95 protein-coding genes, 1 tRNA gene and 2 pseudogenes (1 of these 98 running past the window's edge) are annotated in these 115,343 nt (G+C 41.8%); 46 read left to right on the forward strand and 52 right to left on the reverse strand.

From position 1 onward, the window contains the following. Positions 1-123 precede the first annotated feature (123 nt). Positions 124-825 (reverse strand): annotated as a pseudogene (locus H6G92_RS19405) (class I SAM-dependent methyltransferase). Between the two features lie 388 nt (positions 826-1,213). Between H6G92_RS19405 and H6G92_RS19410 the strand changes: the two are divergent. The 4 genes and pseudogenes from H6G92_RS19410 (at position 1,214) to H6G92_RS19425 (ending at position 8,941) form a co-directional block, all read left to right on the forward strand. Further along, entirely contained in the window at positions 1,214-2,401 is a 1,188-nt protein-coding gene (locus H6G92_RS19410; protein WP_190895250.1) for a hypothetical protein, read from the forward strand. Beyond that, a complete protein-coding gene (locus H6G92_RS19415; protein ID WP_190895251.1) occupies positions 2,398-6,702 on the forward strand; it encodes an ATP-binding protein in 4,305 nt (1,434 codons plus the stop codon). The genes H6G92_RS19410 and H6G92_RS19415 overlap by 4 nt, the downstream gene beginning before the upstream one ends. 313 nt (positions 6,703-7,015) lie before the next feature. Then, positions 7,016-7,297, forward strand: a pseudogene (locus tag H6G92_RS19420) (CBS domain-containing protein); the annotation flags it as partial. Positions 7,298-7,720: 423 nt separating this feature from the next. Next, a complete protein-coding gene (locus tag H6G92_RS19425) occupies positions 7,721-8,941 on the forward strand; it encodes a sensor histidine kinase (protein WP_190895343.1) in 1,221 nt (406 codons plus the stop codon). A gap of 121 nt (positions 8,942-9,062) precedes the next feature. On the opposite strand, the gene H6G92_RS19430 is transcribed toward H6G92_RS19425, so the two are convergent. Beyond that, the gene (locus H6G92_RS19430) at positions 9,063-11,333 is read right to left on the reverse strand and encodes a RelA/SpoT family protein (RefSeq protein WP_190895252.1); all 2,271 of its coding nucleotides are present in this window, start codon (positions 11,331-11,333) and stop codon (positions 9,063-9,065) included. Between the two features lie 295 nt (positions 11,334-11,628). On the opposite strand from H6G92_RS19430, the gene patD reads away from it, so the two are divergent. Continuing rightward, entirely contained in the window at positions 11,629-11,982 is a 354-nt protein-coding gene (patD, locus tag H6G92_RS19435) for a heterocyst frequency control protein PatD (RefSeq protein WP_190895253.1), read from the forward strand. Positions 11,983-12,234: 252 nt separating this feature from the next. Here patD and H6G92_RS39595 read toward each other — a convergent pair whose 3' ends face one another. Then, positions 12,235-12,348 (reverse strand): TetR family transcriptional regulator, encoded by a 114-nt coding sequence (locus tag H6G92_RS39595; protein WP_242059225.1) that lies wholly within the window; start codon positions 12,346-12,348, stop codon positions 12,235-12,237. A 675-nt stretch (positions 12,349-13,023) separates the two neighbouring features. On the opposite strand from H6G92_RS39595, the gene cysH reads away from it, so the two are divergent. The 5 genes from cysH to trxA all read left to right on the forward strand — a co-directional run bounded on the left by cysH (position 13,024) and on the right by trxA (position 18,123). Continuing rightward, positions 13,024-13,749, forward strand: a complete 726-nt coding sequence (cysH, locus tag H6G92_RS19445; protein WP_190895254.1) for a phosphoadenosine phosphosulfate reductase — start codon at positions 13,024-13,026, stop codon at positions 13,747-13,749. Between the two features lie 63 nt (positions 13,750-13,812). Further along, on the forward strand, positions 13,813-15,066 hold the full coding sequence (gene sbcD / locus H6G92_RS19450; RefSeq protein ID WP_190895255.1) for an exonuclease subunit SbcD: 1,254 nt from the start codon (positions 13,813-13,815) through the stop codon (positions 15,064-15,066). 302 nt (positions 15,067-15,368) lie between these two features. Continuing rightward, positions 15,369-15,899 (forward strand): YdcF family protein, encoded by a 531-nt coding sequence (locus H6G92_RS19455; protein WP_190895344.1) that lies wholly within the window; start codon positions 15,369-15,371, stop codon positions 15,897-15,899. A 335-nt stretch (positions 15,900-16,234) separates the two neighbouring features. Then, positions 16,235-17,398, forward strand: coding sequence for a GuaB3 family IMP dehydrogenase-related protein (locus H6G92_RS19460; protein WP_190895256.1), 1,164 nt, complete (start codon positions 16,235-16,237; stop codon positions 17,396-17,398). A 401-nt stretch (positions 17,399-17,799) separates the two neighbouring features. Next, positions 17,800-18,123, forward strand: coding sequence for a thioredoxin (trxA, locus tag H6G92_RS19465; protein WP_190895257.1), 324 nt, complete (start codon positions 17,800-17,802; stop codon positions 18,121-18,123). Positions 18,124-18,271: 148 nt separating this feature from the next. Here the strand turns inward: trxA and H6G92_RS19470 are convergent, their stop codons facing one another. Next, positions 18,272-18,865, reverse strand: a complete 594-nt coding sequence (locus H6G92_RS19470; RefSeq protein ID WP_190895258.1) for a MarC family protein — start codon at positions 18,863-18,865, stop codon at positions 18,272-18,274. Positions 18,866-19,075: 210 nt separating this feature from the next. Between H6G92_RS19470 and H6G92_RS19475 the strand changes: the two genes are divergently transcribed. Continuing rightward, a complete protein-coding gene (locus tag H6G92_RS19475; RefSeq protein ID WP_190895259.1) occupies positions 19,076-19,888 on the forward strand; it encodes a carbon-nitrogen hydrolase family protein in 813 nt (270 codons plus the stop codon). A gap of 201 nt (positions 19,889-20,089) precedes the next feature. On the opposite strand, the gene fba is transcribed toward H6G92_RS19475, so the two are convergent. The 6 genes from fba to H6G92_RS19505 form a co-directional block, all read right to left on the reverse strand. Then, the gene (gene fba, locus H6G92_RS19480; RefSeq protein ID WP_069070843.1) at positions 20,090-21,169 is read right to left on the reverse strand and encodes a class II fructose-bisphosphate aldolase; all 1,080 of its coding nucleotides are present in this window, start codon (positions 21,167-21,169) and stop codon (positions 20,090-20,092) included. A gap of 316 nt (positions 21,170-21,485) precedes the next feature. Next, positions 21,486-21,926, reverse strand: a complete 441-nt coding sequence (locus H6G92_RS19485) for a Uma2 family endonuclease (RefSeq protein WP_190895260.1) — start codon at positions 21,924-21,926, stop codon at positions 21,486-21,488. 133 nt (positions 21,927-22,059) lie between these two features. Further along, complete coding sequence (locus tag H6G92_RS19490; protein ID WP_190895261.1) at positions 22,060-23,391, reverse strand: caspase family protein; 1,332 nt, start codon at positions 23,389-23,391, stop codon at positions 22,060-22,062. A gap of 393 nt (positions 23,392-23,784) precedes the next feature. Further along, on the reverse strand, positions 23,785-25,206 hold the full coding sequence (locus tag H6G92_RS19495) for a hypothetical protein (protein WP_190895262.1): 1,422 nt from the start codon (positions 25,204-25,206) through the stop codon (positions 23,785-23,787). A 170-nt stretch (positions 25,207-25,376) separates the two neighbouring features. Further along, entirely contained in the window at positions 25,377-26,975 is a 1,599-nt protein-coding gene (locus H6G92_RS19500; RefSeq protein ID WP_242059227.1) for a tetratricopeptide repeat protein, read from the reverse strand. After that, on the reverse strand, positions 26,915-27,823 hold the full coding sequence (locus H6G92_RS19505) for an RNA polymerase sigma factor (protein WP_190895263.1): 909 nt from the start codon (positions 27,821-27,823) through the stop codon (positions 26,915-26,917). Before H6G92_RS19505 ends, H6G92_RS19500 begins: the two co-directional genes overlap by 61 nt. 1,120 nt (positions 27,824-28,943) lie before the next feature. On the opposite strand from H6G92_RS19505, the gene H6G92_RS19510 reads away from it, so the two are divergent. The 5 genes from H6G92_RS19510 (at position 28,944) to H6G92_RS19530 (ending at position 41,157) form a co-directional block, all read left to right on the forward strand. Then, positions 28,944-30,326, forward strand: coding sequence for an AAA-like domain-containing protein (locus H6G92_RS19510; RefSeq protein ID WP_190895264.1), 1,383 nt, complete (start codon positions 28,944-28,946; stop codon positions 30,324-30,326). Positions 30,327-30,550: 224 nt separating this feature from the next. Next, the gene (locus H6G92_RS19515) at positions 30,551-32,857 is read left to right on the forward strand and encodes a TOMM precursor leader peptide-binding protein (RefSeq protein ID WP_190895265.1); all 2,307 of its coding nucleotides are present in this window, start codon (positions 30,551-30,553) and stop codon (positions 32,855-32,857) included. 190 nt (positions 32,858-33,047) lie between these two features. Next, positions 33,048-34,133 carry an amidohydrolase family protein gene (locus H6G92_RS19520; RefSeq protein ID WP_190895266.1) on the forward strand — a complete coding sequence of 362 codons (1,086 nt, stop codon included), beginning with the start codon at positions 33,048-33,050 and terminating at the stop codon, positions 34,131-34,133. A 44-nt stretch (positions 34,134-34,177) separates the two neighbouring features. Next, complete coding sequence (locus H6G92_RS19525; protein ID WP_242059229.1) at positions 34,178-35,227, forward strand: hypothetical protein; 1,050 nt, start codon at positions 34,178-34,180, stop codon at positions 35,225-35,227. A gap of 80 nt (positions 35,228-35,307) precedes the next feature. After that, entirely contained in the window at positions 35,308-41,157 is a 5,850-nt protein-coding gene (locus H6G92_RS19530; RefSeq protein WP_190895267.1) for an AAA family ATPase, read from the forward strand. A gap of 32 nt (positions 41,158-41,189) precedes the next feature. Here the strand turns inward: H6G92_RS19530 and H6G92_RS19535 are convergent. The 3 genes from H6G92_RS19535 to pdhA form a co-directional block, all read right to left on the reverse strand. Further along, positions 41,190-41,261 (reverse strand) — tRNA-Lys (locus H6G92_RS19535). Between the two features lie 58 nt (positions 41,262-41,319). Further along, positions 41,320-42,189 (reverse strand): aldose epimerase family protein, encoded by an 870-nt coding sequence (locus H6G92_RS19540; RefSeq protein ID WP_190895268.1) that lies wholly within the window; start codon positions 42,187-42,189, stop codon positions 41,320-41,322. A 102-nt stretch (positions 42,190-42,291) separates the two neighbouring features. Next, on the reverse strand, positions 42,292-43,326 hold the full coding sequence (pdhA, locus tag H6G92_RS19545) for a pyruvate dehydrogenase (acetyl-transferring) E1 component subunit alpha (protein ID WP_069072716.1): 1,035 nt from the start codon (positions 43,324-43,326) through the stop codon (positions 42,292-42,294). A 767-nt stretch (positions 43,327-44,093) separates the two neighbouring features. Here pdhA and H6G92_RS19550 point away from each other — a divergent pair. The 3 genes from H6G92_RS19550 (at position 44,094) to H6G92_RS19560 (ending at position 50,011) form a co-directional block, all read left to right on the forward strand. After that, on the forward strand, positions 44,094-46,400 hold the full coding sequence (locus tag H6G92_RS19550) for an IMS domain-containing protein (protein WP_190895269.1): 2,307 nt from the start codon (positions 44,094-44,096) through the stop codon (positions 46,398-46,400). A gap of 568 nt (positions 46,401-46,968) precedes the next feature. Further along, a complete protein-coding gene (locus tag H6G92_RS19555) occupies positions 46,969-48,261 on the forward strand; it encodes an ATP-binding protein (protein WP_190895270.1) in 1,293 nt (430 codons plus the stop codon). Then, on the forward strand, positions 48,251-50,011 hold the full coding sequence (locus H6G92_RS19560) for a tetratricopeptide repeat protein (RefSeq protein WP_242059230.1): 1,761 nt from the start codon (positions 48,251-48,253) through the stop codon (positions 50,009-50,011). The genes H6G92_RS19555 and H6G92_RS19560 overlap by 11 nt, the downstream gene beginning before the upstream one ends. Before the next feature lie 12 nt (positions 50,012-50,023). Here the strand turns inward: H6G92_RS19560 and H6G92_RS39600 are convergent, their stop codons facing one another. From H6G92_RS39600 to H6G92_RS19590, 6 genes are all read right to left on the reverse strand, one after another. Then, positions 50,024-50,203, reverse strand: coding sequence for a hypothetical protein (locus H6G92_RS39600; RefSeq protein WP_242059231.1), 180 nt, complete (start codon positions 50,201-50,203; stop codon positions 50,024-50,026). Between the two features lie 326 nt (positions 50,204-50,529). Then, positions 50,530-51,603: a PstS family phosphate ABC transporter substrate-binding protein gene (locus H6G92_RS19570; RefSeq protein ID WP_190895272.1), complete on the reverse strand. Its 1,074-nt coding sequence runs from the start codon at positions 51,601-51,603 to the stop codon at positions 50,530-50,532. Between the two features lie 123 nt (positions 51,604-51,726). Continuing rightward, positions 51,727-53,001, reverse strand: a complete 1,275-nt coding sequence (locus H6G92_RS19575; protein WP_242059233.1) for a serine/threonine-protein kinase — start codon at positions 52,999-53,001, stop codon at positions 51,727-51,729. Between the two features lie 1,078 nt (positions 53,002-54,079). Further along, positions 54,080-54,706 carry a cytochrome c oxidase subunit 3 gene (locus tag H6G92_RS19580; protein ID WP_190895274.1) on the reverse strand — a complete coding sequence of 209 codons (627 nt, stop codon included), beginning with the start codon at positions 54,704-54,706 and terminating at the stop codon, positions 54,080-54,082. Positions 54,707-54,820: 114 nt separating this feature from the next. Continuing rightward, positions 54,821-56,557 (reverse strand): cytochrome c oxidase subunit I, encoded by a 1,737-nt coding sequence (gene ctaD, locus H6G92_RS19585; RefSeq protein ID WP_190895347.1) that lies wholly within the window; start codon positions 56,555-56,557, stop codon positions 54,821-54,823. A gap of 68 nt (positions 56,558-56,625) precedes the next feature. After that, entirely contained in the window at positions 56,626-57,708 is a 1,083-nt protein-coding gene (locus H6G92_RS19590; RefSeq protein ID WP_190895275.1) for a cytochrome c oxidase subunit II, read from the reverse strand. Between the two features lie 596 nt (positions 57,709-58,304). Between H6G92_RS19590 and H6G92_RS19595 the strand changes: the two genes are divergently transcribed. The 4 genes from H6G92_RS19595 (at position 58,305) to H6G92_RS19610 (ending at position 60,835) form a co-directional block, all read left to right on the forward strand. Next, the gene (locus tag H6G92_RS19595; RefSeq protein ID WP_190895276.1) at positions 58,305-59,246 is read left to right on the forward strand and encodes a COX15/CtaA family protein; all 942 of its coding nucleotides are present in this window, start codon (positions 58,305-58,307) and stop codon (positions 59,244-59,246) included. Between the two features lie 24 nt (positions 59,247-59,270). Continuing rightward, positions 59,271-59,447, forward strand: coding sequence for a hypothetical protein (locus H6G92_RS19600; protein WP_190895277.1), 177 nt, complete (start codon positions 59,271-59,273; stop codon positions 59,445-59,447). 47 nt (positions 59,448-59,494) lie between these two features. Next, positions 59,495-60,448, forward strand: coding sequence for a heme o synthase (locus tag H6G92_RS19605; protein ID WP_190895278.1), 954 nt, complete (start codon positions 59,495-59,497; stop codon positions 60,446-60,448). Between the two features lie 165 nt (positions 60,449-60,613). Next, the gene (locus H6G92_RS19610; protein WP_190895279.1) at positions 60,614-60,835 is read left to right on the forward strand and encodes a type II toxin-antitoxin system HicB family antitoxin; all 222 of its coding nucleotides are present in this window, start codon (positions 60,614-60,616) and stop codon (positions 60,833-60,835) included. A gap of 66 nt (positions 60,836-60,901) precedes the next feature. Here the strand turns inward: H6G92_RS19610 and H6G92_RS19615 are convergent, their stop codons facing one another. Next, the gene (locus tag H6G92_RS19615) at positions 60,902-62,203 is read right to left on the reverse strand and encodes a pentapeptide repeat-containing protein (RefSeq protein WP_277926763.1); all 1,302 of its coding nucleotides are present in this window, start codon (positions 62,201-62,203) and stop codon (positions 60,902-60,904) included. Between the two features lie 230 nt (positions 62,204-62,433). Between H6G92_RS19615 and H6G92_RS19620 the strand changes: the two genes are divergently transcribed. The 4 genes from H6G92_RS19620 (at position 62,434) to dhaL (ending at position 66,225) form a co-directional block, all read left to right on the forward strand. Then, positions 62,434-63,195: a 3'-5' exonuclease gene (locus tag H6G92_RS19620; protein WP_190895281.1), complete on the forward strand. Its 762-nt coding sequence runs from the start codon at positions 62,434-62,436 to the stop codon at positions 63,193-63,195. 226 nt (positions 63,196-63,421) lie between these two features. Then, positions 63,422-64,297, forward strand: a complete 876-nt coding sequence (locus H6G92_RS19625; protein ID WP_190895282.1) for an MBL fold metallo-hydrolase — start codon at positions 63,422-63,424, stop codon at positions 64,295-64,297. A gap of 203 nt (positions 64,298-64,500) precedes the next feature. Beyond that, complete coding sequence (dhaK, locus tag H6G92_RS19630; protein WP_190895283.1) at positions 64,501-65,577, forward strand: dihydroxyacetone kinase subunit DhaK; 1,077 nt, start codon at positions 64,501-64,503, stop codon at positions 65,575-65,577. Positions 65,578-65,586: 9 nt separating this feature from the next. After that, positions 65,587-66,225: a dihydroxyacetone kinase subunit DhaL gene (gene dhaL / locus H6G92_RS19635; RefSeq protein WP_190895284.1), complete on the forward strand. Its 639-nt coding sequence runs from the start codon at positions 65,587-65,589 to the stop codon at positions 66,223-66,225. Between the two features lie 454 nt (positions 66,226-66,679). Here dhaL and H6G92_RS19640 read toward each other — a convergent pair whose 3' ends face one another. From H6G92_RS19640 to ndhC, 3 genes are read right to left on the reverse strand one after another with little or no spacing between them, the layout of a single operon-like run. After that, entirely contained in the window at positions 66,680-67,210 is a 531-nt protein-coding gene (locus tag H6G92_RS19640) for an NAD(P)H-quinone oxidoreductase subunit J (RefSeq protein WP_190895285.1), read from the reverse strand. Continuing rightward, the gene (gene ndhK / locus H6G92_RS19645; protein WP_190895286.1) at positions 67,203-67,940 is read right to left on the reverse strand and encodes a photosynthetic/respiratory NAD(P)H-quinone oxidoreductase subunit K; all 738 of its coding nucleotides are present in this window, start codon (positions 67,938-67,940) and stop codon (positions 67,203-67,205) included. Before ndhK ends, H6G92_RS19640 begins: the two co-directional genes overlap by 8 nt. Continuing rightward, a complete protein-coding gene (gene ndhC, locus H6G92_RS19650) occupies positions 67,931-68,293 on the reverse strand; it encodes a photosynthetic/respiratory NAD(P)H-quinone oxidoreductase subunit C (RefSeq protein ID WP_104908259.1) in 363 nt (120 codons plus the stop codon). The genes ndhK and ndhC overlap by 10 nt, the downstream gene beginning before the upstream one ends. Before the next feature lie 383 nt (positions 68,294-68,676). Between ndhC and H6G92_RS19655 the strand changes: the two genes are divergently transcribed. The 6 genes from H6G92_RS19655 to H6G92_RS19680 all read left to right on the forward strand — a co-directional run bounded on the left by H6G92_RS19655 (position 68,677) and on the right by H6G92_RS19680 (position 71,160). Beyond that, positions 68,677-69,012, forward strand: a complete 336-nt coding sequence (locus tag H6G92_RS19655; RefSeq protein WP_104908258.1) for a rubredoxin — start codon at positions 68,677-68,679, stop codon at positions 69,010-69,012. A gap of 250 nt (positions 69,013-69,262) precedes the next feature. Beyond that, on the forward strand, positions 69,263-70,285 hold the full coding sequence (locus tag H6G92_RS19660) for a photosynthesis system II assembly factor Ycf48 (RefSeq protein ID WP_190895287.1): 1,023 nt from the start codon (positions 69,263-69,265) through the stop codon (positions 70,283-70,285). Between the two features lie 157 nt (positions 70,286-70,442). Then, a complete protein-coding gene (gene psbE, locus H6G92_RS19665) occupies positions 70,443-70,691 on the forward strand; it encodes a cytochrome b559 subunit alpha (RefSeq protein WP_162399775.1) in 249 nt (82 codons plus the stop codon). Between the two features lie 9 nt (positions 70,692-70,700). Continuing rightward, positions 70,701-70,838: a cytochrome b559 subunit beta gene (psbF, locus tag H6G92_RS19670; protein WP_015115279.1), complete on the forward strand. Its 138-nt coding sequence runs from the start codon at positions 70,701-70,703 to the stop codon at positions 70,836-70,838. Positions 70,839-70,846: 8 nt separating this feature from the next. Then, positions 70,847-70,969: a photosystem II reaction center protein L gene (locus H6G92_RS19675; RefSeq protein ID WP_012411802.1), complete on the forward strand. Its 123-nt coding sequence runs from the start codon at positions 70,847-70,849 to the stop codon at positions 70,967-70,969. Positions 70,970-71,040: 71 nt separating this feature from the next. Further along, positions 71,041-71,160, forward strand: a complete 120-nt coding sequence (locus H6G92_RS19680; RefSeq protein WP_012411803.1) for a photosystem II reaction center protein J — start codon at positions 71,041-71,043, stop codon at positions 71,158-71,160. Between the two features lie 195 nt (positions 71,161-71,355). Here the strand turns inward: H6G92_RS19680 and H6G92_RS19685 are convergent, their stop codons facing one another. Further along, positions 71,356-71,466, reverse strand: a complete 111-nt coding sequence (locus H6G92_RS19685) for a photosystem I reaction center subunit VIII (protein WP_084227157.1) — start codon at positions 71,464-71,466, stop codon at positions 71,356-71,358. Positions 71,467-71,652: 186 nt separating this feature from the next. After that, positions 71,653-74,664, reverse strand: coding sequence for a hypothetical protein (locus H6G92_RS39605; RefSeq protein ID WP_242059235.1), 3,012 nt, complete (start codon positions 74,662-74,664; stop codon positions 71,653-71,655). A 596-nt stretch (positions 74,665-75,260) separates the two neighbouring features. On the opposite strand from H6G92_RS39605, the gene H6G92_RS19695 reads away from it, so the two are divergent. After that, positions 75,261-75,458: a hypothetical protein gene (locus H6G92_RS19695; RefSeq protein ID WP_190895288.1), complete on the forward strand. Its 198-nt coding sequence runs from the start codon at positions 75,261-75,263 to the stop codon at positions 75,456-75,458. 81 nt (positions 75,459-75,539) lie between these two features. Next, entirely contained in the window at positions 75,540-76,016 is a 477-nt protein-coding gene (locus H6G92_RS19700; RefSeq protein WP_190895289.1) for a Tic20 family protein, read from the forward strand. Positions 76,017-76,069: 53 nt separating this feature from the next. Here H6G92_RS19700 and H6G92_RS19705 read toward each other — a convergent pair whose 3' ends face one another. Next, positions 76,070-76,843, reverse strand: coding sequence for a fumarylacetoacetate hydrolase family protein (locus tag H6G92_RS19705; RefSeq protein ID WP_190895290.1), 774 nt, complete (start codon positions 76,841-76,843; stop codon positions 76,070-76,072). 410 nt (positions 76,844-77,253) lie between these two features. Here H6G92_RS19705 and rpsF point away from each other — a divergent pair, with 410 nt between their 5' ends. Both rpsF and H6G92_RS19715 read left to right on the forward strand, forming a co-directional pair. Continuing rightward, a complete protein-coding gene (rpsF, locus tag H6G92_RS19710; protein ID WP_190895291.1) occupies positions 77,254-77,604 on the forward strand; it encodes a 30S ribosomal protein S6 in 351 nt (116 codons plus the stop codon). 205 nt (positions 77,605-77,809) lie between these two features. Beyond that, complete coding sequence (locus H6G92_RS19715; RefSeq protein WP_190895292.1) at positions 77,810-78,370, forward strand: Npun_F5560 family protein; 561 nt, start codon at positions 77,810-77,812, stop codon at positions 78,368-78,370. Positions 78,371-78,851: 481 nt separating this feature from the next. On the opposite strand, the gene H6G92_RS19720 is transcribed toward H6G92_RS19715, so the two are convergent. Further along, positions 78,852-79,205 carry an STAS domain-containing protein gene (locus H6G92_RS19720; RefSeq protein ID WP_190895293.1) on the reverse strand — a complete coding sequence of 118 codons (354 nt, stop codon included), beginning with the start codon at positions 79,203-79,205 and terminating at the stop codon, positions 78,852-78,854. 478 nt (positions 79,206-79,683) lie between these two features. On the opposite strand from H6G92_RS19720, the gene H6G92_RS19725 reads away from it, so the two are divergent. Next, a complete protein-coding gene (locus tag H6G92_RS19725) occupies positions 79,684-80,316 on the forward strand; it encodes a DedA family protein (RefSeq protein WP_190895294.1) in 633 nt (210 codons plus the stop codon). 94 nt (positions 80,317-80,410) lie between these two features. On the opposite strand, the gene H6G92_RS19730 is transcribed toward H6G92_RS19725, so the two are convergent. Together H6G92_RS19730 and H6G92_RS19735 are read right to left on the reverse strand one after the other, a co-directional pair. Continuing rightward, the gene (locus H6G92_RS19730) at positions 80,411-81,613 is read right to left on the reverse strand and encodes an argininosuccinate synthase (RefSeq protein WP_190895295.1); all 1,203 of its coding nucleotides are present in this window, start codon (positions 81,611-81,613) and stop codon (positions 80,411-80,413) included. A 492-nt stretch (positions 81,614-82,105) separates the two neighbouring features. After that, positions 82,106-82,387 carry a hypothetical protein gene (locus tag H6G92_RS19735; RefSeq protein ID WP_190895351.1) on the reverse strand — a complete coding sequence of 94 codons (282 nt, stop codon included), beginning with the start codon at positions 82,385-82,387 and terminating at the stop codon, positions 82,106-82,108. 261 nt (positions 82,388-82,648) lie between these two features. Here H6G92_RS19735 and H6G92_RS19740 point away from each other — a divergent pair, with 261 nt between their 5' ends. Beyond that, on the forward strand, positions 82,649-83,197 hold the full coding sequence (locus tag H6G92_RS19740; RefSeq protein ID WP_190895296.1) for a PEP-CTERM sorting domain-containing protein: 549 nt from the start codon (positions 82,649-82,651) through the stop codon (positions 83,195-83,197). 200 nt (positions 83,198-83,397) lie between these two features. On the opposite strand, the gene H6G92_RS19745 is transcribed toward H6G92_RS19740, so the two are convergent. Further along, positions 83,398-85,560: a PhoX family protein gene (locus H6G92_RS19745; protein WP_190895297.1), complete on the reverse strand. Its 2,163-nt coding sequence runs from the start codon at positions 85,558-85,560 to the stop codon at positions 83,398-83,400. A gap of 577 nt (positions 85,561-86,137) precedes the next feature. Here H6G92_RS19745 and H6G92_RS19750 point away from each other — a divergent pair. After that, positions 86,138-87,109: a glycosyltransferase family 2 protein gene (locus H6G92_RS19750; RefSeq protein WP_190895348.1), complete on the forward strand. Its 972-nt coding sequence runs from the start codon at positions 86,138-86,140 to the stop codon at positions 87,107-87,109. Positions 87,110-87,144: 35 nt separating this feature from the next. On the opposite strand, the gene recG is transcribed toward H6G92_RS19750, so the two are convergent. The 7 genes from recG to H6G92_RS19785 form a co-directional block, all read right to left on the reverse strand. Next, positions 87,145-89,658: an ATP-dependent DNA helicase RecG gene (gene recG / locus H6G92_RS19755; RefSeq protein WP_190895298.1), complete on the reverse strand. Its 2,514-nt coding sequence runs from the start codon at positions 89,656-89,658 to the stop codon at positions 87,145-87,147. Between the two features lie 77 nt (positions 89,659-89,735). Next, positions 89,736-90,599 carry a hypothetical protein gene (locus H6G92_RS19760; protein ID WP_190895299.1) on the reverse strand — a complete coding sequence of 288 codons (864 nt, stop codon included), beginning with the start codon at positions 90,597-90,599 and terminating at the stop codon, positions 89,736-89,738. A 219-nt stretch (positions 90,600-90,818) separates the two neighbouring features. Continuing rightward, positions 90,819-91,763 (reverse strand): translation elongation factor Ts, encoded by a 945-nt coding sequence (gene tsf, locus H6G92_RS19765; protein ID WP_190895300.1) that lies wholly within the window; start codon positions 91,761-91,763, stop codon positions 90,819-90,821. Positions 91,764-91,980: 217 nt separating this feature from the next. Beyond that, a complete protein-coding gene (rpsB, locus tag H6G92_RS19770) occupies positions 91,981-92,775 on the reverse strand; it encodes a 30S ribosomal protein S2 (RefSeq protein ID WP_190895301.1) in 795 nt (264 codons plus the stop codon). A 226-nt stretch (positions 92,776-93,001) separates the two neighbouring features. Beyond that, on the reverse strand, positions 93,002-93,169 hold the full coding sequence (locus tag H6G92_RS19775; RefSeq protein WP_190895302.1) for a hypothetical protein: 168 nt from the start codon (positions 93,167-93,169) through the stop codon (positions 93,002-93,004). A gap of 810 nt (positions 93,170-93,979) precedes the next feature. Then, entirely contained in the window at positions 93,980-94,720 is a 741-nt protein-coding gene (locus H6G92_RS19780; RefSeq protein ID WP_190895303.1) for a Uma2 family endonuclease, read from the reverse strand. A gap of 50 nt (positions 94,721-94,770) precedes the next feature. Then, a complete protein-coding gene (locus tag H6G92_RS19785; RefSeq protein ID WP_190895304.1) occupies positions 94,771-95,568 on the reverse strand; it encodes an HAD-IIB family hydrolase in 798 nt (265 codons plus the stop codon). 104 nt (positions 95,569-95,672) lie between these two features. Here H6G92_RS19785 and H6G92_RS19790 point away from each other — a divergent pair, with 104 nt between their 5' ends. Beyond that, positions 95,673-96,494 (forward strand): hypothetical protein, encoded by an 822-nt coding sequence (locus H6G92_RS19790; RefSeq protein ID WP_190895349.1) that lies wholly within the window; start codon positions 95,673-95,675, stop codon positions 96,492-96,494. 43 nt (positions 96,495-96,537) lie between these two features. Here H6G92_RS19790 and H6G92_RS19795 read toward each other — a convergent pair whose 3' ends face one another. From H6G92_RS19795 to H6G92_RS19810, 4 genes are all read right to left on the reverse strand, one after another. Further along, the gene (locus H6G92_RS19795; RefSeq protein WP_190895305.1) at positions 96,538-97,248 is read right to left on the reverse strand and encodes a DevA family ABC transporter ATP-binding protein; all 711 of its coding nucleotides are present in this window, start codon (positions 97,246-97,248) and stop codon (positions 96,538-96,540) included. A gap of 127 nt (positions 97,249-97,375) precedes the next feature. Continuing rightward, on the reverse strand, positions 97,376-98,530 hold the full coding sequence (gene devC / locus H6G92_RS19800) for an ABC transporter permease DevC (protein WP_190895306.1): 1,155 nt from the start codon (positions 98,528-98,530) through the stop codon (positions 97,376-97,378). Between the two features lie 230 nt (positions 98,531-98,760). Beyond that, positions 98,761-100,185, reverse strand: coding sequence for an HlyD family efflux transporter periplasmic adaptor subunit (locus H6G92_RS19805; RefSeq protein WP_190895307.1), 1,425 nt, complete (start codon positions 100,183-100,185; stop codon positions 98,761-98,763). Positions 100,186-101,170: 985 nt separating this feature from the next. Further along, entirely contained in the window at positions 101,171-101,920 is a 750-nt protein-coding gene (locus H6G92_RS19810; protein ID WP_190895308.1) for a phycocyanobilin:ferredoxin oxidoreductase, read from the reverse strand. 201 nt (positions 101,921-102,121) lie between these two features. On the opposite strand from H6G92_RS19810, the gene H6G92_RS19815 reads away from it, so the two are divergent. After that, positions 102,122-102,388 carry a hypothetical protein gene (locus tag H6G92_RS19815; protein ID WP_190895309.1) on the forward strand — a complete coding sequence of 89 codons (267 nt, stop codon included), beginning with the start codon at positions 102,122-102,124 and terminating at the stop codon, positions 102,386-102,388. On the opposite strand, the gene H6G92_RS19820 is transcribed toward H6G92_RS19815, so the two are convergent. The 3 genes from H6G92_RS19820 to H6G92_RS19830 all read right to left on the reverse strand — a co-directional run bounded on the left by H6G92_RS19820 (position 102,369) and on the right by H6G92_RS19830 (position 103,808). Continuing rightward, a complete protein-coding gene (locus H6G92_RS19820) occupies positions 102,369-102,962 on the reverse strand; it encodes a Maf family protein (RefSeq protein WP_190895310.1) in 594 nt (197 codons plus the stop codon). The genes H6G92_RS19815 and H6G92_RS19820 overlap by 20 nt on opposite strands. Positions 102,963-103,037: 75 nt before the next feature. Beyond that, the gene (gene psbP / locus H6G92_RS19825; RefSeq protein WP_190895311.1) at positions 103,038-103,583 is read right to left on the reverse strand and encodes a photosystem II reaction center PsbP; all 546 of its coding nucleotides are present in this window, start codon (positions 103,581-103,583) and stop codon (positions 103,038-103,040) included. Positions 103,584-103,625: 42 nt separating this feature from the next. After that, positions 103,626-103,808, reverse strand: a complete 183-nt coding sequence (locus H6G92_RS19830) for a hypothetical protein (RefSeq protein WP_190895312.1) — start codon at positions 103,806-103,808, stop codon at positions 103,626-103,628. A gap of 539 nt (positions 103,809-104,347) precedes the next feature. On the opposite strand from H6G92_RS19830, the gene dapB reads away from it, so the two are divergent. Together dapB and H6G92_RS19840 are read left to right on the forward strand one after the other, a co-directional pair. Further along, positions 104,348-105,184, forward strand: coding sequence for a 4-hydroxy-tetrahydrodipicolinate reductase (gene dapB, locus H6G92_RS19835; RefSeq protein WP_190895313.1), 837 nt, complete (start codon positions 104,348-104,350; stop codon positions 105,182-105,184). A 39-nt stretch (positions 105,185-105,223) separates the two neighbouring features. Next, positions 105,224-105,910 carry a phosphate ABC transporter permease gene (locus H6G92_RS19840; protein ID WP_190895314.1) on the forward strand — a complete coding sequence of 229 codons (687 nt, stop codon included), beginning with the start codon at positions 105,224-105,226 and terminating at the stop codon, positions 105,908-105,910. Positions 105,911-106,146: 236 nt separating this feature from the next. On the opposite strand, the gene H6G92_RS19845 is transcribed toward H6G92_RS19840, so the two are convergent. The 6 genes from H6G92_RS19845 to H6G92_RS19870 form a co-directional block, all read right to left on the reverse strand. Further along, positions 106,147-107,565: a DUF1565 domain-containing protein gene (locus H6G92_RS19845; protein WP_190895315.1), complete on the reverse strand. Its 1,419-nt coding sequence runs from the start codon at positions 107,563-107,565 to the stop codon at positions 106,147-106,149. A gap of 100 nt (positions 107,566-107,665) precedes the next feature. Continuing rightward, positions 107,666-108,295 (reverse strand): precorrin-8X methylmutase, encoded by a 630-nt coding sequence (locus H6G92_RS19850; RefSeq protein WP_190895316.1) that lies wholly within the window; start codon positions 108,293-108,295, stop codon positions 107,666-107,668. A 104-nt stretch (positions 108,296-108,399) separates the two neighbouring features. Continuing rightward, positions 108,400-109,209 (reverse strand): TPM domain-containing protein, encoded by an 810-nt coding sequence (locus tag H6G92_RS19855; protein WP_190895317.1) that lies wholly within the window; start codon positions 109,207-109,209, stop codon positions 108,400-108,402. A gap of 410 nt (positions 109,210-109,619) precedes the next feature. Beyond that, positions 109,620-110,159, reverse strand: coding sequence for a DUF948 domain-containing protein (locus H6G92_RS19860; protein WP_190895318.1), 540 nt, complete (start codon positions 110,157-110,159; stop codon positions 109,620-109,622). 11 nt (positions 110,160-110,170) lie between these two features. Next, a complete protein-coding gene (locus tag H6G92_RS19865; RefSeq protein ID WP_190895319.1) occupies positions 110,171-110,521 on the reverse strand; it encodes a YtxH domain-containing protein in 351 nt (116 codons plus the stop codon). 94 nt (positions 110,522-110,615) lie between these two features. After that, positions 110,616-110,942 (reverse strand): hypothetical protein, encoded by a 327-nt coding sequence (locus tag H6G92_RS19870; RefSeq protein ID WP_190895320.1) that lies wholly within the window; start codon positions 110,940-110,942, stop codon positions 110,616-110,618. 772 nt (positions 110,943-111,714) lie between these two features. Here H6G92_RS19870 and H6G92_RS19875 point away from each other — a divergent pair. Beyond that, positions 111,715-112,707 carry a metal ABC transporter solute-binding protein, Zn/Mn family gene (locus H6G92_RS19875; protein ID WP_190895321.1) on the forward strand — a complete coding sequence of 331 codons (993 nt, stop codon included), beginning with the start codon at positions 111,715-111,717 and terminating at the stop codon, positions 112,705-112,707. Positions 112,708-112,803: 96 nt separating this feature from the next. Here the strand turns inward: H6G92_RS19875 and H6G92_RS19880 are convergent, their stop codons facing one another. Beyond that, positions 112,804-113,337 (reverse strand): DUF4330 domain-containing protein, encoded by a 534-nt coding sequence (locus tag H6G92_RS19880; protein ID WP_190895322.1) that lies wholly within the window; start codon positions 113,335-113,337, stop codon positions 112,804-112,806. Between the two features lie 375 nt (positions 113,338-113,712). Here H6G92_RS19880 and H6G92_RS19885 point away from each other — a divergent pair, with 375 nt between their 5' ends. Further along, entirely contained in the window at positions 113,713-114,576 is an 864-nt protein-coding gene (locus H6G92_RS19885; protein ID WP_190895323.1) for a M48 family metallopeptidase, read from the forward strand. A gap of 154 nt (positions 114,577-114,730) precedes the next feature. Here the strand turns inward: H6G92_RS19885 and H6G92_RS19890 are convergent, their stop codons facing one another. Next, positions 114,731-115,343: the 3' portion of a metallophosphoesterase family protein gene (locus H6G92_RS19890; RefSeq protein WP_190895324.1), read on the reverse strand. Its footprint extends 143 nt past the window's final position; the window shows 613 of its 756 coding nt (coding positions 144-756); the start codon falls outside the window, past its right edge — the gene reads right to left on this strand; its stop codon occupies positions 114,731-114,733.

Below are 115,343 nucleotides of genomic sequence, written 5' to 3' on the forward strand. Positions count from 1 at the left end.
TACGGTGGGGCACACCGGAAGCTACGCTTGGGGAGATTTGCCCTCTTGGGCCGTTGGCGCAAGCCTGCTGCCTAACGGCGAGTCAGAGAACCAAGAATCCCCGTCTCTTTAGAGCGGGGAGTGTCAAAGCCAGCCACCAAACACCGCCAGACCATAATATTTCCAAGGTACTGCAACTGTCTTAAATCCAGCTTTGCTCAACATTTGTAAATGAGCATCCAAGGTAGCTAGCTGGTCTTGACTGGAGTAACCTTGGGTGCTGGTTGCACCAAGCTTCGCGCGAATATCTGTTAAATTAGTTCCCTGTTGAACTGACCATTCTTCTCGTGCCGCCTTATAAACTTCTGCTAAGACTGGCGATTTCGGTAAAATGGGGTCTGCATTCCAAAAACAGCCGTCTTGAGTGAGGCTAGCAGCAATGCGCTCAAATAACTTCAATTTCATCTCATCCTCAAGATGGTGGATTCCCAAGGATGAGACACAGGTATCAAATTCGCTACCAATATCTAACTTTTCTGGATTATCTGCCCAGTTACCAAAGTCTGCTTGTGTACCAACCCACCGTTTTTGATATCCAGCTGCTGTAATTTTTTCTTGGGCAAATTTCAACATTCAAGGTGAGTAATCTAAGGCAATTACTTGGGCATCTGGAAAGCGGTTAAGTATTTTGAGACTAAGTTCGCTTGTACCACAACCTAATTCTAAAACACGCCGACTTGTGGAAGGAAGACAACGGGTAATTACCTCTAACATCTCATCGTATCTGGGTAACAGTTGGCGAATACCAGTATCAAAATAGGGTGTTGACTTTGAGAGGTTGAGGATGGTAGTTTCTCATACACGAACTGTGTAGCGTGATAGAAGTCAATGCAAGAGTTTAAAAGCCCAAGCAGTCGGTTGGCAAGGCTATTTCACAAGGGTCGAGACAATTGGAAGCAGAGATCCTTGGAAAAACAGAAAAAACTCAGAGCATTAGAAATAAAAGTGAGAGATTTATCCACGTCAAGAGATTATTGGAAAAATCGAGCCAAAATTGCTGAATAAAAACTACACAAAGAGAACATAGAAACAGACTTGGAAAAAAAAAGAGATTGACTCAAAAGGAGAATTAGTTGCTAAAGGGCATCATTATTCAGTCGAAATCATACAAATTTCAGTAGAACAGGTCATAAAGTGCGGCAGTAGTTACAGAGGAATTGAGAAGACTTTTGAGTTGTACAAAGAAATACTTTCACAGGATACTCCAAGCTTTAGTAGCATTAGAAAATGGCTCGGAAGAATTGGGTTGTATGAACTCAATAGAGAAAAAGAATATCGAGATGATTGGATTTTTATTGTTGATTTAAGGGTAGAACTAGGAAAAGAAAAAGGTCTAGTAATCTTGGGGATTGCAGAACAACGGCTTGAAGAAGAAGTTTTTCCCTCAAGACGAGGATTACAACATCAAGATGTCCAAATTCTGGCACTGGAAATAATGGGTTCAACGAAAGGGGAACTCATAGAGCAGAAACTGACGGAAATTGCTCTAAAATTTGGTCATCCTAAACAAATCATTGCTGACCGTGGAAGTGATATTCAAAGAGGAATTAAACTGTATAAACAGAATCATCTTGATGTAATTTATACTTATGATGTAACTCATGCAATGGCTTTGTTACTCAAGCATGAATTAACTGGTTCCGAAAAATATCAGTCTTTTATACAGCAGTGTGGTCAATGTCGGAGACAACTACAACAAACCGAACTATCTTTCCTAGCTCCTCCCTCACAACGCTCGCAGTGTCGTTACTTTAACGTAGAAAAACTTTTAGATTGGGCTGAAAAGTTGCTGAATTCACCGCTAGATATTTTAACCAATTTAGTACCAAATATTGAGCCAGAAGTTCTTAAGACTAAATTGAAACAGAAGTTGGGGTGGTTAGCATCTTATCAAGGCTCACTGAACGATTGGAAACAAATGGTTTACATGGCCCGCAGAGTAAAAACTCAAATTAAGCTAGATGGATTGAATCAAGAAACCTTCAATATTATGCAACAATATTTAACAATAGGAATGGATTCTTCAAAAGGGTTTAGACAAAAAATTATCGGCTATTTAACACAGGAAATCTCTCAAATTAAATCAGGTCAAACATTATTAGCTACTTCTGATGTCTTAGAATCACTATTTGGTAAATACAAACAGTTTTCTTCTCGTTGCCCTCTTAAACAAATCGGTCAAATATTTTTGAGTATTTGTTTATCAACCATGAATTTGACAACTAATCTTGTGAAAGAAGCATTAGAGACAGTCCGTTTTTTAGATGTTGAAGACTGGGCGGCTCTTGTTTTTGGCAAATCTATGCTCTCAAAAAGGAGAATTTTGTTTTCTCCCTCAACTGGCGACACAGAAACTGCATGAAGAAACTCTTAAGTTTCTCCAACAAAATCAACACCCTAGAACAGATGCTGAATTTTCAAACCTTATTTGAATCAATACCGGGATTGTATATCGTCTACTCACTGGACTTTGTGATTGTTGGGGGAAGTGATGCTTACTTTCGGGCGACCAAAACCAAACGAGAAGAGGTCGTTGGTCGCCATTTGTTCGAGGTTTTTCCAGACAATCCTGACGATCCAAATGCTAATGGAGTTCGGAATTTGCGTGCCTCGCTAGAAAGCGTACTCAAGCATCGCCAGCCTCACACAATGGTAGTGCAAAAGTATGACATTCGCCGCCCGGAATCAGAAGGCGGTGGTTTTGAGGAGCGGTATTGGACACCAACCAACTCGCCAGTCTTTGATGAAAACGGTGAGATGACACACATTATTCATCGAGCCGAAGATGTCACTGAGTTTGTGCGGGTGCAGCAGCAGCGAAATGAACAGCGTCAGTTGAATCAATCACTCCAGACTCGCACCGACCAAATGGAGATGGAAATTTATGCTAGATCGCAGGAGTTACGAGAGGTCAACGAAAAACTGCAAGCGGCGAATGAGGCATTGTCAGAGCTTGATCGCGCCAAAACTGTTTTTTTCACCAATATTTCCCATGAGTTTCGCACGCCTTTAACACTGATGTTGAGTCCGCTCGAAGACTTGTTACTCGACACTCAAGCCCCATTAGCGCCCCAACAGCGCGATAGCCTTGAACTCGTGCAGCGCAACGGACTCCGGTTGCTGAAATTAGTCAACACGCTGCTTGATTTTTCGCGGCTGGAAGCAGGGCGAATGCAAGCATCCTATGAACTGATTGACTTAGCCGCATTGACAACAGAGCTAGCTAGTATGTTTTGCTCGCTGACCGAACGGGCTGGTCTGGAGTTCGCGATCGACTGTCCGACCTTGCCAGAGGCAATCTATATTGATCGCCAAATGTGGGAGAAAATTGTATTTAATTTATTATCGAATGCCTTTAAGTTTACGTTGACGGGAACCATCACTGTTCGGTTGCAGCGCGATCGCAATACTGTTAATTTAATCGTTGAAGATACTGGAAGTGGCATTCCAGAAGCTGAAATTTCGCACCTGTTTGAAAGGTTTTATCAAGTCAAAGGGTTACAGGGACGAAGTTTTGAAGGCTCTGGAATTGGCTTATCGCTCGTGCAAGAGCTGGTAAAGTTGCATGGCGGTACCATCAGCGTTACCAGCGTTTTAGGAGAGGGTAGCCGATTTACAGTTTCTATTCCAACTGGGTGCGCGCATTTACCACAAGAACGGTTAAATGCCCCTGGGACTGTGGCATCAAACACACTCAGCGCCACGCCATACATTGAAGAAGTTTCGCGCTGGCTTTTGGAAGAAGTAGGGGGGCAGAGGAGCAGGGGGGCAGGGGGGCAGGGGGGCAGAGGAGATACAGAGAAAGAAGGTAGTTTTGATAGAGTGTTTGTCCCCTCTGTTGCTTCTGCCCGTATCCTTCTGGCAGATGACAACGCCGACATGCGCGATTATGTGCGGCGATTGTTGAGTCAACGGTATGAGGTTGAGACAGTCGCTGATGGAATGGCGGCTCTGGCTGCAATCCAGGTACAGCAACCGGATTTGATTCTCAGTGATGTAATGATGCCGGGGCTGGATGGGTATGAGTTGCTGCATCAACTGCGGGCTGACCCCCAAACCAGAGAATTGCCCGTAATTTTGCTATCAGCGCGGGCGGGCGAAGAGGCTCGTGTAGAAGGACTGGCAGCGGGAGCCGATGATTATTTAATCAAACCGTTTTCGGCTCGCGAACTACTGGCTCGTGTTGAGTCAACTTTAAAACTGATAGATATCCGCAAACAAGCCGAAGCTGACTTACGGGAAACCCACGTGCAATTGGAGTCCGCTTTAGCAGCAGGAGCCATTTACACATGGCGGTGGAAGATTCCTGAGAATCTAGTAATCGTGAATGCAGCATTTGCTCACTTGTTTGGCGTTGACCCTGTGGAAGCAACAACAGGGTTGCCGATTGAACTGTTTGTACAAGCAATGCACGAAGAAGACCGCCCACGAACGGTCGCTGCAATTAATCAGGCGATTGCAACTGGGGAAGAATATGTTAGTGAGTACCGCGTTTATACGGCAAGAGGCGAGGAGCGCTGGCTTGCCGCACGCGGCCGAGTTGAATATGCTGCTGATGGCAGACCGATTGCTTTTCCTGGAGCATTAGCAGACATCACCGAACACAAACAAACCGAAGACGCTTTGCGCCAATCTGAGGAACGCTATCGAACTTTGTTTGAGTCCATTGACGAAGGCTTTTGTGTAATTGAAGTGCTATTTGATGCAAACAGTAAGCCCATCGATTATCGCTTTTTGGAAATAAATCCGGCGTTCGAGAAACAAACGGGACTCAACGACGCACAAGGCAAAAGGATGCGCGAGTTAGCTCCAAATCATGAAGAGTATTGGTTTGAAATTTACGGTAAAATTGTCCTAACAGGACAACCCCATCGCTTTGAGAATCGCGCCGAAGCGCTGTACCGTTGGTTTGACGTGTATGCGTTTCCCATTGGGCAGCCACAGAGCCGAAAAGTAGCGATATTGTTTAACGATATCACCGATCGCAAGCAAATTGAAGCGACTTTGAAAGCAAGCAATGAACGGCTGAAGCTGCTTTCAGAAGTTGCCAACGATCTGTTGCTCAACGAAGATCCCAAGGTATTTTTAGCCAGTTTGTTTGAAAAAATTTCGACTTATTTGGGACTGGAAGTTTTCTTTAATTACTTGTTTCAAGAAGACCAGCAGCACCTTAAACTTAATACCTATGGCGGTATCTCGGAAGACATTGCTTTATCCGCTAAATTTTTGGAGTTAGGGCAGGGTGTATGTGGTTATGCGGTACAACATCGCCAGCCAGCTATCGTTGAAAATGCCCTCTCAACCACCGATCCACTCGCCCTTCCAGTTCAATCAATCGGTATCAGAGCTTATGCTAGTCATCCGTTAATCGTAGGCAATCGCATCTTGGGTACACTAGGGCTGGGAACTCGTCAACGTGATCGCTTTACGCCCGACGAACTCGAACTCATGCAAACAGTAGCCAATCAAGTAGCTGCTGCCTTAGAGCGATCGTGCTTAATTGCAGAGTTACAGGCACGAGCCGAAGCTTTAGATCGAAGTAATCGCATTAAAGATGAGTTCTTGGCGGTTCTTTCCCATGAACTGAGAACGCCCATGAATCCAATTCTGGGATGGTCAAAACTGTTGCAGCAAGGAAAGCTGGATGCCCAAAAAACGAATGCTGCGATCGCTACAATTGAGCGCAACGCCCAGCTTCAGGTGCAACTCATTGATGACTTGCTGGACATTTCCCGGATTCTGAGCGGCAAAATGAGCTTATCAGCCTCATCCATTGACCTCAATGTAGTGATTTGGGCCGCGCTGGAAACAGTTCGGCTAGCCGCAGAAGCCAAGTCAATCCAAATTCAGACGATCGTCTCGCCCATTCTAGGCCTGGTAATCGGGGATGCAGGGCGATTGCAGCAAGTGGTGTGGAATCTGCTGTCGAATGCCGTTAAGTTTACACATAATGGTGGGCAAGTCACAATTGCCCTCGCTCAAACTGAAAGTCATGCCCAAATTCAAATCACCGATACTGGAAAAGGAATTAGTGGCGACTTTCTGCCCTACGTGTTTGAGCATTTCCGCCAAGAAGATAGCGCAACCACCCGCAAATTTGGCGGACTTGGCTTGGGATTAGCGATCGTGCGCCAAATTGTGGAAATGCATGGCGGAACAGTCACAGTAGACAGTCCTGGTGTTGGACGAGGAGCGACATTCACAGTTAAAATTCCACTTGCACCTGGGTTAACTCAAGCACCAACCTTGGAGCGATCGCCCGTTCAGGATAGTGATTTGAACGGCATTCACATTTTAGTCGTCGATGATGAAATGGACTCGCGGGACTTCATCGCTTTTGTTTTAGAACAAGATGAGGCGATCGTCACGGCTGTTGCATCTGGAACTGAGGCGCTGCAAGCGATCGCTCAATCCATTCCCAACATCATCATCAGTGACATTGGGATGCCCCAGATGGATGGCTATATGCTAATGCGCCAAATTCGTACTCTTGGGCTTGAACAAGGCGGACAAATTCCTGCTATTGCCTTAACAGCTTATGCCGGAGAACTCGATCGAAACCTGGCGATCGCCGCCGGATTTCAACATCACCTCGCCAAACCCATCGATCCAGAAGTTTTGGTGGCGATCGTCGTTGAATTAACCAGAAAACTTACTCATTAGCAGTTCAACTCGTATCAAAATCAGCAGTGTTAGCAAATACCTCTCCGGGAAATAGCTGTTGCATAGTGATTGGAACAAATAGACACACTAACTAATATTAATCATTGATCGCTGAAAAACTAGTGCTATGGGAACAAAGCCTTCCTGCACGATGGGCTTAAAATAGGAAAGCAGTAAACTCAGAAGATAATCAAGATAGCAACTCCTTTGGCTATCAGCTAACCTCAACTTTTCCTTCCCATATTTGGGAAACTATATGCTACAGCTTTTAATCATTGTGTTTGTTGTTCTTTTAGGTTCAACGCTTTGTTAAGGAAGTAATGATCAAAAAATCGCTATTCTGACTCGAAAAGTCAACTTTGTCCCTGAGATAATTCGGGCAGATAAACTGTTGAAAAACTTCATAGAAGCTCGTGAACAACTTGCAGTAGTAGTAGACGAATATAGAAGCATTGCTGGTGTTATCACTTTGGAAGATGTGCTTGAGGTGATAACTGGTGAAATTGTAGATGAAACTGATAGAACTGTTGACTTGCAAGAAATTGCCCGCAAGAAGCGAGAAAAAATGTTGCAGTCTATCAATCTTGGGAATTAAGCTTAATTCTGAGCAGCCTGAATTTGACGAATAATCTGCATTGTCTCCACGCTGACGGTGCAGACTCGTTGTAATAAATCTATTTCCATTTAGCCACCTCAGAATATATAACGAGTAAATATTAAAGTTATTTTGGGATGTCTGTAAAAACTAAGAGACGTGATTAATCGCGTCTCTGCAAAAGATATCTATAAAAATATACTGACAACTTTAATAGTGTTGAGTTGTCCTACTATGTCTTTAACCACAATCTACTTGGTTAAACATCGCTCTTGCATTTATGGTGAAATAAGCTAAAGTATTTAGTTCAGCAAGAAGTTGTCTTTTCACTAACCTCTATCTTCTGTTAGGTGCGAACCTGACATTAAACGTACTAATCTACCTCTAGTGGAACAGGCTTCGCTGTATTTGGCTAGGCAAAAGATGGATTTTAGTCAGACTCTAATTGCAAAAAGTGATGCCATTCTTGATCAATGGGTAGAAGCGGTTTACCAAGATCAACAAATTGAAGCTACTAATGAACTTACTTTCAAAGCTGTACGGGATAGCTTACCCCGTGTTTTGAAAGCATTAGCAACAGTACTTTCTGAATCTGAAACGAGCGATTTGCAGACAGTAGTAGATGCAAGTTTAGAACACGGTACACTTCGGGCTGAACAGGGATTTGAACCAGCAGAAATTGCGCGAGAGTATCGTTTACTCCGGTTTGTGATTTTTTCCTTTTTAGAAGAAGATTTATTACAAGGATCTGCACAAGATGTGCTAAGGGCTGTTCGCCTGATTGATACAGTAATTGATGAAGCGATCGCTCGTTGCTTTAACAGTTATACTCAAGGACGATTACAAGAGCTTAAACAACTCCAAAGTCAGTTGCGGCTGACTAACCAAGAGCTAACTCGTTTGGTTCGCGCTAATAAGGATAATCTGTCTCATTTGGCTCATGAACTGAAAACGCCCCTCACTTCAATCATCGGTTACGCAGACTTATTTCTGCGCCAGCAGCGTCAACAACCAGAACTCAAAGACACCTATGCAAATCTTGAAAGTATCGAGCGAGTTCTCAAGAGCGGTAGACTTCTTGTCCGGTTAATTAACGATACTCTGGAAATTTCGCGCTATGATGCCGGACAGATGAAATTGCAGCCTACTTTAACCGATGTGCGTAGTTTAATCAACTTTGTTTTAGAGATGATTGAACCATTAGCGCGTGCTAAAGAATTATCCTTGGTTTTTGAATGCGATGGCTTCGCCAACGCCAAACGCGAACGCGCCCCAAGTCAAGTTAGCACAGATCCTCTTCGGCTTCAGCAAATTCTGACAAATCTACTGAGTAACGCAATTCGCTACACAGAATCTGGTTCAATTCATTTGGAGTGCTGGACGGTATCTCAACAGCAGTGGGCTATCTCTGTTACTGATAGTGGTATTGGTATTTCTCCAGATGCTCAAGCACAAATCTTCAATCCCTATTTTCGGGAAGTAACTGCTCCCCAAGTGCAAAGTTCTGATGGTACAGGATTAGGTTTAGCAATAGTCTCACGATTGGTTCAGTTAATGGATGGTGAAATTAAAGTAGATTCACAGCTAGGAAAAGGGTCTACATTTACAGTAATTTTGCCATTAGAAGCGATTGCTTACGTATGAATGTCGCTTTGTTACAACTCAAAATTTAAAACTTGAGAGTAAAATCGCAACTTAAACTGGTGCGTTAGATTGGGTTAACGCACCCTAGCTGTTATCGGGGCACAGTATTTTTGTACTCCTACTATTCGTCAATTTGACCAACACGGCGGATATTCAAAATATCGCTCATTTTCTTAATTTGAACGAAGACTTGCTCTAGTTGAGAGCGATCGCGTATATCTATTCCTAGGTCGATCAATGCAGGTTGACCAACAGAGGTTTTCACCTGGGCATGGCGGACATTGATCCCTTGGTCACTCAAGCGTGACAAAATATCCTTTAGCACCCCTACGCGGTCAAGAGATTCAATTTGAACATCTACAGGGTAAGTATGCGGACGACCACTATTTTCGGCGGCTGGGTTCCACCTAACTGGTACTAAGCGCTCATACTCCACAGTCTCTAGATTATGGCAGCCTTGGCGATGAATCGAAATCCCCCTACCTCGCGTCACCACACCAATAATCGGTTCGCCAGGAATCGGGGTACAACACCCAGCTAAATAATACACCAACCCCTCTACCCCAACAATTGGCGAATCACTAGAGCGGGAAGTAGTTGGAGGTGCATCTCGCAAAGCTTTTGATGTAGTTGGTTCTTTGGGGATAAATGGCGGCACTGTGGAAACTGGTTGTTGTCCCTTCGCCACTTCTCGCCAACGATTTAGCACTAGGTTCAACGTAATTTCTCCGTAACCCAAACCGGCAAGTAAATCTTCCACACTGTGGTAGTTACACTTTTCGGCGACAATCTGCATCGCATCTGACTTCAGCAAACTATCAAAACCAGTTTTACCAAGTTCCTTTTCTAACAATTCCCGTCCACGGGCAACATTTTCTTCTCGGCGCGATCGCTTGTACCATTGTTTTATTCGATATTTCGCCGCCGAACTTCTCACAAAGTTCAACCAATCCAAACTCGGATGGCAGTTCTTTTGGGTGAGAACCTCTACTATATCGCCATTGTGTAGCCGCGTTGACAGAGATACCATTCGCCCATTCACTCGCGCCCCTGAACAATGGTTTCCCACTTCCGTATGAATCCGATAAGCAAAATCTACAGTGGTAGAACCGGGGCTTAAAGGAACAACATCCCCCTTAGGGGTGAAGACATAGACATCATCTTCAAATAGATTATCTTTGACGCTATCAAGATATTCTTGTGCGTCCTTGAGATCAGTTTGCCATTCTAGCAGCTGCCGCAGCCAAGTAAACTTGTCATCTGTCGCTGTCAAATGGCTAATACTAGAACCTCCAGTTTCTTTGTACTTCCAATGGGCGGCAATCCCATACTCGGCAATATGATGCATTTCGATTGTCCGAATTTGCACCTCTAAAGGACGGCCTGTTAGTCCAATTACCCCAGTATGCAAGGACTGGTAACGGTTAGGCTTTGGCAGTCCAATGTAGTCCTTAAATCTCCCAGGAATTGGGCGAAAAGCATCATGAACCACCGCCAACGCCCGATAGCATTCCTCATTGGTTTGAACAATAATCCGCAGCGCCGCCAAATCGTAAATTTCATGAAATTCCTTTTGCTGGCGGTGCATTTTTTGGTAAATGCTATAAAGGTGCTTGGGACGACCGCTGATTTCCTGAAAGTGGATTCCGGCTTGCTGCAAACGCTCTTGCAACATGTTCGTAGCTCTAGCCAATTTCTCTTCTCGCGCCGTCCTTTTTTCGGAAACATGCTCCTGCATTTGGCGGTAAGCTTCCGGTTCCAAATACTTAAAAGCCAAATCTTCCAGTTCCCATTTAATTCGCCAAATCCCCAAGCGATTAGCTAAAGGCGCGAATATATCTCGCGTTTCCTGGGCACTGCGGCGGCGGCTGGCCTCTGACATGTATTGTAAAGTTCGCATATTATGCAAACGATCTGCCAATTTCACCACAATTACCCGAATATCTTGCGCCATTGCCAAAAACATCCGCCGGAAATTTTCGGCTTGGCTTTCGGTTTTGCTAGTGAAATTGATTTTAGAAAGCTTGGTGACTCCTTCAACCAATTGGCGTACTTCTGCGCCAAAGCGTTCTTCTATTTCTTGACTTGTAACTTCTGTATCTTCAACGACATCATGAAGAAATCCAGCTGCTATCATGGCAGCACTGCCTCCCAAGTCATGCAGCAAGTCGGCTACAGCGATGGGATGAGCGATATATGGTTCTCCCGATTTGCGGTATTGACCTTGATGGAGTTGGTAAGCAAATTCAAATGCGCGACCAATTAAGACTGCATCATTATGCCTTCGGTGATCTTCCGCTTCACCGTTACTTGTCGATGATTCCTTCAAACATTTCTTTAACCATTCCGGAATGGTCAGATCAACTGATGAATTTATAGCTAGACTGCTCATACAATTGGGTTTGGATAGGATCGGTAGATAAGTGAATGATAAATAAAACTGGCAGCATCAACCTAAGAAGATGCTGTTGCCCAGAGACGGGTAGAAAAAACAGTGTAAGGATGATTCTCCAATTGCCGGCGGTAGTCATCCAGTGTGAGTTTCAAGGATCATAAGCTTGAAAATCCATTGATGGCAAACAAAGCCTCAAATCAGGATTTGAGGCTTTTAGTGCTGATAAGCGCTTAAGAAAGTTTATTGTAGAAGAAAAATTACTTGACATTAATACTATCTTAACTAGCACTGGATGTCTTTAAACCGTGAGAAATATTTGGCACTCGTAACCTTACTAGAGCAATTACGCTCCGATGCCACAACTATCCCAATCGTTGCGCCCGAACTGCGACAGCGTGTAGCCTCGTTGCAGCAATTTTTCGGGCAGCAGATTGTGCCTTTGGCTGATGAAAACTGGCGAGTGCAGTCTTATCAAACGGAAATGAGCAAGCAATTGCGCTTGTTGGCAATAGATGTGATGTTTTTGCAAGGAGCGCGGCAAGCATCTACTGCACAAACGAGACTTCAGACGATTAGCGATCGCTTGACCACTCTCATTCAATACTGTAATGCCATCCTGCAACCAGAAGCGGAAGGAGAAAAATAACAATTGTTCACCTTTTTCTCTAATTAATCCATCATCTCATTTACAACCGTTCGTGAAAAGTTATTTTGGTAACAAGTTGCTGTTACGCATTTAATTTGTAGATTTACCTGATGACTGATGACTGATGACGGTTAACGACCATCAAGAGTATTTACATACTTTAGACACGCATCAGTTTATTATTTTTGGCGGCATTTATTGATCAAAATATCTATGTCTCCCCAAAAACTGCCAGTATCGGGGATCGCTAAATCATCTCTCAGACTTTCTCATAGTGTCTGCAACTAGTTCTTCTTTGGAAGTGTAAGGCCGATAGATGATCGTTTTGCCAATTCCAGCACGGGAAGCGATCGCTTCTATAATCATGCTTTCATATCCTATATCCTACCTCTGCAAGCAATTCTAAGGTTGCTTGGAGAATAGCTTGGTCGGCGTGGATGATGCGATCGCATCTTAATTTTAAATTCTCTAATTGCAAAACTACGTAAAAATACGGTTCCCAAATGATTTTCTGCCGAAAGTCATAGAAGAAACTGAATATACACGGTTTTATCTGGATAATAAAAGTAAAAGTCCCACTCAGTTTTGAGCAGGACTATGTGAAGTCTTGTTGCTAAAATTAGAAATCTTTATCTTAGAAAAAGTTCATTATTGTAATTATGCTAACGCTGGTCAACATCATTAAAGCGCCCATAATTATAGATTCATTTAAGCGATTAGGGGATTTTGAAGTGTTCATTTAAGTAAAATCCTTTTTATTAATTGTTTCTTAACCATATCAAAATCAGTATAAATATCTATAAAAGCATTGTAAAACTTAAATTACCGTAAAATTTCTTAGTAAACAGTTAATTTTTTATTAAAGTATTAATTTTTACTTTGAATGGGTTATTCTCCTGATCTCCCAATTCCCTACTCGCCACTCCCCAAAATTTAGTAATTCCCGAACAGAATAAATACCTGAACTCCGAGCGGAATACGCGCCTTGATGGAGTAAAATAAATCTTAATCAAGGTAAAAATATTTGAACAGAAGATTATCATGACAGTCTCCACGGCATCTATAAACCAAGCGATCGCTTTTGACTTAGAAAAATTAAATCAGCAATTTGAAACTGCCACTCCCAAAGAAATACTGGCATGGTCTATAGAGAATATCCCAACGGGACTGGTGCAAACAAGTGCCTTTAACGTGGATGACATGATAATTACCCATATTCTTTACAGTGAACTGAAGCATCCCGTTCCTGTGATCTTTCTGGATACCTTGCACCACTTTCCTGAAAGCCTAGAATTAGTTGCCAAAGCCAAACAAATCTATAATCTGGATCTGCAAACTTTTAAAACTCCAGATGTCGACACCCGCGAAGCCTTTGAAGCCAAACACGGCGACAAACTCTGGGACAAGGATATTGCCAAATTCCACCACATTACAAAAATTGAACCACTGCTACGGGGTCTAGACGAACTCAACAGCGTCGCTTGGATAACTGGCCGCCGCCGCGACCAAGCAGTAACCCGTGCAAATATGCCCATATTTGAATTCGACGGTAAAGGTCGGCTGAAAGTAAATCCTATCGCTACCTGGACACGTCAAGATAGCTGGGTTTATGTGGCTGAACATGGAGTCATCTACAACCCTCTCCACGACCAAGGTTATCCCAGCATAGGCGACCAACCTATCACCACCAAAGTAGGTGAAGGCGAAGACGAACGCGCCGGACGCTGGCGGGGAAGTGATAAAACAGAATGTGGAATTCATATTTAGTTATTAGTTATTGCTCATTTGTCATTAATATTTAGACAAATGACTAAATATTAATGACAGATTATGATTAAAATCCTCCATCTCTCCGACATCCACATGGGAAGCGGCTTCTCCCACGGACGAATTAATCCGGCAACTGGATTAAATACACGATTGGAGGATTTTGTCAATACCTTGTCTATATGTATCGACCGAGCGCTGACAGATGCTGTTGATATGGTGATATTTGGTGGCGATGCTTTCCCGGATGCTACACCACCGCCATACGTACAACAAGCTTTTGCCAGCCAATTTCGCCGTCTCATGGATGCTAATATTCCAACAGTGCTGTTGGTAGGCAATCATGACCAACACTCCCAAGGACAGGGAGGAGCGAGTTTAAATATTTACCGCACCTTGGGAGTGCCAGGGTTTGTTGTCGGTGATACATTAACTACTCACTGCATCGAAACCCGCAATGGCAAAGTGCAGGTAATTACCCTCCCTTGGTTGACTCGTTCTACCCTGATGACTCGCCAAGAGACTGAAGGTTCGTCTTTAGCGGAAGTCAACCAACTGTTAACGGAACGCCTGCGAGTAGTTCTAGAAGGGGAAATTCGCCGTCTTGACCCCGATGTGCCAACTGTCCTTTTGGCTCACTTGATGTCTGACAATGCGACCTTGGGCGCAGAACGCTTTTTGGCGGTGGGTAAAGGCTTTACTCTGCCCTTATCTTTGCTGACGCGACCTTGTTTTGATTATGTAGCATTGGGACACGTCCACCGCCACCAGAACCTCAATAAATCCAACAACCCGCCTGTGATTTATCCAGGAAGCATTGAGCGCGTAGATTTTAGTGAAGAAAAAGAAGACAAAGGCTATGTGATGCTAGAACTGGAGCGGGGGAAGGCTGAATGGGAATTTTGCCCCCTAACAGTTCGGACTTTCCGCACCATTGAGGTGGATATCTCGAAAGCAGATGATCCCCAAGCGTTGTTAATCAAAGCGATCGCTAAGTATGATATTCAAGATGCTGTAGTGCGGCTAATTTACAAACTCCGCTCCGAACAGATGGATTTAATTGACAGTTCCTCTCTGCATACTGCTTTAAGTCCCGCTCATACCTACACCATTCAAGCAGAATTAGTGAGTCAATTAGCTCGCCCCCGGATTCCTGAATTGAGTGCAAGTAGCAGCATCGACCCAATGGAAGCCTTGAAAACTTACTTGAATAACCGTGAAGACCTCAAAGACATAGCAACATCAATGCTGGATGCAGCACAGAAGTTGCTAGCAGATGATGTGGAAGTCTGGCTGGAAGCAGCAACTACTGAGTAGGATAAATGCCAATTATATTTTTATCTTCTAAATGGTCTTATCCGGCAAGGTGCTAGAACCCTTTGATGGATTGTCCGATATCGGTTAGGATAATCCATCAATTAGAGGAAAACTTCAAGCACGGTTAATCGCGCTGTAACAGAAAAATCACCCAAATATAAATTTGGGCAGATTTTGTAGGAGTTTGCTACTCTTCTACTATCAATCGTTGTTTTTCTTCTAGCCAGAGGAAATTTTTGAATCAGTAAAAAAGTTATCGAGCCTTGAATAAGCTACTCTTTACAGGTAAATCTTTTCGTTTTATGGCTTTTGTCCTACCGCTAATCACGTGGTGGGGATACAAAGAAGTACAAAACCAATTTGTACAGCCGCAAGCAGTTGTAGTTTTGGGTGGTTCAACCAGACGTTTAGAGCGAGAGAAGTTTACGGCCGAATTCGTTCGCCAGCATCCAAATATACCAATTTGGATTACTGGGGGTAGCCCACCTAGATTCACCCAACGAGTGTTTACCAAAGCTGGTGTTGATCCCAAACGTTTACACTTGGACTATGAGGCCGTAGATACGGTTACTAATTTTACTACGTTAGTAGATGATTTGCAAGCTCGCGGCATCAAGAGCGTTTATTTGATTACTTCAGATTTTCATATGCGTCGGGCTTGTGTCATCGGCGAAATTATTTTGGGGAGTCGAGGTATTTATTTAAAACCAGTACCAGTTCCTTCAGAAAAACCCCCTGAATCTATCGAAAAATCTATTCGCGATGGAGCTAGAGCGATACTTTGGATAGCAACTGGTTACACCGGTGTGGATGCAGCTAAAAATAAACAGTAAATCATTAGTGGGAATTTGCATGATTTTGACTTAACTCAATACAGGCAAATTAAGACAATTAATGCCAATAATCGTGATATTAACTAAGTAATAACAGACACATGAAACTACAATTCTCCAAAAACTAGCGCAACACCAACCCTCAAACAACACAATATAAAAACCAATTAACAATTTTTACTCATTTGGTTGCTTGGTCAATACTTTGCGTCCATCAAAGTTTCGAACGACGGCTTGGGTAACTTGAATTTATCTCTGTAGTTCAGGAAAAAAACGCCCCAACCTATCTCACAATTTGATACCCTAGCTTAAACAGATTTAAGAAAAATTAAAGCGTGGAAATTCAACTTGGGCGGGGAAAAACAGCTCGCAGAGCTTACGGAATAGATGAAATTGCTCTAGTCCCTGGTAACAGAACACTAGACCCCAGTTTGGCAGATACTAAGTGGCGTATTGGCAATATTGAGCGAGAAATCCCGATAATTGCCAGTGCAATGGATGGCGTAGTAGATGTTCGCATGGCTGTACGTTTGTCACAGTTAGGAGCATTAGGTGTTCTCAATTTAGAGGGTATTCACACTCGCTATGCAGACCCAGAGCCAATATTAGATCGGATTGCCTCTGTGGGGAAAGATGAATTTGTTGCCCTGATGCAAGAACTCTATGCCGAACCTATAAAGCCGGAATTAATTGAACAACGTATTCAGGAAATTAAACAACAAGGTGGGATTGCGGCGGTAAGTGCAACTCCAGCCGGTGCAAGTAAATATGGCGAGGCGGTGGCAAAAGCTGGGGCCGATTTATTTTTTGTGCAGGCTACGGTAGTTTCTACTGCACATCTGTCACCAGAGTCTATAGTACCACTCGATTTAGCAGAATTTTGCCGTTCCATGCCCATCCCCGTAGTGTTAGGGAATTGCGTGACTTACGAAGTTACATTGAATTTGTTGAAAGCTGGGGCGGCTGGAGTACTAGTGGGAATTGGGCCTGGTGCCGCTTGTACATCCCGTGGTGTGTTAGGCGTGGGTGTACCACAAGCTACTGCGATCGCAGATTGTGCAGCTGCACGAGATGATTACTACAAGGAAACTGGTAACTATATCCCCATCATTGCTGATGGCGGTTTAATCACTGGTGGCGACATTTGTAAATGCATCGCCTGTGGTGCTGATGGTGTGATGATTGGTTCCCCCTTTGCCAGAGCCGCAGAAGCCCCAGGACGAGGTTATCATTGGGGTATGGCTACTCCCAGCCCAGTGTTGCCTCGTGGCACCCGCATTCGCGTTGCTACCACCGGTAGCCTAGAGCAAATACTCGTTGGGCCAGCAGGGCTAGATGATGGCACTCACAATCTTTTAGGAGCCTTAAAGACGAGTATGGGCACCTTAGGAGCCAAAAATATTAAAGAAATGCAACAAGTAGAAGTTGTGATTGCGCCTTCTTTATTAACCGAGGGTAAGGTTTACCAAAAAGCTCAACAATTAGGTATGGGGAAATAGAATTGAGGTATGGGGCATGGCGCATCGGGCATGGGTAAGAGACAAGAAAGAGCGGGGAGACAAAGAAGAAACTTGTTAAATAATTCCCCCTTGTCTCCCCCTGCTTCCTCATCCCCCACTCCCAACTCCCCACTCCCCAATTCTTCAATAAATTTTTCCAGCCCCCTAAACAATTGCTGGAAAAATTGGATATGTCGCCTACAATAGAGATAGCGGAGACAAATGTTTCCGTTCACTCCTCACACCACACTCCGCCCGGACTACTGTTCGGGCGGTTCCTTATGTTTATAAATAAATTCTAGAGCTTCTTTGCAAATGTACATCCTCGCACTTCCAAGCTGAGGTTTTTGCTATGGTAGAATTTTCACCAAGTTCAGATATTATTGGCGAAGGTTTTAGGCATGTCAACAGCCGCACAAGTTACCGATTCTAGTTTCAAGCAAGAAGTACTCGACAGCGATGTACCCGTTTTAGTTGACTTTTGGGCACCCTGGTGCGGACCATGCCGTATGGTAGCTCCTGTTGTCGATGAAATCTCCGAACAGTACAAAGGTCAAATTAAGGTCGTCAAAGTCAACACGGATGAAAATCCTAATGTTGCCAGTCAGTACGGTATCCGTAGCATTCCCACATTAATGATTTTTAAGGATGGACAAAAAGTGGATATGGTAGTCGGCGCTGTGCCTAAAACTACATTAGCTTCCACTCTCGAAAAGTATCTTTGAAACTCAATCGGCAATAAACTCCTCTTGAGTTATCCATCTTGTTCTAACTTTAGGTTAATTTTTATAAACAAGTTTGAGAGGCGCGAATTTCTCGTCTCTCAAACTTGTTTACATTTGTATACAGTTTCCGAATATTTTTAGGAGTTTTCTACCTCAAAAACAATTCCCTTATTCCTGCACTACCAATTTCCACCGCTAGGGCCGCCAACAGAAAACCCAAAAGCTGAGTCACAATCACTCCACCTTCAGCACCAATCCACTGGTCAATTAGATTTGCCAAACGCAAAATTAACCAAGTGATAAACATCGCCCCTAATATACCCACCACGACAGCAATATGCGGACTCTGTGATTTCGACATCAGTAACATTACCGTCGTCAAAGTTCCTGGCCCCGCTAGCAGTGGTAAAGCTAGTGGAGTAATTGCAACGTCGCGTCCTTCCTCAATAATTGGCTGATCTAATTTTCCTTGCAGCATTTGCAAAGCAATTAACAGCAACAATAGTCCTCCTGCTACTCGCAAAGAGCCGATACTGATTTCCAAATAATTTAAAATTACTTGCCCTGCAAAGGCAAATAGCAAAAGAACTGCGATCGCAACGATAATTGCTTTATCTATGACTTTGTTTCTTTGGTCTGGCATCATGCCCTTAGTCAAAACTAAAACAATCGGTATATTGCCCACAGCATCCGCCAAGACAAACACAGCGATAAATGTTTGAATAAGAATAGAAATATCCACAGCAAACAGCTTTTATCAGGGTTTGATCACAACCTAATCCTTGTCTTGCTCAGTTTGCTATAACCCAGAGGAAGATTAAGATCAGCAATAAAACAAGTCTGTTAAAGCAAAGCAACGCTGACGCATTTCTAATTAAGTTCCACAGATGTTGAAGTAGCGATATATTTTGATAATCTATCTTCCATAAATCAACTGTTCGTTGTTGAATCTATGAAGTCTTATTTAGCCGCCGCTATTCAATTGACCAGTGTGCCCGATCTACACAAAAATTTGGCACAGGCAGAAGAATTAATAGAGCTTGCCGTGCGTCAAGGTGCTGAATTGGTAGGTTTGCCAGAAAACTTTTCCTATATGGGAGAAGAAAATGACAAACTTGCGCAAGGCGATGCGATCGCTCTTGAAAGTGAAAAATTTCTCAAAAAAATGGCTCAACGCTTTCAAATTACGATCTTGGGCGGCAGCTTTCCAGTTCCGGTAGACAATACAGGCAAAGTTTATAACACCACTCTACTTATCGATCCCAGCGGTCAAGAGCTTGCCCGTTACTACAAAGTACATTTATTTGATGTTAACGTTCCCGACGGCAACACCTATCGTGAATCCAGCACGGTTGTGGCTGGTACACAACTACCCCCCGTGTATTTCTCAGAAAAACTCGGTAACTTAGGACTTTCTATTTGTTATGATGTCCGCTTCCCTGAACTGTACCGTCATCTAGCAGATAAGGGAGCTGATATTATCTTTATTCCCGCCGCCTTTACCGCCTTTACTGGCAAAGACCACTGGCAAGTACTACTACAAGCCAGAGCCATCGAAAATACAGCTTACGTCATTGCTCCTGCCCAAACAGGCAATAACTACGGTCGTCGTCTAACTCACGGGCACGCCGTTATTATTGACCCTTGGGGCGTAATTTTAGCCGATGCTGGCGAAAAACCAGGAATTGCGATCGCAGAAATCAAGCCCACTCGGCTCGAACAAGTCCGCCGTCAAATGCCCTCTTTACAACATCGGGTGTTCTAGGCACTGGTTAAGAAGCAAGGGAGCAGGGAGCAAGGGGGAAGAGTTTTCCCTTCTTCTCCCCGTACCCTCCCCCTCTTTTCAATGTCCAGTTCTTATAAATAAAACAAAAAACCGGGTAAACACCCGGTTTCTGACAACATTCAAATCCTCAGTTTTTTAAGAGCATAGTCCTGCTATGCCCCTATTTATTTGTTGTGAGAATTAAACTTTAGCAGCTGCTTTGGTAACAACGTTGAGTTCACCTTTAGCATACTTAGCAGCAAAATCTTCCAAAGAAATTTGCTTGATCTTGCTTGCATTGCCAGCTGTGCCAAATTGCTGATAGCGTTCAGCACAAACCTTCTGCATATATGTAATGGAAGGCTTGAGGAAGTGACGGGGGTCAAACTCCTCTGGTTTTTTAGCCAAAGCTTCACGTACAGCAGCAGTAATAGCCAAACGGTTGTCGGTGTCGATATTTACTTTACGTACACCACTCTTAATACCTTTTTGGATTTCTTCTACAGGTACACCGTAGGTTTCAGGAATTGCACCACCATACTGGTTAATTAGCGCCAGTAAATCTTCTGGTACAGAAGATGAACCATGCATTACCAAGTGGGTGTTAGGCAAACGGCGGTGAATTTCTTCAATGCGGCTGATTGCCAAAATTTCCCCAGTCGGTTTGCGGGTAAACTTGTAAGCACCGTGGCTTGTGCCAATGGCAACAGCCAAAGCATCTACTTGGGTTGCTTCTACGAACTCAACAGCTTCATCGGGATCGGTTAGCAGTTGTGAGTGGTCGAGTGTACCTTCAAAGCCGTGACCATCTTCAGCTTCACCAGCACCAGTTTCTAGAGAACCCAAACAACCGAGTTCACCTTCAACGCTGACACCCAAAGCATGAGCGACATTTACAACTTCGCGGGTAACATTAACGTTGTACTCGAAGCTCGCGGGGGTCTTCGCATCAGCTTCTAAAGAACCATCCATCATCACGCTGGTGAAGTTGTTCTTGATTGCTGAGTAGCAGGTAGCAGGCGCATTACCATGATCTTGGTGCATGACAATGGGAATGTGAGGATAGGTTTCTACCGCTGCCAAAATCAGGTGGCGGAGGAAGTTTTCTCCTGCATAATTACGAGCGCCGCGTGAAGCTTGTAAAATTACGGGGCTATCTGTCTCGACGGCAGCCTTCAGGATCGCCTGAATCTGCTCCAAATTGTTAACGTTGAAAGCTGGGATGCCATAACCGTTTTCAGCTGCGTGATCCAACAGTAGCCGCAGTGGTACAAGCGCCATAGATAGTCCTCCTAATGTGGTTGTCAGCTAGTCGGTCTGAGAGAAGCGTAATTATTACGCTAAATCTTAAGAGTTTTTTCAACTTATAGGAAATTATAACTAGTGTCGTGTGCCTATGTTGAAAAAGTTTACGCCATAGTTACTATAAATATGTTCTATACTTGCTCTCTACTGCTGTACTATGCCCCATGCTTGCTCTGTGTTGCTGTACATTTAGTTACCCTACAGTTCGTAGCTCTGGTAGCCCACTATCCAAAATGGTCATTTGAAAGCGATCGCACTCCTGAATATTTTCCCAGATCAAGAAGCGATCGCCTCAGCCTAAATCTGCTAATTTCTGGACAAATGCTACGTGTTCAGGTGATTGCAAGCCTCTTTGTAAAACACTTAACACGGACTGCATATTCCCCCCTAATAACTCTGCAACCGCTAACCACAACCCTGGAAAAATTTGACTACGGAGAATTCCGTTACTATCAGTAGCCAACTCTAAATACTCACCCTGTTCCAAATATAACCAACTCAATTTCTGATTGAGTACTTGCCAGACGATATATTCTTTGACTCCATTGCAACGATAGGCTTGTTTTTTGGCATGGAGGTCGATGGCGACACTACTAGCGGCCATTTCGACAATTAACTCTGGTGCGCCTTCAATATAATCCTCCACATCCAGCCTTGCTTGACCATTGCGGAAATTTATTGTATCTGTTTTGCGATCGCCATGACCGCAATTAATCAAGAAATGCATAGGCATAGCCTTTGTGTTATTAGCTAAAAAAGCGATCGCTATGCTGCACAAATCTGAAAATGTCTTTAATGCAAGAATTTGGAATTTTGAATGATTAGCTGCTATCTGTTTGTTGATTTTAATCGCAAGTTGGTGGTGTTCATATATCTGTCAACATAGAGAATATTTTCATAGATACACTCAAAGCTTCTGACAGTCTTAAGGTTAGTTTTTCCACTGCCTCTGATGTGTATGGGTTGATTAAAATATCTACCTGTTGAGCTACTTGAATAGCTTTAGATAATTCCTCTATGATTGTAGGATATGCTTGATCGGCACCTGGTTGTATAACACAAAGTGTAGTACCCCATTGTTGCCCGTTAATATCAGCACTCCAAGAGCCTATCTCCCCAGAATTATATGTCAACCATTGATAATTAACCGCTTGTAAGTCTGACAAAAGCTCTTTAAGAGTCTTTATTGAGTAGCCAATTGCCTTTGGATAACCAATACCTTCTGTTAATTTATGGTAAACGTCTTGTTTGTCTAAGCTGACTGCGAAAGATTGAGTCGCAGAAGTGATTGGTTGACTAAAGACTACAAAACTTTTATCAGCAGGTTCAAAGGTAATAAACGATAGAGTGCCAAGACCTTGAGGTTTAACAGGCTCTATGAGCAAAGGAGTCTGTGTCAAGCCAATATCTTGCACCTTCTGCTTAGTAGCATTCAGTAAATTATTGTTGGATATTTTCGTGGTGATACTGGATATTGATTGGAGTAAGCCAAAAGTAAACGCTGACAATCCTAGAGTTTGTGAAGTGCTGGCTGCCGCCTTCTCATCTGCTTTGCACGCACTCATCAGCAGACCATTCACTTGCTGATCATTTTTTGCAAGTGTTAAAGATTTGAGAGTGCCAGATTCTACTAAATCTCGAAAAGATAATAGTGTTTGAATGACAGGCTGACCAAATGGCTGATAATCTACATTACTATCTAGTTCTGCTGCTAGAGACTTGCTCAATTCATTAGCTGGTGGAAACCAGCTTTTTATCTTGGCAGGTTCCTCTCCAGGCTGAGAGATAAAAAAGGCTTTATCCATTCCTCCAGAGAAACAGCTATCCAGCACTATGCTTAAAATACCTGAAGGCAATGATTGTGTTAATTGACTCAATCCATCGCCAAAAAAGAATTGTTCATCTGATGTAACTAGACATTCTTTTAGCACACCATCTTTTAGAGTTTGATACCCATGTCCAGAATAATAAAATACTAGATGATCGTCCGGATTTGGGTCTTGAAATAACCATTTCAAATCTGCCAATAGATGATTAAGAGTTGCGTCTGTATCCTGGAGCTTACGAATATCACTAAAACCATAACTATCTATCAAAAGATTAGAAAAATGGTTAGAATCATTAACGCAACTAGGTAAATTATTTACCGATGTTTTGTAAGTATTAATTCCAACAATAAGAGCTTTTCTCTTGGGCATTGTGAATTTTCACCTGTTCAAATTTTAAAGAATATAGGAGTTATGCCTTGACAGCAAATACCAAATATGGGTGACTGGAAAAACATGTTTTTCATAGAGGTTTAAGCAATGCTAAACCCCTATAGTGTGGGTAAATATACAATCAAAGAACGATGAATCAAAGCCGGAAACAACATATTTGGCTTGAGGAATGAAACCCAACATTTTCGAGCATTTGTTGAGTTTCACTTCGTACCCCTATGGGTAAGCAAGCTACAATCCAAGCATATTGTCTTATAGTAGCAACGTCAGTTGTAGGATAATTTTTTTTCAGAGGTCTATTATGTTTTTTTGGAGATATTAGAAACAACTAAAAATCACATAATGATAAGTATGACCTCTTTCTTGACTAACCTAACTAGCTACTACCCGATTCGTAGCTTTCCACTGCTTCTCACCACTGGTTGAGTCTTTTAAGGAAAGCTCAATATCAATTGATTTAAGATTTGTCAGATCCAGCTCATACAGTTTTGATGCAGATACATCAGATTTGATCAAGTCTCCTTCTTGTAAATCAGTAGCATAGGCAAAATATAGCTTTGGAGTTAGTTTGAAATTTGCCTGATCGCCTTTAGATACTCCACGTTTGATAACGAGTGAAGTTCCATCTTTTGCTAGTCCTATATCAATCTTCTGAGAAGCATTGTTAACGCACCCTACCAATCCATCTACGGTCTGACCAGACACTTGCTCTAACCTTTGGAAGTTTCCTTGGGTATAGAATTGCCATAATTGTCCAACTGGAGTTGATTTGATTGTACCTCGCTGCTTTGAATCGTAAACTTCTGCACTTTCTTTAACCTGAATCTGAAGACTTACAGGGTAAGTAATGGAGTCACTTCCGGCATTCCCTAACGGCACTATTTTCCAAGCTGTGGGAAATAGTGTGTCATACATTTCGTTCAGATTAGTTGGTTTTTGGAAAACCAAAATATACTGATCTCCTGCATCTTTATTGGAAAGATTGATAGTGATATCGCCATTACTAAAATCTTTGGTTGGTGAGCTTGCTCCAGAAGTTAAAGTTAAATCCTTGAGCATATAGGGAATTTTTGCTGCTGCCGCTATTGCCTCTGATACTCGTAATATCAATCCTTCCACAGCTTGTGGAGTGTACGGATTGACCAGTAAGTTAGCTCCTTCTGCCGCCTGAATGGCTTGCGATAACTTCTCAACTATTGTCGGGTATGCTATACCTAACTCGATAGTATCTAGATAACTACCCCAGGAATTTCCCTTAATTTCAGCGTTCCAAAACTGTCCATCGGCAAAATTGTACGTCAACCATTTGTAATTAACTGGTTGGAGGTCTGACAAGATTTCTTTAAGAGTATTGATGGAATAACCACTCGACTGCTGATTACTAATGCCAGCTTTTAATTGGTTAAATAATTCTTGTTTAGTCATGCTCACTGCAAAGCCTTTATTCACAAATGGGGCTTTCTCGACTACTTTAGTATCATCTTTGTCTGTGATACGGAGCAGTAAGGTAGTAGAATCATTGCCGATCACTATTTTTAGGGTGTAGGGACTTTCATGTTCCACCCATAGTCCATTTGGGAGGTATTGTGTGAAATCGTAGCTTTTTGTGACGGGGTTATAGCGACTGTCTAAAGTATCGATATCGATAGTCAACAATGTCCCGCTGATTGCGGGACTGCTTGTGTTGGGGGTCACGGTAATAACATTTCCAGCGAACTGTCCTGCTAATTTATAGGAAATATTTGCATTGCCACTCGTGGAATTGTGAAATGTTATATTGGCTAGCCTAACCATAGTTTTATCCTCCAAAAAAATAAGGAATCGTTGCAAAATCGTAATATCGTCAATTTGCAGAGAGCTATTAGGGAGAATCCTTTTTAACTCTCTACACTTTTAAGACGATCGCCAAAGTCAATTTCGGAATTTTTCGAGTTAGAGACTTTTTTCCTAACTAGATTCAAGCCTCAAGTAAGAGAACCATTTCGCAACATGGTTTGTAACCGTTTGAGCGCCTTTTTAACCTCCCCGTGGCTAGGGTAAAGCAATTGCTGACTCAAAGCATGTTGATAAGCCTTGATAGCACCCAACTCATCCTCCAATCCCTCTAATGCTCTCCCTTGCCAGTAATAAGCACTAGCGGGGTCGAACTCCATCAATTCTTGAGCTTGCAAACAAGCTTCTTGCCAATACCGCCGACTAGTCTGATCGTTTCCTAGCACTTGATAACTCTCTCCCAGCCAAACCAACCCAGGCAAAGATTGCAGATAACCCCCTTTTTCTAGAAAGAACTGCCATCCTTGCACTAACGCCTCTAGCGCCTCTATGTGTTTAAGAGCCAATGCCAACACTCGCCCGTGACGAAACCAAGGATCGGGTAAGTGGGGCTGAAGTTGTGTCGCCTGCATAGAAACACTACACCCCCGCTCAATCTCGTTAAAATTTTCCACTAGTACCCGGCCCGCCGTTACCCAAACACTCCAATGTTCAGGAAAACGCTCAAGCATCTCTTCCAATATCGGTTTTAACTCCTCCAATTTCCCCGCAGCAGGCAAAATCTCACACAATGCCCGATAGATTTCACAATCATTTGGATAAAGATAATAAGCTTTGAGAATTGCCTCAGCTGCTGCTTGATTTTGGGCTGTGTCAAACAAGCATCGTCCATAGTAATACCAACCACTAGGATTATTGGGGTGTTTCTCAGTAAACTCTGCCAACACTCCTACCCCTTGCGCCCAATCTCCTCGGAAAATGTGATAATATGCCAGCAATTTGTTGAATTCAGACGCATTTGGAGCCTGTTGCAGAGCAGAGCCAATAATTTTTTTAGTTTCTTTGCCGGACTCACCTAATACCAATCTCATCCGATAACGCTCATCCAACTGTCGCTGGAGTACCCGCAAATCATCAGGTGCTAACTCTATAACTCTGCTCAATTTCTGTCTAGCTGCCTGAAAGTCCCCTACCGCTATCAGTGCGTCATAGCTGTGAATCAAGGCAACAAGATCGTCTGGGTCGAGTGACAAGACCACATCAAAAGCTTGCAAAGCTGCAATACTATTCTCTCTCGCCATCTGCACCTGTCCCAAAGCCAGCCAGTGAACTACTTTATCGGGTTCTAAGGAAGTTGCGATCTCGAAAGCCTTTATTGCTGCCTCAGTGTGACTTTTACAAACTTCAATCAATCCATTTATATGCTGCCGAGTCGCTTCATTGCGCGACAAGGGCAAGGCATTCTCATAAACCTCTATTGCTTCTGCCTCTCGTCCCATCATCTGCAAGATTTTCCCTAGCTGTAGGCGCACATCAATCAATTGAGGCTGTCGCTCGATCAGTTGGCGATATTCCTCAACCGCCTGCTGCCAATTTCCCATTTCGTATAGTAGTTGAGCCAATTCCAACCGTTTCTTCCATCCTTGGGGATACTTCTGCACGTACTTAGTTAAAGTTTTTAATTTCTGGTCTTGTCTAGTCGGCTTTTCATCTAAAACTAGGTGAACATTCATCTCCACGCCAGAGGGTTGGGAGAACTGTACCAAGAATGTGGCAAGGTTGTTAGACATATAGCAGTTAGTTTGTAATTGATTTGCTCCACAATGCTTTGGGTTGCGATCGCCGCTTCCCATTCAGATATGATTGTTTCATCGCGTTTAGACTCTTCTACCGGCGAAATCACCCATTTGCGGGGTTGTCGATAATCCAAAGAAGTGTCATCTTCGCCCGCTAGATACTTGTTCAACTGCTTTCGCAGAATGGTTCGTGCCTGTTGAACTCGTTTGTAAACGTTCTCTTCGGAGAGGACTAGTTGGTTAGCAATATCTTTGTAAGGCTTATCTTTGCAGTAGCGTAGGATAAAAGGATCGCGTAGTCTGGGAGGCAAGGCCTCTATGGTTTGGTAGAGGTATGCCCTCATCTCACGACGGGAAATGTCTAATTCAGGTGATTCGATGCTGGAAGTGACTTCTACACCATCTGCAAATTTAATGTCTTCAATGTTTTCAATGCTTTGCTCGCTTCGCTTGCGTTTTCGATGTATATCCATGCACAGATTATGAATAAGTCGGGTCAACCAAGCTTTAGGATTGGTCATTTTCCCGGCATAGTCTGGCCATTTCTTCCAAGCTTTCAGCATTGCTAAACTAAGAGAGTCTTCGGCATCATTGCGATCGCCACCCATCCACTGGAGGCAGCGACTGTAATGATAATCTCGATATTGCTGCCATAACAGCCAAAAGTCTGTGCGTAGGCGTAGTCCCTCGTAGACATCGCATTGAGCCGTTTGTCTCAATTGAATTGTCTCTTCCAATACATTATGCAAAATATTTGTGGAAGCAATGCTATGGTTAATCGATGCATCAGGCATATCTAAGCCTGCATCATTAAGTTGGAGGCTGTTAGAACGATTTATCATAGGTTAAATTCAGCTTGTATTCTATAATCTTTGTTAAAGATAGATTCTCTTGAATATTGGCAAGTTTGAATTCTAGTTAGAATCCAGTCAGATCCAAAGATTTATTTAATAGATACTCTTTAGGGTTAACTTTTTTTAATTTAGTCGTTCATTTCAGAAAATGAAACCTATAAATCTCATATAGATTTCATATATTTTTGCTAAACCTCATATTGAATTTTTCCACTCGCCCTTATTCATACATTTCTGAATACATCATTTTGAGCGATCGCCCTCTGTAGACTGTTTCTAAAAAAAACAGACATGATCAGCATAAACTAATAGCCGTCTATCCTTAGATATCCAAGTACTTATAGGTTTTTATACCATAGATAAAATAACCCTGAATTTTAAAAGCCTGGTTATGTCAAGATTTATAACTGATATTGGTAATCAACCTTATTCCTAAGAAATGGTTCAAAGTCTTTGCAACTAAAGCTTACGCATTTTTTTATCAAAAAAATTATTAAAAAATTCTAAGTTATTCGTTAATTTAAATATTTTAAAAATTATGAGTGCTAAAAAAACTGTAATCTATTATTAATTTCGCAAAATTCACGATATTTATGGGAAAAAGCTCATTTTGATGGTTTTGCAAACTCTGGTTTTTTCATCACCCATTTTTATGAACTCAGAGCTACTAAGAAGTAGCCTGTAAAAAAACGCGCATAAAATTTAGAAGCCAGAATAGTTAAAGAATTAGGAGAACCTATGATAAATAAATATAGTAACCATACAAAACTCCTTACAAATTCTGACTCCTGAGTTCTGAATTATTACAAAATAACAGTGTTTATTAGCTTGAGAACTTATCGTCAACGCTCAAATTATCGTTTGTGGGTAAGCTTTTTTTTCTTTTTAAAATAGATATTCACGGGCAATTGCCCACAAAGAGAGCATGAAAATCGGGAGTATCTCAACTTGATAAAAATATCTAGGAAAAAATCCGAAAAGCAACAACTTAAGTTTGTAGATTACCCTATACCGACAAAATTGAGATATACTCGAAAATCTCTCTTTTCCATTTCCTAATCTCCAATTCTGCCTGCTTTTCAAAAAAGAAAGTTATCTTGAAGCTTTTATGACAATAGATTTGATCCTTGATATTATTAATCGCAAGTTGGTGGAAGTCCCAGATAATCCGCTCCATTCTACGGAAATTCTAGTTTTACAGGGGATCTGGCAGGACAAAACCTATGAGGAAATAGCTCAAGAAGAAAAATATAGCTGCGGCTACATTACCAATGTTGTTGCTCCGCGATTGTACCAAAAACTCTCTTTGGTTTTCGGCAAGCGCGTTACAAAAAAAAATTGTCGAGTGGTGCTGGAATCTTATACAGCAGTACAAGCTACATCAGATGTCAAGTCGCTGAAATTAAACTTTGGAGATTTCAATCTAGGTATTGAACAAAATACATCTCCTTGTTACCCCAGTGCTTCAGTCTCTCTTAACTCACCCTTTTATATTGAACATCCTAATATTCAGAAATCTGTTTATGCAGAAATTACAAAACAAGGAGCATTAGTGCGGATTAAAGCTCCGAGGGAAATGGGAAAAAGTTCTTTAATGGTGAGGATTTTAGATTATGCGGAGCGTATGGGCTACCGTACAGTTAGCTTGAACCTTGAGCAAGTTGACCAGACAATTTTAAGCGATCCAAATCTATTTTTGCGTTGGCTATGTGCCAATATCACTCAACAGCTTCAGATGGAGCAAAAACTAGACGAATTTTGGAATAAAGATTTCGGTAGCAAACTGAGTTGTACTTTCTATTTACGAAACTATGTACTAAAGCAAATTGATACTCCTCTGGTTTTAGCATTAGATGAGGTGAACTATATTTTTGAGCATCCGGAAGTAGCAAAAGATTTTTTTCCCCTGTTGCGTTCGTGGTTTGAAGAAGCTAAAAGATGCAAAATCTGGCAAAAGCTACGCTTAGTGGTGGTGCATTCAACGGAAATTTATGTTCCTTTACAACTTCAGCAGTCACCTTTCAATATTGGGTTACCAATTCAGTTACCTGACTTTAATTTAGAGCAGGTGCAGCAATTAGCTCAACGTTACGATCTGAAGTGGTCTGATGGCGAGGAAGCAAAGCAATTGATGGCATTAGTTGGGGGACATCCAGGACTAATACACATAGCGATCTATTACCTCAGTTGTAAGAAGATAACTTTAGCGCAACTACTGGAAACTGCTCCTACATCCACTGGAATTTATGCTCATCATTTGCAGCGTCATTTGACAATGTTGCAAGAACAGCCAAAATTAGCGATCGCTCTTTACAATGTGATGAATGCTAGTGAACCTGTGCCATTAGAACCCATTATTGCTTACAAGTTAAACAGTATGGGACTGATTAAGTTAGATAACAATAAAGCAATACCTAGTTCTCAACTATATCGGCAATACTTTCAACCAGCATCCTTAGATGAAAAAAGGCAGATAGTGAGGGTGAACTAATATTTCAGGTAATTTATTCTGTTTCGGATTTGATTTCTATTGAGATTATTCTGTCTAGTTTCAAGATAATTTTTTCAAGAAATAATATGTCTAAAAACAATGAATTTAAAATTTAGAAAAATGGCTGCAATCACTCGTTTTTAAAGTAAAGTTTTTAGTTAAAAATAAACTCTGATTGTTTTAGTTATATTTATTGAAATGGATTCAATGCAATAGTAAATAAGATGCTGAATATACCAGTTTTCAAACATTGTTACTCCCTTGAAACGATCCAACCAGATTGGGTATTTTTATTATCTGAAAGAGATGCAGTTTGGTTTAGCGATCGCATCTTTTATTGTTTAGCATCTTTAATCGATGGTCATCACAATATTGACGAAATTATCGACATAATTCAATTAGAACTACTGCCAGACGAAAAATTATTTCCAGACCATAATTCCTTTTTTCAAAATATTCTTGATACCAGTATAAAAGCCCAACATGCTCTATTTGAAATGGAAAGACAGGGCTATATTTTGGAACAAGATGAGGAAGTGCGATCGCACTTAGCTATCTTCTGCAATCATCTTAATATCAAACCTAGCGAAGCTCATCGAAGATTACAATCAAATAAAGTAGCAGTAAAAACCTGCGGTTCCCTTCACGCTGAAGATTTTATTGCCATTCTCAAATCACTTCAAATTCAAGTAGCCGATGAAGGAGATTTCACAGTAGTTTTAACTGATGATTATCTCCACCCAAATCTAGATGAATTCAATCAACAAGCGTTACAGTCCCAATCTCCCTGGATGTTAGTCAATCCCTTGGGAACAATCGTTTGGATAGGCCCTCTATTTCAAGGTAACAAAACCGCTTGTTGGGAATGTCTAGCCCGCCGCTTACGAGATAATAAACCAGTTCAAGCATTTATTCAAAGACATAAAAACATTTCTACTCCTTTATCCCCACCTTTAGGCTTCCTAGCATCTACAGTGCAAACCGCTTTAGGAATAGCAGCCACAGAGTTATTCAAGTGGATTGTTCAAGGAGAAAATAAACGTCTAGAAGAGACTTTATTGACCTATGATACCCTCACTTTACAAACTCAAGACCATAAAGTAGTTAAGCGTCCTCAATGTCCTAGCTGTGGGGAAATATCCAATGGTTTGATAAGCAAACCCTTACCCGTTGTTTTAGAACACTGCAAAAAAACATTTACCGCAGATGGTGGACACCGTTCTTGTTCACCCCAAGAAACGCTGAGAAAATATCAACATCTTATTAGTCCGATTACGGGTATTGTTCGAGAACTGAGCAAGATACCAGAAAATCAATTAACCCATACTTATGTTGCCAAGCACCACTTTCTGAGTATTTTTGATGATTTAACTAGCCTCCGCCAAAATATTGGAGGTAGAAGTTCAGGAAAAGGTAGAACTGATAACCAGGCTAAAGCAAGTGGCTTTTGTGAAGCCATTGAGCGATATTCTGGAGTTTTTCAGGGAGATGAAATCAAAAAAAATGCCAGTTATTACCAACTGAAAGACAAAGCGATTCATCCCAATGTTTGTATGAATTTTAGCCAACAACAATACCAGATGCGAGAACAATGGAATACTCAATGTAAAGGTTGGTTTCAAAAAGTTCCAGAACCTTTTGATGTGGAAAGAGAAATTGACTGGACACCAGTTTGGTCGTTAACTCACGAAGAATTTAAATATCTGCCAACTGCTTATTGTTATTATGGCTATCCTTCATCTCAGCAACCTGATTGTTGGGCAGACTCCAATGGTTGTGCAGCAGGTAATACCCTTGAAGAAGCTATTCTCCAAGGATTTATGGAATTAGTAGAACGGGATTGTGTGGCTTTGTGGTGGTATAATCGCCTCCAGAAACCCCAGGTGGATTTAGACAGTTTTAATGAACCCTATTTTATAAGACTAAAACAGTATTACCAGAGTGTTGAGCGAGAACTATGGGTGTTGGATCTGACCAGTGATTTTAATATTCCCACATTTGCCGCCATTACTCGCAGAATGAATCGGGAAGTAGAAGATATTATATTAGGCTATGGAACTCATTTTGATGCCAAAATTGCTCTGAGTAGAGCTTTGACTGAAGTTAACCAAATTCTGCCTAACCTTTTATACGCAAAAGATGATGGTAGTACTCAATATCCTGCATCTGGCGATCGCCTAGCAATAGATTGGTGGAAAACTGCAACTTTAGTCAATCAAGCTTATCTGATTCCCGATGACAAAATTCCTGCCAAAGTCTATGCAGATTATCCCCAAATTGCCCGCGATGATTTGCTAGAAGATATCAAACTCTGTCAACAACTTGTTGAGAAAAACGGTCTAGAAATGCTCGTTTTAGATCAGACTCGTCCCGATGTTGGACTTAGAGTAGCTAAAGTGATAGTTCCAGGAATGCGCCACATGTGGAAGCGTTTAGGTTCAGGAAGATTATATGATGTTCCTGTGAAAATGGGATGGTTGAAAGAGCCATTAACAGAAAATCAAATTAATCCTTTTCCCATGTGGATGTGAATGTTTTAGTTATGAAAATTTTAGCTTCCAAATAGGGAGCAAGGTATATTACTTTGTCATTATAATTATTCGTCTACTATAAGTGAACATCTAAAGGCGAATGCATGAGACAAAAACATTATTCATACAATAGTTATTGGTTGTAATATTTTCTCGTGAATGGCTGTTTTTAAATTACGAATTACGAATTATGTTAAATGGATATCAAATTATTGATGCTGATTCCCATGTTATTGAGCCTCGATCTTTGTGGGCTAAGTTTTTAGAACCAAAATTTAAGCACTTTGCTCCTTCCGCAGATATGAAAATTAAAGGAGAAGACATTGTTGAGAAGATTTCAGAGCAAGTTCGCCACCAAGGAAATAAGCAAATGATGCAAGCTCACCCCAATGCTTATTTCAAGGGGTACGATGCTGAGTCTCATGTCCAAGCAATGATACAGATGGGGGTTGATATCGCATTCATTTATCCAACCTATGGGTTATGGCTTTGGGCTATTGACGATATGACACCAGAAGTAATGGGAGCTTTTACTCGTGCTTACAACACCTGGTTATATGAAGAATTTTGCAGCTATGCTCCAGATAAGTTAAAAGGCGTAGGAGCTATTAATATTCATGCACCTGAAGAGATGGTGAGAGAATTACATCACATAGCTGAGTTTGGCTGGAAGGCTGTGTTATTACGCCCCAACCCAGTTAAAGGAAGAATACTGAGTGACCCCGCTTATGAGCCATTTTGGACAGAATGCGAAGAGATGGGAATAGCGGTGGGAATTCATGAAGGAACTCATAGTCGGTTAGCAACCACAGGAGCAGAGCGTTTTAATACTCGTTTTGCTCTCCACGCCTGCTCTCATCCGATGGAACAGATGATGGCACTTTTAGCCCTGATTGAAGGGGGTGTTTTAGAGCGTCATCCCCGTTTGAAAGTAGGTTTTCTAGAGTCTGGTTGTGGTTGGTTACCTTACTGGCTATGGCGACTAGATGAAGAGTACGAAAACTTATATTGGGAGGTTAAAGATAATGTCAAAATGAAGCCCTCAGAGTATTTTCGCCGTCAGTGCTTTATTGCGATCGCACCTACTGAACCTTACTTACCTCAAATTATCGAATACATTGGTGCTGATAACTTAATCTTCGGCTCTGATTACCCCCACATGGATCATCAGCCGAACATTGTGAAAACAGTTCTAGAGCTTGAGCCACAGTTATCTCAAGAAATAGTGCAAAAGATTGTTTGGGATAATCCTAACAATTTTTATAGTTTGGCTTGACAACTTACTAACTTTCTTAACACTGAATAAGAGGACATATCATTATGAACAATCAAAAAAAACTAAGCTTTATGGACCCACTAGAATCAGAACAGTGGTATGACGACGACACCTATTATCAGATTTTATTAGTTACTCCTCCTCCCGACAAAATTGAAGGGCAATATATAAAAGCAACAATAGTAGCGAAAAAAAGAGAAGAGTTTAAAAAATATCTAATTGACCACAAAAGCCAAGATAAGCTAAAAGCGTATCCCCGACATAACCCTTCTGAATCGGCTAATAATATAGGCTCATATTTACCCTCACCTGGAGCGGTTTTAGCACCAGGTTTTAAAGATGTTTTACTTCAACCAGGATCTCCACATCCCTCCATTGAACTCAATAATTTTTATGGCCCAATCCAAACTCTATTGCAAACCCGCAAAATATCCCAGCTAATTGCTAAAACTTGGTACATGTATTTACAAGCAAAGGAAAAAAATCACCCCTGGAATAACTTTGTTAATGGCCAATGGCATGATATTGACTCTGATATATTAGACGGTCTCATAGCCAGAGAAATTTTCTTTTTTGATCAGATATCTTTTCCTGAGCATATTGAATCAGATAATTTGAAAATGTATAATCCACTACATAGTAATACGAAACCGAGTAAAAAAGCAAGGTTTTTGATTTTGCCTAATAGTAAGGGTTGGCAAGGAATTAGTTTAAGCCTCTTGATGGCAGGACAGGCATATTATCAGGTTAACAAAGAGAATCAAACATACTATCACCAAATTTCTCAACCCATTTTGAGTACAGGTGATATAACTTTGAGATATGAACTGGAAGTAGATTGGAATAGGTTTAAAGGTGATATAAAAGAACTCCAAGTAGTTCCAGGAAAGTATTCTGTTTCTAGTAAAGCTATTGTTCCCTATCCTCCAATACCTTCTGAACGAAATCTACCTTGTGAGGACATTAAAAAATGGGCTGAGGCTGAAGATGAAGGTGGAGAACTTCCATTTTATTATAAACAAGACGGAAAGTATTTAGTAGATGTACAATATTTTTCGCCTCCCTATCCCTATCTACCGCTTAGTACCTGTTAGAAAAATTAGAGCATCCTAACTAAAATTACAATCTTGTACAGATATAGGATGCTCTCGGTAAATAACTATAAATACTTTTTATGTCTAACGCAGCAAATATAATAAAATACCAAATTTCTGAAAAAATATATGAAAGTGCTAATTCGTTAGTTTATCGAGGTTTTTTTCGGTCAAATAACCAACCGATTATTCTGAAAATTCTCAAAGAGAATTACCCATCTTCTTCAGAACTAACCCGATATAAACAAGAATATGAAATCACTCTTTCTTTAAACGGAGATGGCATTATCAAAGCCCACGAATTACAGCGATATAAGAATAGTTTAGTAATGCTGCTGGAAGACTTTGGAGGTCAATCTTTAAACCTGTTAATATCCAAGTATAAATTTAAATTAGAAGAATTTATCACCATTGCCATCAAGACTACTGAAAGTTTAGCAGCTATTCACACCGCTAATATTATTCACAAAGACATTAACCCTGCCAACATTGTCTATAACCCAGAAACTGGACAAGTCAAAATTATTGACTTTGGAATTTCTACCCGTTTATCCCAAGAAAATCAGACGATTTGCAACATCAATCAATTAGAAGGAACCTTAGCTTACATCGCCCCAGAGCAAACTGGTAGAATGAACCGAGGTATAGATTACCGTAGTGATTTTTATTCTCTTGGTGTCACCTTCTATGAAGTCTTGACCCATCAACTTCCCTTTGTAAGCAATGACCCAATGGAATTAGTCCATTGTCATATCGCTCAACATCCGAAACCACCTCATGAACTAATCCCCTCTATCCCCTTAACAGTATCTAATATCATCATCAAACTGTTAGATAAAATCCCAGAAGAACGATACCAAAGTGCTTGGGGAATCAAAGCAGATTTAGAAACCTGTCTTGAACAATTAAAGACTCTGGGGCAAATTTCTCAGTTTTCTTTAGGAAGCCAAGATATTTCTGATAAGTTTCATATTCCCCAAAAACTTTATGGTCGTGAACAGGAAATCACTCAACTATTAACCACCTTTGACCGAGTTAGCCAAGGTACTACTGAGATAATACTAGTTTCAGGTTATTCAGGCATTGGCAAATCTGCCTTGGTCAATGAAATTCACAAACCTATTACACACCGACGAGGATATTTCATTCATGGCAAATTTGACCAGTTGCAGCGTGATATTCCTTACGCAGCAATCACACAAGCTTTTGGTGATTTAATACGTCAACTCCTGAGTGAATCTGAAATAACCCTACAAACTTGGAAACAGACAATTTTAGAAGCTTTGGGAAATAATGGTCAAACCATTATCGATGTAATTCCTGATTTGGAAAAGATTATCGGTAAACAGTTACCTGTTGAACAACTAGCAGCAACTGAAGCTCAAAATCGGTTTAACTTATTCTTTGAAAGATTTATTAGCATTTTTACCCAAAAAGAACATCCTTTAGTTATCTTCCTAGATGATTTACAGTGGGCAGATTTATCATCTTTAAATTTAATTGAGCGATTAATCACCAATCCTGACAGTCAGTATTTATTGATAATAGGGACATACCGAGATAATGAAGTCAGCCCTACCCACTCTTTAATTCACACCTTAGAGCAAATTAAAAAAGCAGAAGCTACAGTCAGTCAAATAAGGCTTCAACCTTTGGCAATAAACCATGTTAACCAATTAATTGCTGATACCCTAAATTGCTCAATAGAAAATTCAAAACCTCTAGCAGAGTTAGTGAGTCAAAAAACTGGTGGCAATTCTTTTTTTATAACCCAATTACTCCAAACATTATACAAAGAAAAGCTACTAGTATTTAATACCCCTGAATTTCCCCTTACTAAGGAGCAAAGTAAAGGGAAGTTTTGGCAATGGGATATTGAACAAATTCAAAAACTAGGAATAACTGATAATGTGGTTGAGTTAATGACCAGGAAGATTGAAAAACTGGATGAAGCCACCCAGAATGTTTTAAAATTAGCTGCCTGTATAGGAAACAAATTTAATTTAGAAATCCTTTCCGTTGTCAATAGAAAATCTCAAACAGTTACCTCTCAAGAACTACAACCAGCACTTAACGAAGGATTGATTATTCCCTTAAATAATGAGTATAAAGTGCCTTTAATATGGAGTCAGGAGGAAATGTCAAGTGATACTTCTGAAATCTCCTCTGCTTTCGTCCCCAAATATCCTGAATCTATTCCCTATAAATTTTTGCATGACCGAGTTCAGCAAGCTGCTTATATTCTAATTCAAGAAGAAGATAGAAAAGCGGTTCATCTGCAAATAGGTCGTCTGTTATTGAAAAACACTCACGACAATGAGTTAGAAGAAAATATTTTTAATATTGTCAATCAACTCAACGAAGGAGCAGAATTACTAACTGAAAAATTAGAGATAGATGAGCTAGCTAAATTGAATCTTGAAGCAGCAAAAAAGTCCAAGACATCTACAGCTTATGAACATGCTCTCAAATATTTAGAAACTGGATTAAGTCTCTTAGCATCCAATAGCTGGGATTATCAGTATAAATTGACATGGGAATTGCATATAGAAACCTTAGAGCTACTTTACTTAACCACTAAATTTGAGCAATTTGAACAACTAGCTGCAACACTTCTAAAAAAAACCGAAAATCTCATAGATAAAGCCAAGATTAACCAACTAAGGATAGTATACTATTTCACGACACTTAACCCCCATAAGGCAATAGATACTGCCCTAAAGACTTTACTAGAATTTGATATAAATATTTCTATAAAAACCAGTAACATCCAAAAGAAAATTGAACAACAGCAAGACTTTATTAAATCATTTTTACAAGAAAAAAATATTGAAGATATTGAGGATTTAGCTAACTTACCTGTAATGAGTGACCAGACTAGAATAGCAGTAACACTAATACTACAGCAAGTTAGTTCAGCTACACTTACAATAAATTTTCCTTTAGCTGTTGAAATTATATTAACCCAAGTTAATCTCTGTATAAAATATGGAAATCCGCTTCAAGCAGGTTATATATATAGTACTTATGGAATGCTTTTGTGTAGCATAAAAGGAGAAATTAACTATGGAAATAAATTTGGTAAACTGGCTCTCAAGCTACTAGAAAATTTTAACATTCCCAAATTAGAAGCTCATGTTTTACAGATATATTACGGAACTATCTGGCACTGGAAAGAGTATCTCCGAAATACAGCTGTACAAAACAAATTAATACATGGATTTAAGACAGGTATAGATACAGGAGAGAATGAGTGTGCCTCTTATGCAGCCATAGATTATTGCTTCATTAAGTTTTTATGCGGACACAGTTTGCAAGAGGTTGATAAAGATTATCAAAAATATTCTGGATTTATCAAAAAAACAAAAATTCTTTTTTGTATATATTGTATAGAAATATTTCATAAAATAGCACTTAATTTTTTAACATTTAACAATGATTATGGCTTGATAATTGGCAACTCTAAAGAAGAAGAGGAAGAATCTTTACACGCTTGGATTCAAAACAATTCAAATGAATGGTTAATATTCTTTGTCTATTTGGCCAAGACAATCTATTTTTATTTTTTTAAAAATTATAATTATGCTTGTGCTAACGGAATTAATGCAGAGAAATACATAAAAGCCTCTAGCGCGTTTTTAACAGCTCCCCAGCATAATTTATATTCGTCTCTTTCTTATCTTGCTTATTATAATAATTGCGATGTAAAGCAGCAAAAAAAATTAATTAACCAAGTAGATAAAAATCAAGAGAATATGAAAAGATGGGCTAACCACTGCCCGGAAAATTTTCAACACAAATACCATTTAGTCGCAGCTGAAAAAGCACGAGTTTTCAGAAAATATTGGCAAGCAGAATACTTTTATGAACTGGCTATTCAAGGAGCTAAAAAATATGAATTTATCCAAGAAGAAGCTCTAGCTTACGAACGAGCAGCAGAATTTTATTTCGAACTTGGTAGACAAGAAATTGGTCAATTATATCTGATAAATGCCCACCATTGTTACACTCACTGGGGAGCTAAAGCCAAAGTCAAGCAATTAGAAGATGAATATCCACAACATTTTATAGGAATTACTAACCAAGCAAATACTAAAAGTCTTACCACAAGTATCTCTACTACTGGAAATGATGGAAAAATCCTCGACTTAACAACAGTTATTAAAGCATCTCAAGCCCTAGCTGGAGAAATTATTTTAAGCAAGTTGCTGGCAAAGTTAATGAAAATTATGATTGAGAATGCAGGTGCTCAAAAAGGCTTTTTACTTCTGCATTCTCAAACAGAACCGAGAAAGGATGATAACTGGGTTATTGAGGCGATCGCAGCAGTGGATTCAGATGACATTACCATACTACAATCTATTTCAGTAGACTCTGTAGATCCGTCCACCCAGACTCCACTGCTCTCCGCCTCCATCATCAACTATGTTGCCCACACCCAGGAAAATATAGTTCTCAACGATGCCGCCCATGAGGGACAATTTACCCGTGACCCTTACATCATTAGTACTCAACCCAAATCTATTCTTTGTACTCCCCTGATTAATCAAGGCAAACTGAGCGGCATTTTATATTTAGAAAATAACCTGACCACAGGTGCATTTACTCCAGATAGAGTCGAAGTCTTAAAAATTCTTTCTGCTCAAGCTGCTATCTCAATCGAAAACTCCCGTTTATATGAACAATTAGAAGATTACAACCGCACTTTAGAACAAAAAGTTGAAGAGCGAAATCAAGAACTTTTACAAACACTAGAAAAACTCAAAATTACTCAAGAAAAACTCAGATTTGAAAACGATTTACTTAAGAGTTCAGAACAACTCTCAACCTATGACTATCAAATTGGGGGGAGTTTGCCAATGGATGCTCCCACATATGTAGTGCGTTCCGCAGACCGTCACCTTTATAAGGCACTGAGGCATAGTGAGTTTTGTTACATACTAAATGCACGACAGATGGGTAAGTCAAGCCTAATGGTACGCATGATGCATTATCTTCAACAAGAAGGATTTAGTTGTACGGCAATTGATTTAACTAGGATTGGTAGTGACAACATAACCCCTGCTCAATGGTACTTGGGATTAGCAGTGGAATTATGGCAGAATTTTGATTTGTTAGATAAGGTAAATCTTCCAGTTTGGTGGAATGAGTACAAAGATTTATCACCCACCCAGAGGTTGAGTCAATTTATTGAGAATATTTTACTAAAGCAACTTCAGAGTGAAAAAATTTATATTTTTGTCGATGAAATTGATAGCATCTTGGGCTTAAATTTTTCTGTTAATGATTTTTTTGCTTTGATGCGATTTTGTTATAATCAGCGTAGCATCAACCTAGAATATCGGCGTTTAACTTTTGCTTTCTTTGGCGTAGCAACTCCTTCAGATTTAATCTCAGATTACAAGAGAACACCGTTTAATATTGGTCAGTCAATTCAACTAGAGGGTTTTAAAGAAGATGAAGTCTATCCTTTAGGTGAAGGATTGAAAGAGAAAGTTAGCGAACCGATCGCAGTTCGCAAAGTAATTAGAGAAGTATTATACTGGACAAATGGCCAACCTTTTCTAACTCAAAAGCTCTGTCAGCTCATCCGTAACTCTTCATCTGTGATTCCTGCAAACATTGAAGCCGAATGGATTGAAGATTTGGTGCGGACAAATGTCATTAATCATTGGGAATCCCAAGATGAGCCGGAGCATTTAAAAACTATTCGCGATCGCATTCTCAATAGCCATCTACAAATTAACAAAGTTCTAGAGCTTTATCGACAAATTTTACACCAAAAAGAAATACTCTCCGTTGATAGTCCAGAAGAAAAAGAATTGATATTATCAGGGCTAATTATTAAACAACAAGGTTCTTTGAAAGTCCATAACCGTATTTACAAATTGATATTCGATCAAAATTGGATTGCTCGGCATATCTCTTAGTAATGCTCAATCAAAGACCTATATTAACTGTATGGGTCGCCCGGGATTCGAACCCGGAACTAATCGGTTAAAAGCCGAGTACTCTACCGTTGAGTTAGCGACCCTTTCGTTGCATTTCGCAACTTTGCCATCATAGCATATACACCTGATTTGTAAAGGGGTTTAGAAAAAATTAGCAGTCAACCTTATAGATGCTGTATGGCTAGCTCCTGGTGCTAACACAGTCAGGTTATCACCAGTATTCAAAGAGTTACGGGTGGCACTCCAAGGTTCTAGACAGTAGAATTCTTTGCCTTTAACTGTCCAAAATACCAGCCAGGTAGAGAAATCATCATAATCCAAAGTGAGTTGTAACTTACGGCTGCGATCTGTCGCAGTGGCCGATTGACTCGTTAACTGTCCAAAGGCAAAATCAATTTCATCACGGCTAAAGTCAAAATTGCCGTCAAAAGAGTGAATTTCCTTAGTTTGATTGTCTTGATACTGCTTAGAGGGAATTTCAAGCTCTAACTGAGTTTTATCACCACACAAAAAGTAGGGATGGAAACCAGCCGAAAAAGGCATTGGTGTGGATGACAAGTTTTTATACTGCTGGCGAACTTCTAGGGTATTACCTTGAAGTTCGTATGTGAAAACCAGCTGAAAATCAAAAGGATAAACTGCCTTAGTTTGCTCATTGCTATCAAGAACGACAGTGAGACTAGCTTTATCTTCAGTTTTTTGTTCTGTTGCTTTCCACGGCAATTCACGGGCAAAACCGTGTTGCTTGAGAGTATATTGTTGCCCGTTGTGAGTGTAAGTATTATCTGGTAGATTGCCACAAATAGGAAACAAAATTGGATTCCCGCCTCTGACACTTAAATCAGGATGAGTAAAGCGTTCAGTATCCAGGTAGAAAATTTCTTGCCCTTGAATGCGCCAACGGGTGATGATACCACCGCGTTCGGGTACCACTTCCAATTGAGAACCAGCGCCTTCGTCAGAAAGAATATAGGTCTTGTACTGTTGCTGTTGAACTGCAATGCTAAACACAAATTTTAGTCCTGGGTATAGGGATAGTTAGGAGTTAGAAGTTGTAAGTTACAAGTTAACAATTCCTAACTTCTAACTCCTAACTCCTAACTCCTAACTTTGTTACTCGTCTTCTGCAAACACGAAACGATATAACTCGCTGGGGTCTGGTTCAGGGCTGCTTTCGGCGAATTTAACCGCTTCGTCGATTACATCCTGAATTTTACGATCAATTGCTTTGATTTCTCCCTCATCCGCCAGATTTTGCTCCACCAAATAAGCTGCCAACTTCTTAATTGGGTCACGAGCGAACCAAAATTCTTTCTCAGCTTTGCTTCGCATTTCATCTGGGTCAGCCAAGGAGTGACCCCGGAAGCGGTAGGTAAGCGCCTCAATTAATGTTGGCCCTTCACCTGCACGAGCACGGGCTACAGCTTCTTGGGCCACGGCTCGGACTGCTAGTACATCCATACCATCTACTTCCACGCCCACCATGTTAAATACACTGGCTTTTTTATAAATCTCTGGCTGGGAAGTGGCTCGTTCGTGAGACATACCAATGGCCCACTTATTATTTTCGACTACAAAAAGAATTGGTAGTTTCCATAGGGCTGCCATATTTAGCGTCTCGAAAAACTGACCGTTGTTAGCTGCACCGTCGCCAAAAAAGCAAGCTGTAACTTGGTCAGCATTTTTATCTCCCAACACTTCGCGGCGGTATTTGCTTTGAAAAGCCGCTCCAGCCGCTACAGGAATTCCCTCAGCCACAAAAGCATAGCCACCCAACAAGCGATGTTCCGCAGAAAACATGTGCATGGAACCACCGCGCCCTTTGCTGCAACCTGTGGCTTTGCCAAATAATTCTGCCATTACCTCTCTTGCTGGTACTCCCGCACTCAAGGCATGAACGTGGTCGCGGTAAGTACTACAAACGTAATCTTCACCCGGTCGCATTGACTGCACAACACCACTGCAAACGGCTTCTTGACCATTGTACAAATGGACAAAACCAAACATTTTGCCTCTGTAGTACATTTCAGCGCACTTGTCTTCAAACAAGCGCCCTAACACCATATCCTCATACAACCGTAACCCTTCTTCCTTGGTAATGTGCGTAGTAGCAGGATTAAAAGTGGGTAAAGTACGCTCTTGAACCATTATTTTTGAGTATCCCTGTTGTACAACTTAAAGTTACGGTCTTAAATAAGTTGGTCTGATAACGCCTCAGCTTTTAACAGGCTAGCGTTTGCAAGACTCAACAATCAAACTTTATTTATGCACCAAAAAAGGGTCTGAGGGAATAGCTGAATTTTTAATTTTTGATTTTTAACTTTTCAGCCCATGCCCTGTGAGGATTTGACTCTAACGACAATAGACTTGTCGCTTTGGGTTTTCTCTCTCACTATTCCCCTTCATAGACTAGCAATCAAGATAGACTGCTTTCTGCATATCCATTAACAATTTAAAAAAAAGGGCGCAAAAATCTATATACCCAAATAGGTAATTGTAATTAAAGGTTAATTATGATATGATTTCGTTCTCCGGTTATCAGGGTCAACTCCCAATAGTGGTATTTTAGTAACCTCCTAGTGGGAAAGTGCCGAAAAAATCAATCATCAATAGATTCTTGCAACCACAACAATTATGCCGTGATTAAAAGCGGTAGTTGTGGTTTGTGCTATCGAAGGCTGATAATAGTTGTGTTAAACATAAATACTAAGAATTAAGACAAAAAATTGAGGCTTTCTAGGCGAAAGCAAAAAATTAGTACTAGAATGTGACTCAAAATTTCGGGAAGTTACAAAACAAGTTGTTGCAATATACACTTGTAGAGTAAATTCTACACGGCATTTTTATGGCACGGTTTTACAGGCCTGGAAAGCTCTAGGTGAATTATGTTGATCACGGTGCAGGGGAAGTAGGCTGTGCGAATTCCGCTAGATTACTACCGAATTTTAGGACTACCGTTAGCGGCAAGTGATGAACAATTGCGACAGGCATACAGCGATCGCATTGTACAATTGCCCCGACGTGAGTATTCTCAGGCAGCAATTTCTTCTCGTAAACAACTCATAGAAGAAGCTTACGTGGTTTTATCAGATCCAAAACAACGCAGTACCTACGATCATCTCTATCTTGCCCACGCCTATGACCCAGATAACCTTGCTGCTGCCGCAGTAGCACTGGAAAATCGTCCAGAAAGCACCAAAAGGGGTATTGACACCCAGAGTCTGGGCATCGAAATTAGCCAAGACGAATTAGTTGGCGCTTTGTTGATTTTGCAAGAGTTGGGAGAATACGAACTTGTATTGAAACTAGGCCGTCCGTACCTAGTAAATAAAAATAGTGCTACAAGTGCAAGAAAGGGCAATAATCTAGCAGACGAAGAAATTTATGAAAGCGCTGAACATCCAGATGTTGTTCTGACTGTTGCCCTTGCTTGTCTAGAATTAGGTCGGGAACAGTGGCAGCAAGGTCACTATGAAAATGCCGCCATATCCCTAGAAACTGGTCAAGAACTGCTAGTACGCGAAGGCTTGTTTTCTAGTGTACAGGCAGAAATTCAGGCTGATCTTTACAAGTTGCGACCATATCGAATTTTGGAGTTGCTGGCACTACCTCAAGAAAAAACTGCCGAACGACAGCAAGGTTTGGAATTATTACAAAACCTCTTAGAAGATCGTGGCGGGATTGATGGCACGAACAATGATGACTCTGGTTTAAACATAGATGACTTTCTGCGGTTTATCCAGCAGTTACGCAACCACTTAACAGTCGCAGAGCAGCACAAGTTATTTGAAGCCCAAAGCAAACGCAATTCTGCTGTTGCAACTTATTTAGCTGTTTATGCTTTGATAGCGCGGGGATTTGCTCAACGACAACCTGCTTTAATTCGTCAAGCAAGACAAATGCTCATGCGTCTGGGCAAACGCCAAGATGTACATTTAGAACAGTCTCTATGTGCGTTACTTTTAGGACAAACTGAAGAAGCAACTCGTGTTTTAGAACTTAGTCAGGAATACGAAGCTTTAGCTTTTATTCGGGAAAAATCTCAAGACTCTCCAGATTTGTTACCGGGGTTGTGTCTCTATGCAGAACAGTGGTTGCAACACGAAGTATTTCCCCATTTTCGAGATTTAGCAAACCAACAAGCTTTCCTAAAAGATTACTTTGCTAATCAACAGGTGCAAGCTTATTTAGAAGCACTGCCAACTGATGCAGAAACAACTAATGAATGGGCTGTAATTAACCCCCAATATTTTCCCCAGACCCAAACAAATAAGCCCCATTTTCACAACAATTCAACTAAAACTTCAGCGCAATTTAATCACAGCAGAACCCCTGACCCAGATTTACCAGAAACACCAACAAAAGAAACACCCGAATATTCAAACTTCTCACTACCCATGTGGAATTCATCTGGGAGTGTAAAATCAGAGGTTCCTACTGCCGAACGGATGAGCAGAGGCACTAATCAGCATTTGAACGGTTCAGCTAAAAGTGCTGCACCCGGTCATAACCAAAAGCGTAGGCGGAGAAAACCTACTCCATCTGCTAGCCGAGAACGTTTACCAGACAATCGTCCTCATTCTCGTCGTCCTCGGCGGCGGCGAACTTTTGCGAACACCATAGAAGGAAAAACACGGCTGGTGTGGAGAGTGTTTATTTCTTTGGTGAGTATATTAGTTTTCTGGGTGTTAGCCACAACAACTTTTGGATGGTTAAAAAATCTGTTTTTTCCTACAAAAGATGTGCGTGGTTCAGAGTTGTTTATACAAATAAATCAACCACCAATACCTATTCCCGATCCAAATAATAACCCACAATCAGCAGAAGGCCCTTTAACAAGTGCAACGGCAGAGGAAGTTATTCGGACTTGGTTATCTACCAAAGCCGCAGCTTTAGGGCCGAATCATGAAATTAATAATTTAGAGCAAATTTTAACTGGTTCAGCTTTATCTCAATGGAGGCTGATTGCTCAACAGAATAGGTTAGACAATCGCTACCGCAAGTATGAGCATAGCCTGAAGGTCGAATCTGTAGAGAGAATTGATTTATTTGCAGATCGTGCCGCAGTGGAAGCTACGGTTAGAGAAGCGACCCAGTTATATGAAAATGGTCAGTTTAAAAACTCTTCTAATGATAATTTGCGAGTTCGGTATGATTTGATTCGAGAACGAGGTAAATGGCGTATTCAGAGTACATCTGTTGTGAATCAGATAATCAGATAAATTGGAATTTTTAGACAATGATCTGCGACAAAGCTTTACTTCAAAGGTGGGCTAAATGTAACTTGTAGAGACGCGATAAATCGCGTTTAAAAGGCTGACACGTTAGAGAGACGCGATAAATCGCCGTCTCTACAAAGAATGTACTTGTCAAATATTCCTTGACAGACTACTAACTAATAGTAACAACAGCTACCATCGCATCGGCTAGAGGGGGATGGGACGAAGCACACTAAAAATTTATTTTTATAACTGAAAATTTTATTTTATTTATGTGTTAAGTAGCTTTTAGGATGTTATCTGTATAATCTATCATTCAGTCTAAATTATCGCATGTATAATCTATCATTCAGTCTTATTGATTATTGACCTATGTTACTGATTGATAGGTTGAAATTTGGGCATTAGGGTATCTCTTTTTAAGACATAACATACCACTCACCTAGTAGTTATTTATTAACGGAATTTGAGAAGTTATGTAGGCATACTCTATCCTAGACATTGCCTGAACTTGTGCTTCAAAAATCATGAGCCATTATATGAATAGTTAGCACGTTTACGGCACTATCCAATGTCTCAAGGCTTATTAAACTCCTTTCAAGAAGCATACAGCAATCTCGAACTATTTCCGTTGATGGAACGCAACGAAATGGAAAGATTTAGAGTCGAATATGGTGATGATTTGATTGCAGACTTGAACCAATTAGTAGAAGATAGTCCTAATGGAGATGGCAAAATTGTCTTTACAGGACATCGAGGATGTGGTAAGTCTACTTTGTTAGCTGAATTTAGCCGACAAATTCAAGATAAATATTTTGTAGTTCTCTTTTCTATTGCTGACAAAATTGAAATGTCGGCTGTTAATCATATTAATATACTGTTTGCGATCGCAGTTAATTTAATGACAGAGGCAGAAGCCCGCCGAGTTGATATTCCTCAATCTACTAAAGAGGCTCTTTATAAGTGGTTTGCTACCCGAACTCGCACTGAAGAATTAAATTTACAAGCAGAAGCTAGTATAGGTTTTGACCTCTTAAAATTGATTAGTTCTAAATTAAAAGCTGATGCTAGCGTTCGGGATGAGATTAAGCAAGAGTTTGAACGCAAATTATCAGATTTAGTTGCCAGAATTAATGAAATTGCTGCTCTAATTCAAGCTGCAACGAAACAAAATGTTTTAGTAATTATTGATGATTTAGATAAACTTGACTTAGGCAGAGTTAATGAGATTTATAGAGATAACATTAAAGCTCTTTGTCAACCTAACTTTCAAATTATTTACACTATCCCGATCGCAGTCCTTCGAGAAACATTTATCAGCACAATAATTGCCACTGAAACCAATGATCAAGTTGTGGCAATGCCTGTCTTAAAAATATTTGATAAAGGTAAAAATCGCTTCCCTAATGCCCAACCTCGCCCGGAAGCAACAAAGATTCTCGGTGAAGTTTTACAAAAGCGGATTTCCAGTGAATTAATCACGGCAGAAACTGCTGAAAAGATTGTGATTTACAGTGGTGGTGTATTGCGAGAGCTAATTCGGATTTCTAAGGAATGTTGCCGTATATGTTTGCGAATGATCCGGCGCAATCCCACAGCCGAAGTTATCATTGATGATAAAATTCTCCTTCAAGCAATCAATAAAATCCGCAATGATTTTTCTATACGTTTAGGAAAAGTTGATATAGATATTTTGCAGAGTGTCTATGAACAATTTATGCCCAATGACCCCAAACAAGCAGAGTTTTTGGATTTGTTACATGGGCTGTATGTTCTAGAATATCGCACTGATGAAACTTGGTACGATGTTCATCCAATTATTATCGAGAGCTTGAAAAGACAGGGAGCTATTAATGTTAAATGAAGAATTATTTGATGAAGGAGAAAATCAAGATGCGTATGATGATTTAATTGTTTCTATTGAAGCTCAAAAGCGGGGATTAAATTTACTGATTGCAGTTTGCGATGATGCTAGCTTTCGTGATGAGATTATTGCTCAATATGAAGCTGAACTACAACCCGCTTTTCGTGCATATCGAGTAACTTTAGCACGTCAGGAACCGAGCCTCAAAGCTGCTCTTAACCAACTGGTACAACAAAAAGAATATCTCCGTCAGCAGAAGCCGGCGGTGATTACTGTGACTGGTGCTGAACAACTTTATTTTCTCAGATTGGGAAATGAGCAATCAGAGCAGGAGAAATTTTTTGGTTACTTACAGTGGACAAGGGAAGGATTGCGCGAATTTCCGTTTGCGATCGTGCTTTGGGTAACTAACCAAATTTTAGTCAGCCTGATTAAAAAAGCCCCTGATTTTTGGAGTTGGCGCAATGGTGTATTCCGATTTGAATCTAAAAAGACAAATGCTATTCCTGGTAAAGAACTAGAACATATACGCTTTGTTTTTAGAGACACAGAATTAGCCAGCACAGATACTAATGAAAATAACCCTTTTTTCTTACCCATCCAAGATTTACAAAGGCTAATCGAGAAAGTAGAACAGGAACAGGGAACTAAAGATCCTACCTTGGCTACCTTATATTCAAGGTTAGGTGATATTTACCGCAGTAGATTAGAGCGGGGTGAATCTCAAAATTATCAAGAAGAACAGGAATTAGCAATTAAATATTGGCGCCAAGCAAGTGAACTACAAAATGAATTAGGTTTGCAGGTAGACTTAGCTAATAGCCTCAATAATTTAGCAGGAATATATCGGGCAACGGGACACTATAGCGAAGCCGAACCTTTATATAAACAAGCTTTAGAACTGAGGAAACGCCTGCTAGGAGACAACCATCCTTCTTTTGCTACTAGCCTGAATAATTTGGCAGGACTCTACAAATCTACTGGACAATATAATAAAGCGGAACTTCTATATCAAGAAGCTTTAGAAGTGAGGAAACGTCTGTTAGGAGAAAATCATGCCGATGTTGTCGCCAGTCTGAACAATTTGGCACTACTGTATGATGAACAAGGACGTTATGACGAAGCCGAACCTTTGTATCTGCAATCATTAGAACTCGAAAAACGTCTGCTTGGTGAAAATCATCCTTCTTTCGCTCTCATACTGAATAATTTAGCGCTACTTTATTATCATCAAGGACGTTTCAGTGAAGCTGAACCATTGTCGCAACAAGCAATAGAACTAGATAAGCGATTTTTGGGAGAAGAGAATCCTGATGTTGCAACAGATTTGCACAATTTAGGTTTAATATACCGCGCTCAAGGACGCTACAGTGAAGCGGAATCTTTGTTTTTGCAATCATTAGAACTCAAGCAGCGTCTATTGCAAAAAGCGCATCCGCTTTTTGCAGATACTATCTATGCTCTTGGTTATATGTACAGGGAGCAGGGGCGTTACAATGAAGCGGAACCCTTGTGTATAAAAGCCTTAGAACTTGATAAGCACCTATTGGGAGAAAATCATCCCAATGTTGCTGAAAGTCTCAATAATCTGGCAGAAATTTATCGTGAAACTGGACGTTATGATGAAGCAGAACCGCTTTATTTACAAGCTTTAGATATTTGTGAAGGAGTTTGGGGTGTAAATCATATTCGTAGTGTGGCTGTTCGTGAAAATTTAGAAAAACTTGCGGTGGCGATGCGGGAGAATTAAGGTCAGAAAATCTCACGCAGAAACTAGCTTAACTTCTGCCTTCACGTTTGCGTGTTCCGCCCACTCTGTAGCAACTTCTGTCTTGGCTGTAGCAACTTCTGCCTTCACGTTTCCGTGTTCCGCGCACCCTGTAGCAGCTTCCGCCTTCACGTTTCCGTGTTCCGCGCACCCTGTAGCAGCTTCCGCCTTCACGTTTCCGTGTTCCGTGCACCCTGTAGCAGCTTCCGCCTTCACGTTTCCGTGTTCCGCGCACCCTGTAGCAGCTTCCACCTTGACGTTTCCGTGTTCCGCGCAGTCTGTAGCAACTTCCGCTTTGACGTTAAGCTGATTTTGACTGGTCTATCACAGCCTATTTTTCCACGCAATAATCAACATTTCAAAGATCCGATACCTGATTGAATTAAAAGGGATATGGTGCGATCGCTTTCCCAAGATCCCCGACTTATTAAAGAAATCGGGGATCTGAAGAAACTGTAGTGGAAAGTGCGTAGGCGTAGCCCGTCGTAGACATCGCTGTACTAGCGAACCCCAACGAAACCAGCTTGTTCAATTGCCCTTTGCCCTTGGTCAGTTAATAAAAGTTTGGCATAGGCATCGCCAATCTGCTGTTCCCGACCTTTATTCTGTTTAATAATCACAAACAAATTAGCAATCATCGGATAGCTGCCATTTTTGATAACCTGAGTATTTAGCTGGTTACGCTGACGTAGACATTGCTCAGGCGACACCATCGGTTCGCTATAGGGGGAAATTAGCTGATCAGAAGTGCTACCCAATGGCAAAGCCTTCACACTACATTGAGGTAATACTGAACGGGCAGAAGCGTAGTAGACACCACCAGGAGCTTTACTGAGTTGGCGCACTGCCTCTGTAGTAGAGTAGACATACTGCACATTAGAGCCAAATGTTTGACCCTTCAAGTCGCTGTTGCTAGGGAATATTAGTGTATCTGCGTCCTCTGGTCGTTGAGATAAAGGTGTAATGGGCAGGTTGGGGCCACCTACTTGATTCCAGTTAGTAATTTTCCCCAAATAAATCTGCTGCAATTGGTCAACAGTTAAACCAGGCACATTGAGTGATGGGTTGACTACGACTGCTATCCCATCCATACCCACCTGACGTTGCTCAAGAGTGAAGCCTCGCTCTCTTGCAATAGCTTGTTCTTCATCTGTAAGGGCACGGGAAGACTGAGCAAAGTCGAGTTTCCCATCAAGCAACATCCGAATGCCGGAGCTAGAACCAGGACTACCATTAACAGGGTTTACGTAACGTAATTGTAGTTCAGGGCGATCGCTCTGAATCTGAGAATCTACCAATTGCCGGATAGATGCCCAAGCTGTACTGCCTCCGTAGTTAAACGAGTCAGTAGGGACATCAGCAACTGTCTGAAAAGTTGATGCACTACTAGAGAGGGTGTTGAAATTTTGATTAGAGGAATTAACGCTGGTGCGGGACGCTAAATTCGGCCGCAGTAACCACCAAAGCAGTCCGCCAATAACCATCAGTGTCAGCACTTTCCCAATAATCAATCCTCTAAGAAATAGGGCGATTTCACCGCTAATTAAAGCTTTTTTTTGATTTGTATTGTCCATCTTTTTAAATGTTGTTTATTCTATTTATCCTACAGGAATCTATAAATATTTAGGTTAAAAGCAAATCTAGAGTAAGTCAGTTAATAGCCAGTTTTATGATTGCTGGTAGATGATTAACTCTTGCTAATTGTAGTGAGGTTTAATTTGCTCTTTAGTAGTCTTTGCAATAGTGCAATTGCTTTTGCAGACTCCTCTTTTAGCTGCTGATTTCGCTATTAAGCTACTCACATGAACATTAATGAACCGTGGCTCAACTAATTTTTCTATAAAATTATTTAATTGAGTAGGTTGGTTTGGAGGCGATGTACCTGTATTAATAAATGTATAAATTAAAACTATTACTATGAAGCTAGTGGTAGCACCAAGACCTATTCCCAGCAGCAAAAGAAAGTTTCTATAAGTTAGCAAATAGCTATCATCAGTGTTTTGATTTATGCCAGCAACTTGTGAGGGTTGTGACAACGCCAGATCAGAATTAAGGGCTTGTAAAGCTTCTGCGGCAGATTGGTAACGCTGGCTATAGCGATCGCGAACCATTGTATCTAAAATATTTGCCAGAGCGTCGCTTACCTGTGCCTGATCGCGCCAAAGAATTTCTCCAGTATTGGGATCTTCTTGTAGTTGCTCAGGTATTAAACCTGTCAAAGCTTGAATGCCAATCATCCCTACTGCATAGATATCGCTGCAAAGTTTTGGCTTTCCCTTAGCCTGTTCGCTTGGCATATAGCCAGGAGTCCCAACAGCAATTGTTAAGCCTGCTCCTAAAGCACCAATTTTCTTAATACTCCCAAAGTCAATTAGCACAATTTTTTGATCGGAGTATCGCCGCATTAAATTTTGGGGCTTAATATCCCGGTGAATAATATTATTTTGGTGGACGAAAGCCAGCACTTCTAGGATATCTTTTAATAAATTTAAGACTGTATTTTCGCTAAGATGTTGACCTGGTACAATTTCTTGAGTCAAAGCATGACCGTCAATAAATTCCTGGACTAAATAGAAATCTCCATCTTCATCAAAATGGGCGAATAGTCTAGGAATTTGATCGTGGTCGTTGCCTAGCTGGTATAAAACTTCCGCTTCCCGAGCAAATAGCTTTTTAGCAATGGGTAGAACAGCCGGATTGGAATCTTTTGGATGGAAATGTTTGACCACACAATGGGGTCGCCCTGGTAAATCTAAGTCGACGGCTAAGTAGGTATCACCAGATCCCCCGCTTCCTAAGTGTTTGACAATCTCAAAGCGATTCCTAAGTGTTTTTCTGGCAAGAGAGGATTGATGTCTGTTACGTATAGCACCTCTTAACAAGTAAGTATTGCCAGATTCTCCGCTTCCCAGCAGTTTGACAGTCTCAAAGCGACTTCGGAGTGTTTTTCTGACTAGAGGGTTCTGGCTCATGTGGCGTATACTACTGGTTAATTTACTGACCATTCAGAGCTTAGGTGAGGTTATGAATACCTGCCGCTAAATTTGTTGGTATTTGAGGCAGTCCGCTTCTTAGACGACCTATGCTTTGGAGCAGTTTTATGGTTAGCCGCTTGATTGATTCATTTAATACCTTTTATAGGTATCTTAATATAAAGTTTATTTCTGGAATAGTTCAATAATTTTATCACTTAAGTAAATTTAACACTAGTCCACAGTATTTAGAACTGTGGGCAGAAGACAACTTTCAGTAGTTACAAGGTTTATTTGTTTTAACTGTTGGGTCTGATTACTGGCAAAACCTCGAATAGTGGAATTTAAAGACACAAATATTATTACAGTTTCCACCACAATTTTGTTGCCAGATTTTAGTCATCACTAACCGCGATCGCGTTGCCATATCAACGTAAGTACGACAAAAATAAAAAAGAGCAAGAGTAATAGCAGGTAAGACTTTGAGGTAAATATCGAGTAATGATTTTTGAGGGAAATAAGTGTAACTTATCAATTATTCAGATTTATTCAATAGTTTTTCCAAAATATCCAACTTTTCCCACTTTTCCCACTTTTTACTCGCGCCTATATCAATTGCAATAACTCACTTAATATTTAGCAAAACTCATAGTGAAAAAAGTTTAAGCTGGTTTGAATAAATTTTCTGTAACTCTTGCTAGATAAAGGATAAAACTGTTTTATAGAAAATAAAAAGGTTTTAGATAACTTCCCATATATTTTATCTTCTAGAAACTGTTTTAATTTAGATTTTGTTGCCAACCGATAGATAAAATAATGTGACATCAGGGTCAATACGGTTCTGTTAAATATTTCTTTCTTCTCTCGGTGTCCTCTGCACCTTTGTGGTAGCCTGCGGCAAGCCGCTACGCGTCTACGTTATAAAAAATTGACTTTGACAAAAGGATTTTAGCCTTAACTGAACCGTATTGACATCAGGGCAGCTAGTTGCAACGGCAGCATTCTACTAATTAAAAAAGCCCCCGACTGGGGGCCTATTAAGTTGTCCGCGTGGAGTGAACAACTAAATAATCAATTCTCACAGTAGATACAGTAATCCGAACAAAATAATCCAAATCACGTCAACGAAGTGCCAGTAAATTTCGGCTGCTTCAATACCAAAGTGCTTTTCGTTACTGTAGTGACCCGGAACGCGCGATCGCCATAACACGGCAACAATTGCCAAAACCCCTATCGTAACGTGCAATCCGTGGAAACCAGTCAAAACGTAAAACGCACTAGCAAATAAATTGGTAGTTAAACCAAATTCTAAATGGGTATATTCATATACTTGACCCACTAAGAAGATAGCACCCATTGCAGCAGTAATTGCTAACCAGATTCGCGCACCCCGCGTATCGTTCTTTTTAATAGCAGTGTCGGCATTGTGCATGACAAAACTACTAGAAATTAGATTGATGGTATTGACTCCAGGTAACAATAGTTCTAACTCTGGGGTACCTGCTGGGGGCCACGCAGGTAAGGTAGCACGGAAAGCCAAGTAGGCTCCGAACAACCCCATAAAAATCATCCCTTCAGCTATCAGGAAGACAATTAGCCCAAACAGGCGATGGTCTGGATGTTCTTCATGATGACCGACGGACGCTTCCGTTGCATGGTGATGATTTAGTTCGGTTTTAGCTGGGTCAATAGTTTGACTTTGCATGAATTTTGATAAGTGGGGAATGGGGAATGGGGAGTGGGGAGTGGGAGTTAGGAGTTAGAAATTGTTATAACTCATCATTCATAACTCATAACTCTTCACTCCTAACTCATAACTCTATTTACGGTCTTCGGGATTAGCAGCAACCGCTGGATCGGGTTCTGCTCTTAATACTGAGTTTGGCCCGCCAGACAAGACTGGATTGGGATCAGATAAAGGGACACCTTCGTTAGCTTTTTCCAAGCCGTAGTCGTAAGGGCCTGTAGCTAGTACTGGGGTTTGATCAAAATTCTCGATCGCTGGCGGTGAGGTTGTCATCCATTCTAAGGTAAGTGCCCTCCAAGGATTATTACCAGCTTTTTCGCCGTATAACCAACTCCAAATCGCATTGATGATGAAGGGGAATGTCGAAACTGCTAATATGTAAGCGCCATAAGTGCAGATTTCGTTGAGAAAGGTAAATTTGGGGTCATACTGGGCGATGCGGCGGTTCATGCCCATTAATCCCAGCTTGTGCATTGGTAAGAAGGCCATATTTAGACCCACTATTGTTAAGGCAAAGTGAACCTTACCCCAAAATTCGTTCACCATCCGTCCCGTCATTTTCGGGAACCAGTGGTAAATCGCCGCATAAATACCGAGAACACTACCACCAAACAGAACGTAGTGCAAGTGTGCCACCACAAAATAGGTGTCGTGAACGTGAATATCAAAAGGCACTGCTGCCAACATTACGCCACTGATCCCACCAATTACAAAGGTGCCGACAAAGCCTATGGCAAATAGCATGGCGCTGTTAAGTTGGATTTTGCCACCCCACATTGTTGCTAACCAGCTGAAAATTTTAATTCCCGTGGGTACGGCAATGATCATAGTGGTGATCATAAAAAACATCCGCAACCAGCCAGGGATACCGCTGGTAAACATGTGGTGCGCCCAAACAATTAGCCCCAGAAAGCTAATTGCTAGAGAAGAATAAGCGATCGCTTTATAGCCAAAAATCGGCTTGCGGGAATGCACGGGGATAATTTCCGAAATTGCCCCAAAAAAGGGCAAAATCATAATGTAAACCGCTGGGTGAGAGTAAAACCAGAACATGTGCTGATACACAACTGGGTCGCCACCGCCACTTGGATTAAAAAATGTTGTCCCGGCAATTAAGTCAAAGGAAAGCAGAATTAGACCTGCTGCTAAGACTGGCGTAGATACCAAAGTCAGTGCCGAGGTAGCAAACATCGCCCAGCAGAACAAGGGCATTTGGTGAACCCCCATACCGGGGATACGCATCTTGAGCAATGTGACGAGGAAATTGATTGCCCCTAGAATCGATGACGTACCTAGTAGAAGAACGCTCATAATCCAAATTCCCTCACCTACTTGACCTGTTACCAAGCTCAGGGGAGGGTAGGAAGTCCAACCCGCATCCGGTGCATCGCCTACCACTAAACTGGTGATCAACAATAAACCCGCAGGGGGAATCATCCAAAAAGCAACAGCATTCAAGCGCGGAAATGCCATATCCTTTGCCCCAATCATCAAGGGAATCAGGAAGTTAGCAAAACCCGCACCAGCTGGCACGATCCACAAGAAAATCATGATTGTGGCGTGCAGCGTAAATAAGCTGTTGTAGACTTCAGGGGTAACAAAATCGACTTCTGGGGTTCGCAGTTCTGTACGAACCAAGTCAGCCATCACCCCACCAATACAGTAAAAAATGAATGTAGTGACTAGGTATTGAATCCCAATCACCTTATGGTCGGTGTTGAAACCAAAGTAGTCTTGCCATTTTCTGATCCCTGGCTCGTCAACAAGAGCAGGGGCGTTGGCAGTTTCTTGCACTTGAGCTTGGGTCATAGTCATTAGACATTAGTCATTAGTCATTAGTTAATAGTCATTGAATTTTGACTAAATAACATAATTGACTAATGGTGAACTTGATGGAGGATTTCTGGCTGAATTCCCATGTCCTTGGTGTAAGGTGCGAGAAATTCATTTGGGGATAAATCCGCAGGGTTAACAGCAACGGCTTGATTTAGCGTTTCTTTGCTGGCAACTAGCTGTTCTTGCACCCATTTGTCAAAGGCTTCTTCTGGCTCAACAACTACTGTTGCTCTCATTGCACCGTGGTAGGGGCCACAAAGTTCAGCACAGATTAGGACATAATCTCCTGCTTTTTTGGGAGTGAAGCGAATCTCGCTTTGCCTACCGGGGATCGCATCTTGTTTCAGGCGGAACTCTGGCACCCAGAAGGCGTGGATAACATCGTTGGCTGTCATATTGATTTGCACTTCTCGCCCAATGGGGACGTGCATTTCACCTGTAGTTATACCAGTTTCAGGATAGGTGAAAATCCAGGCATATTGTAGACCTGTGACGTTGACCTGTAATTCTGCTGGTTGCCCTGCTTTATCAGGACTTCCCCCAATTGTCGGAGCAACACTACCGACACCAGGAGCATTCCGCAGTTGGGGAATTTGGTCAGCATTACGAACTTCTGCCGTAGCTGGGTCTTGCATTGCCTCATCAGATTTTTCTTGATTGAGGTTGGGTTCGGTGCTGGGAGGAGTATCGCTTAAAGTTGCAGCCATAGCAGTTCCAGGCATTGCCATCGACTCCTGATTCATCGGCGCTTGATGGATAGCATGGGGATCAAAGCCACCGATTTCGTTGTAGACATCAAAGCTGTAAACAGAAATACCGATAACGATAATTGCTGGGATCGCCGTCCAGAGAATTTCTAGAGGTACATTGCCCTCAACTGGTGGGCCGTCTTCATTATCACCTGCACGCCGACGGTATTTGAATGCTGAGTAAATTAAAATACCTTCTACTAGCAGGAATATACCTGTAGAAATGATCATCATCGCGTTGAACAGACCATCCACTAATACGGCTTCATCTGTGGCTGCTGCTGGCAACAGACCGTGATTTTGACCGTACCAAAGGCTGGCGAGCGTTAGCACGATGCCAATGAGTAATGTCCAGATTGAACTTGGAATCTTCACGGCTTACTTAATTGAATTTACTACGTTATCTTAAAGCTGTTCACTTACTAAGGTAGTCTAGGCTGGAAGGCATAGAGTCCAAAGGTCTGAAATTTTTATTAATTTTTTTAACTATTTTACTAATTTTGAGTACAAGGTGACTAGCAGGGGGCAGGAGGTAGGAGTAACTCAGATGCATTTAAAAGTATGGGATTGAACCACTGGGTTTTATACCCAAAACTAAAGTTTTCATTCATAATTATTTCCTCCTGCCTCCTGCCCGACGCTCGCGGACTCGCTCTAAGCGTTGGCGCAGCCTCTCTAAGAGTTGCTATGCCGCAGGCTTTACGCTGCGCTATCTGCCTCCTGCCTTCTCCTAAAATTCAGTGGAAAAATTTAAGGAAAAATTTAGAATGTTTAAATTAATTGTCATTAATCAATTTTTCACATCTTGAAAAATACCTAAAGCTTCAGGCAAAACCTTTCTGGAGTGATTCAAAGTATAAGTGAGTGCTAATCTATAAACCCTTAGCCTATACGCTAGGGTGAAGATAGGACGCTAAAAGAAAATTGAAAATTTTAACAGATCCACCAAGAGCGGGCAGAAGGTATCGTTAATGAGCGAATTTGTCCTACAACAACAAAATGAAGCGGCTCTTCAGCAGCAAAAGCCCAAGGAAATGATTCGTCGCTTGGTGTGGAAAATATGCATAGCCACCTTAATTTTGATGGCAATAGGCAGCGCCACCCGCGTGATGAATGCTGGACTTGCTTGCCCAGACTGGCCCTTATGCTATGGCGAACTGGTGCCAGCCAAGCAAATGAATCTCCAGGTGTTCCTGGAGTGGTTTCACAGATTGGATGCGGCTTTGATTGGTGTAAGCGCGATCGCACTTTTCGGCTTGTCCTGGTGGCATCGTCGTTTCTTACCCAGATGGCTGCCTTGGGCATCCACATTCGCTCTGTTTTTAATTGTCTTCCAAGGCATCTTGGGCGGACTCACCGTCACCGAACTGTTGCGGTTTGATATTGTTACCGCTCATTTAGGAACGGCGCTGTTATTTTTTAGCACCCTCCTGATTATCGGCACGGCGCTCACACCCTATCAGGGGACTGGAACCGTTGGTAAGTTGCCTTGGGTAGGTTTAACTGCCGCTGTTCTGGTTTACCTGCAAAGTCTGCTAGGTGCTTTGGTAGGCTCTCGCTGGGCGCTACACCAATGCTTCGGCGGTTCTCAACTTTGTACTGTAATGTACAGCCATATTGCTGGTTTGGTGCCGCCAACAGTGACAACCTTGGCAATGGTATTGATCTGTTGGCGTACACCAGCACTACATCCAGCCTTGCGGCGACTGGCAAATATGGCTGGTGGGTTGTTAACCTTACAAATCTTGTTGGGATTCGCTACTTTCAAATTACATCTCCAAGTTGAGCCTCTTACCGTCTCTCACCAAGCTATAGGAGCTACTTTGCTGGGTACTTTGGTGGTCTTCACAGTTCTCGCACTGCGTGACTGGGCTACTAGCCGTGAGATCACAGTGTTGAGCAATGACTGCTGAGTATGGAGTAAAGGAACAGGGGGAGTGGCGGAAGGAAAAATTTCTAACTCTTGTACAGACGCGATTAATCGCGTCTCTCCAAACTCCTGTACAGACGCGATTAATCGCGTCTCTACTAAACTATGGCCGCAACGGCGAGTATTGCGACCCACGCAGGTGCAGGAAATCTGTGTTTTCATTTGCCTGAAAGAGCCACCTTGAGCGGGGGCTGCATATAAGTTGTTGAAAAATAAGGAACCAGAGCCAAAATGATTGAGACTAATGTCTCTCGCCACCACCAAACGTTTTTACAGGTAATTCAGAGTTACTACCAGCTAACAAAGCCTCGGATTATTCCGTTGCTTTTGATTACTACGGCTGGGAGTATGTGGATTGCTGCTAAGGGAGAAGTAGACCCATTGCTGTTGCTAGTAACTCTCACTGGTGGCACTTTGGCTGCTGCAAGCGCCCAGACGATTAATTGTGTTTATGACCGGGATATTGATTATGACATGGAGCGGACGCGCCATCGTCCGATGCCATCCGGTAAGGTTCAGCCGCGCGATGCTCTAATTTTTGCGATCGCACTGGCGACGCTTTCCTTTACACTCTTGGCAGTATTTGCCAACCTGTTAGCCGCCCTGCTAGCTTTCTCTGGCATCGTCTTTTATATTTTGGTCTATACCCACTGGCTAAAACGCCACACCCCTCAGAATATCGTTGTTGGTGGTGCGGCTGGAGCAATTCCGGCGTTAGTGGGTTGGGCTGCTGTCACGGGGACATTAAGCTGGTCAGCATGGCTAATTTTTGCCATCGTCTTTTTATGGACACCACCCCATTTCTGGGCGCTAGCTCTAATGATTAAAGATGACTACGCAAAAGTTGGGATACCAATGCTACCTGTGATTGAAGGTACTACGGCAACTGTAAACCAGATTTGGTATTACACGCTGATAACAGTATTTGCAACCGTGTTATTGGTTTATCCCTTGGGCGCAAGTGGAATTCTTTATGCTGCGATCGCCCTAAGTCTGGGAGGATTATTTATCCACAAATCTTGGCGGTTGTTGCAAAATCCAGAAGATCGCGCTGTAGCTAAAGAGTTGTTTCTCTTTTCCATCTCCTACATGATGCTGTTGTGTCTGGGGATGGTAGTTGATAGTCTTCCCGTTACCCATAATCTAATTAGTGCGGTGATTAATCATCTGCATTTTATTGGTTAGGGGATGCAAAATTTAGCGATCGCGTTTGGTAAAGGGGCGCGATCGCATTTTTGGAAATTAAAAATTATACATAATAATTAGAGTTTGGCGGATTTGCGATTAAAAATAAAATTTCAGTTATAACCAAATTGATTAAAAAGCTGAATGAAGTTGTAAAAAATATAAATGTTGACAAATTACATTCGTACAGCAATGCACAAAGCAACCTACGAGTTACTTGAGGATGGAACTTTTTATAGCGAAATTCCAGAATGTCCAGGAGTTTGGGCAAACGCTACAACACTAGAAGCTTGCCGGGAAGATTTGCAAGATGCTCTTGAAGGATGGATTATTTTAGGATTGCGTTTGGGTCAGAGTCTACCTATACTTGATGGTGAAGTTACCTAATTCTCGAAACTTGATCAAAAATTATTGCAATCACTCTCTCAGTAAAAATCAATTGAAGCCTAACAACTAGAAATGTTCAGATAACTTGTCTTCAGGACTAAGCTCATAGTCCATACCATTATTGATGTCATCATTGTAAACATCTCCTGAAGGTGATATCGTTCCCCTTATGTCCGCCTTTGCCTGTTTCACACCATACTGGTCATTACCATAAAGTTCAGTTCCAGTAAGGTCAGCGTCAGTTAAGTCAGCACACTTCATATCTGTATCGTCGAATTTGACGTAACTAAGGTTTGTACTCTTGAGAGAGGCATTACTGAGATTAGCACCTCTTAAATTAGCCCCACTTAAATTAATACTATTGAGGTTAAAACTGCTCAAATTGGTGTAGCTTAAATTAGCACCAGTCAAAATTATATTGCTTACATCGGTGTCTTTGAAGTTGGCTTGAGTTAGGTTAGCTCCACTGAGATTAGCTCCACTGAGATTAGCTCCACTGAGATTTACTTTAGTTAGATTGGCATTAGTAAGGTCAGCATTGTTGAGGTTGGCATTAGTAAGATCAGCTTGATTAAGATTGGCTCTATTAAGATTGACTTTACTGAGATCAGTATCAGCTAGGCTACTGGCTTCTAGGATCGCATCACTAAGATCAGCATTGATAAGCTTGACTTCACGTAAGTCGACCCAACTCAGATTTGCCTTCCTGAGTATGGCATTTGTCAAATCTGCTTGTCTTAAATTAGCTCTGACTATATTTGTATCATTTAATTTTGCTCCTTTTAAGATTGCTCTACTGAGGTTTGCCCATCTCATATCTGCTTTGTCTAGCTCAGTCTCGCTGAGATCAGCCTCAGTCAGTTCAGCATAGATTAGCTTTGCAGAAACTAGTTTAGTTGAAATAAGCTTTGTTGCTCTTAGGCTCGCAGAATTTAGGTTTACCCCTTCCATATCTGCTTGTCCTAAGTCTGCTTGATCCAAATTTGCCTTGCTCAAATCAGCCTTTTGTAGTGTGGCTCTAGCAAGAATAGCTCTAGTTAGGTTTACGCCGCTTAAGTTTACACTACTGAAATTTGCCTCCGTCAGGTCTACTCCAGAAAAGTCTCTCTCTCCAGCTTGATATTTTTGTAGAATTTCATCCTCTTTTACTCGTACTGAGGAGGCAGCCACAAGTGGAAACAGATCGCCTAAGTCACAGCGGAAGTACTCGCACAAAACCGCAGCCGTGTTACAGTCAATCCGGTCAAACTCCTCCTTGTAAAGCCTTCCAATGGCGTTAACACTAATACCAGTTATTTTGGCTAGTTGGTATTGAGATAAATCCTTTTTTTCCATAAAATCCTTTAACCTACAGCAAATCTTTCTCATAAATTCTCTATTCAGTACTTAAAACTTAATCAAGCAGTCTCTAATATACTAACGCTAGCAGATATTAGTCACGCTTCCGTAATAACGCTAGATAAAGTAATAACGCTAATGTTGACAAAGTAACATTGGCAAAGTAATCTGTATATATTCGGCTGTAAAAAGCCAAAAAAATGCCCCCAAGCTTTCAACTTGGTAGGCATGTTTTCAATTATTTATTTCATACTCCTATTATGACGCAAAATTCCTTAGTTTCATCCAATGCTCAGTTTCCTACACCCGATCAGGTTCTAATCCTTGATACAGAAACCACAGACTTAGACGTTAAGACAGGGCAGGTTATAGAGCTAGGAGCTATTCTGTATTCGGTGAAACATCAAACCACCATTAAACAATATTCAGCTCTTCTCCCAGCACAAAATAATCCGGCAGAGCATATAAACCGGATTAAGCCAGCGCCGTTAATGGAAATAACAGAAGAACAAGTGGCTGAAAGTGTGTGGATGATAACTGAGATGGCAAAGAAGGCGCAAGTTATTGTGGCACACAATGCTGAGTTTGATCAGAAGTGGTTTGGTTCTTCAAATAATGGGAAGAGTTTGCTACCTGTTTTATTGAACTCTAAAAATGAACCACTTCGTTGGGTTTGTACCTGTACTGAATTTGAATGGCCTCGTCAAATCCGATCTGGTCAATCTCTTATTGAATTAGCAGCAGCACATGATGTTGGTATTTTTGGAAATCATAGGGCATTAACAGACTGTCAATTGATCGCATATCTTTTTGATCGGATGGAGAACCTTAACGCCATGTTTCAAATGGCGTTAAGACCCAAAGCTTGGTTTAAAGCTCTTGTAAGCTATGACAATAGGGAACTTGCAAAAAAGGCAGGTTTTAAATGGATTCCTAAACTTAAGAGTTGGGTGAGAAAAATGGCAGTGGATGATACAAAAGAACTTCCTTTTATGGTAAACCCAATTGAATTTTGTCAGTAATTTAGACGAAGTTAATTTATTTCCTGAAATAAGATGATTGTGCCTATATTATCCAGCCGTTGGCTAGAGATGCGAGCAATCTTTAACTTTAAGTCCAGATAGGCTGTCTTTTTTAAGATAGCCTATATCTAACCTTCAGGAGTCTACAGTTTAAGTCAACTTTTGCTAGCGTAGTGATATAAGGTTTATCGCTCCCCAGTAAGCGGCTGGAAGCAAAAGGATTAATATGGCTCATTTAAATCAGCGTCGTCCCCAAAATGTCAACGGCGATTTTTATGTAGATAATACCTGTATTGATTGTGATACCTGTCGCTGGATGACTCCTGAAGTTTTTTCTCGTGTTGATGAACAGTCGGCGGTTTATCATCAACCAAGTAATGATGCGGAAAGATTAGCAGCGCTTGAAGCACTTTTGGCATGTCCTACTAGTTCTATTGGCACAGTTGATAAACCAAAAGATATCAAAGTTGCTCAACAACAGTTTCCAATATTAGTAGCGGAAAATATTTACCACTGTGGCTATCATTCTGAAAAATCTTACGGTGCTGCTAGCTATTTAATTCAACTTCCAGAAGGTAATATATTGGTGGATTCTCCCCGCTTTACGCCGCCTTTAGTCAAGCGTTTAGAAGAAATGGGGCCAATTCGTTATATGTACCTAACTCATAAAGATGATGTGGCAGATCATCAAAAGTTTGCCGAGCATTTTCAGTGCGATCGCATCCTTTATGCCGATGATATTACTGCCGATACTCGCAATGTAGAAATACAGCTAACTGGTTCTGAACCATTTAGCTTGACTCCAGATTTATTAATTATCCCAGTTCCCGGTCACACTAAAGGACAAACTGTCCTACTTTATAAAAATAAGTTTTTGTTCACTGGCGATCATCTCGCTTGGTCAGAAAGCTTGCACCAACTTGCTGCATTCCACGGTGTCTGCTGGTATTCTTGGTCAGAACAGACTAAATCAATGCGTAACTTGGCTAATTACTCTTTTGAGTGGGTGCTACCAGGTCATGGACGAAGGTTTCATGCTGATAAGGAAACCATGCGCCAGCAGATGCACAAGTGTATTGAGTTGATGGAATCTTTGAATTGACCGAATAATTCATAATTATTTGGTCATCTGAAAAAGCCAATGAAAAACCTAACCCCCTAACCCCCAACACGTCGCGGGAAGGGGGAAAATTCAAAGTCTCTCTCCTAAAAGGAGAGAGATTTAGAGAGAGGTCAGACTGTATTGCATACAAACCAGAAGCGCTATAACCTGGGTTTTAGCACCCTTTTAACCAAGCACGGATTATGAAAAAGCTGATCAACAAGCCGGAAGACTTTGTGCGGGAAAGTCTAGAAGGTATGGCGGCGGCTCATTCCGATTTAATTAAACTGAATTATGATCCTACTTTTGTCTATCGAGCCGATGCACCTATACAGGGTAAAGTAGCAATTATTTCTGGTGGTGGCAGTGGACATGAACCAATGCACGCTGGCTTCGTGGGTAGAGGAATGCTGGATGCAGCTTGTCCTGGCGAGGTTTTCACTTCACCTACTCCTGACCAAATGCTAGAAGCAGCAAAGCAAGTAGATGGAGGCTCAGGTATCCTTTATATCGTCAAAAATTACAGTGGCGATGTGATGAACTTTGAAATGGCAACCGAGTTAGCCCGTAGTGAGGGCATTCGATCGCTAAATATTTTGATTGATGACGATGTAGCAGTGAAGGATAGCCTTTATACCCAAGGACGGCGGGGTGTGGGAACAACAATACTAGCAGAAAAAATTTGTGGCGCGGCGGCTGAGGCAGGGTATGATTTGCCACAAATAGCAAATTTATGTCGCCGAGTCAATCTGAATGGGCGGAGTATGGGAATTGCTCTAACATCTTGTACAGTCCCCGCCAATGGAACGCCGACATTTGAATTGAGCGATCGCGAAATTGAATTAGGTATCGGTATCCACGGTGAGCCAGGAATAGAACGCACAGCGATCAAATCAGTAGATGAGATTACCGAAATTTTGACGCGATCGCTCCTTGAGGATGCACCATACAGCCGCACACTGCGAGAGTGGGATGAAAACAAAGGAGAATGGGTAGATGTAGAACTAACAAATCTACCATTTGCCAAAGGCGATCGCTTGTTAGCTTTTGTCAATAGTATGGGTGGAACTCCGGTTTCGGAACTGTATATTGTTTACCGCAAACTCGCCCAACTCTGCGAACAGCAAGAATTACAAATTGTGCGAAACTTAATAGGCCCTTATATTACATCTCTAGAAATGCAAGGTTGCTCCATTACCCTGCTGAAATTAGATGACGAGATGATCCGCTTGTGGGATGCACCAGTCAAAACACCAAGTTGGCGCTGGGGAATTTCATAATTACGAATTATGTTGACTCAAGCGCAGATATTACAATGGTTGCAGGCTTATGCAACCGAGATAGAGCAGAATAAAGCATATTTGACAGAATTAGATGCTGCGATCGGAGATGCTGATCACGGTATAAATATGGATCGCGGCTTCAAAAAAGTAAGTACTCAGTTACCAACCCTTGCAGACAAGGACATCGGCAACATTCTTAAAACTGTGAGTATGACCTTGATTTCTTCCATTGGCGGTGCCAGTGGCCCTCTTTATGGTACTTGGTTTTTACGAGCAAGTACAGCATTAGTTGGGAAGCAAGAATTAACAGAACAAGATGTTTTAGGACTATTCCAAGCAGGCTTAGACGGTGTGCTGCAACGTGGAAAAGCGCAACTAGGAGACAAAACAATGGTGGATGTGCTATCTCCGGCTGTAGACGCTTTTGGGCAAGCCGTAGGAGAAAGTAAGGGAACACTGGAAGCTATGCAAAAAGCTGTAGCAGCAGGCCAAAGGGGGTTGCAAGAAACTATACCGATGCAGGCGAAAAAGGGACGGGCTAGCTACCTGGGGGAACGGAGTATTGGACATCAAGATCCAGGAGGAACTTCTGCTTATTTTATGTTGAAAAGTTTGTTAGGAGTGTTAGAAAGTTCTGGCGAATAAAAAATTTTCTGAAAAATCTGTATTTGACAACAAACGATCGTTCTTTTTCAGGATAACGTTACAATCCAAATGCCGTCGTTTTGGGGTGTTTCTGACATATTAACTTTAAATATTTACATTAAATCTTTCCATAAATTATAGATACAACGGTAAAGATAGCGATTCCGATTACTAGGAAATTTCACTGGATATCTCTATCCCACCTCTCCCTCCTTTGCGAACCTCCACGTTTCCATAGACAAGAGACGCGATGAATTATCGCATCTTTAGCGATCTAGAGTTTTCATCAAAAAACCTTAACTGAACCGTATTGCCTCCAATTACAGCAAATTTTGTCAACCAACTTGAAATGAAACATCAAAAACATAACCCCTCTCCGCCACCGGAAAGGGGTTAATCACTGCCGAAACTATACTGTACAGACGCGATTCATTGCGTCTCTATTCAGCAATATCTAATAAGCATCTTGCAACTCGTAGAAATCAGGCGAGATGTAATCCTTCCGCAAAGGCCAACCCACCCAATCTTCCGGCATCAAAATCCGCTTGAGATTTGGGTGTCCTTCGTAGATAATGCCGAACATATCGTAAGACTCGCGCTCTTGCCAATCTGCGGTCTTCCAAATCCAGTACAGAGAAGGGACTACGGGGTTTTCCCGTGGTAAGAACACCTTAACTCGAACTTCTTCGGGGCGATCGCTATTATCACCGACTTTAATCAAGTGATACACACTTACCAATTCCTGTCCTGGCCCAAGGTCAACGCCACCTTGAAACTGGAGATAATTAAACCCATAAGCATAAAGGGCTGTAGCGGTAGGAAGCAAGAAATCTGCCGCCACCTTAATTATCTCTACACCATTCTTATCTGGTGGTAAAAACTCATGGTCAAAGCCATTTTCTGTCAACCACTGGGAAACTTTACCCGCTTGTACCAATGCCTCTTCTTTCGCTGCTGGTACTGGTTTAGATTCTTCTTCAGCCACGGGTTTGTTCCTCCTTTTGCGCCTTTTCTGTCAGCAGTGCAGGTGGTATTGGCATACCGATCGCTTCCGCCAATTCCTTCGGTGGTGCAGAGCGAGTTGCTGACTGCAAATACTTACCAGTTAAGATTTCCTCTACTGGCTTCAAATTATGAGTCGTGCTGTAGTAGCGGTGGGTTTGCTTAATTTTATCCCGCTCTTGCATCGATTCATTGGCGATTTTCTTTCGCAGCTTAATGATTGCGTCGATAATTGCTTCTGGACGGGGAGGGCAACCAGGCAAGTACACATCCACAGGAATCAGTTTATCGACTCCGCGCACTGCTGTGGGAGAATCAACGCTGAACATGCCGCCAGTAATTGTGCAAGCTCCCATTGCAATTACATACTTCGGCTCCGGCATTTGTTCATAAAGACGCACCAGTTGGGGAGCCATCTTCATCGTAATAGTCCCTGCCGTAATAATTAAATCGGCTTGGCGGGGGCTAGAACGGGGAATTAGTCCAAAACGGTCAAAGTCAAATCGGGAACCAATTAAAGCTGCAAACTCAATAAAGCAGCAAGCAGTACCAAACAGCAACGGCCACAAACTAGAAAGCCGCGCCCAGTCGTAGAGGTCATCAACCGTCGTCAAAATGACGTTTTCTGAAAGGTCTTGAGTGATTGTAGTCCGTTCAATGGGGTTGATGATTCGCTCTTTGCCCTGGGTTGTTAAGTTAGAATTCAAGACCATTCCAAAGCTCCTTTACGCCATGCGTAAACTAAAGCGACTACAAGAATTGCAATAAAGACTAGCGCTTCAATAAATGCCAATAGCCCCAAACGGTGGAAAGCTACCGCCCAAGGATACAAGAAAACAGTCTCCACATCAAAGACGACGAAGACTAGAGCAAACATGTAGTAGCGGATGTTGAACTGAATCCAGGCTCCCCCGATGGGTTCCATACCAGATTCATAGGTGGTGCGACGTTCTGGGCTATAACTACTGGGTCGTAGGAGCTTGGATGCTGAGAGCGCTAAGGCAGGTACTAGGCTACAGATGATGAAGAAGCCTAGAAGGTACTCGTAACCGCTGAGGACAAACACAATGAGTATCTACCGCTTATGGAGTATTTTAAGTAGTGACCTGAGATTGGGTACTGACTACTAAAGATTAGGGACTATAGCGATTCTGTGTTGAGTTCAATACAGACTTAACCGCCAGCCCCTTCCCTACAAGGGGAAGGGGAGCAAGCATCAAAGCTTCTCTTTTTTTAGGAGAGAGGAATGCCCCAATTCCCCATAGCCAATGCCCAATCCCTTGAATTACCTTACTTTCTTTTACATTATATCTGTTTGGTTTTTCTGAAATCTGGGAAACAGATGCACTTCAGGTATTTAATTCGCTTTTGCTAGTGATAGAAAAGTCTAACAATTATGTCATAATTTTTAACGTATATTTAAGATTTCTCCTCTGCGAGGCCTTAGCCATGAGCGAACCAGCTGTTGAGACTACGGTGTTAGACCGCTACGAGTGTCGCGCCTGCGGTTATGTTTACGAACCTGAAAAGGGAGACGACAAGGATGATATTCCTTCAGGGACAACCTTTGCAGAACTGCCCATAAATTGGCGCTGTCCAGTTTGTAGTGCTAAAAAAACCGCTTTTGCCAACATCGGCCCTGCGGGTACTGCATCAGGCTTCAAAGAAAATCTCGGTTACGGTTTGGGTGTCAATAACCTAACGCCAACACAAAAGAATATCCTAATTTTTGGTGCTTTGGCTCTTGGCTTCTTGTTTTTTATCAGTCTCTACGGCTTGCAATAACAGCTGTTATATCGGAAACAGGGAGTTTACTGTGTAATTAAAATCGCATAAATGTGTCGTTCGTTTTACCAGTTCCGTAGAGCGGTCATGACCCTCAATACCATATTGGGTTAATATTTTCTGGAATTTTTGAAAAGCTTTTTAATAAGGACTTTTAATCCAAAATCCAAAATCTAAAATCCAAAATTGGTATAAGGTAAACCTTTTAGAGAACACCTACAGAAATTTAGAAACAACTTAAGAAATACTAATGCATTCAATTGTGAAAAGTTGGCAACGAATAGCTGCCTTGTTAATAGTAGTCATCATGTGCATAGGTTGTAGCAAAGTTCCTTCTGTTAGCTACAACCCTTGGAAAGTAATTTCTGTGCCAACAGACTCGAATCTATTGGATATTGCTTTTACTAATAACCCTGAGCATGGCTACTTAGTAGGTAGCAATGCCACCCTCTTGGAAACCAATGATGGTGGTAATAGCTGGAAACCAATCACACTGCAACTGGATGAGCAAAAGTATCGCTTTGACTCAGTAAGTTTTGCAGGTAAAGAAGGCTGGATTGCCGGAGAGCCTGGATTGTTGCTGCACACTACCGATGAAGGTGTTTCTTGGTCGCGTATTCCCCTGAGCGAAAAGCTACCAGGTAGCCCGATCGCAGTTAAGGCACTAGCAGACAACACAGCTGAAATGGCTACTGATGTAGGAGCCATATATAAGACCACAGACGGCGGCAAAAATTGGAAAGCCCAGGTGGAATCAGCAGTCGGTGTAGTGCGTAACTTGGAACGTTCTGCTGATGGTAAATATGTTGCCGTTTCCGCTAAGGGTAGTTTCTACTCAACTTGGGAACCGGGGCAAGATGCTTGGGTACCCCATAACCGCATTAGTTCTCGGCGGGTAGAAAATATGGGCTTTGCTGAAAATGGGCAATTGTGGTTGCTAGCCAGGGGAGGTCAAGTTCAGTTTAGTGACCCAACTAAACCTGAAGAATGGCAAGAGGCAAAATATCCAGAGTTATCTACTAGTTGGGGTTTACTGGATTTGGCATATCGCACACCCGATGAAATTTGGGTAGGTGGCGGTAGCGGTAATTTACTACGAAGTGCCGACGGTGGTAAAACCTGGGAAAAAGACCGTGCGGTAGAAGAAGTTGCTGCTAATTTGTACAAGATTGTGTTCTTAGAGCCAGAGCGGGGATTTATAATTGGCGATCGCGGCGTTTTGCTCAAATATCTACCAAACCCTGAAACAACTTCCCCAGCAGAGGCTGCTTAGTTACCGAAGAGGCAGAGGGCACAGGGAGAAATAACTAATACGCAATGCCCAATGCCCCATGCACTATTTCTGAGAAGAACTTTGTAACTTGTAACTCTTTCTTAACTTTGTAGGATAATAAACTCAATAACACTCTATGTATAAGGTAGGGATCTAAATGTCAGGTACCACTGGAGAACGTCCGTTTTCGGACATCATTACTAGCGTTCGTTACTGGGTAATTCACAGCATCACCATCCCGGCATTGTTTATTGCCGGTTGGCTATTTGTCAGCACCGGGCTGGCTTATGATGCCTTTGGCACACCCCGTCCCGACGAGTATTTCACACCAGCGCGGCAAGAAGTGCCAATTGTGAAGAACCGTTTTGAAGCTAAAAAACAAGTTGAACAATTTATTGGAAAGTAGTTTGAGATCATGACTAGCGGCAATAACATCAATCAACCAGTTACCTATCCAATTTTTACCGTTAGATGGCTGGCAGTTCACACCTTAGGTGTACCAACTGTATTCTTTTTGGGCGCGATCGCCGCAATGCAATTTATTCAACGTTAGGAGCAATTATGGTAGAAAGATCGCCCAATCCCAATAATCAGCCGGTTGAACTAAACCGGACTTCGCTATACCTGGGACTACTACTAGTTTTCGTTCTGGGGATTCTGTTTTCCAGTTACTTCTTTAACTAACTGGGAACTACTGTTGTTAATCTTTGTTTATTGAACGTGTGTTGATTTGTTGTTAAGGGAGGAGAGAAGCTGTGTCTGGAAGTGGGAGAATTCCCCTGTGGGTCGTCGCTACGATCGCAGGATTAGGTATAATTACAGTCTTGGGCATTTTCTTTTATGGTGCCTACGCCGGACTCGGTTCTTCGATTTAACATGAGTTAGTTTGAACCGAACACTATAAGTTAGAATTTTCTAGCATTTGTTGAGAAATCAACGTTAAAAAAACCGCCTGTCTCTATGAGATGGGCGGTATTAATTTTGGTCAATAGTCTAGAAACGTATCTGACAGAATTGATAACTTTCGTTTGTCCGAAAACTTGACTAATGACTACTGACTCATGATTACATCAGCTGATATCGTCGCTTTCAATGTATAAAAATAGAAACGCGAAGGTTATAGCTGGTAGAACCCAACCAATGATGGGAACGAAGATAGAAGGCAAAAAAGAAGCTGCCATAATAAAGGTTCCTGCTAAATAACACTACAATTCAAAATGAGCTTACTGCAAATTCTGCCAGATTTTTGAAATTCTTTCATATTTTTAACACAGCTCATATTGGGAGCGGGAGTAGGGGAAGCTTTTTTGAATAATTTTTCCTTGTCCCCTTATCCTTAAGTTATTATTTTTACTTACTACTCGCTATCACATACCCAGGAGTTCATCTAACTGCAAGCTTGGCAAGTCTGGAGGAATCACAGTTCGCACTATTGTGACTTTGTGACTTTCCTGTTGGGTTGTTAGATCAAGTGCGATCGCTTCTAAGCGAATTTCCAAACAGCCAAACGGAATGTTTAATTGCGTCATCACTTCCAATCCTCCCAAGGCATTAGGTAGCAGATTTGCCAGTAAATGGGGCCCCTCTAGTAACCAGCGAGTTTGATAATCTTCAACCCATAACTTGACAACAACTTGGGGAGGTACTTCAGGCAGTACTACGCGCACTATGATAAACTTGCCGGCGATTAGTTCGCCGTCTGGTATATGCAGTTCTGGAATTGGCAAAGGCTCAATGACTGCCGTATTTATGGGTGGAGAAGAGGATAAACCTAACAGTGGTTGCTTCTCTTCTTTAAGGGAGTAATTCTTTGTTACATCGGCTTCCAGTTCATCATATGTATCATCTACAACAATTTCTTGCGCTAACCAAGCCGACGCTATATTCATTTTTATCGGAGGAGGGGGAGGCGGTAGTTGTGTTACCAGAGCCATTGAGAGTGGTGGTTCGGATACTTTTTCTACTACCGTATCTTCCCCTATCTCTAGATCAGCTTCCTTTGCTGTGTCTGTGTCTTCCCCAAAGTTCCCAAGATCAAAAACTGACTCTTGAACTTCTTCCCACGTCTCTGTATCAGCATCTAGGCTTAACGGCAAGTTGACATCAACATTGGGAGTATTGGGAGTTTCAGCACTAAGAGAAAGCTGGGTCTGCTGGGCTGGAACATAGTTATCGTAGTCTTGAGGTTGCAGATCATTAATGGATTCAGGCAAAGAGTATCCTTGGCTCTGCATCCACTTCCTGAGCAGAGGAGATGAGTAAAGGTTACCTGTTGTAATAAATTGTGAATTTGGCTGGGTTTCTACTTCAGCAACAGATTCTTCCTGGAATTGTGAATTTGGCTGGGCTTCTACTTCAGCAACAGATTCTTCCTGGAATTGTGCATCATCTACTACTAATTCCGGTATATTTTCATCTTCAGCTACAATTTCGTCTAACTGCGGGAAGTCTTCATCTGCTGGAACTTGCAATGCATCTGGGGGGACATTGCTGTTTACTTCTTCTGTATCACCTGACAAAGTTGGTATGCGTTTCAAGTATGGCAAAGTAGTGACGAGCATTGGCATTCGACGTTGCCTAATGACCAACTGCTCCAAGTTGATGGCAGCTATAATTGCATCTTTTTCTAGAAATTCATCCTGTGTAGGGGGTTCTGCAACAACATCTGTGGGAAGGTTGGCATCGCTTTGAATAGGGGGCAGTTTCGGCAATTGAGGCGAAGTAACTGAATTCTTTAAGTTGGATGTCCGCAGGGTGGCTTCTCGCAGAACTTGCAGGTTAATTTGCGGTGGTAAGGGTGTATTTGGGGATGGATTGAGTATCTGAGACTGGTCTGTTTTTGGAATATTGACCAGATTGAATAGTTTCAAATCTATCCTCACAGCGGTCTCCGGCTCCGTGAAAGCAGCAGACGAGTCCGATGGTGTTATGGGATCATTTAAGGATGTACTAGGTTTTGCTGCGGCTGTGATTGCCAGTAATTCTGTTACATCTGCTGTAATGGTGAAAGACTGGCTGGCTAACCGGATGACTTCACCAACATCGGCGAATCTACCATACAAACTGATATCTGCCAAAATTAACTTAGATTCACAGTCAGCAGGAATATTAATTGAGGTATTGATGATGAAGGGCAACTCCTGGTCTGGTAAGGGTTGCCGTACCTGGGTTAAGATTTCTGGTTCTAGGGGCGATCGCAGTTCAATTCTTAGTTCAAGCGTCCGCAGCCTTATTGGGGATAATGTTTCAGCCTGATCTAGATTAGTCTTTTCTTTGAGTTCTATCTGCCCATTGATTGTAAGAGCTTGTCCCCAACGAGCTATGTAAGTATCCTGGTCTAAAGTTAGCAGTAATGGTGGCGGTGGTTGTGTTGCTGGAGAATTTGTAACCTTTTCATCTTTTGGCAGGGCTTCAGAAGCGGGTAAAGCTAAATCTATTAAATTTTGTAAAATCTGCTCTGCTGTCTCACCTTTGAGCCAAACAGGACTCACAGGCTCATCGATATCTTCCTCAGTTTCATCTGGTACAACAATGGTAACGGGGTTGCTGTGTGTAGCAATTGCCGATTCTGTGGAAACAGCGATCGCTTTATCTAGCTTAATTACAGGTTCTGTTGGGGCACTAGCTTCCAAGTTCCCTTCATTCGGCACAACAATGGTAACAGGGTTGCTGTGTGTAGCAATTGCCGATTCTGTGGAAACAGCGATCGCTTTATCTAGCGTAATTGCGGGTTCTGCTGAGGCACTAGCTTCCAAGTTCCCTTGATCCGGCACAACAATGGTAACAGGGTTGCTGTGTATAGCAATTGCCGATTCTGTGGAAACAGCGATCGCTTTATCTAGCTTAATTGCGGGTTCTGTTGGGGCACTAGCTTCCAAGTTCCCTTCATTCAGCACAACAATGGTAACAGGGCTGCTGTGTGTAGTAATTGCTTGTTCTGCTAGGGCAGTGCATTCCAAGTTTTCAGAAACAGTATCTGAGTGAGCAGGTGAATTTGACTCTACATTCTCCCCTTGCTCTTCCTCTACTTCCTGGCACAATACTTGTAGTTGGACACTGTATTGCCAAGATTTACCGAGCAGATCCGACATTAAATCGCCGGTACAGCGCAACTCCCAAACTCCCGGCTCGAAGTATGTAAAGGGAATGACCGCCATTAAGCCTTCTGAATTAGTGCGACGCGATCGCTTGAAAATTTTCCACCTTGGTTGAACTTGCTGGGTTGAAGAGTGAGTTACCCGCACTTCAACGTCTGTATTAGGAAGGTTAGAACGAGCCAAAACTCTATACTGTCCTTCCAAAAGTTCCAAATTTGGCGATTCTAGGATATGCCACGAGCGAGCGCCTTGTTTCTGTATCAGAAATTGCCAGTGTTCCATTGTGAGTGATGCCCAGACCGACGAGCCGCTGAGTAATATTGTGTATTAACTTGCTTGCAAGTTTACCCCAGTATTTTGTAAATGCATCCCTTAAATGGCTATCTAGTTAACTCAGTTTTACTTACTTGACTTCTGGTACTTTAACTAGTCCCATCAAGGAAATGTCAATGGATCGCTGTGTTGCTTGTGCATAAAGCTTTTGTTGTTTCCTGAATATTAAGTTTGATCCTCTCCAGTGCTAAATTAACAGGGATGCAATAAATACTGTTAGCTGTCTCTGCTCAACTTTTTTTGTATTATTTTTTACTAAAATGTCTATTTGCAATAGACACAACATACAATAAATTAAGATTCACTTGACAATTTTTATTAAATTGTGATTGCCCACATTTTTGCTAAAAAGAGGGAGGTAGGATGTGGCTCTTAAGTGTCCTCTGCGATCGCCTACGGCGGGCGCAAAACGCCATCGCAAATCACAACACTTAACCGCGTAGCACACGCCCAACCTACCTGAAGCGTTTGTTTGAACTGCTACAAAGCTTATCCTCACCTGAGTGACATGTGGATGACAATGAGGATTTACAGGAGGGATTTCGATGCTAGTCATTTTAATGGACGAGCAAATCCTTGCCCCTGAGCAAGTTTGCCAGTCTTGTTTACTCGCTGATAGGAGTGGTCAACCCCGGTGGCGTGGGGGTCAACTGCGCTGTGGTCAAGCCATTCGCAAACTTACTCAACAGCAGCCAGACCAGTATGAGTGTATGATGGGTTTTCGCATCGCCCATATAGAATAGTTGAATTTGCCAGCAAGACCAAGCAACTGCGTTATCCTAAGCTCAAGTAACTATAGAAATTTAACCACAGGAGAACGCATAATGTCTTGGCGCGGGTCTACAACAGTTTCAGATCGGATTTTTGCTTGCTTGCCCTATTTGCTACCGATGGTTGAGGCAGTAACTTTTGGCCTTTTTCTATTACAGCAGTTTCCTCCCCTAGCAATCGTTTTTGCACCGATTCTGATTTTATGGTCATTTTACAGAAATGTGCGCTATGCAGGAGTGATTATTTTCTTTGCCTTATTCCTATTGGTGGTAAGAAATGAAAAAATCAGTCACTTCATTCGTTTCAACACCATGCAGGCAATCCTTTTGGACATCATTATCTTTTTGTTTGGCATCCTGACTGATGTTGTTGGACTAGTTCCCTCTGGTGGTTTTGCAATCCAAACCCTATCCACAACCATTTTTCTAGGCATAGTGGTAGCAGTTGCATATTCAGTCATCCAGTCATTGAGCGGGCGTTATGCAGAAATTCCGGCGATTTCTGATGCCGTGTATATGCAGGTACGCTAGTAACTAACACCCTATCCCCTGTACCAAAATACAGCGTACAAGTACGCTATTAGTTAACGGGCGACTACGGTGTTTTCCAGGCGACCAATACCTTCAATTTCTACGCGGACGCGATCGCCTGGATGCAATGGACTTACACCCTCTGGCGTACCTGTAAGCACCAAATCACCGGGTAGTAGCGTCATAATCTGACTGATATAGGAAACTAGAACATCCGGGGAAAACACCATCTGATCGATACAGGCAGATTGGACTGGATTAGTGTCATCATTCACAAAAGTCTGCAATCTCGCTCCTGGATTTAATTCCCGCACAATCCAAGGACCCAAGGGACAGAAAGTATCAAAACCTTTGGCTCGCGTCCATTGACCATCCCGTTTTTGTAAATCTCGCGCTGTTACGTCATTGGCAATGGTGTAGCCCCAAATTTTTGTTTGGGCTACCTCTGGTGTACATTCAAAGGCGTAATCGCCAATCACTAATGCTAACTCTCCTTCGTAGTCAACTCTTTGCGACTGGGGAGGATACTTAATTTCCCTCTCAGATGGAATGATCGACGTGGGTGGCTTGAGAAAGATTAGTGGCTCAGAAGGTACTGGAGTTCCCATTTCGGCTGCATGGTCTGCATAATTCTTACCCACCGCCACAATTTTTGAGGGAGCGCAAGGAGCCAGAATTTGGTAATCTTCTGGTGTCAAAGTTAAATCAGTGGGTTGTCCTTGTAACCAGGGCGGAGCATCTAGCACCTGCACATTGAGGGATAGCTGTAGTAACCCATAGTAAATCTGTCCTTCTTGATTTTGAATTCGCACATAGCGCTGCGCCATAACCTTGATGAATATCCTTTTATCTGCTTTTTTGTTGCTGTGAGCGGGTAGCAATCCTCAGTTAGCTTTTTAGCGAACCGACTGAGCTTTCAGCCTGAAAGCGATCGCTATAGATACCCTTAGGACAAGATACCCGTTGGCGAAGCTGATAGCTTGAGCAATTTGCTAGCGATCGCCAAAAGCTGGATTCTTACTCGCTAAAAAAATCTGGAGGTCGGGAACCGACCTAGTTTTCATTAGGGACATCTAAAAAATCCAAACTTTGGCGGATTAGCAATGATTCAAATTGAAAACTGGTAAGATTATAGTTCCTTGTTGCTTCAGATGTTGATTAATACTGGAATTTTGGATTAAAAATAGGTATAAAATAACATCAGCAGCCACTTTTGTCCATGAGGAGACTGAAAAATATGACTACAAGTTACGAAACAATGTACATTCTCCGTCCTGACCTGGGAGACGAACAGGCAGAGCAAGCAATAACTAAATATCAGAATTTGCTTCGCGAACAAGGCGCTGAGGATATCCAAATTCAAAATCGTGGTAAGCGTCGTCTGGCTTATGAAATCAAAAAACACCGCGATGGCATCTACATCCAATTAAACTACACTGCGCCTGCAACTGCGATCGCCCCCTTTGAACGCGCCATGCGCTTGAGTGAAGAAGTGATTCGCTATCTGACAGTTAAGCAGGAAATCGAAGAGGAAAAACCCCCTAAAGAGGAAAAAGAAAAACCCACTAAAGTAACAGCAACGGTCTAATGGGTAGGCAATAGGGGATAGGGAAGAGTTTTCCTAGTACCCAATGCCCCATGCTCAATGCCCAATCCCATTCAATAAAATTTTGTTTTTTTCTTTTTTCGTGACTTGCTTGGGAATGCTAAATTAACAAATACTTGCCAAAGGTAGTACTCCCGCAGTTATACCTAAGAGTGGACAAGATTCTGAATGGGAGCTGTAAGCTACTGTGAGCCAATCTGATACACCCAATATTCAAGTTCTTTCTACGGAAGTATCGCAGCTACGCCAAGAGTTGCAACTTCGCGATCAATTAGTGCAACAGCTATCTCAAGAACTCTTCCGGCTGGTAAAGGGTAACACTAGTTTTATGCCCCAGCAGCCGGATCTTGAGCGCGATCTGACCCAGTTACAGGCTTTGCAAGAACAACTCCAAGCTGTGGAGCAACAGGTGGCGTTCTACCAAGAGCAAATTACAACTCGTGACTCCGAAATTTATCAATTGCGACAGTCAGTCCAAGAACTCACTGATCGCACTCGGATGTTGGAGCAAGTAGTACAAGAGTTGCCTCAAATTTACCGTCGGAAGTTTGAGGAGCGGATGACGCCAGTGAGAGAAAAGGTAGCAATGCTACAACGGGAAAATCGCCAACTACAAGCAGAACTGCAAAGTGTGAGTTACCGTTTAGCACTCAAAACTCGCAACGCTAGTCACAGCGGCATTGATTTGCCAAATTTCCCCCGCCCAGCATCTGAAGAAACTAACATTTCGACTCCCCAGAATGCCTAATTTTATCATTATGGTGGAATCAAAGAGGTAAGAAATTGGCGCGGCAAAGGCTCTTGCAGCCATTCGACTAGTACACCAAGGCAAAAATAACTATAGAGTTAGAAATAACGCAAAGGCTGACATTCTAACCTTTCTTACCTCCTGCTTCCTTGCACTAGTTACATCGGATATAGAACAATTAGCTTCAGGTAATTTGAAAAGCCCTGTCTTTCAGAAGTTGGGGAGTGTCACAAAGAACTGCATTGTTTTGACCGATTTTGGTCATTTCATACTTTACTGCTTTAGGTAGATGGCTTCCAATAAGCAGATATGTTCATGTGCCATTGATATTACCTAACCTCAAAGCCATGAGTTTTCCTCAACATTCTTCTCTAAACAAAAAAGAAAATCAGCCTGCTAGCACCAGACTGTTATCTTTGAGAATATGAAAAAATTCAAATATTGCTTGACTACAGCATCCATCTATAGGTAGATTTATTACTTAGCCTGCTAGCACCAGACTGTTATCTTTGACCGTGGTAAAAATGTCTTCATAAGTGGGAAAAATTTCAAACACTGAATCTAGTTGGGTAAGTTCCAAAATTAACCGTACAGGAGCTTGTACATTGCATAGAACCAAACGGCAACCGCTTTGACGTGCAGCTTTCAACCCTTTTACTAAAGGGACTAACCCAGAACTGTCCATGAAATTAACTTCTGCTAGGTCGATAACCCAGAGTTGATGAGCTTGGGGTACTACTTCAGCCATCTGTTCACTCAAAGCCTTGCCGCCTTCCAAATCTATGCTTCCTTGGGGTTTAAACAAAATCACTTGAAGTTTTTGTGTGAGAGCCATGAATTTAACAGGGTAGTTGGAACACTGGACAAAAAATTGAAAAAGACATCAATACTCTTCTCTTTAAACGGCAAAATCACTGTTTTACCCCGATATTGGGGCAATTGCAGTGATGCAGTTGAGAGAGATTATTTCAGTATTCATGTCGTATAATTTGTGTTAACTTTCATCAATATAGGCATAATCGCCTAACAAATTCGGTATCAACCGTATCTTTTACAAGATTTTTATAATTTATCTGGATAATTATAAACTTTTTATAAAAATTTTAATTTTTCTAAAAAAAATATAAATTTGTGGTAATGGGATTAAAAAAATACATAGTCAAAAATTAATATTTACTATAGACTAAAATCTATGGTTTATTCAGAATTAAGCTAATGACTTAATGACTTTATGTAGTGGTTTGATTGACACCCCACCCAAAAACAAGCAAAGATATAGTAAAAGTAAAAATTTGTAAAGGCGGCGGTGCGGGATGTCCTTAGAGCTGATTTCACTAGAAAATATCCAGGAAGTCGCCCATACATACGGGTATTGGGCAATTTTTTTCGGAATTTTGCTAGAAAATTTAGGCATTCCCCTTCCTGGTGAAACCGTGACCTTAGTAGGTGGGTTTCTAGCTGGCAGTGATGAACTGAATTTCTGGCTGGTTCTCGGTGACGCAATTATGGGTGCTGTAATTGGCGGCACTTGTGGCTATTGGATTGGTAGAGTTAGCGGTTGGCCTTTTCTGGTAAAAGTTGGTAGCATATTTCGGATTTCTGAAGTGCGACTGCTGACTATTAAAGAACAATTTAGTCAAAATTCTGCTAAAGCGGTATTTTTTGGACGTTTTTTGGCATTGTTGCGAGTTTTTGCTGCACCACTAGCTGGTATAGCCGAAATGCCCTTTGGAAAATTCTTTTTATACAACTTGTTAGGAGCTGTTGCTTGGGCTAGTTTAATGGTGACATTAGCTTTTTTTGCTGGCAAAATTGTCTCTTTAGAACAATTGGTTGCTTGGGTGGGTCAATTTGCGATCGCAGCGTTACTGATCTTAGCAGCCTTAATTATTGTGCCTCTGTGGCTAGAGTCTCGCCAAGTTAAGGAAGTGAGTAGTGAAGAGTGAGGAGTGAGGAGTCAGGAATAAAGTAAAAAGTTATTTTTTTAACTTTCACTTTTGTATTTCGCTTTTTTACCTCCTAACTCCTAACTTTTAACTTTTAACTTTTAATGTGCCGCGACCAAATGCGAGTTGGTAGCCCCCAAACGTAAATAAAGCCTTCAGCGGCTTTGTGGTCAAATTGGTCTTCAGCTCCATAGGTTGCCAAATCGGGAGTGTAGAGGGAATTATCGCTCGAACGCCCAACTATCGTAGAGTTTCCTTTGAACAACTTCACTCGCACAGTTCCAGAGACTCGCTCTTGTGTCTTTTGAATAAAGGCATCGAGTGCAACTTTGAGTGGACTGTACCACAAACCGTTGTAAACGATTTGGCTGTAAGTTTCTTCAATCCCACGCTTGTAATGGGTGACATCTGCTGTCAAAGTCAAGCTTTCTAAATCCCTATGTGCCTGAATTAGCACTAACATCGCGGGTGATTCGTAGATTTCCCGCGATTTGATGCCCACCAGACGGTTTTCAATCATATCGATCCGCCCGATACCGTGATTTCCTACCACCTGATTGAGTTCTTCAATTAGTTCAACTGGCTTTTTAGCTATGCCATTGAGAGTTATTGGAATACCACCGTGGAAACCAATTTCGATGTACTCTGGCTCGTTGGGAGTATCAGCGATCGCTTTGGTCATTTCATAAATTTCTTCTGGTGGCTCAAATGACGGATCTTCGAGTAAACCAGCTTCAATACTACGACCGAGCAAATTCTTGTCAATACTATAGGGAGAAGATTTTTTGACTGGTGAGGGGATACCAAACTTTTCACCATAGGCGATTGTTTCCTCACGACTCATTCCCCACTCTCTGGCTGGTGCGAGGATCTTCAGGTTTGGGTTGAGAGCGGTAACTGAGACATCAAAGCGAACCTGATCGTTACCTTTGCCGGTGCAACCGTGAGCGATCGCATCAGCACCATATTTTTCGGCTGTTTCTACTAATACCTTAGCAATCAGTGGACGAGCAAGGGCAGTTCCTAGAGGATAACGATTTTCATAAAGGGCGTTAGCTTGAATTGCTCCAAAGGCGTAATCTTTAACGAAGCTGTCTTTGACATCCGCCACGAGGGATTCACTTGCACCCGATTTTAGAGCTTTTTCTCGAACTGGTTCTAATTCATCTCCCTGGCCTAAATCTGCTGCTAGGGTAATCACCTCTTCCACACCCCACTCCTGTTTGAGGTAGGGGATGCAAACGGAGGTATCCACTCCACCAGAATATGCCAGGACAACCTTTTTGGCGCGACCCATTAATTTCTCCAGTTAGGAAAACAAACAATGAGTCATTATTATATCTAAACTAATCCATGTATATTTTATTCATGCAACAACCAATAGATTAATTAACTGCAAACCTAGACATTACGGTTAACTCTTATCTAATGCCAATAAAACGATGTAGCAATCCTAAATCATTTGTGAATAACAAGATTCCCTAACTTCTTAGAAAAATCGGGAATCTGAGCTTTTAGATTTTATTATGTTAAAAATTTGCAGGGTGGATAATCCCACCCTGCTATTCTTGATAATTTGGTTTAAGCACACGAAAGACTGATGACTGATAACGGTTGACGGTTAACAGACATCAGTCAACAGTTAACGGGTCAGGGCGGGCTATCCCGGACACCCCTGGTTCGCACGTCTAGTAGAGAAGAAGTGGGCTTCCCGCCGCCTTGGTGAGAGTTTTATCATGATTAGAAAAATTATAAGTTAGGGCTGCTGCTTGAGCAGGCATAGTCTTCCCTAATGAAGCGGTGTATTAATTTCACGGACTTGCGATCGCAGTTTTGTTTTCATGGCTTGGAAGATATGACTTTGGTCAATCACGCCCCGAACACCAGTCACAGTATAAGTACCAGAACTATCTTTAAACTTGAATGCCATAGCCAGACCAGATATGAGCCAAGCCAAGGCGCGTTTGTACTGCTTCAGTAATGAAATGATTTTGGATTTTTGAATGAAAGTTTCATCAAGAAACTTCAGATTTGCATATTCACTTACTACTAATACCGTTCGGTGAGTCATTTTCATGTGATTTCATGGCAATTTGACAGTAATAAAAATGTTGTTAATCACAACGACTAAAGTCCGAGGTTTGAAACCTTTTGATACTGAGTGGATGAGTTAAATTTTTACTTCGCGGGAAATTTATATATACGTGACAAGCTTAAAGATTTTATAAAAATAATCTTTTGTTTGATTTTTCTTAACCTGTACACAGTGGTTCAAAGTTTATTTAAGTGAAATTACAGAACTATTCATTTTTTAACTTTGGAGTATTTTTTGATGAAATTAGTTAAAAATCTTGGCATTGCTACTATTGCAGCTACCATCTCTGTTGCTGCTATTGGGGCTAAACCGGTGCAAGCTGCCTTGGTTAATTACGGTTTCACTGTGAATGCCACATTTGGCAATAATCCCGGTCAGTATTTCGGCTCTTTTCAATACGATGACTCGACTTTAACCAATACAGGTCTTGAGACATTGGGAGTTGAGAATGGATTAGCAGTTGCATTCAACTACTTAGGTACTAACTATACAGAAGTAAATGATACTGATTTTGACAGCTTTCCTATAGCTAGCTTCAATAATGGCGAAGTTCTAGGACTAAGCTATTTTGTTGCAGACCAGTTTGCGATCGGAGGTGATCTAAATACTCCAGATGTAGGAGGAAACAAATTTTATGTGATTGACCAATCAGTAAATACAACAGAGGTAGGTACTGTAAGCTACGCTAAAGTACCAGAGCCGTTAGCTGTTGGTGGTACGGCTATTGCTAGTGTTATGGGATTGTGGATGCAACGCAAGAAGAGAACAACAAAACTTGTGGGTTAATAGTACGCAATCACTAAAATAAAATTTTGATTAAAATAATCCTCATTTAATAAGTGGGGATTTTATTTGTTTATTAAAATCTTGACTATTACTATTAACTAAATCACCTTACCTTGGCTGTGTTTAAAGTCAAGGATTAAGGTGATTTAAAAGTATTTAAGATACTGAGCGATCGCTAAATGAATCTGTTGCTATCGTCTTTAGAGACCACCAACAACGCCACCGTCATTACGGATAATTACTACCACTGATGAACGTGGGCGACCTGATGGGCCATACCCTTGACTGTTAGGCCAATTGCTGGCGATCGTGGGATTCGAGGCATCACCGCGATCGCCTGGGTGTTGGATGTTGATAAACATCGCTTTGCCATCAGGTGTGCTGGTAATACCAGTTACCTCACAATCCGTAGGGCTGGTTAAGAAGCGCCTAACTTGTTTGGTGTTGGGGTCAGCACAGGACATGGTGTTGCTACCGATGTTTACCAAATCACCGATACCATCGCCTGAGTGGTCGGTCTGAATCCAAAGGCGGCCGAAGTCGTCGAACCACAGACCATCTGGTGAACTTAAGTCATCACCTTTAATGTTGCCTTGAAGATTTGGTTCGGGTCTAGTTTTGTCCCCAGCTTCAAAGAAGATATCCCATTTGAAAGTTGTAGCCGTAACGCTGCGTCCATCTTCGCGCCAGCGAATGATGTGACCGTAACGGTTGTCAGGACGTGGGTTTGAAGCATTCACGGGAGGACGCGCACCGCCTGCTGCTGTTGTGCCGTCTGGCTGGTTAGAGGAAACTGGAGTTGTGCCGCGACGAGTATTGTTAGTCAATGTGCAATAAACTTCAATCTCTTTATATCCGCCGATGCGAGGACGCACAGCTACCCACTCTGGACGATCCATCATGGTTGCGCCGACGCGATCGCCAGCTTGTCTTGTCTTGACAAGCACCTCAGCTTGACTTCTAAAACCGTTTTCTGGTGTCAAACCACGCTGACCGTACACCAAAGGAATCCACTCGCCAGTACCGTTGTCATTAAATTTGGCAACGTACAGAACACCGTTGTCAAGTAAATCGCAGTTAGCAGAACGATTTCCGGGATTTAAAGGTTGGGCACAAACGAACTTGTAGATATACTCGTTACGCTCGTCGTCACCCTGATAGAAAGCAACACGGTTATTATCATCAACAACGACCTGAGCGCTCTCGTGCTTGAATCGACCAAGGGCAGTGCGCTTGACTGGTTTGCTTTGCGGATCGTAGGGATCAATTTCAACCACCCAGCCGAATAAATGGGGTTCGAGTGGGTTGGTGCTGGCATCAAAGCGTGGATCAACCTCAGGCCAGCGATAGCTAGATGATGTTGAAATGCCGTACCGATTTTGTCCTGCCAGGATATCGGACTTTTCGATGCCCCCAATTGCAACTACATCTCGTGTGGGATTAGCAAAGTAGCCGTTCCAGTTCTCTTCGCAGGTCAAGTAAGTGCCCCAAGGAGTGTAGCCATTGGCGCAGTTGTTGATTGTACCGTATGCGGTGTAGCCGTCGTTCAGCGTCCCGGTGTCAACAGAGCCAGTTGCCTGAATTGAAAACTTTTTTGACTTTAACAGTGCATTGCCAGCAGCAGGCCCCGATACTCGCATCTCGGTGTTGGCGGTAATGCGGCGGCCATAGGGCGAATTGCGATTGAAACTCCACTCATTGCCCTTTTTGGAAATTTCCACAACAGACACACCATGAGCAGCCTGAGACTTCCGTACTTTCGCAATTGTGACTGTATCCAGGCCATCTGGATGCAAAATTGATTCCTGGGTGTATTCATGATTGACGCACAGCAAACCAGTATTTATGGGCTGATTTAAAAAGCCTCTTAACGATCTTGTTTGTGAACTTACTGTCCGACCAACAACCTTACCTGGCTGTAATGGGAAGTAGTGCATTCCATCATTGTGCATACCAAACTGCTTTTCTTGAGCAGCAGCATCTTGAGAGACATCTGGTAGCCAAGTCTGGCCACCAGGTGCGATCGGATCTCCCCAAGCAATCAGCACTTTGGCTGTATAACCTTCAGGAACACTGACAAGATCCTTTTCAAGCAGTCCTGTAGCTGGGTTGAGTAGATTCGGTGGGATGCTCTTAAAGCCTATACCAGCAAATCCCGTTCCTTTGGGAATCGGGGCTGCATCAACACTTTGGAGAAAGCCACCGATAGAAACATCGCCCAGAACAGTTAGCACCGACGTACCCACAGCCGTCATGATAAACCGCCGCCGACTAAGACTAACGCGGTCAATCACATCACGAATTGACTCGTTACCAGATGGGTTGAGGGTCAAATTGTTTTTAGGGTGAAAGCGTCCTTTCATTCTTTGTTCTCCATTTAAGGCTTACGAGGTTGTTATTCAGTTCATCTCTCAAGAAGATGAGTAATTTGGTAAAGAAAAACTTTAAATACTTACATAAATTACTTCGATATTTATTGAAAATTGACACGTTTTTAACAGCCAAAAAGTATAGCAATCCTAAATTATTAGTGAAAAAAATCTGTTGCCTATTGCCTACCTCCACGACTAATTCCACAACTTAAATAGGATTTCTATAACAGTGAATAGCAAATTAAAACTGTCTGCTCCTGCTTACCCGAAGAAAAAATTATCAAGCTTTTATTAATTTAAATATCAAGTATTAACATCAGGTTATATATTGATTAATTTGAATTTATCAATTGTCATTATTTATGAGGAAATAAACTTTAAAAGCACAAATACCTGTAACTGTAAAAACAACATAATCAAAAATACATATTTTCCGATTTTAAACATGGTAAACTTATATACCTATTTTTTAAGACCCAGCAAATATTGCATCATCAGCAGATTGACCATTTCCGTAACCAGAATCAGATAAGGAACAGTGTCAGCATCCATCTGTCCTATCCTGGAGATGGATATATATAGTGTTGTGGGTGAGACTGTGTTTTTCAGCGTTGTGATACCGACTTATAATCGCCAACCGATTTTAGAAAAATGCCTCCGCGCCTTGGAGGTGCAGAAATTAAGTCAGCCAAGTTCGGTTACTGATTACGAGATTGTCTTGGTGGATGATGGTTCTACTGATGGCACATTGGAGTGGTTAGCAGTACACAAAGAAGAGTTTCCCCATGTGCGCTGGTTTCAGCAAGACCATGCTGGCCCATCTGCGGCTCGGAATCTGGGGGTAGAACAGGCGCTGGGAGACACAATTATCTTTATTGATAGTGATTTAGTGGTGCTGGATAATTTCCTGCAAGCTCATGCTGAGGCGCTAGTGCAAGGAAAAGAGAAATTGGGGAGCGATCGCTTTTTCACTTACGGTGCAGTTATTAATACTTGTAATTTCCATAACCCAACGGTTGAACCCTATAAAGTAACAGATTTTTCAGCAGCTTTTTTTGCTACCGGAAATGTAGCAATTCCCAAACATTGGCTAGAGAAAGCTGGACTTTTTGACACCAGATTCCAACTCTATGGCTGGGAAGATTTAGAACTAGGTGTGAGGCTAAAACAACTAGGTTTAAAACTAATTAAATGTCCAGAAGCCGTAGGATATCATTGGCATCCACCATTTAACTTAGAGCAAATTCCCCGATTGATTGACCAAGAAATTCAACGCGGACGGATGGGAGTTTTATTTTATCAAAAGCATCCCACATGGGAAGTGCGAATGATGATTCAAATGACTTGGCTGCATCGCTTACTTTGGGGAATTCTTTCACTCAACGGTACGCTGAACGAACGGACAATGGCTCCATTATTGCAATGGCTAATTAATTTAGGTAAACCGCAATTAGCTTTAGAAATTGCTCGAATTTTTCTTAACTGGTATAACGTGAAAAGTGTTTACCAAGCCTATGCCAAAATGCAGCAAATATCCTGATTAAATACCGATTCAACTTGTATTTATCCAGTCACTTACGTCAAAATCGCCCCACCCATTAACCGTTCATATCGATATTTCAACTCTTCTTTCATCAAATACCAGCGCTCTAAAGTTACATCCATTTCTATTATTTTTTCTGCTGCTTGCCGTGCTAAAAGTAAAACTTCCTCATCTTCAACCAAACTTGCTAAGGTAAAATCTGGCACTCCAGATTGACGAGTTCCCAGCACTTGCCCAGGTCCACGAAAACGCATATCCATTTCTGAGATGAAAAAACCATCCTGAGATTGTTCCAACACCTTCAAACGTTGTTGAGCATCAGGACTTCTGGAACTGCTCATCAATAGACAGTAAGACTGAGCCGCGCCACGACCGACACGCCCCCGCAGTTGGTGGAGTTGCGATAAGCCAAATCGTTCCGCATTTTCAATGAGCATTACTGTAGCGTTAGGTACGTCTACTCCTACCTCAACAACGGTCGTAGAAACTAATATCTGTGTTTGGTTATCACGAAATTTGGTAATCGCTTCATCCTTATCGGCTGAACTCATGCGACCGTGCAGCAGCCCTACTTGAAAGTCAGGAAAAACGCTTTCTTGTAGCTTTTGATGCTCCTCGGTTGCCGATCGCAGATCCAGTTTTTCTGATTCTTCTACCAAAGGCAAAACCACGTACACTTGTCTACCTTGGGCAATTTCTCGGCGCATGAGGTCGTAAGCATGGTTGCGTTGCTGACCTGACAATACTGTTGTCTGAATCTTTTGCCGTCCTGGTGGTAACTCATCAATCTGGCTCACATCCAAATCCCCGTGTATCGTCAGTGCTAAGGTTCGGGGAATGGGAGTGGCTGTCATAGTCAACACATGAGGTTGCTCACCTTTTTGCTGCAAACGCGCCCGTTGTTCTACCCCAAAGCGATGCTGCTCATCAATCACCACTAATCCCAATTGATGGAAGTTTACGGGGTCTTGAATTAAGGCGTGGGTTCCCACTAATAGAGGTAATTCACCAGTTCCTAACTGAGAATGTATTTGTCTTCGTTTAGCAGTTTTAGTAGAACCTGTCAGTAATTCCACTGGTAAATGCAAGAGGTTAAACCAGCTAACTAACTTGCGATAATGTTGTTCTGCTAAAACTTCTGTAGGAGCCATCAGCGCCGCTTGGTAGCCAGATTGAATTGCTGCGAGGATAGCTAGCACAGCGACGACTGTTTTACCGGAACCGACATCGCCTTGCACCAAACGATTCATTGGTACAGGTTTTTGCAAATCATTGAGGATATCGTTGAGAACTCTTTGCTGTGCGCCAGTGAGTTGAAAAGGCAGTATTTCGTGGAATTTCTCTACAAGTTGACCGCGTGGAACTAGTATGGCGCTGGTTTGAATCGCTTTTGCTTGCTGCTGACGTTGCAATAACCCAAGTTGTAGATAGAAAAATTCATCAAAAACTAGGCGACGACGGGCAACTTGTAAGGCGGCGCTATCGCTGGGAAAATGGATGTTAGCGATCGCATCTTTCAATTCCATCAAACCATACTTTTGCCGCAAACCACTTGGCAGAGGGTCTTTCAGGTTAGCCGCAGCTGGTAAAGCAGCTATTACCGCCTGTCGCACTGTATTCGCCACCACACCCTCAGTCAATCCATAAATTGGCACCACCCGCCCAATATTCAGCGACTCAATCGAATCTCCTGGATTTGCCAAAACCTCTAGTTCTGGATTATCCAATGTCAAGCCGTATTTACTTTCTTTTACCAACCCACACGCCGCCAGAATACTACCTACTGGATAACGGCGTTTTAAACTTTCTTGCCAAGCGCGACTGCTAAAGCGCGTACCTGCGTAAAAACGACCAATTTTGATTTGACCGCTATTATCTTTTACTACCAGTTCTAAAATTGATAATTTCTGATTTTTAGGGCTAGTAAAGCAGTTGCAACGCTTCACTGTAGCCACTATTGTCACCGTTTCACCCGCCTGTAACTCGCGGATATTCACCTGACGCGCATAATCAATATGGTCACGAGGATAGTAGAAAAGCAAGTCACGGACGGTATGTAAACCAAGCCGTGCCAAATTATCAGCTTTTTTGAAGCCTATTTCTGGTAAATCACTGAGTTTTTGTTCAATGTTCGGGGCAAGCCTCCGACTCACCTCAGAGATGATTTTAGATTTTGGGTCACGCCTTTGGTGCGCTGGAAGCGCAACTTGGATTTTGGATTGATAAGTTTTCCCTTGCTCCCCTGCTCCCCTGCTCCCCTGCTTCCCCTGCTCCTCTTGCTGTAGTTGGGAGAGATACCTACGAGTCTCTGCTACTAAATGTTGTCTTTCTTCCAGTGCTAGATGTGGATAACTAGCAAATTGCACCGCTAGTCCTTGCCAACGGCGGCGTTCAGTTTGGGGTAAGCCTGTTGGGAATTTACCCAAAGTCAGGCTAAGAAATTCACTGAAGCGGTATTGTCTGCCCACCAAGTCTGTAAAGCCATGTTCGGCTTCTATTGCCAAGGCTTTGTGCAATCGTATCCAATCTGGTTTTTCATTAGTCATTGGTCAATAGACATGGGAGTGAGGAGTTAGGAGTTAGGAATAAATAACTCATAACTCATAATTCATAACTCATAACTTTATTCAAACCAACTAGCACGCCATGCAGCTTCAGCTTCAGCGACTGCCCTTTCTCGATGTTTTTTTTGATACTCTCGTCCTAGCTTGTTTAGCTGAACTAAAATACTGCGGATTTGTCTACGCTCAGAGGAAAGTGTCACATCAGCAAATTCAATTTCTCCTAGCCGCAGGTTAATAGCCATAATTTGCGTCAGCCCAGAATCTTCTGACTGCTGCTCATTTTCAATTTCAATTACTAAGTTTAATAAGTTGGGTGGTCCTGGCATTACCTCGGCAGACGCTTCTGATGCAGCAGCGGCTGCGGCTGCTAAAATCGGTTCTGGTAATTTTTTGGGTAATACTCCAGCTTTTTGTAATAGAAGATTAGCGTCATGCGAAAGTTTTTTCAGTATCTCTTGCATGACCTCTTCTAAGTTCTGTTGCCATTTTGCTAGTTCCATAGGATTAGAAGTGTCGGCGGTGAGAGACTTAGAATTAGAGGTGTCCAAAAGTCTAGAAGCTGAAGAGGATGTTACTCCCTCATCCCCCTCATCTTCCTCATCTTCCTCATCTTCCTCATCTCCCTTATCTACCCCAGCTTCCTCACTTTTAATACAAGTGAGCAACTGTTCAGCTGCCACTTGACCTAGCTTGCGGATGGCTTGTTGCAATTGTTGGCGCTGATTCAATGACAAATGCAGAAAGTTTTCGGGATATCCTTGGGTACAGAGATGGTAACTCGCCAGAATCAGCTGTTTTCGTACAGCTAGCCCCAAGGTGTCTAGATAACTAGCATAAGCGCTTTGTAGTTCTACTGCGATCGCCCGAATCGCTTCTTTCAGTGCTGCAATATCCCGTTCAATTCGCTCGATTGCTCTTGCCATATCTTTTCGTTCTTGTCCATGTGAACTATTACATAGTACAAATGTACAAATTTATTTTAGGATAACTTTCCAGAGGATTTTAGATTTTAAATTAAATGCGATATTTAGCATCTCTATTAAAAAAACACAGGTCAGGCTATTTGCTTGACCTGTTTGGTAAATAGTCATTAGTCACTTGTCCTTGGTAAAAACTAATGACGAATGACTAATAACTAAGTATTACTTGCTGCCCATTTGTGCAGCGACTTCATCAGCAAAGCTAATTTCTTGCTTTTCAATGCCTTCGCCCAGTATATAGCGGACAAAGCGGGTCACTTGAATCTCTTCGCCTAATTGCGCCTTCACTTGCTTCACCAAGTCTTCCACGGAAATACTTTGATCGCGAATGTAAGGTTGATCGAGCAAAGTCAATTCTTTCAGGCGTTTTTCAATTCGTCCCTGAACAATTTTTTCTTTGATGTTATCTGGCTTGTTCGCCAAATCATCCTTGCCCATTTCAATATCTTTTTCTTTTTGGGCAACTTCGGCGGGGATTTGGTCTACGCTCACATACTCGACATTTGGACAAGCCGCAACTTGCATTGCAGTGTTCCGTGCCAAGCTTTGGAACTCTTGATTGGTAGCGACTGACTCAGTTTGAGAACCCAGTTCTACCAATACACCAACTCGACCGCCAGTGTGAATGTAGCTGTCTACTATACCTTGTGTGCCTTCTGCTAGTGCAAAATTGATAAAGCGACGCACTTGGATATTTTCACCGAGCGTAGCAATCGTTTGCTTGATGAATTCTTCTACAGTCCCGCTTGCACTATCAGCATACTTTTGAGCCAACAAAGACTCAACACTATCAGCAGTCGCTGCTTGCTTTGCCAGGTTCTTAACTAAAGCTTTAAAAGCCTCGTTACGAGCAACAAAGTCGGTTTGGCAGTTGACTTCTATGAGTACACCCACTCGACCACCGGGCTGAATGTAAGTATCTACTAGACCTTCTGCCGCAACGCGATCGCTTTTTGCCCCCGCCTTAGAGATGCCCTTTTTCCGTAGCCAGTCTGCGGCTTCTTCTACGTTGCCTTCAGTCTCTATCAGCGCTTTTTTGCAGTCCATCATGCCGGCACCAGTTTTTTGGCGTAGCTCTTGGACGAGTTTTGCAGATATTTCCGCCATGTTGCCTCAATTCCTAACTTGACCTCGAGTTGTAATCGCTCACGGGTGTTGAGTATTTCTATCTTACTCAGGGCTGGGGGAGAAAAAATAATGAAGTTATAAGGTATGAGTTTTTTCTTCTCTACCTTTGCCTACCATTTGCCGTAGGCTAGGGCGGCTTGCTGTTACTCTGCCAGTCACCGCCCTCCTTCGGACACTTGCTTCACCCCTGCTTTATTTATTCCTCTGTTTCCTCGTCGGGAATTACAGCGTCAGTATATTCGGTTTCTTCGTAGTCTTCGTCATACTCACCACCGTCGTAATCTTCGTAATCCTCTTCAGCATCCAGCTGACCGTGACGACCTTCATAAATGGCATCCGCCAATTTTCCAACTATCAGCTTAATTGACCTGATAGCATCGTCGTTAGCTGGGATGGGAATATCTACTACATCTGGGTCACAGTTTGTATCCAGCATGGACACAATCGGAATATTCAGCTTTTGACATTCTTGAACTGCGTTATACTCCCGCCGTTGGTCTACAATTACCACGATATCGGGCACTTTGCGCATTGTTTTAATGCCGCCTAAGTATTTCTGAAGCTTCGTCATTTCCCGACGTAGCATTGATGCTTCTTTTTTCGGTAATAAATCTAGTGCGCCAGTTTCCTCACGGCGTTCTAAATCTTTCAGACGGTCTACCCGTGTTTTGATGGTTGCCCAGTTGGTCAACATTCCGCCCAACCAGCGTTGGTTAATATAGTGGGAACCACAACGGCTAGCTTCTTGGGCAATAATTCCAGCTGCTTGGCGCTTAGTGCCAACGAAAAGAAACTTCTTCCCTTGTTCTGCGTGCGATCGCATGTAGTTGTAAGCATTATCCATTAACTGGGCAGTTTGCACCAAGTCGATGATATGTACACCATTGCGGGAAGTATAAATGTAAGGAGACATTTTTGGGTTCCAACGCCGGGTCTGATGCCCAAAGTGAACCCCTGACTCCATCATTTGAGCCAATGAAACTACTGGCATATATTTTCTAACTCCTATTCGGGTTAAACCTCCATCCAAGCGTATTTCCAACTGGAAACACCCGAATTCTTAGATGTGCGAGATTATTAGTTAACCATACTAGGTTAACACATTATGTTGACATGTAGATTGATTGACAGAGCGAGGGCAATAAAATAGCGCTGCCCACTCAACAATTGGGAAGCGCTATGCTTGCTAGTGATGAAAATGTTGCTGTTTGAAACATCTACTCGCGGTCTTCTTGATCCTTGGGCTTAGGTTTTTGTCGCCGTTGTTCGATCTGGTCGTCAATAGTTTCTCTCATTTTCCGATCAGCAGCGTCCATCGCAGAATACTTAAAGCGGTTGATTACGCCACTGAACAAGTTGCCAAAGAATCTTTCAATTTCTTGCATAATTTTATACCTCGATATTTAAAGGTAAATTTTTGACTCTACATTGGTCTTGGACTTTCAAGTGGAAGTTGGAAATAAAACGCTAACCTGTCCTAGAAGTATCTATTTGTCTCTGAGCGTCTCTGAGTGCTTAAAGGTCTAGCGGTTTATTTATCCCTTTGATTCAGTTTTGCTTGCGAATTACTGTATAAAACAGTCTTCTCAATTAAATCAGTATTGTTGAGACTTACTAGATTGAAACGCTATAGACACTCATCTATTGTATTCTGTCTAAGGTAATAAATGTAGCAAAGACGCAGGTAACAAATTGTTTACTTGGCATTTAGCTGAGATATAACCAAAAACCTGCAAGTTGATCTGAAAAGGCTTGATTTTCTGTTGTAAATTATGGGTGAAAAACTTAGATATAGCAAATTTTCCAACCCAGACAGGATAAAGTTTTATAACCCGTCTTGCAGAAAACTACACATATATCGATTTCATGTATTGTCTAAAATACTACTCATTTCTTGCTGATAACGCTTGGGAGTTATGTGTAGTATTTAAAACACAGATGTCACAAAAACATTGGTGATTTTAATAAAGTTAGATTGGTGATTTTAATAAAGTTAGAGATGTTAGTACCTAAAAGGGAATTTTAACTAAAGCTGTAAACTGCGTGAAGAGTGCCTTAATTCTACTTCACCGATTATGAGTATTATTACTCGTCAGGAAAGTGGAAGAAGTGTAAAATTATAATATTGTGGGCAATCTGGGTTGTCTTTACTACAGCGTGCAGCAATTTTTATAGTCCAGCGACGACCCTGTGTGTTACTCAATAGTATCGGGGTCTACATTGAGCGATCGCAACCTTGCCTTTAACTGCTCTATCTGCAATTCTGCCTGTTCTGCTCGTTGACGTTCTTGTTCTGCTCGTTGGCGTTCTTGTTCTACTAGTTTTTCTGCCTGCTGTCTTGCTAAAACTTCCTGTCGTAAAGCTTCTACCAGTTCATCAGGAATCAGTAATTTTTCACCCGTATCCTCTCGATAAAACCCAATTAGCCTTTCCTCAACTACCAAGCGTAGTTGTAACGGTTCACTGCGTCCATCTTGTATAGGTTCGTAGATTTCTCCCCGCAAGCGATAGCCACGTAGCTGCTGTTCTACCCACTCGCCTTTAGGGTCAAATAGCCAGTATTCCTTGACGCCTAGCTGCTCATAGAGGGTCTTTTTGAAGATTTCGTCTTGTCCCTTAGTACCAAAGGATGTCATTTCAAAAATAACTGTTGGTACTTGGCCCTCTTCCCAGATTTTATAGTTGTCCCGACCGCCAGATGCAACATCAAAAATCACCATCACATCTGGAGCTACCCGCAACTTGGGAAAGCCTTGTGCATAGTAAAGAAATTGATTTGCCAATACTGTTGCCTGACGATTTGCCAGATACTGTTTCAGGACTTCCAAAGTAGTTAGCAAAGCATAAAGGTGGTCGTAGGTTTCTGCCACTGGTTGACCATCAGCACTAGGGTAGAAGATTTCTGATTCGACATTAACAGGTACAGTAGCCGTCATGGTTGTAAAATCAGTGCTACGAGATTATTGTAGAATAACTCTACTTCTCCCTAAATTGGGATGTACAAGCTTTTCAAAATATAACTAGATAACTCACAAAATCCTTCGCCTTCGGTAGCGTTAGTAATGTAAGCAGGGTGATATTTTAACTGATTTACATATTCCAGCACATTGGCCACGCCTACAGAAACAGGAAAATAACGCCGATCAAATAAACTTTCATCATTGGGACTATCGCCCACAGTAACAATTTGTTCTGATGAATACTGGGGCAAATATTCGCGCAATACCTGCAACAATCCCACAGCTTTATCTTGTCCTTGGGGTTTAATGTGACACTGCACGTTGCTATAAGTAAATCCCCAACCCATTTGTTGACAGAGATTATCTAGGGTTTTTAGTTCGTCTTCACGCAAACCAGCTACATCAAAAGTCCAGTCAGTGATACGAAACCGATTATCAGCAGATTCTTGGATTTGAGGAAATTTAGTTTGTAAATTCTCAAAAGTCATAGCCAAGTGCTGGCGATGTTTAGCTAAATCGGCAATGGGTGTTAAGACTACTGGTTTTTTGTTCCCAGGGGGAAAGTACAAACCGCCATTTTCTGCCATAGCACCTGCCACTGGCATCAAGCTACTCAATCCACTCACCCACCCAGCAGAACGTCCTGTGACAATCAGCACCTTAATGTCAGCTGCTGCTAAATCCTCTAAAGCTTGCAGCAGTGCAGGAGTAAATTTTCCTCGTCTGGTTAACGTGCCATCCATATCTGTGGCTATCAGACGAATATTGCTCAGGCAAGTAGATGAAACCTCAGACAGAGCAGGGAGGTTCAAATGTCTGGACATATGTGGTTTGTAAAAAGCTGTAAAAAATATTAATGATACAGCAAGATGGCATTGAAGATTTGGGCATCCTAAACATCAGGAGTCAAGTTTTTCAGTTTCCAACCATGCCCACTTCGATGTTTCTTGCCCAATCGCCAGGGTCAAAGCCTAAAAAAGCATCCCAGGAAGTGCCAGCAAGTAATCCTCAAATACCACCATTATTGTTGGTAACCTCTGGAGGACTGGCTTTAGCGGTGATTGCTTTAATTGTGTATAGTAAGCTCCAGATGAATCAGCTGGAGAAAAAACTTAAGTTTGAACAATTCCGCGCGCGAGAACTAGAGAAAAAATTTAAGCTGGCGCTGGAAACAATTCGCAAAATGGAAACTAATCCCGATTTGGTCAACTCACGGGACTTTAACCTAGATTATCTGCGAATGCGGATGTCAGAGGAGGTGTTTCATTTTGCAATCCTTAATCAAATAAAGATTCAGATCAAAGAAAAAGTTACTCAAGCCCTGCGTCCAAATCAAGCACAACTTGGATCAGTCGGAATTGCTAATAGCGCTGGACGGCAAGTAGATGAAATTTTTGATGTAGAGTATGAAACTGGTAGTCCAGGGAACTCTGCCAAGCGAGTACTGTTTCGCATTCAAATCCGGTTAATGAAGTTACCGACACAAGCAACTTCTGCGACTATTAGCCAAATTATTGACTGTATAGAAACTTACCTAAGCCCTATAGAAGACGAAGATAGTTGGCAACCAACAATTCAAGGTCGGATTGCTACCATGCATTGGGATCAAAAGGCTAAACCTACGCCTCTACTGGTGCTGGAGCAATCGAATGAAGGCGTAAATGTGACTTTTCGTACTAGTCGCCAACCAAATGCCTCAACTCAACAAAAGCCACCTGGAATGAAAAAATCAGGCTCGGCTAGACAATAATTATGGCTGTCATTAGTCATTCACAAAGGACAAATGACTAAAATCATGACTGAATAGCTGCATTTGGGGAATTACGGGTTAAAAGACCATCTTCCATTTCCACGATGCGATCGGCTATATCTAAAATGCGGTTGTCGTGTGTCACTAACAAGATAGTAGTTCCCTGATTTTTGGCTAGACTCTGCATTATTTCTACGACATCGCGTCCTGATTGTTTGTCTAATGCTGCTGTTGGTTCGTCTGCTAGCACCAGGGGAGGACGATTCACTAAGGCGCGGGCGATCGCAATTCTTTGTTTTTGTCCACCAGAAAGATTGTCTGGATAGTAATCAACTCGTTCTTCTAGACCCACAGACCCCAGCATGGCTTTTGATTTAGCCATTGCTTCTGTTTGAGAAATATTATCATTCAACTCTACCGCCATTTGCACATTTTGCTTCGCAGTCAAAAATCCTAGCAAATTGTGAGCTTGGAAAATATAACCAATGTTGCGCCGCATCTGTACCAGTTTGTTTTGACTGACACCAACAAGTTCTTCACCTAAAAATTTCAAACTTCCCTCTTGTACAGATCGCAAACCACCAATCAAGCTCAGTAATGTTGTTTTACCTGAACCTGATGGCCCGGTCATAATTACAATTTCACCAGAATAAATTTCTAGGTTGATGTCAAATAATATCTGTTTTCTAAGTGCCCCTTTGCCATAGTAGTGATTAAGATTTTTAATGGCAATCACAGGTTCTTTTTCTGTCATATTATTCTTAGTTATAACGTTAGCTTTTTTGAAATGAAACTGTAGTGCTTACTAAAAAGTAAGGTTTCTTAATTATTAATTTTAAGCTATGTTTTTAACCTATACCTTTTAATTAATATTGAATTAATTAAAAGATATCTGCTGGGTCAGCAGAACGTAATTTTCGGACTGCGATCGCACCAGAGATAATGCACATTAGCATAGTCAAAATCAACACCATCACTGCACGTTCAAAACTCATAAAAACTGGCAAAAGTGTTGCTTCTCTGGCACTTTTATACATAAATAAAGCAAAAACTATACCAGGAAAATATCCTAACACTGCTAATAATAAAGCTTCTTGAAGAATGACTGATAATAAATAGTTTTGTGTGTAACCTATTGCCTTAAGAGTAGCGTATTCAGCTAAGTGATCTGCAACTTCTGTATAAAGGATTTGATAAACAATCACAGTCCCCACAATGAAACCCATGACAGTCCCTAATGTGAAAATAAACCCAATCGCTGTACTATTGGCCCAGTAATTCCGCTCAAAATCAATAAATTCTTGCTTAGTTAAAACATTTACCTCATCGGGTAAATATTTTCGTAATTCTTGAGCAACAACTTTAGCATCTGCTCCTGGTTTTAATCTAATCAGGCCAATATCAATTAATCCTTTTTGACGATTGTTGAATATCCGCAAAAAGTTAATATCACTCGTAATTAAATTACCATCTGCACCAAAGGATGCACCTAATGTAAATAGTCCTTCGACTTTAATCCGCCGCCTTCGCACTTCTGCTGTTACAGTCTTTCCTTGGTCATAATTAGCAGCAATTGGGCCATACTCCACTCTAGAAGAACGATCAAATAGAACTACATCAGGTAGTTTAAGTTTATCTAAATTTTCCTGAACTCCAGGTAAGTTAACTAGGTTATTTTCTGGGTTCATTCCAAATATCAGGATACTACGAGGGCGTCCTGTTACAGGATTTTTCCAGATTGTAAAGTCTAAATATATTGGATGTACTGATTGTACTGCGGGTAACTCTAAAGCTTTATATAATCGCCGTTGAGAAAAACTTCTCATGGCCAGAACAGCACTAGATTGACTATTGATTAAAACAATATCGCCCTGCAAGCTGCTATGAAATCTAACGTTACTATAATACAAAGCATCTCGGAAACCGAGTTGCATAAACATTAAAATATCAGCAAAAGAAATTCCGGCCAAAGCCACAGCTAGGCGAGTTTTTTCCCTTGTCAGTTGTAGCCACGACAGAGGTATTTTTTGATTCATTTTCTAGGCATCCAAGCACAGTTAAAATAATTCGTAATTCGTAATTCGTAATTAACTGTTGCTATTGACTTAAACCTACGATATTAGTTAAAAGGTTTAGATTTTTCATTCAACTTGGGTAAAGTTAGTATCGAAGTTATAGGATGTTTAAAGTTAATTAAACAGCCTATTGAAGATATCATCCAAAGTATCAAATCATGAATTGGTGTTACTGCTCACCTATAACTTAATTAGTTATTAATTTCGACAACAACTTTAGCGTAAGTTAAACCAGAAACTTTCTCGCTATCTTCTGGAGGCAGAGCAATTTTGACTTCTACGACTCTGGCATCCACATCTGCTGCTGGATCTGTATTCAACACATCTTTTTTACCAATTTTTCTGCCAATTTCAGTGACAGTTCCCTTTAATTCGCCGCTAAATGCTCCATTATCGCTGGTGATAATGGCGTTTTGACCAATACGCACTTTTCCAATGCTGTCTTCGGCGACTTCGGCAATCACAAACATTTGGCTGGTTTGTCCAATTTCAGCAATGCCATTTGCACCGATGGCTTCGCCTGACTTGGTGTAAACTTTTAAAATCTCTCCAGCGATTGGTGCTTGAACGTAGCTCAATCTCAATTCTGCTTCGGCTTTTCTGACATTTGCGATCGCATTACTAACTTGGGCTTGCGCTACTTGCACATCGGTGGGACTAACGTCCACAATTCTGCTTAGTTTGGCCTTTTCTTCATCGATTTGTCTTTGCAAAGTTGCTACGGTTTTATCGCGGTTAACTTTGGCTTCGATTAGCTGCTGTTGCAAAACTGCTAAATTTTGTATTTGGTTAGCTCTAGCCTCAGCAAGTTGCTGTCGTAGGGTTGCCAATGTCTGCTTTAGCGTAGCTTGGCTTTCAACAACCTGCTGATTAGCAGTTACTGCACTCAAGCGTCTTCTGTCCCGCTCTTGCTGAGAAATAGCACCTTCTCTGTATAAATAATCATAGCGTCCAGCATCGACTTGAGCATTGCGCTGTTCGGCTTGAATACGTGTAATTGTCGCTCTTAGAGCATCTCTTTGCCCACTAAGTTCAGCTTCTAGGCGATTCACGGTTGCTTGTTGGACAAGTTTATCACCACTTAACTGGGCTGCAATCCGCGCGATCGCAGCTTGTTGAGCATTCCTTTCGCCAATTAACTGCGCTTGTAGGCGAGCAATAACTGCTCTTTGAGCTTGAATATCTCTTGGAGATCCAGCCCTAACTTGCGCTAAATTCGCACGGGCTTCTTGCACTTTGGCTTTTGCCTCTTCTAGTCCGGCTATTTGGGTATCGCGGTTGTCCAAAATTGCCACAATTTGGCCTTGTTTTACCTGTTCACCTTCTCTCACAAGAAGTTGCTGAATTCGTGACGATGGTGCTAATCCTGAGGATGGGGCGGACAATTTAACAACTTCCCCTCGCGGTTCCAAACGCCCAACAGCACTAATGCTATTGGTAGATGGCATTACGGGTGCCGATGTAGTTAGTTTTCTTAACTGCTCGATTTTAGCCGTACCTAGTATCCCAGCAGCGATTACTATTGGCACGGCTACAGCGATACCCCACCAAATCTTAGGTTGTTCTTCATTAAATGCCTGCTCACTTGGCTTTGGCTTTTCAGTCACCCTTGACATAGTATGTTGCCCGTTTACCTGAATTGTGCTGATGGAAGTAAAAATAAAAGGGTTTTTAATCAACGGCCAGCCACTTAGGACAAACAACACTGGTTTAAAGCTGGGTATGGCTTAAAATCCATTGTGTGATAAACATTCAACACTATGGCTTTGCAAAATGGTGTTTTCTATAGCGATGTCTTACGACAAGCCACTTCGCGTCTACGACTGACCTCTTTCCAAACCTCTCTCCTAAAAGGAGAGAGGCTTTGAAGCTTACTTACTCCCCTTCCAGCAACAAAAGTTTTTCCGCTTCCCTCTCCTCGTAGGAGAGGGTTAGGGAGAGGTAGGGAAGGGGCTGCGGGTTAGGTCTGTATTGGAACCCAGAAGCGCTATGGTAGCTGGCTATTCAATAACTCTGAGTATTATTGAGACATGAGTGCAATGGAAGTTAGCAGAATTCACAAGCAGTATGAATCTAGATGTAGAAATGCGATATATCTTGTCTCTACACCAAATCCCAAATTGGTATGATGCGGTACTGTACTGCTACATTCACTACGGCTACAGTTAGTCACAAAATTGAAAAGAAACATCAAAAATAGACTGTTACCTTTGCTGGATACAATCTTGCTACAAAAGTTAGTCTTCCTTAAGTCAATCAACGATTAACTAACTAAAAAATATCTGTCAACTTGAGCATTTTTAACATCAGAGTTTGCTTAACTTTCTGGTCAATGAGTTAGCAGGGCTAATTGCTTGCACCTACCAAGACAACAAACCATCTTGTGATATTTGCTTCAAAGACCTTACCACTCTCCCTGTTGCTGTTTTGGGACTCCATTAAACTCTCGTTGAATGAATTCTACATTTATCCATTACGCGAAAACGTAACAGAGCCTACAGATGGAGGATATGGGCGAAATGGGGGAGATGAGGGAGATGAGGAAGTAAATTCTTCCTTATCTTCCTTGCCCTCCTTGTTTTTGAGCAATTAGAGATTTTTTTATTTTGAAGTCTCTTGTGGGAGGTCGAATAGAACTGTGGTCATGTAATGTTCTGCCCAAGCTGGGCCAAAGGCTTTTTCTAGTACACGGCGGGTTTTATCGTTTTGCTGCTGTTTGGTGCAGTAGTTGTGTTGTCCGGCGAGATTTTGTGTGACTTGTTCAACTGAAACAGGATGTGAGGCGATCGCTTGGGTGCAATGAATGTCTAAAAATTCTCGCACCCGCGAGAGAAACATTGTTTCTTCTTCTGGGGAACTAGGGCGCACAAAGATACAAAAATCCGAAAAAATATTTCCCCATTCGGGTAATTCACGGGGTTGGGAAAAGTTAAGCACTGTTAATTGTGTCAGTGCAGAAGTATAAGATTCTGGTAAGGTGCGCTCTAATTGGATAGGAGAAAGGTCTGCGATCGCTGCACTAATTTGACCTCTACCTCCAACTAAATCACAACCAAACATAGGTAGGTTGTATTCTGGACGGGGAAACATGACGCAGTGCAAAATATCCAGCATATTTCCGATTTTCGCCAGTTCCAAGTGCATTTTTCGGAACTGTGGCGTTTGATAGCAGCGGTTTTCAATCGTCAGTTTTTCGCCTTCTAGTCTACCTTCCACATACCCCAACTCATCAGGCAAATGGTAGGGCGATAGATCCAGGTGCTGATGCCAAGCTGCCTCAATACAATCAGCTAGCTGACGAATTAGGGGATGTTGTTGCTCACGCAGCGAGGGCATAGAAGTAAATGACATATTCTAGTTGGGAATGCGATCTAGTGGCCAGTCTACAACCTGTGGTGCCATACCTGTTGTGGTCTGCAATATAAGCAAACACTTGCACTCAGCCAACGTAAATTTATAAGACAGCTACTTTTCACAATGATTATTTATTTTGTATTCTAGGTTACAGAAATAATTTTAGATTAGCCCATTCATGAAGGCTAATAGAAAGCTATGAAACTAGATTCTCATAGACCAGATTTTGCTGTGCAACCAAAAAGGCATAATCTGGAAGGTTTACAGCAGTTAAGAACTTCTACTTGGGTAACCCTTTTGCAACTTCCCAATCCCTTTAGCTTTGACGAAGCACTTTTATTGTGTCCGGTTTCAACAGATGAGTGGCTAGTCTGGATTCCAGATCATGGGGAGGCAATACTCAATATTAGTCATTTGTCATTGGTCGATAACTCTGGACAAAGGACTATTGCCAGAAATCTGTGACATCGTATCCCAGTTCTTCTAGCATCTGCCGCAACAGGGGTAAACTGAGTCCAATTACATTGGTGTGACAGCCTGCAATTTTTTCGACGAAGAAACTACCAAAACCCTCAATGGCAAAGGCACCAGCACACTTGAGAGGTTCACCTGTGGCAACATAGGCTTTAATTGCTTTGTCGCTCATTTGAGCAAAGTAAACTCTTGTAACTTGAGACTTGACTAAAGTGCGATTTTGGTCAGTATCAATTAAGGCGTGACCTGTGTACAAGTCGCCAAAGTTACCTTGCATTATCTGCCAACGTGCGATCGCTTCAGAGAAGTCTGCTGGTTTGCCGTAAATTTCACCATTGATAGACAAAACTGAATCACAACCCATAATCAAAGCCGATTCAAACTGCGGGGCTACAGTTTCTGCTTTGTACTGGGCAAGGGTTTTGACCAATTGCGCTGGTTCACTTAATTGAATTTGTGACTCATCAAAGTCACTTGCTCGAACTATCGGTTCAATACCAACAGTTTGCAACAAGCGACGCCGCGCTGGGGAAGCTGAAGCAAGTACAAAAGGTGGGATTTTCATGAGATTTCTGACAAATTTGACAATTGGGCATTGGTAATTAAGTTTCTTCTTTATCCCCTATCCCCTATTCCCCAATTAATAAACAGAAAAAGAATTTACAACCTCATCAATCATTCGTTTAACTTTCTGCCAGCGTTTTTCAGGAATTGAGGCGTTGAGGGTAAAAACTTTACCACGACTAACAGCGACGCTGGCGATGTTGTGTCGTTGCTGTTGATTGGGGAGTTTAACCTCATACTCTAAAAGGTAGTATGTTTTACCGTCTACTTCTCGCTGTGCGGCGTTGACTAATTCAGCTGAACGACCAGAGTCAGGAGGCGCCAGAGCTGCTTTTCCTAATTTATATCCTACTTCTGTTGGGGTTCCCAATTCTGATAAAGTTTTGCCTTCTGGAACTGGGCTAATCACAACAGAAACATTTTCAGACACCTCAATCAAATCATGGAAAACCACATCTGGCCCGTTGGCAACTTTAACTTGCAGCCAGCCGTTAGGATATAAAAACTGATAGCCATCATTAGTGTCTACAAAGCTTTTGAGTCCAGCCGCAGCCGCTACACCAGAATTACTCAGGCTGAAGCTCAACACCAATAGCAAAATTAATATAATTCGTTTCCACATTTCTACAGATTCCTTTGGGCTGGAGACAACACCAGACTTGCATCATTTCTTGTTATTATTCTCCCACCAACAGGGACGCTTCGGATGACGCATTATATAGGGAGGAATCAATGCCCAAATGTCGGCAGATACTTCCAGGTGTATCGCCTTAGTGTGAAATGCGTAAGCGTAGGTTGTCGTAGTCGTTGCAGCCCTAACCGCCTCGGAATGAATTCCAAGGCTCATAGCTCAAGTCATATTTGAGATGACTAAAGAAAAGTTGAAGAAATCAAGGGCTAATCGAGAACACAAAAAACCCCGACTTGATAGCCGAGGTAGATGGGAGAAGTCCAAATGTCAATGATATATAGGGATACCGAAATCTGCTTTTCTTAGGTAACACCCAATACAACCAACACTACATAAGTAATAAATAAGCTGCAATTTTAGCTATGTAATTTATTTTGGGGTTTTGCTAAGTTATGTAAATAATATTAACGAAAATATTACAAATAGTCAATTGGACTTGACAAAAAAAGAATGATAGCTTTTATAAGAGCTACTTATCAGGGAAAGTATGGAATTATTTTTGGAGGTTTGTGAAGTAGGGAAAATCAAATGGGTTACTGGCTAAGATAGTGGGATGAAAATGGGGAGTACAAAACTGAGTAATTCGCTGCAAAAATCAGGGTAGTCGGAATTAAGCCAGAGATTTGAGAAGCTAGCTACTAGATCACCAAAGTCTTTACAATTCCCTTGTTAGCTCAAAAAGTATTTCTTGACCTATGACGAATCAAGCTCCTATCCCGGTTATTGTCAACGGTGCTGCTGGTAAAATGGGCCGTGAGGTGATTAAGGCTGTGGCGCTTGCGCCTGACTTAAACCTAGTGGGTGCAATTGACCACAGTTTGGAACATCAAGATAAAGACGCTGGAGAGTTGGCGGGTTTAAGCGAACCCTTGGAAGTGCCAATTACCAATCAATTAGAACCGATGTTGGGTTATGTGGCTGGTGACAGACAGTCTCCTCCAGGAGTGATTGTGGACTTTACCCATCCCGATTCAGTTTATGACAATATTCGTAGTGCGATCGCTTACGGTATTCGTCCTGTAGTTGGTACTACTGGGTTAAGTCCAGAACAAATTCAAGACTTGGCAGACTTTGCTGACAAAGCTAGCACTGGTTGTCTAATTATTCCTAACTTCTCTATTGGTATGGTGCTGTTGCAACAAGCCGCAGTCGCAGCCTCTAAATATTTTGACCATGTGGAAATTATCGAACTGCATCACAACCAAAAAGCTGATGCTCCTAGTGGTACTGCCATTCAAACAGCACAGTTACTAGGAGAATTAGGTAAAACTTTTAACCCTGCTCTTGTAGAAGAAACGGAGAAATTACCAGGAGCTAGGGGCAGTGTAGCAGATGAAGGGATTAGAATTCATAGCGTGCGCTTGCCTGGATTGATTGCTCATCAAGAAGTTATTTTTGGCGCAGCGGGACAGATTTATACTTTACGACATGATACGAGCGATCGCGCTTGCTATATGCCAGGAGTACTACTAGCGATTCGCAAAATATTAGCGCTAAAGTCGTTAGTATATGGATTAGAAAAGATACTTTAAACTTTAAACACACTATTGGGCATTCATCACTGAGCACTCATGTTAGTACCACTGACTCGTCAAAAATTTGAACAAGTTGTTCCCCTAATTGCTACTGGTTTGCAGTACAAGTACTACTGGGGGAAGTTCTCAAATTTTTTGCAACGGCTGTTAATTTCTGTAGTTGCCGTAGTTGTTATATTGCTTGTGACAGTCGTTTTTAGGCTTGAGTTTGCTTCAATAGAATTTGTGTTGGGGATAGTTAGCGCTTTTTTTTGGCTGTGGTATCCAGTGTTTCAAGCAAGTATGCGGAATTTGCAATGCCGCCGTTATAAGTATGGTGGCTTTTTCCGTGGTCGAGTTTTAGATTGGTGGATTACAGACCAGTTGATGGGTAAACAAGAAACAGTCAACAGCAAAGGCGAATTGGTGATTGTGGAAAACCGAGAAAAACAAATTAACTTAGAAGTGGGTGATGAAACAGGATTTAGCATTGAGTTTGTAGCACCATTACGTCCTGCCCACAAAGTTATTACTCGTGGTCAAATTGCAGAAATGGTAGTAATGTCAAATCGCCCAGATTTGAGCACTATTGAAGAATTTAGCGATATATACTTTCCCAGCCGTGACCTGTGGGTTAGTGATTATCCTTATTTGCGGCGAGATTTCTTTAACGAAGTCGGTCGCCGTTTGCGTGAAGACCAACAACAAAGTCCGCGTCGGCGGCGTCGTAGAGCAGAGGATTGAAAAAGTCAAAATAATTCGTAATTAATCATGACGTTTGGTTATATCTTGCACCTACCCACTTTCCCGCCAGAGAATAAATTCTCTGGCTAATAGCGCCAGAATTCATTCTAAGGAGGTTATTGGGACTGGTGCAAGTTCTGTTTGCGGACTCGCTAACGTCATTTGTACTTCCAATTAGTCCTTGCGCTGTAACTTTTAATTACGAATTACAAATTATTTGGTCAGCAATCAAGAGCTTACGATTGGGAGCATCCTACTCTGATGAGTTTCCCTTTCAACTTATAGGTAACTGGTTCACAAACAAAACCTCCTGATTTAGGCTGTACATAAGTCCGCGTAGGTGGTTTTTGTTTATTTAACTGCGATTTCCAATCGCCAGCTATTCTTTTCAAGATAGGATGCTTCCTTATAAACTCCGGGTCTGCAACAATATCATGAGGGCCCTTAACACTTACCTTGGCACTATTGATGTATATATTATAGTCATAAATCACATTAGTACTTTTCCACTTACTATTAACATTTTTGCCAGGAAAAGCATAGAGAATGTTATTTAAAATTTTGATGTCAGATGACTCATTAGCAAATATTTGTCCACCTGTAATCTCTGGACTTTGATTATTTAAAAACGCTGTGTTATTGACAATATCAACACGTTCACTTACGTATGTATGAATGCCTGAACCACCATTATTAAATGTGAGATTGTTTTTAACTAAAGTACGTCCTTTATATGCCTTCAATGTTGAGTTCTTATGGTTATTTCTTAAAGTATCAATAATAATGCCATTACCGTCCGTGATCGTCCCGGTTTTAATCCAGGGAATGTATTGTCGATTGTTGTATATCTTGTTATTCCTCACGAACATTTTATATCCTTGGTAGCTATCAAAGCTCCAATTATTCAACATCGAAATGCCACTGCAAGCATAAACGTTGTACCAGGCATTATCGAACACCACGTTATTATCTACTGTCACATAGTCCGATTCAATCGCTGAAATGCCTGCTCCTCCACACTTATGTACCTTGTTGTTGACAATACGAATATGGTGAGTATGACCATTTTTTCGTCCATCCACACTGATGCAGTTTCCATTCGTTAGTGGGTTGAGCCTGTTAGTCTTCTGACTCATAGCATAATCAAGGGTTACGTTAGCATTGTTTCCTATTACCTCAAGACCGTTTACTTCAATATATGACGCTCCATTGTGAATCAAAATCCCATGCCATCCATTGTGCTGAATTTTCGGCTTATGGCCAGGATATGCTTTAAACTTAATCCATGCATTTGCTGTTCCAGAGCGAGTAATAGATAATACATCCCCATTCGGGGTTGCATTTCTGTACACTCCGTTCATAATCAGTACGGTGTCCCCAGGCTTCGTAAGATTTGCCGCCTTTTGAATGGTTTTAAAGGGGGATGAGGAAGAAACTCCGCTATTTTTGTCGTTTCCAGTACCACTAACATAATATGTTTTCGGAGTCGCTTTAGTGCTGATTAGCTGGGGGCTGGATAGGACAATTTCCTTGTTAGTGGATACCTGAGGGACTTTTTCAACTACAGATAATTTTATCTTTTCTCCCTCTGCCAAAAGACTCAACACCACGGGAATTGCAAGATATACGCTTAAACTGAAACCTTGAATTACCACAAGAAAAGGCTCCTTGATCGGCGGTACTTAACAACAATATCGGTATCTTCAGTATTTTAAAATACTATTTGGCATAAAGGGTATGATAGAGCCGACTTTCCTAACTTCCCTGATTTTTATCTTGTCCATAAGCTTGCCAAGCCAAGTCTACCAATCCATCAACGATCGCAGCTGCCACAACTGCATTACCTTTGCGACTGTCAATTGTAATGTGAGGCACTAGAGAGTCTTGTAAGCGCCCCTTCGCTTCATCAACATTTACAAATCCCACTGGAGTCGCAATTATCAAAGCAGGTCTAATTTCCTCGGCTTCAATTAAATCCACTAGTGCTGTTAGTGCTGTTTGCGCTTGGCCCACCACAAAAATGCCCTCTGGATAACGCTTTGCTAAGGTTTCTATTCCCCATGCTGCCCGAGTTTTTTCTTTTTGAGGGCGTGTCAGTGCTTCCATGCTGCAATAGACCGGATTGGCAAAGGTGTTTTGAATTTCGTAGGCAATACCTACTTGTACCATTGGGACATCTACCACAATCGTAGTACGTGCAGCTAATGCTGCTGCTCCTGCTTGCAAGGCACGCTCAGAGAAACGAATCAAAGACTTATACTCAAAGTCAGCTGTAGAGTATATTACTCGACGCACAATTTCATACTCTGCGGGTGAAAAGACATGATTTTCAATTTCACTATCAATGATTGCTAAACTTTGAGCATCAGTTAGGTGCCATTCCATTTTTGTTGAGCTTCTCAAATATTAGCTTTCAGCTTATCAGCTTCAGAGAGTTAGGAGTTAGGAGTTATAAGTTAATTAAAAACTCATAACTCCTAACTCAGCACTCATAACTCATTACTGGAAGAAGGCCGACTGAAAACAGGAGATAGGTAAGCAACCAAGACACCAATGAGAAACCCAGAGATATTGCGAACTAGAGGTAACCAGTCGCTTGTGCGTGTCACTACTGGCCCAATGCCAAAGGCAAGAAATAAGATTCCCCACAAAGGTGAGAAAATTAAAGCCCATTGCCAAGCGAAAACTTGTCCTTTATCGCGGGGTTGAGCAGCAAATCCACAAATCACCCCACCAATCACTGAGGTAATCAAGGTGAGAATCCACTGCTCTCGTGGCAGTCCGGGGACAACATTGCAACCACCCTTGAGTAAACAGCCTTTAACCGATTCTAAGGCTTGCAAAATGGCTTGGTCTTCGCCTTGTTCGCGGACAAAGTACAAATTACCGAAGCGGGTTTGCAGTTCTATCCAGAACGTCCGGGGTAAAAGTTCATAAACAGCATCGCCGACACTAAAACTGAGGATGTTACCGCCACGAGAATCGGCAACTAGTAGAATGCTTTTGTCATCCAAACCCCAATATTTTATGACTGCCCGACCTGGGGTGCGGTCATACTGAGTCAATACTCGTAGTTTCCAGCCCGTATCGGCTTCAAACTGCTCTAAATCTTTGACAAGCTTTTCTTCTTGCAGGACAGGAAGAGATTTTGCTAAGTCTACAACTGGGGTAAAAGTGCTAGGAAGTAAGTCAGGATTGTCATAAGCCAGCGCTGGGGGAGAATGCATCACCCAAATTGACCCAGCCAGGAAAAATACTGCAATAGATACCAGAATTCGTCGCCAAAAACAAGATTGCATGGACGTTTTTATACAAATATCAACGGTAGAACTGAACAAGTTGTTTTAAAAGAGTACTGGAAAAGTGATACTTCTTTACACTTGTTTACTTTACTCTAATCTAAGGGATCAAAGCAAAGCGTTTTTGAGGAGTGGCAAATAGGGGATAGGAACTAGAAAATTCTCTAATCCTTACCAATCCTCTTGTCAAGAATTAAAAATTAAAAATTATTATTTATTTAGTTATTAATTATTTTTGAATTTCTAGAGAAGCTCCAGTGGCGGCTTGTCATCATTCGTCCATGTACAGGGTGCACCTTCAAAGGTGTAATCAGCGCATTCATCAGAGTGGTTCCGATGATACATGGTTTAGATATTGGTAGCTAATTTGAGATCCCAGGGCATGATTTTGGATTGGAGCAAAGCGACGATCAATCTTCATCATCAAAATTGGTTTCCCAGCTAGCGGCATCGCTGTAACCGTCATTAACGCGGTATATTTCTGCTTTGACCCGACGATTTTCTTGCCTGAGCACTTCTCGTTCTCGCAACGTTAGTGGTGGTTTTTCATTGCTTGGCAAGCGATCGCTTGTTCGCCTCGCGGGTTTTTGGCGTGTGAAGTTTCTCCAAGCAGCTTTCGCGCCCACAAAAATGCTGCGTGTACCTACTTGCAGATTTTGAGCCTGAATTCTTGCACTATCAAGGCTTTGATCGACTTGTTTTACGACTTTATTAGCACTTTTTACACTTTCAGTAACATCATCAGTTAAGTCAGTGATTTCCAAACCAGTCACACGGATTGCTTCTAGAGTGGGCGGTAACTCCCGCGAGAGTGTATCAAATAGCTTCTCTGCACTACGAGCAGCGCGTGCTAACTCCTGCAAAGCAGGTATTGCCGCCACTAAAACCGCAGTCAAACTTGTGGCGACTAAGAGTAAGGAAAGTCCCAACCAAAACAGGGGATCAATCACGGTTATGTCATTTATGAGCGTTCTAATTGCTGGGGAAGAGAATCTGAGTCTTCAACAGATGTTTGCCGCTTCAAGACTTGGCTTTCTCTCTGACTAGCATCTACACCTGCTGCGATCGCTTCTCGTAATCTATCTAAAGTCTCATCCCAGTTTCGCAGTGCGCTAGCAGAGAGACGATCTGCCTGGATTTGCACACTCGTTGATAAATCTTCTGCCAATTCTGGGATAGCATTAGCAGATTTTTTCAAAATTTTACGCGTTTCGCGCCCTGTGCGGGGAGCCGCAAGCAAACCGGTCAAAGCACCGATGGTAGCTCCCAGCATCAAACCGCCAATAAATACTCCAGAACGGTTATTAGACATCTTGTTGTTTCTCTCCTTACACCCATTTTAGGTGGGTTTTCTCTCCTTGCAAGACTCCACCGATTTTATTCAGTTAATCTATGGTGACAAAATATCAGCCAAAAATGTTGCTTTTATTCATAAGCTTACGAAAATAAAGCTGCCAGATTTGCCGTCCTAGCAAAAGGAGACTGATAATTTGCCGCACTTGTAGGATTTGCATTTGTAGCGCTTGATTTTTTTGCCGTAAGTTATAAATATTTTCCTGGCTGAGATAAATATTTTCAGGTGCTTTATTCAGTGCTGCATGGGTACAACTTTCATAGACAGTTAACCTATCTGATATGTATGCTAGCTGCTGCTTGAGTTGCCATACCCGCCAAGCCACATAAAATAGTATCAGCGAAACGAGGGTGTTAACGAGGATAACTAAAATTACCATTGTTTATCTTCACCAATATCAGCTTTGAGGAATTGTTCTATATACTTGACTTGGCTCTTATTTAATGATGAAGAAACTAAAGGCTCAAAATTCTGGCACATTCAGCCGGGATGATGGCAAGAAAGAGCAGTTAAATGATGCTGTGAGGGCTATTGAAAGGCTTTAATCGGTGAAAATTAGTGTAACAAAGGCTGATGCCTAAAAAATCGCCAATTCGCCAATTTTGTAACAACCATATGCTCACACCTCGCAAAACCACAGCTACAATTGCCTTAGATTCACGACTCGGTTTGCGAAATCAACCCGTATGCTCAATAAGCCCCAGCATTACTACGTTCTACTCCCTAATCTGATAATCCTAGTCAATTTGCGACCTTTGTGGGATGTAAGCACAATGGCATAGCCCCTTCAACAGACGGGAAGAGAACTACACTACACTCTTTACCGGAGCCTCCCCAGCATCACCTTTATTATTGTGCTCTTACCTCTACCAGTTTTCTAGTCTGTCGCATCAAGTTAACCAACATTTTGCCTGTAAACACCTCACTAGTGGTTCACCAAGCAAAAATTGCTAGATGTAGGCTGGTGAAAAAGAAAGTGGTCAAGGAGAGAGAGTTTATTAATTCCTCTTCCCTTATCTTTTACAATTTTCCCAGTCGAAGGCTTACTCATCTTCCTTTAACCTTTTCCTTGTTGAAAGCTTAACCCTAGTATTTCACTAGTTTGTTACTGATAATGATTATTTTTTCTATACATCCAGTAGGAGTTGAGGATGTCAAAAAAATTACCATCAACTAAATCCTTTCGAGCTATTTTTGTTGCCTTAACGATTGGATTTGTTGGGTGTGGAAATCAAACTGCAAGAACTACATTCACTCAAACTACCACCCAGGTAAATGAGAATCTTCCCCAAGTCGTAGCAACTACAAGTGTACTATGCGACTTAACCAGACAGGTTGCGGGGAATACTGTTAACCTTACCTGCTTGATTTCTCCTACTGCTGACCCCCAATTTTATAAACCAAAACCGGAAGATCGTAAAGCCATTGAGCAAGCTAATCTTATTCTCTATAGTGGCTATAATTTAGAACCAAATCTGATCAAATTAATTAAAGCAACTAAAAACACTGCACCGAAAATAGCTGTCGGACAACTTGCGGTGTCTAAGCCACAAAAATTCCAGAAAGGCGGTAAGAATGTAACTGATCCTCATCTTTGGCACAATACTAAGAATGCTATCAGGATGGTAGAGATAATTAATAGTAACCTGATCAAATTAGAATCTACTGATGCAGTGACTTATAACAGCAATACCAAAAAAATCACAAATGAACTTACTCAACTAGATAGCTGGATTAAGTCAAGAATTGCCACTATTCCTGCCAAACAACGCAAGTTGGTTACAACCTCTGATGCACTTGGCTATTACGCCAAAGCATACGGTATTCCATTAGCAGGGAGATTACAAGGTATTAGTACTGACGAAAATCTGAGAGATCAAAGAGGGAAAAATTTGGTTGCAAATATTAAACGGGCTAAAGTGTCAACAATTTTTCCTGAAGCAGTAATTAACCCTAATGTTCTTCAATCTGTAGCCAGAGAAGCCGAAGTGAAAATTTCTGATAGGAAGTTGTATGCTGAGGTACTTGGTGAACCCGGAAGCGAGGCGGACACTTATCAGAAAATGATGATTGCCAATACACGCACAATTGTAGAAGGGTTAGGAGGAACGTATTTAATGTTTCAAATGAAAGCTGCAAAGTAGCTATAAAATCAGTTTATTAATCTGATAAACCGAGCTTTTGTAGCTTAGATAAAATTCGGTTTATCAGATTAAATTTAGAAACCGAGAATGTGAATGCTATTTGTCTTTTAATCTGATATCAATAACAGTTGCATTGAAGTTGTAGTTAAAGCCTTCCAACTCAAATGGCATTCCAATTTTAACTTTACTACTACCTAGCACTAGTCCGCTTTCTGTGCTTTTGGCTTTACCTTCTAAGGTCAAAAGCATATCTGTACTAAAATTGTTGGTTTTTGGATCTGGCAATTCTTTAACAGTGCCATCAGGTTGGAAAACATTGACTGTTCGAGGTAGCTGTTGAACGGATTTAATCTCAATCTGTCCGTAGGGTTGATTGCGGATAATAACATTAGTTTTTCCGCCTTTTTTTAACCCGTTATTGAATAATTGCTCAGGATCGCGGACATTCAAACCACGAACTACTAAATCTACTTCTATGGGTACTATTTTCTCACCAACTTGGGCAACACCCAAGCTAGATAAGATGCTAGACGAGACGACAAATATAACTAGCAGAGTTACCAGCGCAGCACCTAAATCTAGAAGGTTGATTTTGCCGAACAAACGGCCTTTTGAATCTAAAATAGCCATAAAAACTTTTCCGAGGTAATAGCGAAGTAATTGATTGTAGCAAGAAGGCTTTCGATGGGAACGGCAATTTTCCCTATTTGGTAATAACTCAAAGCGGCTGGGCGTTAGGTTATGCGACAGTTTATCACGAGTTCGTGCGGCAGCTAACGCTCGAATTTTTGCCCGTTAGGACTGACGCACCAGAAAGTAATATCTAGTGTTTAAGCCTAACTCTAGAGGGAATCTTTAACTCCCCGCAATTCGGTAGATTTGCGTAAGCATTAGCTGGATCACAACTCCTTTGCTCTTGAGTTAAGAATGCAACTTAGAATACTCTAAATCCGTCTCATAATTTGTCTCATTTATGTTCTCCCGAAATAATCTTCAGAGCGTATTATGTTTAATTGGAAAGGTTTTGTTGCAAGTTACCGTGTGTGGCGGCGTCGCTGGTTTTATCCCCTAATTTCGGTGGTAGTCGCCCTGAGTCTGTGCCTGAGTACACCCTTGCCTGGAAGAACTTTAGACTTCTTGCCTCTTATATTGCAGGGAGTCCAGGTACTTCAGCTTTCTAATATATCCGATCGCCAGGAAAGTGATATTGGCAAGCAGATTAATCAGCAAATACTGGGGAGTCAAGTCAAACTTTACCGGAATTCTGAAGTTAATCGCTATGTTGAACAAATTGGTCGGCGTTTAGCAGCTAATAGCGATCGCCCCAACCTTCCCTTTACCTTCCAAGTAGTGGAAGATGATGCTATTAATGCCTTTGCAACTTTAGGAGGCTATGTATATGTCCACACAGGTTTGCTGAAAGCCGCAGATAATGAAGCAGAACTCGCAAGTGTTATTGCCCACGAAATTGGTCACATTGGCGGGAAACACCTGGTTAAACAGATGCGGCAAAAAGCGATCGCTAGCGGTTTAGCAACAGCAACTGGTTTAGATCGCAATACAGCTGTAGGCATTGGTGTAGAACTTGCTTTGAATCGTCCCCGCAGTCGTAGTGATGAATTTGATGCCGATCAAAGAGGGCTAAGAACTTTGACACGCGCTGGTTATGCCCAGTCTGGGATGGTTACTTTTATGCAAAAGCTGCTGAAAAAGGGTGGTTCTGTGCCGACATTTTTGAGTACGCACCCCGGAACCAGCGATCGCATTGAGGGTCTCAGACGTGCAATTAACTCTCAACCAAGTAACGGAAATTATGGGTTGGATAATGCTAGTTATAAAGCGAATATTCGACCATTAGCGCGGTCTTAATCCTACTGGGAAGCTACTGCGTTGGGCCGGCAATGTCCGGCTTGTACTCCTAGGTCGAAGCAAGCTACGCACAGCGTCTCCGGTAGGAGAAGCAACTGAAATTATTAGGAAAAGACTTTCTTTATCCCTTCATCTAACTGATCTCGGATGATGCTCATTTTTTGTTGCGGCGATCGACTTTGATTTTAGCTGGATCAATTCTGATCGCTACATCTTCTAAGGGCAAGGTACGAAGATAATTTTTATAGATGTTAACTTGATAAACCAAGTTATTCGTGACATCCAGTCCAGTCAACCAGCCACTCCGGGGATGATAAGCGCCAGTATCTATGTCTAGCCATCCCTCTCCTTGTGCCAATTTACCAGGAGAAACACCCGGCAGAGTAAAAGTAATGGTGTGACCGATGATAATTAGCTTATCTGGAAAATAGGGTTTTTCAATGCTGTGAAATTCCTCTCGTATCCAGCACAGTTCATCGGCAGTTTGTTTTGCCACCGACTTGGAAGGGTCAACACCAGCATGAGTTAACCAAATATCCCCCAAGTCGAGATATGTAGGCAAACTCTTGAACCAATCCAAATGGTCATCGGGGATTGGAGCCTCATGGTAACTGGCTACGGTAGCTTGCCCCCCACTGCACAACCATGCTTGCATAGTCGGGGAGGAAGTTCTTTCATTGGTCAGAATGTTTAATAACATCTGCTCATGATTTCCCAGCAAACATGAGTAGTTATGCCGCTTGACAAAATTAACTACTTGTGAACTA

The sequence above is a fragment of the Nostoc foliaceum FACHB-393 genome (assembly GCF_014698505.1).
GTDB lineage: Bacteria > Cyanobacteriota > Cyanobacteriia > Cyanobacteriales > Nostocaceae > Nostoc > Nostoc foliaceum_A.

Bases quoted from the DNA above. Each gene is read 5' to 3' on its own strand.
- H6G92_RS19415 (WP_190895251.1), top strand. From the start codon at position 2,398: ATGAAGAAACTCTTAAGTTTCTCCAACAAAATCAACACCCTAGAACAG.
- H6G92_RS19425 (WP_190895343.1), top strand. From the start codon at position 7,721: ATGGATTTTAGTCAGACTCTAATTGCAAAAAGTGATGCCATTCTTGAT.
- H6G92_RS19430 (WP_190895252.1), bottom strand. From the start codon at position 11,333: ATGAGCAGTCTAGCTATAAATTCATCAGTTGATCTGACCATTCCGGAA.
- patD (WP_190895253.1), top strand. From the start codon at position 11,629: ATGTCTTTAAACCGTGAGAAATATTTGGCACTCGTAACCTTACTAGAG.
- H6G92_RS39595 (WP_242059225.1), bottom strand. From the start codon at position 12,348: ATGATTATAGAAGCGATCGCTTCCCGTGCTGGAATTGGCAAAACGATC.
- cysH (WP_190895254.1), top strand. From the start codon at position 13,024: ATGACAGTCTCCACGGCATCTATAAACCAAGCGATCGCTTTTGACTTA.
- sbcD (WP_190895255.1), top strand. From the start codon at position 13,813: ATGATTAAAATCCTCCATCTCTCCGACATCCACATGGGAAGCGGCTTC.
- H6G92_RS19455 (WP_190895344.1), top strand. From the start codon at position 15,369: ATGGCTTTTGTCCTACCGCTAATCACGTGGTGGGGATACAAAGAAGTA.
- trxA (WP_190895257.1), top strand. From the start codon at position 17,800: ATGTCAACAGCCGCACAAGTTACCGATTCTAGTTTCAAGCAAGAAGTA.
- H6G92_RS19475 (WP_190895259.1), top strand. From the start codon at position 19,076: ATGAAGTCTTATTTAGCCGCCGCTATTCAATTGACCAGTGTGCCCGAT.
- fba (WP_069070843.1), bottom strand. From the start codon at position 21,169: ATGGCGCTTGTACCACTGCGGCTACTGTTGGATCACGCAGCTGAAAAC.
- H6G92_RS19485 (WP_190895260.1), bottom strand. From the start codon at position 21,926: ATGCCTATGCATTTCTTGATTAATTGCGGTCATGGCGATCGCAAAACA.
- H6G92_RS19490 (WP_190895261.1), bottom strand. From the start codon at position 23,391: ATGCCCAAGAGAAAAGCTCTTATTGTTGGAATTAATACTTACAAAACA.
- H6G92_RS19495 (WP_190895262.1), bottom strand. From the start codon at position 25,206: ATGGTTAGGCTAGCCAATATAACATTTCACAATTCCACGAGTGGCAAT.
- H6G92_RS19500 (WP_242059227.1), bottom strand. From the start codon at position 26,975: ATGTCTAACAACCTTGCCACATTCTTGGTACAGTTCTCCCAACCCTCT.
- H6G92_RS19505 (WP_190895263.1), bottom strand. From the start codon at position 27,823: ATGATAAATCGTTCTAACAGCCTCCAACTTAATGATGCAGGCTTAGAT.
- H6G92_RS19510 (WP_190895264.1), top strand. From the start codon at position 28,944: ATGACAATAGATTTGATCCTTGATATTATTAATCGCAAGTTGGTGGAA.
- H6G92_RS19515 (WP_190895265.1), top strand. From the start codon at position 30,551: ATGCTGAATATACCAGTTTTCAAACATTGTTACTCCCTTGAAACGATC.
- H6G92_RS19520 (WP_190895266.1), top strand. From the start codon at position 33,048: ATGTTAAATGGATATCAAATTATTGATGCTGATTCCCATGTTATTGAG.
- H6G92_RS19525 (WP_242059229.1), top strand. From the start codon at position 34,178: ATGAACAATCAAAAAAAACTAAGCTTTATGGACCCACTAGAATCAGAA.
- H6G92_RS19530 (WP_190895267.1), top strand. From the start codon at position 35,308: ATGTCTAACGCAGCAAATATAATAAAATACCAAATTTCTGAAAAAATA.
- pdhA (WP_069072716.1), bottom strand. From the start codon at position 43,326: ATGGTTCAAGAGCGTACTTTACCCACTTTTAATCCTGCTACTACGCAC.
- H6G92_RS19555 (WP_190895270.1), top strand. From the start codon at position 46,969: ATGTCTCAAGGCTTATTAAACTCCTTTCAAGAAGCATACAGCAATCTC.
- H6G92_RS19560 (WP_242059230.1), top strand. From the start codon at position 48,251: ATGTTAAATGAAGAATTATTTGATGAAGGAGAAAATCAAGATGCGTAT.
- H6G92_RS19570 (WP_190895272.1), bottom strand. From the start codon at position 51,603: ATGGACAATACAAATCAAAAAAAAGCTTTAATTAGCGGTGAAATCGCC.
- H6G92_RS19575 (WP_242059233.1), bottom strand. From the start codon at position 53,001: ATGAGCCAGAACCCTCTAGTCAGAAAAACACTCCGAAGTCGCTTTGAG.
- H6G92_RS19580 (WP_190895274.1), bottom strand. From the start codon at position 54,706: ATGCAAAGTCAAACTATTGACCCAGCTAAAACCGAACTAAATCATCAC.
- ctaD (WP_190895347.1), bottom strand. From the start codon at position 56,557: ATGACCCAAGCTCAAGTGCAAGAAACTGCCAACGCCCCTGCTCTTGTT.
- H6G92_RS19595 (WP_190895276.1), top strand. From the start codon at position 58,305: ATGAGCGAATTTGTCCTACAACAACAAAATGAAGCGGCTCTTCAGCAG.
- H6G92_RS19605 (WP_190895278.1), top strand. From the start codon at position 59,495: ATGATTGAGACTAATGTCTCTCGCCACCACCAAACGTTTTTACAGGTA.
- H6G92_RS19610 (WP_190895279.1), top strand. From the start codon at position 60,614: ATGTTGACAAATTACATTCGTACAGCAATGCACAAAGCAACCTACGAG.
- H6G92_RS19615 (WP_277926763.1), bottom strand. From the start codon at position 62,203: ATGAGAAAGATTTGCTGTAGGTTAAAGGATTTTATGGAAAAAAAGGAT.
- H6G92_RS19620 (WP_190895281.1), top strand. From the start codon at position 62,434: ATGACGCAAAATTCCTTAGTTTCATCCAATGCTCAGTTTCCTACACCC.
- H6G92_RS19625 (WP_190895282.1), top strand. From the start codon at position 63,422: ATGGCTCATTTAAATCAGCGTCGTCCCCAAAATGTCAACGGCGATTTT.
- dhaK (WP_190895283.1), top strand. From the start codon at position 64,501: ATGAAAAAGCTGATCAACAAGCCGGAAGACTTTGTGCGGGAAAGTCTA.
- dhaL (WP_190895284.1), top strand. From the start codon at position 65,587: ATGTTGACTCAAGCGCAGATATTACAATGGTTGCAGGCTTATGCAACC.
- ndhK (WP_190895286.1), bottom strand. From the start codon at position 67,940: ATGGTCTTGAATTCTAACTTAACAACCCAGGGCAAAGAGCGAATCATC.
- H6G92_RS19655 (WP_104908258.1), top strand. From the start codon at position 68,677: ATGAGCGAACCAGCTGTTGAGACTACGGTGTTAGACCGCTACGAGTGT.
- H6G92_RS19660 (WP_190895287.1), top strand. From the start codon at position 69,263: ATGCATTCAATTGTGAAAAGTTGGCAACGAATAGCTGCCTTGTTAATA.
- psbE (WP_162399775.1), top strand. From the start codon at position 70,443: ATGTCAGGTACCACTGGAGAACGTCCGTTTTCGGACATCATTACTAGC.
- psbF (WP_015115279.1), top strand. From the start codon at position 70,701: ATGACTAGCGGCAATAACATCAATCAACCAGTTACCTATCCAATTTTT.
- H6G92_RS19675 (WP_012411802.1), top strand. From the start codon at position 70,847: ATGGTAGAAAGATCGCCCAATCCCAATAATCAGCCGGTTGAACTAAAC.
- H6G92_RS19685 (WP_084227157.1), bottom strand. From the start codon at position 71,466: ATGGCAGCTTCTTTTTTGCCTTCTATCTTCGTTCCCATCATTGGTTGG.
- H6G92_RS39605 (WP_242059235.1), bottom strand. From the start codon at position 74,664: ATGGAACACTGGCAATTTCTGATACAGAAACAAGGCGCTCGCTCGTGG.
- H6G92_RS19695 (WP_190895288.1), top strand. From the start codon at position 75,261: ATGCTAGTCATTTTAATGGACGAGCAAATCCTTGCCCCTGAGCAAGTT.
- H6G92_RS19700 (WP_190895289.1), top strand. From the start codon at position 75,540: ATGTCTTGGCGCGGGTCTACAACAGTTTCAGATCGGATTTTTGCTTGC.
- H6G92_RS19705 (WP_190895290.1), bottom strand. From the start codon at position 76,843: ATGGCGCAGCGCTATGTGCGAATTCAAAATCAAGAAGGACAGATTTAC.
- rpsF (WP_190895291.1), top strand. From the start codon at position 77,254: ATGACTACAAGTTACGAAACAATGTACATTCTCCGTCCTGACCTGGGA.
- H6G92_RS19720 (WP_190895293.1), bottom strand. From the start codon at position 79,205: ATGGCTCTCACACAAAAACTTCAAGTGATTTTGTTTAAACCCCAAGGA.
- H6G92_RS19725 (WP_190895294.1), top strand. From the start codon at position 79,684: ATGTCCTTAGAGCTGATTTCACTAGAAAATATCCAGGAAGTCGCCCAT.
- H6G92_RS19730 (WP_190895295.1), bottom strand. From the start codon at position 81,613: ATGGGTCGCGCCAAAAAGGTTGTCCTGGCATATTCTGGTGGAGTGGAT.
- H6G92_RS19735 (WP_190895351.1), bottom strand. From the start codon at position 82,387: ATGACTCACCGAACGGTATTAGTAGTAAGTGAATATGCAAATCTGAAG.
- H6G92_RS19740 (WP_190895296.1), top strand. From the start codon at position 82,649: ATGAAATTAGTTAAAAATCTTGGCATTGCTACTATTGCAGCTACCATC.
- H6G92_RS19745 (WP_190895297.1), bottom strand. From the start codon at position 85,560: ATGAAAGGACGCTTTCACCCTAAAAACAATTTGACCCTCAACCCATCT.
- H6G92_RS19750 (WP_190895348.1), top strand. From the start codon at position 86,138: ATGGATATATATAGTGTTGTGGGTGAGACTGTGTTTTTCAGCGTTGTG.
- recG (WP_190895298.1), bottom strand. From the start codon at position 89,658: ATGACTAATGAAAAACCAGATTGGATACGATTGCACAAAGCCTTGGCA.
- H6G92_RS19760 (WP_190895299.1), bottom strand. From the start codon at position 90,599: ATGGCAAGAGCAATCGAGCGAATTGAACGGGATATTGCAGCACTGAAA.
- tsf (WP_190895300.1), bottom strand. From the start codon at position 91,763: ATGGCGGAAATATCTGCAAAACTCGTCCAAGAGCTACGCCAAAAAACT.
- rpsB (WP_190895301.1), bottom strand. From the start codon at position 92,775: ATGCCAGTAGTTTCATTGGCTCAAATGATGGAGTCAGGGGTTCACTTT.
- H6G92_RS19775 (WP_190895302.1), bottom strand. From the start codon at position 93,169: ATGCAAGAAATTGAAAGATTCTTTGGCAACTTGTTCAGTGGCGTAATC.
- H6G92_RS19780 (WP_190895303.1), bottom strand. From the start codon at position 94,720: ATGACGGCTACTGTACCTGTTAATGTCGAATCAGAAATCTTCTACCCT.
- H6G92_RS19785 (WP_190895304.1), bottom strand. From the start codon at position 95,568: ATGTCCAGACATTTGAACCTCCCTGCTCTGTCTGAGGTTTCATCTACT.
- H6G92_RS19790 (WP_190895349.1), top strand. From the start codon at position 95,673: ATGCCCACTTCGATGTTTCTTGCCCAATCGCCAGGGTCAAAGCCTAAA.
- H6G92_RS19795 (WP_190895305.1), bottom strand. From the start codon at position 97,248: ATGACAGAAAAAGAACCTGTGATTGCCATTAAAAATCTTAATCACTAC.
- devC (WP_190895306.1), bottom strand. From the start codon at position 98,530: ATGAATCAAAAAATACCTCTGTCGTGGCTACAACTGACAAGGGAAAAA.
- H6G92_RS19805 (WP_190895307.1), bottom strand. From the start codon at position 100,185: ATGTCAAGGGTGACTGAAAAGCCAAAGCCAAGTGAGCAGGCATTTAAT.
- H6G92_RS19810 (WP_190895308.1), bottom strand. From the start codon at position 101,920: ATGTCATTTACTTCTATGCCCTCGCTGCGTGAGCAACAACATCCCCTA.
- H6G92_RS19815 (WP_190895309.1), top strand. From the start codon at position 102,122: ATGAAACTAGATTCTCATAGACCAGATTTTGCTGTGCAACCAAAAAGG.
- H6G92_RS19820 (WP_190895310.1), bottom strand. From the start codon at position 102,962: ATGAAAATCCCACCTTTTGTACTTGCTTCAGCTTCCCCAGCGCGGCGT.
- psbP (WP_190895311.1), bottom strand. From the start codon at position 103,583: ATGTGGAAACGAATTATATTAATTTTGCTATTGGTGTTGAGCTTCAGC.
- H6G92_RS19830 (WP_190895312.1), bottom strand. From the start codon at position 103,808: ATGAGCCTTGGAATTCATTCCGAGGCGGTTAGGGCTGCAACGACTACG.
- dapB (WP_190895313.1), top strand. From the start codon at position 104,348: ATGACGAATCAAGCTCCTATCCCGGTTATTGTCAACGGTGCTGCTGGT.
- H6G92_RS19840 (WP_190895314.1), top strand. From the start codon at position 105,224: ATGTTAGTACCACTGACTCGTCAAAAATTTGAACAAGTTGTTCCCCTA.
- H6G92_RS19850 (WP_190895316.1), bottom strand. From the start codon at position 108,295: ATGGAATGGCACCTAACTGATGCTCAAAGTTTAGCAATCATTGATAGT.
- H6G92_RS19855 (WP_190895317.1), bottom strand. From the start codon at position 109,209: ATGCAATCTTGTTTTTGGCGACGAATTCTGGTATCTATTGCAGTATTT.
- H6G92_RS19865 (WP_190895319.1), bottom strand. From the start codon at position 110,521: ATGTCTAATAACCGTTCTGGAGTATTTATTGGCGGTTTGATGCTGGGA.
- H6G92_RS19870 (WP_190895320.1), bottom strand. From the start codon at position 110,942: ATGGTAATTTTAGTTATCCTCGTTAACACCCTCGTTTCGCTGATACTA.
- H6G92_RS19875 (WP_190895321.1), top strand. From the start codon at position 111,715: ATGTCAAAAAAATTACCATCAACTAAATCCTTTCGAGCTATTTTTGTT.
- H6G92_RS19880 (WP_190895322.1), bottom strand. From the start codon at position 113,337: ATGGCTATTTTAGATTCAAAAGGCCGTTTGTTCGGCAAAATCAACCTT.
- H6G92_RS19885 (WP_190895323.1), top strand. From the start codon at position 113,713: ATGTTTAATTGGAAAGGTTTTGTTGCAAGTTACCGTGTGTGGCGGCGT.